Here is a 115,343-nt window from a genome sequence, read left to right as displayed (position 1 = left end):
TCCGCCCACCGGCGGCTGGGACGCCCTGAATGGCGCCAACGCGCAGACCGTGCACCTGCCCGCTACGGTGGAGCAGTACTACTGGGGCCATAACGGCAACGCGTTCGGGCTGAGCGGCAACTACCTCGGTGTGTCGTGGTTCAGCACCCGGCTCGACGTGCCCGCCGCGCTGAAGGGCCGGCGCGTAACGCTGCAGTTCGAGAGCGTGCGGTTCCGGGCCGAAATCTTTGTCAACCGTCAGCTTGTGGGCTACGACCTGGTCAACAGCACCCCGTTTGAGGTCGACATCAGCAGGTACGTAACCTATGGCGCCCCCAACGAGGTGGCCGTGCGCATCACCGACCCTAACGGCAACTTCGACTGGCGCGACTCCCAGAACTTTATGTGGGGCTCGTACCGCACCATTCCCACCCACGGCTTCGGCGGCATCACCGGGCGGGTAAAGCTGGTCGCCACTGACCCGGTGTTCGTGCAGGACGTGTTCGTCAAGAACAAACCCGCCCTGCGCGAAGTCGACGTGGAAGTGACCCTGGAAAACCGGACGCCGGCCGATGCGGGCGGTACCCTGCGCTACGAAGTGGCGGAAAAAAGCAGCGGCAAGGTCGTGTTTACCCGGGAGCAGACGGTGAGCAGGCTGGCCGCGGGCCGCACCGTGCAGAAAATGACCGTCGCGCTGAAAGACGCGAAGCTGTGGAGCGTGGAGCAGCCCAACCTGTACGTCCTCACCGCCACCTGGCGCGGAGCCAACGGCGGCACCGACGCGCTGGCCCGGCGGTTTGGCTTTCGCTGGTTTGAAATCCGCGACGTGGCGGGCAAGGACCGGCAGTTTTTCCTGAATGGGCAGCGCATCGTGCTGCGCACCTCGATTTCCTGGGGCTTCTGGCCCGTCAACGGCATTGCGCCCACCGATGAGCTGGCGCGCAGGCAGGTAGCAACGGCCAAGGCGCTGGGGCTGAACATGCTCAACTTCCACCGCACCATTGGCCAGACCAACGTGCTCGACTACGCCGATGAACTGGGTTTGCTGTACTTCGAGGAGCCGGGCGGCAACTCCTACCCGGCCGACAAGTTCAACCCCACCGACACGCTCGGAAAAAAGCAGACCGACTTCTATTTCGCCACCCGCACCGAAAAGGTGCTGCGCATGATCCGGCGCGACCGAAGCCACCCGAGCCTGGTTATCTACAACTTTCACAACGAGCGGGGCGCCCCGCCCCAGGACGAGGACCGCCGGCAGATGCTGGCCGCTCATCAGCTCGACAACAGCCGCCTGCTCACCTACAACTCTTCCAACGGCGACCCCACGCTCAAGCCCAACCCGCGCTTTAAGCTCCACCTGCTGCCCTACAGCAATGATTTCAAAGATTACGGCTGGTTTGACCAGCACCACGCCGGCGGTCCGGGCACCTACCACGACAACCTGTACTCCAATCCGAAAAACTACCTGCGCTACACCGACCACCAGGACGAAATCATCTACTACGGCGAGGAAGGGGCCATTGGCACTCCGCCCCGGCTGGAGCTGATCCGCAACGAGATCCTGAAAACGGGCAAAGACATCGGCTGGGAAACGGCCAGCTACCTGCAGTGGTACGATGCCTACGACCAGTTCCTGAAAACCCACGACGGGTTCAATAAGGCGTTTCCCACGGTGGACGCGCTGACCAAAGCCATGGGCAACGTGGCGTTCTACTACCAGGGCCGGGCCATCGAGAATATCCGGATCAACAACGTCACGGATGGCTACGCAGTGAACGGCTGGGAAAGCATGATGCTGGAAAACCACTCCGGCATCGTCGACAACTACCGCAACCCCAAGGGCGACGTGGACCTGATTGCCCGCTACAACCGCCCGCTCTACGTGGCCGTGAAAATGACCCGCAAGGTTCTGGGCGGGGGCGACACGTCTACCGTGGACCTGTTTATCGTGAACGAGGCGAATCTGAAAGGGAAGTACACGCTGCTGGTGAAGGCCACCGACGAAAAAGGCCAGGTTGTATTCAGCCGGAACGTGCCGGTGAAGGTAACGGGCGGCACCAGGTACGGCGAGCTGCTGAAAGCCGGGCTGAGGGTGGTGCCCCGCAGTACGGGCTACACCCGGGTCACGGCCGAGCTGCTGAGCGGAAGTAAAACCGTAGCCTCCGGCGACGACACGATGCTGGCTTTGCAGCTGAACACGGCCGGCATTCCGGCTCAGGGCATGGTGGCCGATACCAGCGGGGTGCTGGGTGCTTATCTGAAGTCAGTCGGCGTCAAGGCCTTTAAAGACTTTAAGTCGGGGCGGCCCGAAGGCCGGTACCTGCTGGTGGGCGCCTTCAATCCCCAGCAGACCGGCAACCCGCTCGTAACCGAGATTCTGGAGTGGGTGAATGAGGGCAACACGCTCATCGTGGTCGGCAACACCGACAAGTGGGCTACCCACCTGGGCCGCAAGGAAGTAGCCGACTACCGCGGCCTCAAGGAGCTGGGCACCTCGTGGTACGGGGGCAACTACTTCGTGAAAGCCCACCCGCTGTTCGACAGCCTGCCCCAGAGCTGCGTGTTCAACTGGGAATACCAGTGCTTTGCCACCTACAACCGCAGCCGCGCCGGTCTGCGCCTGTTCAACGGCGAAACCGTGGTGGGCTGCGTGTCGGACCATAAAAAGGAGGTGTACTCGGCGCTGAGCGTAGTGCCCCACGGCCGGGGCCGCATCATCCTGTCCACCCTCGACATCTTTGCCTGCATCCGGGACGTGAACACCGGCAGGCGGGCCGAGGGCGACGGCGAAAACGAGGCCATGAAGACCTTCAACACCTCCGGGAAAAATAAGGCCAACCTGGTAGGGCAGCAGCTGCTGCTGAACATGCTGCGCTACGCGGGCCGGGAATAGGCTTGTCCCGGTTCCGACACGCTGAGTTCACCGTTGAGCTCGGCCGGGAATTCGCGACCCGGGTGCTGCGTACCGAAGGAATGCCGTATTTTGGCCGCCTCATTGCCCCACTCCGCATCCTTGCCGATGGTTTTTCGTGGGAGAAGCGGCCCCGCCAGCCTGGCGCGAACGTCACCTTCCGGAAGCTCCGGCCTTTTTGTTTAACCGCACGTCTATGAACCCATTAGTTGACATTCGTCAATTCGACCAAAGCATCTGGCTGGACTTCATCCGCCGCCAAATCCTGACCAACGGCGAGCTGCAGCGCCGCATTTCCGACGAAGCCCTGCGTGGCGTTACGTCCAACCCGGCCATCTTCGAAAAGGCCATCGGCGGCAGCACCGACTACGACTCGGCCATCCGCAGCCTGGCGCTGCAGGGCAAATCCACCGACGAAATCTACACCGCCCTGGCCGTGGCCGACGTGCAGCACGCCTGCGACCTGTTCCGCCCGCTCTACGACAGCGCCGATAACGCCAGTGACGGCTACGTGAGCCTGGAAGTGTCGCCGGCCCTGGTCAACGACACCGAGGGCACCATTGAGGAAGGCATCCGCTTCTGGCAGACCGTCGACCGACCCAACGTGATGATCAAGGTGCCCGCCACGCTCGAGGGCCTGCCCGCCATCCGCCGCCTGATTGCCGAGGGCATCAACGTCAACGTGACCCTGATTTTTGGGCTGGAGCGCTACCGCCTCGTGGCCGAAGCTTTCCTGGCGGGCCTCGAAGACCGCGTAAAAGCCGGCCTCCCCATCACCCGCATCGACTCCGTCGCCAGCTTCTTTCTCAGCCGCATCGACGTGCTGATTGACCCGATGCTGGAAAAGATTGCCGCCGAAGGGGGTGAAAAAGGTGAGCTGGCTCAGTCGATGGTAGGGGAGGTGGCGCTGGCCAGCGCCAAGCAGGCCTATCAGATCTACAAGGAAATTTTCAGCAGCCCCCGCTGGGAAGCCCTCCAAGCCAAGGGTGCCGAGACGCAGCGTCTGCTGTGGGCCAGCACCGGCAACAAAAACCCCAGGTACGACGACCTGAAGTACGTCGAGAACCTGATCGGGCCGAAAACGGTGAACACCGTGCCGGTGGAAACGCTCGACATCTTCCGCGCCAAAGGCAGGCCCGCCAGCCGCCTTGAAGAAGGCCTGGATAAAGCCGCCGAAGTGTTGCGCCGCCTGCCTGAACTGGGCATCAGCCTGGAAGAGCAAACCAACTTCCTGGAAGTAGACGGAGCCAAGAAATTCAACGAGCCCTTCGGCAAGCTGATGGAATCCATCGAGAAAAAGCGGGTAGCCTCGCTCGACACCACGGTAGCTCCCGCCACGATGAACCTGGGCCGCTACCAGGCGGCCGTCGACGCCAAGATTCAGGAGCTGAATGGGAAGAACTTCACCGCCGGTTTCTGGAACAAGCAGGCTGATCTGTGGGTGCAGGACGCGGAAGGCCAGCAGAGCATCCGCTCCTTTATGGGCTGGCTGCGCGTGGCTGAGACGATGGTCGGCGCCGTGCCCGAAATCGAGCAGTTCGTCAATGATGTGAAGGCCGCCGGCTTCAGGCACGTGGTGGTGATGGGCATGGGCGGCAGCACAATGGCGCCCATCGTGTTCAAGTCCTCGCTCCCGATGGGCCCGAACGGCCTGCCGATGTCGGTGCTCGACACGACGGACCCCGGCACCGTGCGTCAGATCGAGGAGTCGGTGCCCCTGGCCGAAACGCTGTTCATCGTGGCCAGCAAATCCGGCACTACCGCTGAGCCCCTGGCCTTCGGCGACTATTTCTACGACCGGCTCCGGCAGATCAAGGGCGACAAGGCCGGCGAAAACTTCGTGGCTATTACCGACCCGGGCTCCAAGTTCGTGACCTCGGCTACCGAGCAGGGCTACCGCCGCATCTTCCTGAACTTCGCCGAGGTGGGCGGACGCTTCTCGGCCCTGTCGTACTTCGGCCTGGTGCCCGCCGCGCTCTACGGCCTCAATATCGGTGAAATCCTGGAGCGCGCCATCCGCATGATGCGCGCCAACGGCGCCTACGGCAGCGTAGAGCAGAAGCCCGGCCTGGAGCTGGGTGTGGCCCTGGGCGTGCTGGCCCAGCAAGACCGCGACAAGCTCACCCTCATCGTGCCCGAGTCGCTCAGCGACCTGGGCCTCTGGCTTGAGCAGCTCATTGCCGAAAGCACCGGCAAGGAAGGCAAAGGCATCCTGCCCATTGCCGGGGAGCCCGCCCGGGAACCGGCCGTCTACGGCCAGGACCGCGTGTTCGTGTACGTAGGCTACCAGAACGATGCCGATTCGGAAAACCAGACCAGGCTCGCCGCTCTCGAAGCCGCCGGTCACCCGATCATCCGCATTCTGATGGACGAGCCCCTGGATCTGGGCGCCGAGTTCTTCCGCTGGGAAGTAGCCACGGCCGTTGCCAGCGCCGTGCTCGAAATCAACCCCTTCGACCAGCCCAACGTGCAGGCCGCCAAAACCGCCACCGACCGCCTGATGAAGGTGGTGCAGGAGCAGGGCAGCCTGCCCCAGGGCGACGCGCCCAAGGTGACGGAAAACGGCGTGGCCTACTACAGCGCCGTTGCGGGCGGCAGCGCGGCCGAGGTAATCCAGAACTTCTTTGCCCAGGCCCGCCCCGGTGACTTCCTCAACATTCAGGCATACCTGAACGAGTCCGACGAGCTGAACCGGGGCCTGGCCGAGCTGCGTACCCAGGTGCAGGAGCAGCTGCAGCTGGCTACCACGTCCGGCTACGGTCCGCGCTTTCTGCACTCCACCGGCCAGTACCACAAAGGCGGCCCCGACAAAGGGCTGTTCGTGCAGTTCACCGTCGACCATCCCCAGGATCTGCCGCTGCCGGGCCGCTCGTACACGTTCGGTACGTTCAAGAACGCTCAGGCGGCCGGCGACCTGCAGGCCCTCCACGACTACAACCGTCGCACCCTGCGCATCCACCTCGGTACCGACGCCGAACAGGGCCTGCGCACCGTGCTGACAGCGCTGCAGTCAGCTCCGCTGGCGGCTGCCCAGGCCTAGCCTGGCAAAAAGTGCGTTTTTTCAGTGCCGCAGTCAGGCTTCAGCCCGGCTGCGGCACTTTGCTTTTTCTACCCGGCCTGGCCGGGGCTGCCGGCGGACGCAGCAACGCACGCAGTTCTGAGGAAACTCACTTCCGCCCGGCCGCGGGCTTTCGGGAGGCTGGCTTGGCCTTTGGAGCGGCTGGCTCGCGGCCGGCCAGAGACGAGGTACGCACCAGCAGCTCGGGCTCCAGCACCACCTGCTGCAGGGGCTGCCCGGGCTGCTGGTTTACTACGTCGAGCAGGAGCTGAATCACGGCCTGGCCCATCTGGTCGCCTTTTTGGTTGACGGACGTAATCCGGGGCTCCAGCAGGTAAGTGAAGGCCTCGTTGCTGAAACCGGCCAGGGCAATGTCCTGGGGTACCTGCAGCAGCTGGTCGCGGATGGTGTGCAGCGCGCCCATGGCCGTGAAGTCACCGGCGGCAAACACGGCGTCGGGCGGCGTGCGCAGGCTGAGCAGCTGCTTCATGCCTTGCTGTCCGTCTTCCAGGGTCATGTCGCAGTACACGATCAGTTCTTCATTTGCCGGTACGCCGTATTCCTCAAGCGCATCGAGGTAGCCCTGGCGACGGTTGCGGTAGATGTTCAGCTGCTGGGGGCCGGCAAAGTGGGCAATGCGGCGGCAGCCCTGCTCCAGCAGGTGCCTGGTGGTCACGTAGCCGCCTTTGCGGTCGTCGAGCACCACGGCGTTGACGGCGGCATTTTCCAGGATCCGGTCGAAAAACACGAGCGGGGTACCGCGCTGCTGCACTTTCTGAAAGTGGCGCAGGTCCTGGGCAGTCCGGGCCAGCGACACCAGAATTCCCTCTACCTGGGCCCCGATAAGGGTTTCGAGGCACTGGCGCTCCAGTTCGACGTCCTCGTGCGACTGGCACAGAATCACGCTGTAGCCGGCTTTGCTGGCGGCCCGCTCGATGCCGTGGGTGACGGCCGGGAAAAAGCTGCCGTAGATGTGGGGGACAATCACGCCGATGAGCTTGCTTTTGCCTTTGCGCAGAGCCGCCGCCAGGTGGTTGGGCTGGTAGTTGCGCTTTTTGGCCAGCTGCAGCACCCGCTTCTTGGTAGCCGGACCGATGCTGAAATGGTCGCTCAGGGCCCGGGAGATGGTGGTGACCGAAACGCCCAGCTCCTTGGCCAGATCAGACATCGAAACCGGGCTGGCAGCTTTGTCGGGCGCGGCTTTTTTGCGGGCGGAAGAGGGCATCGGAGCTCGGATAAGGTTACACAAATATTGTGTAAGCCGGGTCGTAAACCTAGCCGGCCGCTGCTATTCGCTAAACCCCGGACCAGTGGAATCAAGTATAGTTGCCGAACTGCCACCGCTTTCCCACCTTTCCGCATGAATCCGATTTCCGCTCCCTTTGGCACTACCCTGGACGGGGCCGCCGCGCAGCTGTTCACCCTGACCAACGCCCACGGCCTGCAGGCGTCCATTACCGATTATGGCGGCACCGTGACCAGCCTGCTCGTGCCCGACCGCCACGGCGTACTGGCCGACGTCGTGCTGGGCTTCGACAGCGTGGCCGGCTACCAGAGCCCGGCTTATCTAAGGTCCGGGCCTTACTTCGGGGCTCTGATTGGCCGTTACGGCAACCGGATCCGGGGCGGGCGTTTCGAACTGAATGGGAAAGTGTACACGCTGGCAACCAATAATGGCCCGAATCACCTCCATGGCGGACTAAAGGGCTTTGACAAGGTGATCTGGAAGGCTGAGCCCGGTACTTCAGCTGATGGCGCTACCCTCAAGCTGACCTACCAAAGCCCCGACGGCGAGGAGGGCTACCCGGGCACTCTGCGCGTGACCGTCGTGTATACCCTCACTGCCGACAACGCCCTGCGCATCGACTATACCGCCACCACCGACCGGCCGACACCCGTCAACCTCACCAATCACAGCTACTTCAACCTCGGCCCGGGCCCCGACATACTCGCCCACGAGCTAACCCTGCGCGCCGACCGCTACACCGTCGTGGGCGACACGCTGATTCCCACCGGGGAGTTGCGCCCCGTCGCCGGCACCCCGTTCGACTTCACCACGCCCCACGCCATCGGGGAGCGTATCGCGCAGGTCGAGGGCGGCTACGACCACAACTGGGTTTTGACCGGCGGGACTGAAGGGGCAGCTACGGTTTACGAGCCGGTTTCGGGCCGGGTGATGGACGTCTTCACCGACCAGCCCGGGGTGCAATGCTACACCGGTAACTTCCTCGACGGCACACTTACTGGCCAGGGCGGCCGGGTGTACGGCAAGCACGCCGGCTTTTGCCTCGAAACCCAGCACTTCCCCGACTCGCCCAATCAGCCTGGGTTCCCAAGCACTATTCTGCAGCCAGGCGAAGTGCTGCGCTCGACTACGAGCTACCAGTTTAGAGTGCGGTAACCTTATTTTAAAGCAAACGCCCTGAGACCTGCGGAGTGCAGCGTTTTAGGGCTTCTGCTTAATAGTTAGATCTGAATTTCATGTTCAGATCTCTTTCAGCCACAGCTGCTCTCCCGGCCGATCTGCTACTCAGGTCATGAGTTACAACGGCCCGCGTAAGTGGCTCAACTCATGCTCCTTTATCCCGTCTCCCTCGGTAATCGATTACTGCCACTCATTGGGCTTGCTTACAGTGGTTGGCCCACATAAGGATGCACACCTCGAGCTGCCGGCTCTACCTGGTAGCTCAAAATGTACATACCGGTTATGTTAAGGCTGTATTTTCACGTTTGCCGGCGCTATAACCTCACCACAGTTGCTAGCTTGCAGTACTGATTCTGGTAAGCATTTTAGCGTCCGCGCTTCGTTTAGCTGCGTGCAAGGTCTTGGATGAGCATTATTCTTTTTACAGGGCATCGGATCGACTGGCAAAACCGCCCTACACCCCGTTTTCCCGTTGCGCTGGTCCCAGCCGTGCAGCGTGAGCTCAGCGACTTGCTGGATCAGTTAAGTCAGGAGCAGGCTATCCAGGCGGCCGTAGGTAGCTTGGCGGCTGGCTTCGACTTGCTAGTCACCGAGGAATGCCTTCGCCGAAATATTCCCTTACACGTGTTTCTGCCCTTCGCCATGGCAGACTTTCTGCAAGAGTCGGTAAACTATCCCAAGGCAGTTGATGACGACACTCCTTGGGAAGCCTACTTTGTACGTGCGCTGGTAGAGGCTAAGCACCTTACCCAAGTTTCAGCCCACCAGTATCAGCCTGACGCCGATCAGTTCGCCGACTGCAACGCTGCGATGCTTCAGGTTGCCCAACAGTGGGCGCAAGACCAGCGCACATCGCTACAAGCGCTAGCTTTTATACAGTCCAGCCAGGAGCTTACTCCAGGGGGGAGCTTTCACTTTTTAACGTCTCTGAGCGCGCAACTCATCCCGGTTCACCAGTTGGGGCCTTTTTCATTGCCTATCGTATGATCCCCGAGCACCATGTCCCTCTCTTTCATGCCCTTGATACTGCTGCCAACCAGGCACAACGGGCGTGGCGGTTTTCCTACGTTCGTTCCTTGTTGGTTCTGGGAGTAATAGGCCTGCTGGCCGAACTCAAAGACCTTAGCCCGCGGCTTCTGGAGGTAAAGTGGCATCCTTACGTGAAGCTTTTTGTCATCCTGATCAGCATGGTGGGGGCCCTGTATGAGATATTCTACCACATCAGGCACAAATCCCGTTTTGGGTACTGGACGCGTCTGAGAGCCAAGGCTGAGCGGCTGAAAAGTGAAGCTTGGTTTTTCCTTTTTGATATTGGCCCGGCCAGCAGTCCAACCGTCTACTCGGCCGATCAGTGGCAGCGCTTTCAGGAGTTGCTGCTCGCCGACGATGTGGCGAGTGAGTATGTGCCCCTTATTGCTCAGGACGACTTAGCACGGCAAAAGCCCATGTTCCAGCACCTGCCCCCTGAGCAGCAGGCGCACTTGTATCAGCTCAACCGCGTCCACGAGCAGTATGGCTACTTCACCAGCCGGGTTCAGCGTCTTTCCCAGCGCCTTCGTCAACATAAGGTGCTGGTGATTACCCTTTTGCTTATTGCTGTATCTTGGGCCGGGGTACGCGCAATCGACATCTTTTACCCCCTTTCGGAGGTACTGCAGGAGTTTAACCTGTTCGTTATCCTGATTTCCGCAATCGGCTTAACCAAGGCGTACATTGAAGTGGAAAACGTCGAGTACCTGATCAATCGCTATCAGCAGATGGAACAGCACCTGCGCAATTTCCACGAGCGTGAAGAAGCACCCACCGGCAGTAGCTTCCGGCCGTATGTTCAGCAAGTGGAAGAGATACTTTTATCCCAAACCAAAGATTGGGAAACGCAGCGGCTGAGCTAGCTCCTCTGTTGTACTTGGCAACACTACATGTGGTTCGGGTGAAGGTGAGTTGATGAATTTGGGGTAAGCCAAGTAAAAACTGGGGTTACAAATCAGCCTTCACACTTCCGCTATAGTCATGCCAGCCTGTAAGCATATCTTCTTGATAAACCTTCCAATAGAGCTGCTCCTGCTGACTAGCGTGCAAAAGAACCTGAGCTGCGTTAGCATGAAGCAAAGTATTAATCAACGCTAAAACATTATTCGAGGGCAAATAAGTAGGGATTTCCTGATATGCTTGATAAGAGTTGCCTCCAAGGACCCGCCCAGCTATCAAATAATCTAATCTGGCGATTCGAGAGGAACCCTCCTTGATAGTCTGCTGCAAGAAGGCTTCCTGCGCACCCTGAGTGCTATCGCTCTGAGACCACTTAGCACTGAAAAGCCCTATAATAGAGCTAGCTACCATTTCAGGCTTATTTTCATACTCTTGTATGTATGAAGACAAAAATTTATTGAAGCTGGTTTTTTCAGAAGTGTGATGGTTAAATAGCGCAGTCTCATACACTCTGAGATAAGTGAGTCGTTTTATGGCTTCCGGTAATGGATCAATAAAGTACTGAAGTTGATCATAATGGTTGTGCTTAGCGTATTTAACTGCTAAGTCTGATAACAATAGTCGTATGGCTTGCCCATGTATGCTTTTAGATCGAATTACTTTGTTCCGCGCTATGGTATTCACTAATCGTTGAACGACAGAATTATTAGGAATGGTGTTTGAATAATATGCTAGCTTATTTAGCTTTAAAAAAGCTTGATTCTGATCGTTAAATTTTGCTATTTGATATAAGGTGGCTGTGTCAGGCTTAGACCATCTGTCGGTATGTAAGGCGAAATAAAAATAATTATCAAAAATCAAAGGAGTGCACATCTTTCCCGGTAATGTTGTTTCTAAACTAGCTATGCTATCATATACAGTAGTAGCTTGCATGTAGTAATTCAACATGCTTTTATATTTGTTGTTTTGTTTAATATAAAAATTGTAGTCAAGGGTTAGTGTGCCATCGTAATATTTTGTCACGGGTGGACGAGTGGTCAAAAGAAAATCAAATGCGTTAACATGCTCTTTGCCATTTGGGTAACCTTTCGTGCCATCCATATTTAAATGTTGGCTAATAGTATAATTAGCAAATGACATATGATAATAATTTATAATGTTCATGTGGGCATTCCACATGGAATCTGCTCTTTCAATATTGTTTCTTGAGTTAGCTAAGTAGATAGAGTTTATCTTATATGTAAACGCTTTGATAAATTGCTCGCTAATTTCAGTGTCATGTTTGGCCAATTCGTTTGTGAATACAGAACCTAATCCAGCTGAATGATTAGCAAACGACAAACAGGCTGACCAAGTTTTTTCGTGATTTAGCGTTGATGTAGCGGTGTAGAGGTCAGTATTTACATTTTCTGCGTAAACAAGCCCATCCCATTCCTTTGTTGTTACATAAAATACATTTTTAGATGTGCTTATGGATATAAGCTTATAGAGTAATATGCTATACGATGTATAGAAATCTGTGTCGGATAAATCAGCGATACGCTGAATAATGTCTGTTAAATTTTCGTTATTAATAGAATTGTATTTAACCAGATAAGGAATGGCAAAGTGGCTGTCTTTGTATCTAAGAGCTACTGAATTTGACTTGATTGAATCGAGGGATTGTATAAATCCTTGCTCATCCCGCAAGGCAATGCAGATAATAGCAGAGGCCATATACCCTCCACTATGACCAATCTGTGAATCAAGGGAAAATTTAACTACTCCTCTCCTTGGAAAAAAATGCTTAAAACGGTTATAGCTTGACGATGATGCAAATGGATTTATCTGCTCTAGGTAATTTAAGGAAACAGTAGAATCGGTTTTGCTTATAAGAGTTCTTAGACAATAGCCGAACGTGATTGGGTCTGGCTTCGTAAGTTCATTAGAATTTATTTCTTTTTGGACATAGTGATTAATCCATTTTATGTATTGACCACGAAGGCTTGTGACAGTTGAGTCGGGTGTATGTGTGGTGTAAAATTCACATCCATTGATGAAAATGCTGACACGTAAACTCATCTCTCTCCATCTATCAAGCGGGGCAGTAGCCGGAGCAAATTGCTGGATTCGCTTATGAATATCCAGTGTTACGGCCTTTGCCATTGGATTAATAACTGGCAATCCATCCGCATCGGTCGTAATAAGCTTTTTCATCATATCCAGCTCAATGTCAATAGCCAATGTATCATCGTGTAAATTGTCCAATACATTAATAAACTGGTATTCTTGCTGAGAGTGAAAGCTGAATAGAGGCTTGTATAAAAATGATTGAAGCCTATCGATACCAATAACAAAATCTGCTTTCTGCTCTGTTGTAATATACCGGGATGTCAGATCCGGCAGGTGATCCTGAACAGCCTGATAAGCAACGTAATCGGGCTGACGTACCCGCCAGTAGTTGTAACCAAATATCAGAGCCAGTACGGTTATTAGTAGGGCTACAAAGCCTATGATTTTACCCACACCGTACCGCTCCAGAAACAGTGGAAAGCGCAGCTTTCGCCGGCTTACCTCTAAGAATCGGCGCAAACCCTGGAGCCGCTCTTCGGCCACTTGGGAACGGGTTACTTCTCCACTTTCTACCCCTACATAATGCGCCAGCCATCCAACGCTGGGCTGCTTGCGTGCAAACCAGGAAGCAAAGTGAGTGTAAAGCCCAATCGGTAGCAGAAATCCGGCGCTACGCTCATTCTCCTGCCACCGCAGCGCCTGCGCTTGTACTTCCTGGAAAGTAGTAACCTGCTTGGCCTCGTCATGGGCCCATTCCGTAAGCCGGGTCCAGTTGCGGATCAGGCTTTCGTGGGTGATGTCCAAAACCGTTTCGGCGGGCAACGCGGTACTTTCCTCATCCGCCTCCGTCAGAAAGGGGTAGATGAAGGTATTGCCCAGACGGCGGAAAGGCATAAGGATCTGGCAGACCACCGGCCAAGGCAGTGCGGGGTCGTTGATAATAGCAGTGACTTCGGCCCCGGTCATCCGGTTACGCACAACCCGGTTGGCGTCCAGTCGGGTTAAGCAGCGGAAAGTAGTTTCCAGTACGCGTTGGGCCGTAGCCTCGCTGATGGGCGTTCGGGGGTGTCGTCTATTGTAGTCCCCCGCGGCGCCATAGTATAGCTTGTTGGCATGCGCATCCAGCACATTGTGCAGGGACGGTCGCTGTTGCAGCAGCTGGCGCTGCTGCTCATCTTGCTCAGCCAGCCAAACCCGCATTTCCGCCTGGTCAGCCGTAGGCAGCTCCTCCAGCGCCATGCCGCCTACCTGGGCGTAATGGCGCAAATCCATTTCCTGCCGCCCGCAGTCGGCGGCTACCCAGATCTGATACAGGGCGTGCTGCAGCACCGGCAGCTGATCCTGCCCATCCTGAATATCATACAGTAGGCGCTGTACCAGCCGCTCACTGATGCGGTTGCCGCTAAGCAAGGCGGGCTCCTTTATAACCTCCACAAACTCGTGGCGAAGCAGGCGGGGAACAAAATACTGGCTTTCCCCAATCAGCTCAATCAGACCCCGAAACTCTGCGCACTGGCCCACATAGTCTGAGCGCATAGTGCACAGGATGTAAATCGGTAGTCCCTGCTGTCGGGCCAGCCGCGTCGTCTCGATGAGTAGGTTCACGACCGTCTGCGCGGCGGTGTTAGCCGTGTTGCCGTCGTAGTTCTCCGCATTCGTGAAGAATTCCTCAAACTGATCAACCACCAGCAGCAGGTTGGCCGCTTCGTGCTGATGCCGGCGCTGTTCCTCTGAGGTAGCCCTTGCTGCTGCGGGAGGACAAAGCGAGGAGGCCTGGTAAAGTTGTACCAAAGCCGAAAAGCCTTGGCTCAACTCCGTTTCCACGGCGGCCGTGCCGTTTTCCAGGCGCAAAGCCTGGGTTAAGGTGTGAGCCAGGTTGCGCAGTGGGTTACGCTCCGGCCGGAAGGTAGCTACCACCCAGTTGCTGTACTTGGCCCGAAAGAAGCCGGCCCGAATTTCGGGAAGCATACCCGCAAATACGAGCGACGATTTACCGTCGCCGGAGGCCCCCGTCACCATCACAAAGTGCTCCTGGGCCAGCAGCCTTAAGCACTTGCTAACGTGGCTTTCCCGGCCTCGAAAATAGATGGACTCTTCTTCCGTGAAGGTGCGTAAGCCCGGATACGGACATATAGGCTCCTGGGAGCCGGGGAAAAGGAAATCAGCGGCAGCAGCCATTGACGGTAATTATGGGATTTGCTGAAAAATGCGGCGCACTTCCTCACTCACGCTCTGGTGGCTCTGAATGGAGGAAATAACTCGGGGGGCTTTAAAGAGCCGTAGCCGATTAAGAGCTGGCTCGTCCTCTCCCACAAATAGAATGGGCGTTGTAGAGCCGGCTCCGCCCACTGAGCGCCAGACCTGTTTCACAAAAGGCAGGGCCCAGTCGGCGCTGTATTTAAAGTATACCACTGCTAGCTTGCTGCGGGGAATATTCTCTACCGTAATCTGCTTGTAGAGGTCTTCGCTGTCAGGTTCTATCGTGAGGAGCTCTAACGGAATTTCTTCACCGAGCCGATCGGTAATGGCATTGGCCGCTTCGCTATCCAGCTGGTTGAAGACAAAGAAAATATCCGTGTCCTTTTCCACTGCTGGCGGCGAGGCAGCGGGCTGGGTAAGAGTGCTCCGCAGGTCCTCTACCAGTTGCATGGCGTTAAGAGCACTGGTAAACGTACAGCGCTCCGTTAGCTCGTTGCGGATGTTGGTCACAAACGCCTGCTGAGCTGGCTTTACGGCCAGGCTCTCGTCCGGGCAATACCACACAAACTGCCGGAACCCGGGCTGAGCGGCTACCTGACGCCGCGCTTCTTGATAGGCAAACATGGGAAATGAGCAGTCCTCATCGTCCTCAAATCGCCGCCCAAACTCGTTGCCCAGTAAGTGCACGGAGCAAGTAGCCGATGCCAGGGCATCCCGGGTGCGTTGCCGGTATTCATCCTCGTCTAGCGGGCAATCAGTGTTGGGCGTTACCTGCAGCCCTGCTTTACTGCATACCAGGGCAAGCTCATCGCGACGGGCAGCCAACTCTTTTGACGTCCAAGCCAGAAAGACGACGGGCCCGCTTGGCGCCGAAGGCGGCGGCAGGGGGACTGGTGTAGTTGGTAAGGAGGAAGGCGTGGTGTGAACCAGGGGTGCAGGAGCCTGACTTTGTTGCTTTATCCCGGCAACCAGTTCCTTGATGGCATTTGCCACCTTGTTGATTTGATTGCGGTAAAGCAAGTTGCCCTGACGGTTCGGAAACTCGTCGTCCTTCAATCGCAGTGGGCGGTTCACGCCTTGCTCTTGGTAAACAAAATCAATCGTCCGCAAGTAGCCGCCCAGAGCTTGCTCCAACAACCTGACATCCTCCAGATCCAGGTTATGAATGCGCAAGGGCAGCACCCGGCCACCTACGTTGCCACTAGGCAACCGGATGTTTAAGCCCAGACCATCGGTGCGGGCATTTTGTAGAAAAGGTAGAAACTCATGCTTCCACGAAAACCGCTCCGTATCACAATAGGTCTGGGAGATAATCGGAATCAGAATCAGCGCTTTAACCTTGTCTGCCAGGCTCTCATCTACCAAATGCGTTTCGCCCAATCCATCCCCAGGGTTACGGTCGAAGTAGATGGACAGGCGCTCTTTGATCGTAGCTGCTAGTTCTTCCTGCAAGCGAGTGACAAGCTCGGTAACCCAGCCGTCAAAACGGTTATCGTTATGCCGGTAGCTGATGAAGATATCGTACTCATAACCAGGAAGCAAAGCTGCCATAGGCCAATTAGGAAGAAGATATAGGTGGAATTGAAGTTCCGAAAGCCCCGATTGGCATTAGGAATTTAAAAATACGAATGAACAATCGAGAACTCCTAGGTTTTAGAAAGTGCTCCTGTAAAACCTGTTCTGCTTCAGGATAGACTATGGAAACACGAAAAGTGTATATACTTTCAATCTGGCTGCGCGGGCAGCACAGCTCCCATGCCGCGGGGCCATAGTTCAAGCGTAAGCAAGTGAGGTAGGGTAGTTGGCTCCAAGCATCACCTGTATGAAAAAAGGCCCCAGTTTATCACGTCGGGGCCTTTTACATTACTCTGTATAGTCTTCCAGCAGCGCGGAAAAAGTGGCTTTCAGACGAATGGGAACTACCTCCCGATCCACCACTTGCATACGCACCTGACTGATGCTATCCTTCCTTACCTCTGGCCGAACTTGAATCTTAGCGTTGGCACCCATTGGGAATAACTAAACAAAGGACAAGCACTGGTAGCAATTGGTAAGCAGGAATGCCAGAAAAAAGGCCTTGTATCTCTACAAAAAGGCCCTTTTTCTGGCATTCAGCTGTTAATCGTACCCGGAGCCGGAGTCGAACCGGCACACCTTGCGGTATCGGTGTTTGAGACCGACGCGTCTACCGGTTCCGCCATCCGGGCTTTTCCACTCCCGGTGCGTCAGGAGCGGGTGGCAAACTTAGCCAGACTTTCGCGGATACGCAACAGATACCGCCGTTTCAGGTAATACGTACGGATCTGCTCCAGGGCCTGGGGCCGCACGTCGGGCGGCAGGCCCTCGTAGCCGGCCAGCACCGGCTCGATACCCGCGTCGAGCGTAGAGGACAGGGCGTTAACCTCATTTTCGACCCGGGCGACGGCCTCCGCATCGGGTTCAAACTCCAGCTCCATCAGCTGCTCGTTCAGGTCCATAACCTCCATCAGAAAGTCTTTGGGCAGCTCCTGCTGGCCTTCCTCCAAAAGCCCGTGCTGGCCCAGGATGTAAGCCATGCGCAGGTCGGGGCTGGACAGGGTACGGTAAGCGTTGGTATTAAGCGTGGCGAGCTGCAGAATCTCCTGCTGCCGCTCCGCCGGGGCCGTGGCATGAAAGTCGGGGTGGTACTCGCGGCTCAGAGCGTAGTATTTGGCCTTCAGCGCTTTTTCGTCGGGCCGGAAGCCTTCCGGCAGGCCGTAGAATTCAAAGTAGTCGGGTTGCATAACGGGGTTTACGGAGCCGGGTTGGGAGAGGGGGCTACCTGGTGCACGGAAAACGCCTGCACCGGGGCGCTGAACAACGCTTTGGTAGCCGGCCACACGTGCCCAAACAGCTCTGAGCCCCGGTAGGCGTTCAGCGCCTCCACGGAGTCCCAATGGCTGTAGGTGCAGTAGATGTTCAGGTTAGCAGCATCCTGCCACAGCTCTAGGTGGCGGCAGCCGGGCATCTGCCGGATCTGGTCCTGGGAGTCGCGAAAGATTGTCAGGAAATCCGCTACCCGGTCCGGGGCAAACGTCATGCGCACAACACGAATTAACATAGGGCAGGCAAGGTGAAAAGGGAAGTGGCAGGTTGGCTGTTGTTATTTAACATAATATATAAATGACATGAAAATCCCTGTTTCAAGCATCAGAATGGCTATTTTGAGGTCTGCAGCAGTCCCAGCAGCAGGGTGCCCGTCTCTACCGGCTCCGCAAGAACAGAAGCGAAACTGGACAAGCCAACAGCCGGCGGCAAATCAATTATCGGCCGGGAAACGGATATCCACCTGCGAGTCGAAGTGCAGGCCGAGCAGCTCGGAAGCATGACCCTGATTCACGCCGATGCACAGCATCTGCTGGCTGTTGAAGATGCACACGGCCTCGCCCGGGTCCGCCGACTGATAGTGGGGCAGGATGTCGCGCACGGTTTCGCGGGCGAAGTGGATGGTAAACGGCCGGCCGTGGCCAACCACCTCGACGGCCGTGCGGCTGATGTCGGTAACCAGGTTGCCGTAGTGGTCGACGTGCACCACGTGACCGGTGATGCGGTGGTCCTGCAGGCGCACCTGCCGGTTAAGCAGCTGATACAGCTCCGTCGTAGCCGTTCCCAGGTCGGCCAGCGGCTTGCCGGCGGCCAGCTGTACCGCGGCCGGGGCCAGAATGTCGCGGGTAGGGGAGGGCGTGGGCTCAGGGCTCGTTAGCGTCACCAGCTCATCGGGGCGGCCATCGGTGAGCAACGCCAGGATACCGTTGTCGGCGGCTACAAAGTAATGACCCTGAAACCGGGCCGCGTGCCAGTTGCCCTTGGGGCTGCCCAGGTCGTTGACCCCGATCAGGTGCACCGTGCCGAGGGGAAAGTCGGCGTACACGGCACCGAGCACGTGCAGGGCGTGGGCGATGTTGAAGGGTTCGATGCCGTGCGTGATGTCCAGCATGGCCTGGGCAGGCGCTAATTGTAGAATCCGTGCCTTAACGGCCGCTACGTAATGGTCGCGGTAGCCGAAATCGGACAGAAACGTAATCAGCGCCATGTCTGAAATCCTCAGTTCTTCGTAATATTGTTTAATGCCTGGCAAGGCGGCAAAAGTAGGCGATTTGGCCGACCTGCCGCGCCCGGCAGCTCCTTTTTCAATCCATCCTAGTTAAAAACTACAGCTTGGTCGAGAAAATCATCACGCTCGAAAACGTGTCCCTGATTGACTTCCTGGGACCCGACAACCAGAATATCCGCCAGTTAGCGGCGGCTTTCCCCGGTAGCAAGATTATTTCACGCGGCAACGAGATAAAGATTCAGGGGCAAACCCCCGTAATCGCCCGCATCAACGAAATTCTGTCCTCGCTCATCGAGCACTACCACCAGTTCGGACAGATCACCGATAAAACCGTCAACCAGTACCTCTCCGCCGCCGACGACGAGCAGGAAGAGCGCAGCATGGCCCTGACTTCCCCGGCCGACGTTATCGTGTTCGGGGCCAAGGGCGGCGTAATCAAAGCCAAGACGCCCAACCAGCAGAAGCTGGTGGACGCGGTGATGAAAAACGACCTGGTCTTTGCCCTCGGGCCGGCCGGTACCGGCAAAACCTATATTTCGGTAGCGTTGGCCGTGCGGGCTCTCAAAAACAAAGAGGTCAAGAAGATCATCATCTCCCGCCCCGTGGTAGAGGCCGGCGAAAGCCTGGGTTTCCTGCCCGGCGACATGAAGGAGAAGGTAGACCCCTACCTGCGCCCGATCTACGATGCCCTGGAAGACATGATTCCGGCCGAAAAGCTGAAATTCTACCAGGAAAACAAGATCATTGAAATTGCGCCCCTGGCCTACATGCGCGGCCGCACGCTCAACAATGCGTTTGTACTGCTCGATGAAGCCCAGAATACTACGCCTTCCCAGCTGAAGATGTTCCTCACCCGCATGGGTCCTTCGGCCAAGGTGATGGTGAACGGCGACCGGAGCCAGATCGACCTGCCCACCAAGCAGAAGTCAGGACTGATGCAGGCCCTGGATATTCTCAAGGACGTGCGCGGCATCGGGTTTGTGGAAATGACGGCCGACGACGTGGTTCGTCACCGCCTCGTGAAGGAAATCGTCATTGCCTACGACCGGTTCGACGTCAATCAGCAGCGCGAGCAGGCCGACCGGCCCGTCCGCATGGCCCGGCAGCACCCCGATCAACGCCGCGACGATGACGATTCTGCCGGCCTGCCCGTCAACCAGGAGCAGCAGCTGTAAGAGGCTGTTGGCTATCAACAATTAGCTAATAGCTTTTTGCCCTTTTCTGACCGATTAACCCTGAATTTTCGGGTAGGTTCTTCCAGATTCTGCCACTTCTGTAATTGTCATCCTGAGCCCCGCGAAGGACTTTGTCCGGGCTGGACAAAAGTGTGAAATCTCTCGTTCTGCTTCTGCTAAGGTCCTTCTGCTTCGCCTCAGAATAACCGAAAAAGCCTAATAGCCACCAGCCATTAGCTATCAGCTTAACAAATGATATCTGCCCAAGCCGTTACCGACCTGCGCGACCTCGACGCTGCGTTTACCATCCGTGAAACGGTGTTCGTAGGCGAGCAGGGCGTACCCGTGGATGCCGAGTACGACGAGCACGACCGCACCGACGCCCGCCACTACCTGGCCCGGGCCGAGGATGGCACGCCCTGCGGTGCGGCCCGCTGGCGTCCCACCGACAAAGGCGTGAAGCTGGAGCGGTTTGCCGTGCTGGACGAGTACCGCAACCACGGCGTGGGCACTGCCCTGCTGCACCGGGTCCTCAACGACGTGCAGGCGGCTTTTCCCAATGCCTATGTGTACCTGCACGCCCAGCTGCGCGCGGTGCGCTTTTACGAGCGGCACGGCTTCGTGAAAGTAGGGGAGCAGTTTACCGAGTGTGATATCGAGCATTTCCCTATGGCCTGGCAGGCCGGTTTGGTAGGCTAAGCTTTTCGCCCCGGGTTACAAGCCCCAAAATAGCCTCCTCATCCGACCGGGTGGGGGGGCTGTTTTATTCCTGCTGAATTATTTGCAGCTTACCCCCGTCGTTAGATTATTCCCGCCTCCAGCGGCCATTAGGCAGTTATTTCTATTTTTTTATTGCTCGTGCCATGCTGATACCGTGGGCTTCCTATCCGTTTGTGCGTCTGGTACTGGCGCTGATGGCCGGCATCATGGCGCACCTGTACCTTAGTCCGCTGCCCGAGCTGCTGCCCGCCCTGCTGGGGCTGGTTTTGCTTTACGGCGGCGTGCAGCTCTGGGCCAGCCGCCGCCCGGGACCGGGCGCCACCGACGCGGCCGGTCTGCTGGCGCTGCTGACCGTGTTCGGCGCTGGCCTCGCCCTTACCCAGCACGCCACCGAGTCGCGGCTGCCTAACCACCTTGGCCGCTTTGGCCAGGAGGTGGAGTTCTATCAGGCCGTGGTGAACGACTACACGGTAAGCCGCCCGGCAACGTATGCTACCACCGTGCGGGTGTCGGCGGTCCGGGTGCGGGGGCGCTGGATGGAGGCCATTGGTGGCATCCGGGTTTCCATTCCCCGCGACCCGGCTTTGGCCCCGCCCCGGTACGGGGACGTCTGGCTGGTTCGCGGCGCGCCGGCGCCGGCCAAAGCCCCGCTCAACCCCGGGGAGTTCGACTACCGCCGCTACCTGAGCTACCACCAGATCTACCATCAGCAGTTCATCCACCCCGACCAGTACCGCCGCATCGGCTTTCGTCCGCCCAGCTTGGCCGTGGCCGTCAGCATGCGGGCCGCCCGGCAGCTGGAAGGCGTTTTTCGGCGCTACGTGCGGCAGAAGCGGGAGTATGCCCTGGCCTCAGCCCTGGTGCTGGGTATCAAGGATGAGGTAGATCCTGAAACCAAGCAGGCCTACGCCAACACCGGCACTACCCACATCATGGCCGTTTCCGGGCTGCAGGTCGGCTTGCTGTTTACGCTGATAACGGCTTTGCTGCGCCGGCTGTTTGGCCGGGTGCCGGGCTTTCGGTACTGGTCGGCCGGAGTGGGGCTGGCCGTTATCTGGACCTACGCCTTTCTGACCGGCCTTTCCCCCTCAGTGCTGCGGGCGGCCGTGATGTTTAGCTTTATTATCGTGGCCCGGGCTACGGGGCGGCACAGCCCGATGTACAATACCCTGGCCGTGGCAGCTTTCGTGCTGCTCTGCTACGACCCCTACCTCGTCGCCGACGTGGGCTTCCAGCTGTCCTTTCTGGCCGTGCTCAGCATCGTCTACCTGCAGCCCCGGATTGCAAGCTGGCTTCATATCACGGAATGGGCCGCCGCCCGGTCTGGTCCCTGGCAGCCCCAGTACGTGCGCTGGAGCTGGCAGCAGGGGAGCAGGGTACTGAACTGGATCTGGCAGGCCACGGCCCTGTCACTGGCCGCTCAGGTTGCCACGTTCCCGCTCGGGCTGTTCTACTTTCATCAGTTTCCGCTCAGCTTTCTGTTTTCCAACCTCGTGGCCGTGCCCATTTCGTCGGGGGCCGTGTACGTGGGGCTGGGGTTGCTCGTCGTGAAGGGAGTTGTGGGGTTGCTGGGGCTGGTGCTTCCGGCCGCCAGCTGGCTCGACTACCTGCCCCAAGCGGTGGCCTGGCTGTTTGAACAGCTGATCTGGCTGTTCAACGAGTACATTTTCTGGATCGGGCGGACCATGCCCGGGGCGTTAATTAAGGATATTCACGTGACGGCTCCGCAGGCGTGGCTGCTGTTCGGCATCATCCTGCTCCTGCTTACTTTTCTGGCTGCCCGGCACCTAGCCTGGCTGGGCGCGGCCTGTACGCTCCTCGGCCTGCTGATGGGAAGCCGGGTGTGGGCGGCCCGTCAGCTCACCGCCGATGAGCAGTTCGTGGTCTACAGCATCCCGCGCCGGTCCGTGTGCGGGTTCTGGCAGGGAGCCCGGGCCGATATTGTGATGGTTGACTCCCTGCCTCTCAGCGAAACCGAGCGAACCTACCGGGTTTTGCCGGGCATCATTCAGCGCGAAGGCCGGCAGGTTGACTACCGGGCCGGCTGGTGGGGCACCCCGGTCCCCGCCCTGCGTACCCAAGATGGAATCGTCCTGGCCGTGTGGCGCGGCCTGCGGGTCGCGTTTGTCAGTGCGCGACTGAGCTTGGCCCGGCAGCCCAGCCCGGTCGATGTAATCGTGCTGCGCCGCAATGCCCGCGTGACGCCTGCGGAAGTAGCCGGTGTGTTCGGTAAAAAAGCTTCTGTCGTGTTTGATTCCTCCTGCCGGTCGTGGTACGTGCACCGCCAGGACTCCCTGCTGCAAGCGGCTGGTTTCCAAACGCATGATGTAACGATGGCGGGGGCTTATATAGTCCGGCCGAACGACTAAGAACCGGCGTAAGCAACCCTGGTAACCTGAGGGCCGATATAGAGGTAGGTTTCGCCTAGTTTTTGTTGAGATTGGTATACTTGCCTTTTCAACCGCTCCGCCTACCTTACCGCCTAGCAACGAAGATTATGGACAATATGCCAACTCAGGAACTCGAAGCGCTGCGTTATATCCGCTACGAATGCCGGGACGCCGTCGGATACGTTACGCTCGACCGGCCCGACAAGCGCAATGCCCTCAGCTACGATATGGTTTCGGAGCTGAAGCAGGCGTTTGAGTTTGCCGAAAACGACGAGGGCTGCAAAGTCCTGGTGTTACGGGCCGAGGGTGCAGCCTTCTGTGCCGGCGCCGACCTGGCCTACATCCAGGAGCTGCAGGGCTACGGCTACACCGACAACCTGGCCGACTCCACCCACCTGATGCAGCTTTTTCACCAGATCTACACCCTGAAAAAGGTGGTCATTGCCCAGGTGCAGGGGCATGCCCTGGCCGGGGGCTGCGGCCTGGCTACCATCTGCGACTTTGCCTTTGCCGTGCCCGAGGCCAAGTTTGGCTACACCGAGGTGAAAATCGGGTTCCTGCCGGCCATTGTCTCCATCTTTCTGCTGCGCAAGATCGGGGAGGCCCGTACCAAGCAGCTCTTGCTTACCGGCGACATCATCACCGCCCAGCAGGCCGCCGACTTCGGGCTCGTTAACCAGCTGGTACCCAAAGAAGAGCTGGCGGACACCGTGTACCAGTTTGCCCGCCGCCTCTGCACTGAGAATTCGGGCCAGAGCATGGAGGTGACCAAAGAGATGCTGGCCCGGGTTCCGGAAATGCCCCTGGAGGAAAGCCTGCGCTACGCGGCCCACATGAATGCCGAAGCCCGGGGCTCCCTGGACTGCCGCCGGGGCATTGCCGCTTTTCTGAGCAAAGAGAAAATCAGCTGGGTATAAGGCCCGCGTCACCACGGAGGCTTCGGGGCCGGCAGCTTTGCCCGGGGCCGAAGCCTTCGTGCTTTTCTTAAACATCCAGCAATTCTCGTGGTTAGCACCGCATGACACCACTGGCAGCCGTGGCCGTAACGACGGCCACTTTTCTGGGAATGGAGTTCGTCGCCTGGTTTATGCACAAGTACGTGCTGCACGGCCCGCTCTGGTTTCTGCACCGGTCTCACCATGTGCGCCATCCCCACCACTTCGAGCGCAACGACCTGTTTTTTCTGTTCTACGGCACGCTGTCGATGCTCTTCATCATTTACGGCTCCGACGACAAGGACTGGCGCTACTGGCTGGGCATTGGCATTGCTGCCTATGGCACCGTATATTTCTTCGTGCACGACGTACTCATTCACGGCCGCCTCCGCTTCTGGCGAAAATCCGGTAACAGCTACCTGCGCGCCCTGAACATGGCCCATAAGATGCACCACAAAACGACGGGTCGCGACGGGAGCGAAGAGTTCGGCATGCTCTGGGTTTCGGCCAAGTACTTTGCCCTGGCCCGGCGGCGCCCGGCCCCGCGGCGGCAGACCACCATTCAAAACTAGTTAGCTGAGCAGGAGAGACGACGTGGGACAATTTTCAATCAGCGACCTGGAGCACCTTTCGGGGGTGAAGGCGCATACCATCCGGATGTGGGAGCAGCGCTACGGCATTCTCTGCCCCGTGCGTACGGCCACCAACATCCGCACTTACTGCGACGACGATCTGCGCCGCCTGCTCAATGTGGCCCTGCTCTGCGGGCGTGGCCACCGGATTTCCAAAGTAGCCAGTCTTTCCGAACAGGAACTGGCCCAGGCCGTGGTGGCCTGCCACGACGAGCCGCACGACTACGCCCGGCAGGTAAGCGCCCTGCTCGCGGCCATGCTGGATATGGACGAGCCCCAGCTAAGCGACCTGCTGGATAAAGCCATTGGCAAGCTGGGTCTGGAGGCGGCCATGCTGAACATTGCCTACCCGTTTTTGCAGCGCGTGGGCCTGCTCTGGCAGGCCGGCAGCATCACGCCCGTGCACGAGCACATCGTCTCGAACCTGCTGCGTCAGAAGATGCTGGCCGCTACCGAGAGCCTGCGGGCCGTGGCGCCAGCAACGGCCCGGCGCTGGGTGCTGTTTCTGCCCGAGGCGGAGCTGCACGAGCTGGCGCTGCTCTTTATGTACTACGCCCTGCGGGCCCGGGGGCAGCATGTGCTGTATCTGGGGCAGAATATGCCGCTGGTGGGCATGCAGGAAATCTGCCAGCAGTACCAGCCCTACGCGCTGTGCACCGTTATGACTGCCCAGCCGGACCGCAGTGAGCTGCAGAGCTGGGTAAACAACCTGGCGCAGCTGTGTCCGGGGCCGAAGCTCTATCTGTATGGTCCGCTGGCTCAGCAGGAGGACCTGGTGCTTCCCTCCGGGGCCCGGCGCATCCGACTGATGACCGATTTTTTAACGCTCGCCGAAGAGAAGGTTGGGGCTGAGTAGCGTACTCATCCTACCATTTCAATGGTTCGTCCAAATCTGACCCGGCAAGTAACGAAATCCGGTCGGATAAATCCAGCGGTTTAACGAGCCTATTGGCCGTTTCATCAGTCAAAACAACCCACAAGCCGAATATCCCGCTTAAACGGCCCTTGGTTATCAGGGGCTTACTACCTTGCTGCGCAACAAATAGGCGCTAGAAAGACAAGTAAATATTTTGCCTCCGGGGCGTACTACTTTCAATTCTCCTCGTATATTTGTTTAACTTTCTGCCATGAAAAGCTAAACAGTATGACCTCTCTGGAATTCACCAACCAAGTGCAACAGATTTCCTACTCTCTAAAGCCCGTGGCGATGAACCTGACCCGCGACGCCGACGATGCCAAGGACCTGGTGCAGGAAACCTTATTAAAAGCGTTGCTCAACAAGGACAAGTTCAAGGCGGGTACCAACCTGAAGGCATGGTTGTACACGATCATGCGCAATACCTTTATCAACAACTACAATAAGATTACCAAGCGTAACAGCAACATTGACAGTACGGACTATTTCCAGTACTTCAATACCGACGAAAACTACATCACCCACAACGGGGCTACCAGCGACTTTGTGGTAACGGACATCAACGAGGCCATTGCCGGCCTCGGCGCGGACTACCGCACGCCGTTCATGATGTACTACATCGGCTACAAGTACCTGGAGATTGCCGAGAAGCTGCGCATCCCGATCGGGACCGTAAAGAACCGTATTCACATTGCCCGCAAAGAGCTGAAGCAGGCATTGCAGGTGTACGCACCAGGCGAGTAGGTTACTGGGAGAGAGTAAACCTGCACCCGGGTGCGTGACAGGGGCCGTAAGGGACGATGCCGCGAGGCTGCGCCGCTTGCGGCCCCTTTTTTTACCGGCCTCGCCGCTCCGACCGGCTTCGCGTAGCTTGCAGCCGGATTAACAACGTATCATTTGAGCCAAGTAGCCCACCCTATTATCGTCATCGGCGCCGGTTTCGCCGGCCTAGCCGCCGCCACCACCCTTGCCCAGCAGGGCCACCACGTGACGGTGCTCGAGAAAAACGAAGGCCCGGGCGGGCGGGCCCGGCTGTTCCGGGCCGAGGGCTTTACCTTCGACATGGGCCCGAGCTGGTACTGGATGCCCGACGTATTTGAGCGCTACTTCGCCCGGTTCGGCCGGAAGGTGGCCGACTACTACGAGCTCGTGCGCCTCGACCCCTCGTACCAGGTGATGTTCGGGGAACACGACGCGGTGAATATTCCCGCGAAGATGGAGGAGTTGCGCCAGCTGTTTGAGCACTACGAGCCCGGCAGTGCCGCCCGCCTCGACGAGTTTCTCAAGCAGGCCGCCTATAAGTACGAGGTGGGAATCAACCGCTTGGTATATGCCCCGAGCCGCTCGGTCATGGAGTTTGCTGACCTCAAGCTGCTGCTCGACATGGTGCGCATGGACGTGCTGCAAAGCATGCACAAGCACGTGCGCCGCTTTTTCACTCATCCCAAGCTGCTGCAGCTGATTGAGTTTCCGATTCTGTTTCTGGGCGCCACTCCCCAGAATACGCCCGCGCTGTATTCGCTGATGAACTACGCCGATCTGAGCCTGGGCACCTGGTATCCGATGGGCGGCATGCACCAGATTGTAGCCGGCATGGTAAAGCTGGCCGAGGAGCTGGGCGTGCAGTTCCTGTACAACCAGGAGGTCAAGCAGGTCCGGGTGGAAAACGGCCGCGCCACCGGCGTGCAGACGGCCACCGGGTTTCATCCGGCCGACGTGGTAGTGGCCGGCGCCGACTATCACCATGTGGAGCAGCACCTGCTGCGGCCCGAGCACCGCACCTACAGCGAAGCCTACTGGGACAGCCGCACCATGGCCCCGTCGTCGCTGCTATTCTATCTGGGCATCAACAAGCGCCTCACCAATCTGCGCCACCACAACCTGTTCTTCGACGAGGACTTTGGCGTGCACGCCCAGGAGATTTACGAGGCGCCGCAGTGGCCCAGCAAGCCGCTGTTCTACGCCTCCGTGCCTTCGCAGACCGACCCCGGCGTGGCCCCGGCCGGAATGGAAAACCTTTTTCTGCTCGTGCCCGTGGCTCCCAGCCTCGACGACCCCGAGGAGGTGCGGGAGCGGTACTATCATCTGATTATGGACCGCCTGGAGCGCCTGACCGGCCAGAGCATCCGCGACGCGGTGGTGTTCAAGCGCAGCTACGCCCACCGCGATTTCGTAGCCGACTACCACAGCTACAAGGGCAATGCCTACGGCCTGGCCAACACCCTGCGTCAGACGGCTATTCTCAAGCCCACGCTGAAAAGCAAGAAAGTCAGTAACCTCTATTTTACCGGTCAGCTCACGGTTCCCGGCCCCGGGGTGCCACCTTCGCTGATTTCCGGGCAGGTAGTGGCGGGCGAGGTAATGCGGGAACTGAAAAAGCAGTAAACCTTGCGGTGCTAACCGCGGTAAGTGTAAACCCAAGCGCAACGGTGAACTGGCCAGCCCGGCCGGTGTTCCTGACCGCAAACGATTGAAAAAATGGACCATGTAGCCCTGTTCGATGAAACCAGCCTGGCGTGCAGCAAGCTGATTACCAAGCGCTACAGCACGTCCTTTACCCTGGGCATCCGTACCCTCGATGAGCGGTACCACAAACCCGTGTACGCCGTGTATGGCTTTGTGCGCTGGGCCGACGAAATCGTGGACACGTTCCACAACCACGACCGGGCCGCCCTGTTCGCCGATTTCAAGCGCCAGACCTACGAGGCCCTGGAAACCGGCCTGAGCCTGAGCCCGGTGCTGCACGCCTTTCAGCTGGTGGTGCGGCAGTACGGCATTGACCGGGAGTTTATCGACGCCTTCCTGCGTAGTATGGAGATGGACCTGGAAGACCGCAGCTACCACCAGTCACTTTACAACGAGTACATCTACGGGTCGGCGGAGGTAGTCGGGCTGATGTGTCTGCGCATCTTCTGCGCCGGCGACGAGGCCCTGTTCGACCGGCTGCGCGAGCCGGCCCGCCGGCTGGGCGCGGCGTTTCAGAAAGTTAATTTCCTGCGCGATATCCGCTCCGACTACGAAGAGCGGGGGCGGGTGTACTTCCCCGGCGTGCACTACGCCAGCTTCGACGACGACATGAAGCGCAGTATCGAGGCCGACATCCGTCGCGATTTTGATGCGGGCTACGCCGGCATCGTGCAGCTGCCCCGCTCAGCCCGCCTGGGCGTGTATCTGGCCTACGTGTATTACCTCAAGCTATTTCACAAAATCCGGGGGCTGCCGGCGGCCGCGGTGCTCGGCGGGCGGGTGCGGGTGCCGGACAACACGAAACTTTTGCTGCTGCTAGGCTCGTATTTCCGGTATCGCCTACGGGCTATCTGACCACGAACCTCTCGCCACTTGCTGCTCACTATCCTCCTCTTCCTTACTACTCTCGTGTCTGACCCCACCGCCTACTCCGTTGCCAAACTCCGTCGCCTCTACCAGCAGGCCGCGACCGACAAGCAGTCGGGGGAAAGCTTTTACAAGCTAATGGCGGCCTACGACCAACGCGACCCGGTGGTGCTGGGCTACAAGGCTGCGGCCGAAGCCATCCGGGCCCGGGACGCGTCTATGTTCAACAAGCTTACCTACGTGCAGAACGCCAGCCGCCTGTTCGATCAGGCGGTAAAGCTCGATGCCGACAACGCCGAGGTTCGCTTTCTGCGGCTGAGCGTCGAAAGTAACCTGCCGGCCTTTCTGGGACTCAGTGCCCACGTAGAGCAGGATCGTCAGTTTCTGATCAACACCTTGCTCAAGCACCCCCAGTCGGGCATGGACGCAGAGTCGTTTGGGCTGGTGCGCGGCTTCATGGTTGACCGGGGCCACGTTTCGGAGCCCGAGGCCCAGCAGCTGAAGAACATTCGTCCCTAGCCGGGTCCTTCTTTAGAGTTGAACTGCCGGCGGCCGGGCCAGCTTCCCGGTTAAAGCGCGACTACCGCTACTGTTGAGCCACTTTCAGCTACCTGGCTGATAACATTCTGTTTGTATCTGTGGTTATGGAGCTATGCCGCACCACCTGAGCGTTCAAATCGACCCTAACTCCGGTTTCTGCTTTGGCGTTATCTATGCCATTCAGATGGCCGAAGATATTCTCGATGAGGAGGAGTACCTGTATTGCCTCGGCGACATCGTGCACAACGATGAAGAAGTGCAGCGCCTCGAGCAGCGGGGCCTGCGCATTATCGACTATGCCACCTACGAGCAGCTGCGCAACGAAAAAGTGCTGATCCGGGCGCACGGCGAGCCGCCCTGCACCTACCAGACGGCTATGCGGCACAACCTGACGCTGATTGATGCTTCCTGTCCGGTAGTGCTCAAGCTGCAGAACCGCATCAAAACCAGCTACGACCGGCAGGAGAAGGTGTATATCTACGGCAAGCATGGCCACGCCGAGGTGCAGGGCCTGCTGGGACAGACCGGGGGCGACGCTGTCGTCTTCGAAAGCCTGGATGAGCTGCTGCAGCACGAACTGCCACCCAACATCACGCTCTACAGCCAGACCACCAAAAGCACCAGCAGCTTTTACCGGGTGAAGAATGAGCTGGAGCAGCGGGGCTACGGGGTAAACGCCAATGATACCATCTGCCGCCAGGTCAGCAACCGCGATAAGGACCTGCGCCGCTTTGCCGCCGGCTTCGACCAGATCGTGTTTGTGTCGGGCACCAAGAGCAGCAATGGCAAAGTGCTTTATCAGGTCTGCAAGGAAACCAACCCGAACACCCACTTTATTTCGAAAGTGGAGGAACTGCGGCCCGAATGGTTTCAGCCCGGGCAGTCGGTCGGAATCTGCGGGGCCACGAGCACCCCGATGTGGCTGATGGAAGACGTTCGGGATGCCCTGCTGGCCTTTTAGGTAAAACAGGGAGATGATGAGGGAGTAATTTTTTCAACCTCACCCTATGCCTGCCCATTCCCGTAGCTTTGTCTTATGCCCGCGTCTGCCACTCATCATCTCACCGCCCCGGCGCCTTTGTACAAGGTGAAGCCAGCGCCTATCGGGTATCGCGGGGTGTTGGCTGCCGGGCTGATTATGGTGGCCTGGGCCGCCCTGCTCACGTATCTGCTGGCCTTTTACCGTCCCCAATGGAGCACCCCCTGGCCTTACCTGCTGGCGCTGGTGCAGATGCACCTCTATACCGGCCTCTTCATCACGGCCCACGACGCGATGCACGGGGTGGTGAGCACCAACAAGCGGCTGAACCGGGCTATTGGCACGGTAGCAGCGTTGCTGTTTGCCTTTAACTGGTACGGCCGGCTCTTTCCCAAGCATCACGAGCACCACCGCCACGTGGCCACCGAGGCTGACCCTGACTTTCACGACGGACGACACCCGGGCTTTCTGCCCTGGCTGCTGCGCTTTGCCTGGAACTATGTTACGTGGTGGCAGGTAGCGCTGATGGCCCTGACCTACAACGGGCTTAAGCTGCTGTTCCCGGTCGAGAATGTAATTGCCTTCTGGATGATTCCGGCCGTACTGGCTACCGTGCAGCTGTTTTTCTTCGGCACCTACCTGCCACACCGGGGCGACCATGCCCCGACCAACACGCATAAATCCCGCAGCCAGCTGCGCCACCACGCATGGGCGTTCCTGAGTTGCTACTTCTTCGGGTATCACTACGAGCACCACGACCAGCCCTACCTGCCCTGGTGGCGGCTCTGGCAAGCCAAGGAAGCCGGTGAAGTCAGTTCAAAAAGCTAGCTGACCCGAACGAGGGGAGAGGGCGTTACCAGCGCGGTGGCCATTGGCAGCATATCCTGCACTTTGGCAACGGCCTGCAGGAACCGGTTATAGGAAAGAGGCTTCAGCAGGAAGTCGATGACATCCAGATTAAAAGCCTCCATGGCATACTGCGGGTACGAGGTCATCAGTACCACCAACGGGGGGCGGCGCAGGGCGCGAATCAGGTCCAGCCCGCTCAAATGGGGCATGGCAACATCGGAGAAAAGTACCTGCACCGGATTCTGGGAAAGATAGCGGTAGGCTTCTAACGGGTCGGTGAAGGCTCCCTTTACTTCCAATTTGTCACTCATCACTGCATAGGCCTGCAGCAGGTCCAGCACCAATGGGTCATCATCAAGCAGGAGGCAGGTAATCTTCATAAAGCAAATCGAGCAAAAACTGCGCCTGTTTAACACGGCTACAAGCCATGCCTGGCTCAACTATATACCATAAAATGTTAAATAAGTTAGCTGTAAAAGCCTGTTCTTTTATGAAGTATGCAGCAATTACGCTCCAGCTTGCTAGGTGCTGGGTGTAGATAAAGCTTTGAGGTATAGCAAAATGAAGGCGTAGCTGGTTTTGTGGTAGGGCGCATAAAAAAAGCCCGGGCAGGATGTCCGGGCTTTTCGTGAGATCTGTTCTTAGGCCCTAGTGCCCCGAGTCAGTATGGATGGCATTGGTTTTTTTGCAGCAGTCCGGCAGACGCTCATACGCCCGGGCCTCGGCGAGCTGGTCGTCGGCATCATAACCAGTCTGACGGACGGCGGTGCGCAGCTTGCCAGCATCCGTTTTTCCCGGACGGTAAGTGATGGTGAGCATCTGGGTGGGTACGTCCAAGGACGCTGCCTGCACTCCCTTCTCGTAGGCCATAGCCTTTTCCAGCCGGGCTTTGCACATCTCGCACACGGCGGACGTCTTTACCTGCAGCTGGGTCGTACCGGAGGTTTTTGCCTTGTCCTGGGCATGCGCCCGGAAGCTGGTCAGTGCCAACAGGCTCAGTAAAAGCGAAAAAAGCAATTTCATCAGTCAGTAGTTAAAGCGGAAGAAAAAAGACAGGGAAGATAGACGTTAACCAAACAAATATCGGGGAAAGAATCGTGCCGCTCTGCGCCGCGGAAGCTGAATTTTCCGGCCAGTGTACGGTAGTTAATCAATCCGGAAGCGCAGGCCGGCGTAGGTCAGACGGCCGTAGGTGGGTCCCCATACCATGCTGGCGTCGAAAGTGGGCCCGAACGGAGCATATGCCCCGATAACGGGTTCCGGCTGCCGGTAATCGGTCAGGTTCTCGACGCCGGCATAGACTTCCACCCGCTTAAAGGCCCGGGTAAGCTGAGTGTTGAGCAACGCGTAGCGGGGAGCGTAGGGCAAAGTAGCGGCCCCGCTGCCATGCTCGTGGCCCTCGGTGCCTGGGTGCACTCCCATGGGCCGCTCTCCAAACCACTGCATCGTCAAATCGGCCCGCCACTTGTCGAACGCCGAAGCGTAGCCCAGGTTGGCAAACACCCGGTGGGGCACCACCATGGCCCGGGGCAGCAGCTGATTGTCGAACGTGGCACGCACGTCGAGGTACTTGTAGGCCGCCTTGGCCTGCAGGCCCTTGAGCGGCTCCACCTGCACTTCAGCCTGGAAGCTGTGCGAAAACGACCGACCACCGGGCTGCAGATCGGCGATGAGCAGTTGGTCCGGGGAGGTGTAGGAATCGGCCACTACCTGGTTGCGGAACCAGGTGTAGTAGTAATCAGTCGTAAACGTGGCCGGCCGGCCAGCCAGGATAAAGTACTGGGTGAGGCTTCCGCCCACGTTCCAGGCCCGCTCGGGGCTGACGGCGTGGTTGACGTTGTCGCCAATTACAAACTCCCGGGCGCTGACGAGCATGCCCACGTTTTCGGCAATGGGATTGGCCACCCGGAACCCGCTGCCGCCCGCCGCCCGCAAAATAGTGGAAGGCGTGAAATCATACTTTACGTTTAGTCGGGGCGTGACCACCAGGCCGTAGAGGTTGTGTTGGTCGAAGCGCAGCCCGCTCACGATTGTCAGGTTGCGGGCATTCTGGTAAGTGTACTCAGCAAACGCTCCGGGCACCCGCTCAAACCGATTGCGCTGGGTGCGCCGACGGTAGTCTTCGTCAGTATCAGTAAGGTAACGGGGCGTACGAAACAGCTCCCGGTAGTCGTCGTGCAAGTAGCTAATCCCCAGGCGGTACGTGTGGGCCGTAGTACCCAGGATGCTTTGGAACAGCAGCGTGGTCAGGCCGGTGCGCTGGCTTCCGTTATACACCAGAGCGCCATACTTCGAATTGAAAGCGTGGCTGGTGCCCGATAGCAGCAGCCCCAGGCTCTGATAGGGACGGCCCGGCCAAGTATAAGAGGTTTTGGCGAAGCCATTGTAGCGGTCGGTGCTCAGCGTAGTGCCGTAGAACAGGCCGGGCGCTTCGGGCCGGAAGCCGACCTGTCCGCCCTGCCGGGTTTCGCGCAGGGCCCCCAGCCCGACTTCCGTGACGAGACCGGTGCCCGACAGGTACTTCCACTTATTGAACACGTTGTACTGGGTAGCCAGGGGCAGATCCAGGAACCCGTCGGTGTTGCGGTCCACGCGCCGGCCCAGGTGGTCGGCGTGCAGCATCAGAATGGTGCTGAGCTTACTGGTAGGCTGGGCGGCCAGGTTGAGGTTCAGGTCGAATTTGCCCAGGTCGTTGCCATACGCGTTGAACAGCAGCCGCTCCGCTTTTTCCGGCTCCTTGAGGCGCACGTTTACCTGCCCGGAAATGCTTTCGTAGCCGTTCACGACCGAGCCCATGCCCTTGATGATGTCGATGCTCTCGATCCAGGTGCCCGACAGGTACCCGAGGCGGTAGGGCGTGGCCAGGCCCCGCAGGGCGGGCAGGTTGTCGACGGTAAGCAGGGAATAGGCGCCGTCCAGCCCGAGCAGCTGAATCTGCTTGGCTCCCGAAACGGCATCCGTCGTGGAAACCTCCACCGAAGCGTTGGTTTCGAAGCTTTCGGCCAGGTTGCAGCACGCCGACTTGGTCAGGTCGCGGCTGCTGATAACCTGGGTGTTGGCGGGCGTCAGGGCGGAGAAAGTCAGCGCCCGGCCTTCCACCTTTACTTCACCCAGCTCCGCATTGCGGCGCAGGGCTACCCGCAGGTACGCATTGCTGGCTGGGACCGTAAGCGTATCGGGGCGGTAGCCCAGAAAGTTGACGATGACGCGGTGGGTGCCCGCCCGGGCGGGGCGCAGCAGGCGGAAACTGCCGGTGTTATCGGTGGTAGCCGCGGTGCCGGGGGCATCCGGAAGCCAGCGCACCACCGCGCCGGGCAGGGGAGAGGCCGTAGCGGCATCGGTGACCTGGCCCCGGACCGGGAGGGTTAAATCGGACTGGGCAAGGGCGGCCGTCAGCGTTGCGGTAAAAGCAATCAGCAACGCCGGCAGGCCGCGCCCAAAAAGAGGGTGCATAGGAAGGTAAGTTAAGCAATTTCTGAAAAAGTCCGGCCTCCGGAGTGCATTCCGGGGCCGTGGGGCTATTCGTCAGAAATGCCTACACCACCAGCGTACCCACAAAAATCAGCAGGGCCCGCCCCGCCCGGGGCGGGGGAAACGAGGCAGCGTAAACCCCGGGGGCGGATGCTACCGCCACCTTAGTTGGAAAGGCCGCGGCGGCCCAGCAGGACGAGGCCGGCAAGCCCAGCAGGAGCGGGGGTAGCAGAGACTTGAGGGCACCGGGCGCGGCATGGGCGCTAAGCTTGTGCTGCTGCGCGTGGAACTCGCAGCAGGAGCTAGCTTTCTTTACCAACGCAGCCGTCGACTGGACGGGGGAAACTCCGGCAGGAGCGGGGCAGCGGTGCTGCGGAGCCAGCACGACGCTTACCGTCTGCTGCCCGCTCAGGTAACAGGCATGTCGCTGCACCGTCAGACCCACCGAGGCGGTGAGGACAAGCAAGGCCAGCCAGGCACTGAAAAGACGGTGAGCGAACGGACGTTTCACAGGGCAAAGATACGCCGCGCAAGGTCGGCGGCAGTGCAGGTTTCGGCCGGCGGGGTAGAAAATTGTGCCCATGCCGGCAGCCGGGGCCAAAATCATCAACGCGGGCCCAGAGCGGGTCGTTCCCAGTTACCTAACCTCCTTGCGACGGGCCTGCAGAACGGCACGTTGAGCAGGCCGGGAGCGGTCCTCCCGGGTTTTAGTTGCGGAGTTTTTTGCCTGTTAGCAGTTGGGTCACACGTTGGGATGCGGGCCAAATTTCGGTTCTTGTGGCAATGAAGCATGCTTGTCTTATCGTGGGCGCACTCGGGGCGCAATTGCTACTGCCGGCCTGTCAGAGCACCCGTCCCCCGGCCGTGTCCGCTAGCTTTTCGCCTATGAGTCGTGTTTCCCCTTTGATCTGGCAGTCGGACGCTTACGCGGTGTACCGCGACAGCGTAGTACAGGGCCGGCACGTAGCCCGGGCCTTGTCCCGCACCGAGCTGACATCAAACTACCAGAGCCCGGCCAATGCGTTTCAGAGCCCGCAGGTAAGCTTCAAGTTCAGCCTCAACGGCAAGGACAACGAAATGCAGCCCGGCCAGGACCATGTATTCGTGGCTTTGCCCAGTGCCGGGGCGACGCTGGAAACCCCGGTTATCGTGTTCGGGCAGCAGTACGTGGACCGCACGCCGGTACCGGCCGACACCTACCTGGCGCCCAATACACCGCTGAAGATCCGGCTCGACCTGCGGCCGGTGCTGGCGGCGTTTCAGCAGCAAGGCTTTTACCAGCTCTACAACGGGCAGAAACTCTACAAAGACGACCTCAGGCACGTGTTCGTGGCGGGCAACACCACTCCGCTGAGCTGGGACTTCGACAACCTGATCAACAAGCCCGGGCTGGAGCTGAAGGACCCCGATGGCAACGGCATCTACGAAACCACCATCACCCTTAACGCCCACACCGACGCCAAAACCATTGCCCGGCAGTGGAAGCAGAGCCTCGACGTATCGGCATTTCCGCAGTACACGTCAGACCACCCGCTGCTGGATGCCCTCTACAACCTGGCACTGGAAGAAGCCAAGCGGGCCGTGGAGCCTGATGGCACCTTCCGAACCGGGCAGGAGTGGGCCGGGGTCTGGACCCGCGACATCAGCTACAGCATCATTCTAAGCCAGGCCGTGCTGCAGCCCGAAGTCGCCAAGACCAGCCTGCTGCGCAAGGTCACGCCCGACGGCCGCATCATCCAGGACACCGGCACCGGCGGTGCCTACCCCGTTTCCACTGACCGCATGATCTGGGCCGTGGCCGCCTGGGAAATCTACCTGACCACCGGCGACGAGGAATGGCTGAAAAAGGCGTACCCGATTATCAGGAAGTCGATTGAAGACGACGAGCGCAACGCCTACGACCCCAATAGCTATCTTTCATTTGTGCAGTCTTATTTTTTGGAACCAGGCGAGGCAAACCCGTTTAGCCCGGTGGGCCGATTGACTCATCTCGTCCGGGGCGAGTCATCTTTTCTGGACTGGCGCGAGCAAACCTACCCGAAATGGATGCAGCCAGTAGACATCTACCATTCAGAAAACTTGGGCACCAACGTCGTACATTACCAAAGCAATCAGGTATTAGCCCTGATGGCGGATAAGCTGAACCATGCCAACGTAGCCAGCCTGGCCCGTGACCGAGCCGTCCGGATCGAATCCGGTATAAATGGGAAACTATGGCTGGAAGAAAAAGGCTACTACGGCCAGTACCGCTACGGCCGCGTGTTTCAACATACTTCTCCCCGTTCAGAGGCACTCGGTGAGGCGCTGACCGTGCTGTTTGGCGTGGCCAATGCCGACCGGGCCCGCACCGTGGTGGCCCGCACGCCCGTGATGGAGTACGGCATTCCGTGCGTGTATCCGCAGACGCCGGGCATTCCGCCCTACCACAACAACGCCGTGTGGCCCTTCGTGCAAAGCTACTGGGGGCTGGCCGCCGCGAAAGTTGGGAACGAAACGGCCTTTCTGGAAAGCCTGATGGCGGTGGCCCGGCCCGCTGCTCTGTTCCTCACCAACAAGGAGAACTTCGTGGCCTCCAACGGTGACTTTGCCGGCACCCAGGTAAACAGCAGCGTGATGCTGTGGAGCCTGTCGGGCACGCTGGGGCTGGTGTACAAAGGCTTGTTCGGGATGGGCTTCGACGCGGATGGGCTCCGGTTTCGCCCCTTCGTGCCCCAGGCCCTGCAGGGTACCCGCCGCCTGACTGGCTTTCGGTACCGCCAAGCCGTGCTGACCATTGAGCTGACAGGTTTTGGTCATAAAATCCGCACCATCACGCTCGATGGTCAGCCCCTGGCTGATGCTACCGTACCGGCTACCCTCACCGGCACGCATAACATCCGCATTGAGCTTGCCGATGAGGCGCCGGCGCCAGCTCCGCAAAATAAAGTAGTTCATCACGTAGCACCCATGAGCCCGGCGGTGCGCTACGAGGCCGGTCGGCTGAGCTGGACGCCGGTTGAAGGCGCCCGGGCCTATCAGGTGCTGCGCAACGGGCAGTTCGTGGCCCGCACTACCGAGCCCGGGTTTGCAGTACCCAACCCGGCGGTTTATACCGAGTACCAGGTAATTGCCGTGGACGCGTCCGGGTTCGAAAGCTTTGCCTCGGAGCCGCTGCCCGTTCAGGCTGAGCGGTTCCAACACTATGTGCAGCTTGAATCCGCGGCCCCCAAATCCACAAAACCATACAAAGGCTACTCCGGGCAGGGCTTTGTGGAAACCAGTAAAACCATAAACCGCTCCCTCCGACTGAAAGTGACGGTGCCTGCCGAGGGCCTGTACGCCCTGGATTTCCGCTACTCCAACGGCAATGGCCCCATCAACACCAGCAACAAATGCGCAATCCGGACGCTGGCCCGGGGAAAGCAGCTGCTCGGAACCGTGGTGCTGCCCCAGCGCGGCGTCGATGAATGGTCGGACTGGGGCTATACCAACCCGATTCTGGTGAGTTTGCCCAAGGGCACTCAGGTACTCACGCTTGAGCTGGAGGAGGCCAACGAGAATATGAATGGCGAAATCAACCAGGCCATGCTCGACCACCTGCGGCTGACCCGGGTGCAGTAGGTGATTCTCCGGTCGCACCAGCAGAAACCGGTTGGATATTGGACCCGAACAACAGCTGCAATTTCGCCACGAACCAGTAGGGGAATAGCAACATGAAATAGGACTGCCATTTTGACAAAACTGGACAGAGGTCTGTGCTAAGAACCTTAGCAGGGGGCGGCAAACGAAACTAAATATGCGCTGGTAAGCTGGAAAGAGCCTTTTAGGAATGTGGTAGAAAATGGTAAATCGTGGTTGCTTTCTGGGGGGCAATCTGTACTTTTGCTATTATCCCTCATTAGTGCCCACCTGGCTCATGAACCTTCTCTCCGGCGAATACGAATGCAAGCTGGACCCGAAAGGGCGCCTGGTGCTGCCGGCCAAGGTGAAGGCGAACCTGCCCGAGGCCTCCGGCAACCAGCTCGTGCTGGTGCGCGGGTTTGAGCCCTGCCTGGTACTGTACCCCCGGGAGTCCTGGCGCGTGATTCACGACAAGGTGATGGCGCTGGACGAGTTCAATGAGGAGTACCGGCAGTTTCAGCGCAACTTCTTCCGGGGCATGACGGAAGTAGAGCTCGACAACATCGGCCGCTTTATGCTGCCCCGCACCATGCTGCGCTACTCCGGCATTGAGAAGGAAGCCATTATCGTGGGCTTGGGCAACCGTTGCGAAATCTGGGAGCCGGAGAAGTACGAGGAGTTCCTGATCAAGGACCAGCAGCGCTTCTCGAAGCTGGCCCAGAAGTTTCTCACCACCGAAACGCCCGCTGGCGTCAGCGGCCCGCTTGCCGCATGAGCAGCGCCGCAGCCTACCACCGGCCCGTAATGCTGGCTCAGTGCCTGGAGGCGCTGGAACTGTGCCCCGACGGGCGCTACGTCGACGTGACCTTTGGCGGGGGCGGGCACTCGGCTCCGCTGCTCGACCAGCTCACGACCGGCCACCTCTACAGCTTCGACCAGGATGCCGACGCCGAGCAGGAGGCCCGCCGCCTTGAGCGGCCCCAGTTCACCTTTATCCGGGCCAACTTCCGCGACCTGCACCAGGAGCTGGCCCGGCACGGCGCCCTGCCCGTTGATGGCCTGCTGGCTGACCTGGGCGTGTCGTCGCACCAGTTTGATACCCCCGAGCGGGGCTTTTCTACCCGATTCGACGGGCCGCTCGACATGCGCATGGACCCCGAGGGCGAGCGGACCGCCGCCGGGGTCGTGGCCGAGTACTCCGAAGCCGAGCTGCACCGCATCTTCGGCATGTACGGCGAAGTCACCAACGCCCGCACCCTGGCCGCGGCCGTGGTGCAGGCCCGCCGCAGCCAGCCCATCAACACCATCGGGGAGCTGAAAAAGGCCATTGCCGCCTGCATGCCCCGGGGCAAGGAAAATAAGTACCTGGCCCAGGTGTTTCAGGCCCTGCGCATCGAGGTCAACGATGAAATGGCGGCGCTGCAGGAGATGCTGCTGCAGACGGCCGAGGTGCTGCGCCCCGGTGGCCGGCTCGTGGTCATGTCGTACCATTCGCTGGAAGACCGGCTGGTCAAGAACTTCATGGCGAAGGGGAAATTCTTCGGGGAAGTGGAAACGGATTTATTCGGCCATGCCCACAACCCGTTCGAGGTGCTGACCCGCAAGCCGGTGGAAGCCTCGGCCGAGGAAGTAGCTGAAAATAGCCGGGCCCGGAGCGCCAAGCTGCGGGTGGCGGTACGCACGGAATTCAAAGGAAAAAATCAACGATGAAGAACCGGGACGGGCGGCCCTGACGGCTGCCGGCCCCGTTTGCTCTTACAGAAATATGGCTCTGAACACCGTAAAACCCACCGTCGCGGCTCCGCCCCGGGCCAATGTGCCCCGGGAGGTGGTGCCGCCGGCCCCCGCCCCGGAGCCGGTGGTGGCGCCGGAACCCGAAGCGGAGCCCGCGCCGGCCCCGCGTCCGCGCCGGGCCGAGCCCGAGCGGCCCCGCAGCACCTGGAGCGTATTCACCCTGCTCGAGCGCCTCACGCGCATGGACGGCCTGTTCCGCGAAGGACTGCCGGTGCACTACCTGCCCCACCTGCTGTTCGTAATGTTTCTGACCCTGGTGTACATCGGCAATACGCACTACGCCTACCGCATGAACCGCACGATCCAGAAGCTTAAGCTGGAAACCGAGGACCTGCGCGCCGACTACACCACGCTCAAGTCCGACTACATGGAGGCCAGCAAGCAAAGCGAGGTGGCCCGCCGCGTGGCACCCTACGGGCTGGTGGAAAGCTCCTCGCCCCCGTTCCGCATCAACGTGCCCGCCGGCCACCTCGACGAAGCCGCCCTGGAGCAACTGCCGGTGCTGTCGGCCGATTCCGTGGCTGCCGCGGCCAAGGCCGATTCCGCCGCCATGGCTCCCCAGATCGACTCCGTGGCCCAGGCCGTGGTAAACCGCCCGGCCGGAGTAGAGCAGAAAGCCCGGGTGGCAACTCGCCCCGCCGTCCGGCGGAAGAAGGCGCCCGTGAAGGCCGCCAGGCCGGCCGCCAAAGCCAAGCCCGCCGCCCGGACTGCAAAATCCGCCAAGAAACCAGCCAAGTCATCAACTTCCACCCATTCAGCTCCGCGCCGCGATGAAAGGAAGCGTTAAAAAGTCTATTGTTACCCGCGTCCGCCTGGCTTTCCTGGGCGTATGTCTGTTTTCGGCCGCCATCGTCTGGAAGGTGACCCGTATTCAGTTCAAGGAAGGGGAGAAGTGGCGGGCCCTGGAGCAGGAGCGCCGCATCGTGTACCAGCCGGTGTTTGCTACCCGCGGCAACATCTACTCCGACAACGAAAGCATCATGGCCACGTCGCTGCCGTTTTACCGGGTAGCCTGGGATCCTTCCGTCGTCAACAATGCCCTGTTTGAGAGCAAGGCCGACTCTCTGGCGCTGCTGCTTTCGCGCTTTTTCGGCGACCGAAGCAAGCAGGAGTACCTGCGCAAGCTCAAGAACGCCCATAACTCCAACTCCCAGGTGCGCTACTTGCGGCTGAACTCCCGGCAAATCAACTTCCAGGAGAAAAAACAGCTGGCCCAGTGGCCCATCTTTCGGGCCGGCAAAAACAAGGGCGGCGTCATCTTCGAGAAGGTCGACAAGCGGTTCCGGCCCTTCGGCGGCTTGGCCCAGCGTACCATCGGCTTCGTGAACGAAGACAAGAACGGCGCGGGTCTGGAGTTCAGCTTTAACCGCCACCTGGCCGGCAAGGACGGCGAAGCGCTGTTTGAGCGCATGCCCGGCGGCGTGGTAAAGCCCATCTACGACGCGACGGAGGTAAAGCCCCTCGACGGCTACGACGTGAAAACCACCCTGGACATCAACCTCCAGGACGTGGCCGAAAACGCGTTGTACAAGTCGCTCGTCGATAACAATGCCCAGTATGGCTGCGTGATTCTGATGGAAGTGAAAACCGGCGAAATCAAGGCGGTAGCCAACCTGGGCAAAGTGGCCGACGGCGTGTACCGCGAGGACTACAACTATGCCATTGCCGACCAGGGCCGCACCGAGCCCGGCTCTACCTTCAAGCTGGCCTCGATGATGGCGCTGTTCGAGGAGTTCCCCGAAGTCTCGCTTAACGACACCGTGAACACCGGCCGCACCGGCTCGATGAAGATTGGCGGGGCAGTGAAAACCGACTCCCACCCCTATGGGCGCATCTCGGTAAAGCAGGTGTTCGAGAAGTCGTCGAACATCGGGGTGGCCAAGCTCATCAACGACCATTTCTACCAGAAGCCGGAGCGCTACGCCGAGTACCTCAAGAAATTCGGCCTCGACCGGCCCCTGGGCTTTCATATGTCGGGCGAGGCCCGGCCCTACGTGAAGGACCCAACCGACCGCAGCTGGAGCCGCACCTCGCTGACCACTATGAGCATCGGCTACGAGCTGAAGCTGGCGCCCCTGCAGACCCTGGCGTTCTACAATGCCGTGGCCAACAACGGCGTGAAGGTGCAGCCCATCATCGTCAAGGAAATCCGTCAGGTGGACAAGGTGGTGGAGCAGTACGATGCCAAGGTGCTGATTCCCAAAATCTGCTCCGACGAAACCCTGGCCAAAGTAAAGGCCATGATGGAAGGCGTGGTAAGTGAAGGCACCGCCCGCGGTATCCGCACCCTCGACTACTCCATTGCCGGCAAAACCGGCACGGCCTGGAAGTTCAAGAACGGGCAGTACACCAAGGTGTATTCGACCAGCTTCGTGGGCTATTTCCCGGCCAACAACCCCAAATACAGCTGCATCGTGGTCGTCGACTCGCCCAAGAACGGCCGGATCTACGGCGCCGACGTGGCCGCCCCGGTGTTCCGCGAAGTGGCCGACAAAGCCATGGCCCGCGACAACGCCAGTCAGCGCCCCCTGCTGGCCCGGGCCCCGCGTGCGAAAACCAAGATTCCCACGATGCAGGCCGGCCTGCAGGACGAGCTGACGCTGGTGTGCCAGAAGATCGGGGTCGGAACCAGCTCCCAGGCCCAGGGCGAAGATTGGGTACGAACCACGTCGGACTCCGGCGCGCGGCTGGTCGCCTGGAAGCCCAATGCCGTGCGGCGCGGGCAGGTGCCCGACGTGGCGGGCATGACGCTGCGCGACGCCCTGTTTTTGCTTGAAAACCGCGGCCTGCGCGTAAAGGCGCTGGGTACCGGCCGGGTGCGCCGTCAGTCCCTGGCGGCCGGCTCGGCGTTGCGCCGCGGGGCCACCGTGCTACTGGAGCTCCAGCCGATTGGCGCTCCGCAGGCTGCCCCGGCCCCCCAGGCCGCGCCGGCGCCCAGCAAGCTGATTGAAAACAAGCTGCTCACCCCCGCCGACCCCGACCCGGCCCACGGCAAGGCCGTGGTGGTAAAGACCAACCGTAAGCCGGCTCCCATCAAGCCCGCGGCGGTGGAAACCAAAAAGCCGGTGGCCCGCCAGCCCGTAACAACCCCGGCCAAGCCCCGCACCGAGCCCGCCAAGTCTAAAAAAGCCAAAGCCTGATTTCCGGCTTAGCCTCTGTATTTCTGTTCCGGCCCTGCCGCTTTAACGTTTCTGAACCTTGTCCGCTGATAAAGAAATAACGCCCCCGCTTTTTGCCCTGCTGGCCGACGTGACCGTGCTCAGTCAGCACGGCCCCACCGACGTACCCGTGGCCGGCCTGACGCTGGACTCCCGCCGGGCGGGTCCGGGACAGGTGTTCTTCGCCTTGCGCGGCGTCCAGGCCGACGGGCACCAGTTTATTGCCAAAGCCGAGGAGCTGGGCGCGGCCGTCGTGGTCTGCGAGGATTTGCCCGTCGAGCGCAAAGCCGGTGTGGCGTACGTGCAGGTCAAGGACAGCGCCGAAGCCATGGCCTACATGGCGGCCGCCTTTTACGGACACCCGTCGCGGGCCCTGAAGCTGGTGGGCGTAACGGGCACCAACGGCAAAACCACCTGCGTAACCTTGCTGCACAAGCTGTTCAGGGAGCTGGGCTACCATGTAGGTTTGCTCAGCACGGTGCAGAACCAGATCGATGAGACCGTTATTCCGGCAACGCATACCACGCCGGACGCCATCCGCCTCAACGCCCTGCTGGCCCAGATGGTAGCGGCCGGCTGCACCCACGCGTTTATGGAAGTCAGCTCCCACGCCGTGGTGCAGCACCGGGTAACCGGGCTGCGCTTTGCCGGCGGGCTGTTCACCAACCTCACCCACGACCACCTCGACTACCACGGCACCTTCGACGCTTACCTGAAAGCCAAGAAGGGCTTTTTTGATGCCTTGCCCAAGGGCGCATTTGCCCTCACCAACGCCGACGACAAGCGAGGCCCGGTCATGCTGCAGAACACCGCCGCCCGGCGCGAAACTTACTCCCTGCGCAGCACGGCCACCTTCCGGGCCCGCCTCGTGGAAAACGCCGTGCACGGCCTGCACCTCGAAATCGACGGGCGCGACATCCTGTTTCGCCTGATCGGGGTGTTCAACGCCTACAACCTGCTGGCTGTGTATGGCGCGGCGGTGCTGCTGGGCGAAGACGCCGCCGAGGCGCTGACCATCCTGTCGGGGCTGACCTCGGCGCCCGGCCGGTTTGACCCGGTCGTAGCCGAGAAGTCACGCATCACCGGCATCGTGGACTATGCCCACACGCCCGACGCGCTGGAAAACGTGCTGAGCACCATTGCCCAGATCCGGCAGCCCGAGCAGCAGGTAATTACCGTAGTAGGCTGCGGCGGCAACCGCGACGCGGCCAAGCGCCCTGTCATGGCCAGCCTGGCCTGCCAGGGCTCCGACCGCGTGGTGCTCACCTCCGACAACCCCCGCTTCGAGGACCCGCTGGCGATTCTCAGCCAGATGCAGGCCGGCGTGCCGGTGCGCGACCAGGCCAAGGTGCTAACCGTGCCCGACCGGCGCGAGGCCATCAAAACCGCCTGCGAGCTGGCCGGCCCCGGCGACATTGTGCTGGTCGCCGGCAAGGGCCACGAAACCTACCAGGAGATTAACGGCGTGCGCACCGAGTTCGACGACAAGCAGGTGCTCCGGGAAATGTACGAGCTGCTCGGAAAATGACCCATACCTGCCGCTGCCTACTGCAAAATCCGCAGAAACACAACGTTTGAGCACAACCCAAATTTCAAAATCTTTGCTGTTTGAAGTAAACCGCACCCCTAGCCCCGACCAATGCTTTATTACCTTTTTGATTACCTGCACAAGCATTACCACCTGCCAGGGGCGGGCGTGTTCCAGTTTATTTCGTTTCGTGCGGCCATGGCCGTCATTACCTCTCTCATCATTGCCCAGCTGTTCGGCGGCCGGCTGATCCGGGTGCTGCAGCGCAAGCAGGTGGGGGAGAGCGTGCGCGACCTGGGTTTGCAGGGGCAGCTGGAGAAGAAGGGCACCCCGACCATGGGCGGCCTCATCATTCTGATGGCCATCCTCGTGCCGGTGCTTTTGTTTGCCAAGCTCGACAACACCTACATCGTGCTGATGCTGCTTTCCACCGTGTGGCTGGGGCTGATCGGCTTTCTGGACGACTACATCAAGGTGTTTCAGAAAAACAAGGAGGGCCTGAGCGGACGCTTCAAGGTGCTGGGGCAGGTAGGCCTGGGCATTACCGTGGGCTGGGTGCTGTTCATCTCCAACGACGTGACCGTGCGCCAGTACCTGCTGCCCGACGGCTCCTACTCGGCCGTGGACGCCAGCACCATCTACCAGGATGTGAAGCTGATGATTACGACGGTGCCGTTCATGAAAAACAACGAGATTAACTATGGCGACCTGTTCGACATGGCCGGCTCGGTGTTCAACGAGTACTACGCCTTCTTCTACATTCCCATCGTCATCGTCATCATCACGGCGGTGAGCAACGGGGCCAACCTTACCGACGGCCTCGACGGGCTGGCGGCCGGCACCTCGGCCATCATCGGCGTCACGCTGGCTATTCTCGCCTTTGTGAGTGGCAACGCCCTGCTGGCCGACTACCTCGACATCATGTTCATCCCGAACTCGGGCGAGCTGGTAATCTTCTGTACCGCCTTTGTGGGAGCCTGCATCGGCTTTCTGTGGTACAACTCTTACCCGGCCCAGGTGTTCATGGGCGACACCGGCTCCCTGGCGCTGGGCGGCATCATCGCCGTGCTGGCCCTCATCATCCGCAAGGAGCTGCTGATTCCGGTGCTCTGCGGGGTGTTCCTGATTGAAAACCTCTCGGTGATGGTGCAGGTGAGCTACTTTAAGTACACCAAGCGCAAATACGGCGAAGGCCGCCGCCTGCTGCGGATGTCGCCCCTGCACCACCACTACCAGAAGCTCGGCTACCACGAGTCCAAGATCGTGTCGCGCTTCTGGATTGTGGGCATCATGCTGGCCATCTTCACCCTCGTTACCCTTAAGCTCCGCTAAGCCATGACGACGCAGGCAGGTTCCGGAAAAAAGTTGGTTGTGCTCGGCTCCGGCGAAAGTGGGGTAGGGGCGGCGCTGCTGGCCCAGGCCAAGGGTTACGACGTGTTCGTGTCGGACGGCGGCCCGCTCAAGCCCCAGTACCGCGAAAAGCTGATGGCGGCGGGTATCCGGTTTGAGGAAGGCACCCACACGCTGGAGGAGATTCTGAGCGCCTCAGAAATCGTGAAAAGCCCCGGGATTCCGGAAAAGGCCGCCGTGATGAAGGCCGTGCGGGAAAAAGGCATCCGGGTGATTTCGGAAATCGACCTGGCCAGCCGCTACACCAAGGCCCGTATCATCGCCATTACCGGCACCAACGGCAAAACCACGACCACCCTGCTCACCCACCACCTGCTCCAGGCAGCCGGCTACAGGGTCGGGCTGGGCGGCAACGTGGGCTACAGCTTCGCCGAGCTGGTGATTGACGACCAGTACGACTGGTACGTGCTGGAGCTGAGCTCTTTTCAGCTCGACGACTCCTACGACTTCCGGCCCACGGTGGCGATGCTGCTCAACATCACCCCCGACCACCTCGACCGCTACGACTACTCCCTGGAGAGATACGCCCAGGCCAAGCTGCGCATCACCCGCAACCTCGACAGCAGCAGCTACTTTATCTACAACGCCGACGACAAGGTGATTCAGCGCGAGTACCAATCGGTGTTCGTCGATACCAATGACCTGCCCTTCAGCCTGCACCAGCGCCCCGACGCCCGCACGGCCGCGTCCTACCGCTCCGAGACCGAGCTGCGCGTGCACATTCCGCAGGTGCAGGATGACGGCGAGGAAACCATCAGCATTGCCGGCTCCCCGCTCATCGGGCTGCACAACCGCCAGAACATAGCCGCCGCCGTGCTGGCCGCCCGCGTGGCGGGCCTGACCGTGGAGCAGATTGAAGCCGGCCTGCCCACCTTTCAGAATGCCGAGCACCGCCTCCAGCCCGTCGGCGAAATCGGCGGCGCCCGCTTTATCAACGACTCCAAGGCGACCAACGTGGAAGCCGCCTGGTACGCCCTCGACGGCGTGAAGGCTCCCATCGTCTGGATTGCCGGCGGCACCGACAAGGGCAACGACTACACCACGCTGCTGCCCCTGGCCCGGGAGAAAGTAAAGGCGCTGATCTGCCTCGGTGTCGACAACGCCAAGCTGCAGGCCAGCTTCGGCGAAATCGTGCCGCACGTCGAGGAAACCCGGGACGTGCGCGAGGCGGTGCGCCGCGCCGCGGAGCTGGCCCGGTCCGGCGACGTGGTGCTGCTGTCCCCGGCCTGCGCTTCGTTCGACCTGTTCAAGAACTACGAAGACCGCGGCCGGCAATTCGCTGAGGCGGTAAAGGAACTGAGACCTGAGAGCCAGGAACCAAGCGCGTAGATCGTTCCGGCACCTGTTTCACACGCACTTTCCTTAGTTCCAAGCTCTCATCTCTAAGCTCTAAACCAAGCATGGACCCAATCAAAACCTGGCTGCAGCGAAACCTGAAGGGGGATGCCATTCTGTGGGGCATCGTGATTCTGTTCTCCGGCATTTCCATTGCCGTGGTGTACTCCGCCACCGGTACGCTGGCCTATAAGAAGATGGGCGGCAACACCGAGTACTTCCTGATCAAGCACACCGGCCTGATCTTCGTGGGTCTGGCGTTTATGTGGCTGGCGCACCGCATCGACTACCGCTACTATTCCCGGCTCTCGCTCTACGCCCTGCTGATTTCGGTGCCGCTGCTGCTGTTCACCTTCTTTATGGGCGGCGCCATCAACGAGGCTTCCCGCTGGCTGACCATCCCGGTTATCAACCAGACCTTCCAGCCCTCCGACCTGGCCAAGCTGGCGTTGATTTCTCACCTGGCCAGCATGCTCAGCCGCCGGCAGCAGCACGTGCAGGACTTTAAAACCACGCTGCTACCTGTAATGCTCTGGATCGGCGTTATCTGCGGGCTCATCATCCTGACCAACGCCTCCACCGCCCTGCTGCTGTTTGCCACCTGCCTGCTGCTGATGTTTATCGGCCGGGTGCCCATCAAGCAGATGGCCGTGATGGTAGCCATCGGGGCCGTGGTGGGCGGCATTGGCCTGGCCTCGGGCCAGCGCGGCAAAACCTTTATTTCCCGTATCGAGAATTTCACCGACAAGAGCAAGCCGGTGCCCTTCCAGCTCGAGCACAGCTACATTGCCATTGCCACCGGCGGCGTTACCGGCAAGGGGCCGGGGCAGAGCACCGAGCGCAACATTCTGCCCCACCCGTACTCCGACTTCATCTTCGCCATCATCCTGGAAGAGTACGGCATGCTCGGCGGCTGCTTTGTTTTGTTTCTCTACCTGGCCTTTCTCTACCGGGGCCTGAAAACCGTGATGAACAGCTACGGGGCTTTTGGCGGGTTGCTATCGGCCGGTCTGAGCTTTAGTCTGGTCTTGCAGGCCATGGTCAACATGGGCGTAGCCGTGGGGCTGGGCCCGATTACCGGTCTGCCGCTGCCTCTGCTCAGTATGGGCGGCACCTCGCTGATCTTTACCGGCATCAGCATCGGTATTATCCTGAGCGTAAGCCGGGGCGAGCATGAAATCCGCCCCATGACCGGAGAGCCCGAAGACACCATCCGCATTCCCCGCAAATCGGCCTACGCCTAGCGGTACCAGTGGAAAAAAGGAAAGCACAACAATTTGCTTTTCCAGTTTTCATTTCGGCCGCGTTATCTATTCAGCATCTTCTCAGTGTCCAAGCACCTCAACCGTAGCGCCGTTCCGCACCCGTACCGCGTCATCATCAGTGGCGGGGGCACGGGCGGGCACATTTTTCCGGCGGTGGCTATTGCCAACGAGCTGCGCCGCCGCCAGCCCGACGCCGAAATCCTGTTTGTGGGCGCCAACGGTCGGATGGAAATGACCCGCGTGCCCGAGGCCGGCTACCAGATTGTGGGCCTCGACATCAGCGGGCTGCAGCGCCGGCTCACGCCCCAGAACCTCATGTTTCCGGTCAAGGTGTTCCGCTCGGTGCGGGCCGCGGGCAAGCTGATTGAGCAGTTCCGGCCCGACGCCGTAGTGGGCGTGGGCGGCTACGCTTCGGCCCCGGTGCTGCTGGCCGCCACATCCCGGGCCATTCCGTCCCTGATTCAGGAGCAGAACTCCTATGCCGGCCTGGTCAACAAGCTGCTCAGCCGCCGCGTGGACCGCATCTGCGTGGCTTACGAGGGTATGGAGAAGTTTTTTCCCGCCGACCGCCTCGTGCTGACCGGCAACCCCGTGCGCACCGAAATTGCCAGCGGCAGCCGCGCGGAAGCCCTGGAGTACTTTGGCCTCTCCGCCGAAAAGAAGACCTTGCTCGTGATTGGCGGCAGCCTGGGCGCCCGCACGCTTAACCAGGCCACTGCTGCCGCCCTAGGCCGCCTGCGCGACGCCGGGGTGCAGCTGATCTGGCAAACCGGCAAGCTTTACTACCCCCAGGCCGTAGAGCAGATCAAGCCTTTCGCGGCGGATGGCCTGCAGGCCCGGGAGTTTGTGCAGCGCATGGACCTGGCTTATGCCGTCGCCGACGTGGTGGTAAGCCGGGCCGGGGCGCTGTCGGTGTCGGAGCTGTGCCTGACCGGCAAGCCCAGCATCCTGGTGCCCTCCCCCAACGTGGCCGAAGACCACCAGACCAAGAACGCCCAGGCGTTGGTGCAGCGCCAGGCCGCCCTGCTCGTCTCGGACGCCGAGGCGCCAACCCAGCTTTACGCCGCCGCTCTTGCCTTGCTCAGTGATTTGCCCCGACAGCAGCAGCTGGCCGCCAACGTGCGCGCCCTGGCCCACCCCGACGCCACCGCCACCATTGTTGATGAGCTTATTCACCTGATGGACCACAGCTGACCACATAGGAATTGACGGCATCGGCCGATCAATTTTTAATTCTTAATTACTAATTCTTAATTAACAGTGAGTCCCGTAGCTGCATTTCCTTACGTTTACTTCCTCGGCATCGGCGGCATCGGCATGTCGGCGCTGGCGCGCTGGTTTCAGGCCAACGGCCACCAGGTAAGCGGCTACGACAAGACGGCTACGCCCCTGACCGAAGCCCTGACGGCCGAGGGCATCGTGATTCACTACGCCGACGCGGTTGAGCAGATTCCGGCTGTGGTGCGCGAAAACCTGGCGCAGACCCTGGTGGTACTCACGCCGGCCATTCCGAAAGACCACCGGGAATGGGCCTGGCTGCGGGAGCAGGGCTACGACATCCGCAAGCGCAGCCAGGTGCTGGGCTTGCTCACGGCCGGGCACCGCACCATTGCCGTGGCCGGCACCCACGGCAAAACCACGACCTCGTCGATGGTCGCCCACTTGCTGCACCACGCCGGCGTGCCTTGCTCAGCATTTCTGGGCGGCATTGCCGTAAACCTGGGCTCCAACCTGCTGCTGAGCACCGAGCCCGATGCGCCCATCGTGGTGGAAGCCGATGAGTACGACCGCAGCTTCCTGACTTTGCACCCGGATATTGCCATCGTCACGAGCACCGACGCCGACCACCTCGACATCTATGGCGACAAGGAAAGCCTCGTGGAGTCGTTCCGGCAGTTTGTAAGCCAGATCCGGCCCGGTGGCACGCTGATTCTCAACCACACCGCTGACCAGAGCGTGGCCGCGGCGGTGCGGCCCGGCGTGCGGGTGGTTCACTACGGGCTGTCTGCCGCGCAGGGCCCCGAACTCTACGCCGATGGCATCACGGCCCGGGGCCACCAGTTCCGGTTTGATCTGCACAGTCCCCAGGGAACGGTTGCAGGTCTGGAGCTGGCCGTGCCGGGCTTTCACAACGTCGAGAACATGTTGGCCGCCGCCTGCGTGGCTCAGCTGGAGCAGGTAGGGGAGGAGGCGCTGCGCGGCGCCGTGGCGGCTTACCGGGGCGTGAAGCGCCGGTTTGAGTTCGTCCTCACGACCCCGGACAAGGTGTACGTCGACGACTACGCCCACCATCCGCGCGAGATTGAGGCCTTTCTACGCTCCTTGCGCGCCCTGTACCTGGGCAAGCGCCTGCGGGTCGTGTTTCAGCCCCACCTGTTCACCCGCACCCGCGACTTTGCACCCGGTTTTGCCGAGAGCCTGAGCCTGGCCGACGAGGTGATTCTGCTGGCTATCTACCCGGCCCGGGAGCTGCCTTTGGAAGGGGTAACGTCGGAATTGATTTTGTCCCAAATAACGGCCCCAAAAAAATCGTTGCAGACCCGGCAGCAGGTGTTGGAGGGTGCTGAAAATGAGCAGGATTTCGATGTTCTGGCAACCGTGGGGGCCGGTGACATCGACCAGCTGGTACCACTTTTAAAGAATATTTTAAATATTCGCTGGAATGGAGTTGAAGCGTAAGGTAAATAACTTAATTTTCGCTACCGGGTGCCTTGTGCTGCTCTCGGGCTTGGCGGTGTTTGCCGGCGTACGGCAGGCCGACCGGCCCGTGGGCGACATCATCGTCACCATCAGCAATGAGTTCAACAACTACTTCATCAGCGAAAAGGAAGTGAGGGCACTGCTCACGCGCAATGGCCAGGAGCCCCTGCGGGGTGCTCACCCCGCCGACCTCGATCTGCGGGCACTGGAAGCGCGGCTCCGGGCCCATAGCTTCGTGAAGGACGCCCAGGTGTACCGCGATCTGGCCGGCAACCTCCACGCCGACGTGCGCCAGAACCGCCCCATTGCCCGCCTTACCCACCCCGACGCCCGCCTCGACACCTACCTGGACGCCGAAGGGCAGCAGCTGCCGCTGTCACCCCTGTTTACGGCCCGGGTGGTGCCCATCTCCCGCCTGGGCGGGCAGCCCCTGCAGTCCCGGTTTTTTCAGGACTCCACCGGCCGCCACTACCTCGAGCTTTTGCGCTACATCGACGAGCATCCGTTCTGGCGGGCTCAGGTGGCGGAGCTCTTTATTGCCCCCAACGGCAAGGTTTCGTTTACCCAACAGGTAGGCGACCAACGCATAGAATTCGGCCTTCCTGATAATATTTCCGAGAAATTTGCGAAACTGATGGTATTTTACCGTCAAATTCCACCGGTTCTCGGCTGGGACACCTATCACCGGGTCAACGTCGAATTCAAGGACCAGATCATCTGTGAATAACCCCAGGCCCGTTTTTACGTCTAAAAACGGCGTTTTTGAAGCAAACACACCGCTCAACCGCAACCCACTCGCCCCTCAGACCTCCATGCACAACGAGAAGATTGTAGTCGGCCTCGACATAGGTACCACTAAAATATGCGCCCTGGTAGGGCGTAAAAACGAGTTTGGCAAGCTCGAAATTCTGGGCATGGGCAAAGCTGTGTCGGAAGGCGTCGTGCGCGGCATTGTGTCCAACATCGACAAGACCGTGGATGCCATCCGCAAGGCCATTCGCCAGGCCGAAGAACAGTCGGGCATCAACATCGGCGTCGTGAACGTGGGCATTGCCGGCCAGCACATCCGCAGCCTGCAGCACAACGGCAGCATCACCCGCGCTTCCGCCGAAACGGAAATCACCGTGGAGGATGTAAACCGCCTCACCAACGACATGTACCGGCTCGTCACGCCGCCCGGCTCCGAAATCATCCACGTGATGCCCCAGGACTACAAGGTGGACTACGAGGAAGGCATCATGGAGCCCGTGGGCCACGCCGGCGTGCGCCTGGAAGGCAACTTCCACATCATCACGGCCCAGAGCACGGCTATCAACAACATCAACAAGTGCGTGACCAAGGCCGGCCTCGAAATCGACAACCTCATCCTGGAGCCGTTGGCGTCCTCGATGTCGGTGCTGAGCGACGAGGAGAAGGAAGCCGGCGTGGCGCTGATTGACATTGGCGGCGGCACCACCGACCTGGCCATCTTCAAGGACGGCATCATCCGCCACGCGGCCGTGCTGCCCTTCGGCGGTAACATCGTGACCTCCGACATCAAGCAGGGCTGCCTGGTGATGCAGAACCAGGCCGAGCAGCTGAAGGTGAAGTTCGGCAAAGCCATTGCCGAGGAAGCCTCCGACTACGAAATCGTAAGCATCCCCGGCCTGCGCGACCGGGCGCCCAAGGAAATTTCCCTGAAAAACCTGGCCTACATCATCGAGGCCCGGATGGAGGAAATCATCGAACTGGTGTACGCCGAGATTCAGCGCACCGGCCACGCCGACAAGCTGGCGGCCGGCATCGTGCTGACCGGCGGCGGCTCCCAGCTGCAGAACCTGGTACAGCTCACCGAGTACGTAACCGGCCTCGACACCCGTATCGGCTACCCCAACGAGCACCTGGGTAAAAGCAAGATCGAAGCGGTGAAGTCGCCCATGTATGCCACCACGGTAGGACTTGTGCTGGCCGGCTACCACTCGCTCGACGAGCGCAGCCTGCGCAGCTACGAGGAAGAGCAGACCTACCGCCCGGCTCCCGAAGCGCGGCCGGCAACGCCCGCTCCCCAGGCCGCGCAGCCCCAGCCCCAGGCGCCCAAGCAGCCGGCTGAGCCTAAAAAGCCCTCCGGTGCCGGCAAGTTCTTCCAAGACATCATCAGCCGCACCAAAGGCCTGCTGATTGACGATTTCGACGATAAACAGTACTAAAGTCAATTAAGAATTATCAATTAAGAATTAAGAATTGGACAGGCATTTTCAGGATGTTTCGCAATTCCTCCTCTTCCATTCTTAATTCTTAATTCTCAATTCTTAATTCCTAATTGACCTTCCCAATGGATTTTAAATTCGATATACCTTCCCAGTCCAAGTCGATCATCAAGGTGATTGGCGTGGGTGGTGGCGGCTCCAATGCCGTTAACCACATGTTCTCGCAGGGCATCAAGGACGTGGAGTTCGTCATCTGCAACACCGACAAGCAGGCTTTGCACAGCTCTTCCGTGCCGAACAAGCTGCAGATCGGCGTGGACCTGACCGAAGGCCTCGGTGCCGGCGCTAACCCCGAGCGGGGCAAGCAGGCGGCCATCGAGAGCCGGGAGCAGATCCGCGAGCTGCTCAGCAACGGCACCAAGATGGTGTTCATCACCGCCGGTATGGGTGGCGGTACCGGTACCGGTGCGGCCCCCGTAATTGCCAAAGTGGCCAAGGAGCTGGGTATCCTTACCGTGGGCATCGTGACGGCGCCCTTCATGTTCGAGGGTAAGAAGAAGCGCCAGCAGGCCGAGCACGGCATCAAGGAGCTCAGCGACAACTGCGACACGGTGCTGGTGATTCTCAACGACAAGCTCCGCGAAATCTTCGGTAACCTGCCCATCCGCTCAGCTTTCGCCAAAGCGGATAACATCCTGAGTACGGCCGCCAAGAGCATTGCCGAAATCATTACCGTCACGGCCGAAGTCAACGTGGACTTTGAAGACGTGAAGACGGTTATGAAGGACTCGGGGGCTGCAGTTATGGGCTCGAGCATCACGGAAGGCGAAAACCGCGCCCAGCGTGCCGCCGAGGAAGCCCTGACTTCGCCGCTGCTCAACAACACCGACATCCACGGTGCCCAGAAGATTCTGCTCTCGATTATGTCGGGCGACCAGGCGGAGCTGGAGATGGACGAGTTGACGGAAATCACGGAGTACATCCAGCAGAAGGCTGGTCAGGACGCCGAGGTTATCTTCGGTCACGGCATCGACCCCACGCTGGGTCAGAGCATCCGGGTTACGGTTATTGCTACCGGCTTTGCCCGCGAGGCTCACAACATCACCACGATGCACGCTGCCAAAGTGGAGCCCGAAGTGGTGGAAGTGGAAGCCGATCCGCAGATCAACCTGTTCGACAAGGACCGGCAGGAAGTACAGCCGACGCCCGTAGCGGCCGTGCCGACGTTCGGTACGCCCCAGCCGGCTGCTGTAGAGCCGCCCAAAGTCACGTTCGACCTCGAAGGCTCACCGTACACCTACGTGCCCCCGGTAGCGGCTCCTTCTACGCCGGCTCCCGAGCCGGTCGTGCTGCAGCACCCGGTGCCGACCCCGGCCGCCCCGCGTCCGTCCCTGGACGTACGGGCCGAGGAGCGCCGTCGTCGTCTGCAGGAGCTGAGCAGCGGCCTCACCAACGATGCCATCAAGGATCAGCTGGAAACCCCGGCTTACCTGCGCCGGCACGTGAAGCTGGAAAATGTGGTGCCCTCGAGCGAGCGGAACATCTCCCGCTTCAACCTCTCCGACGACAATGAGCTGCTCGGCGACAACCGCTTCCTCCACGACAACGTGGACTAAGCTCCCGGCCTTCGTACACAACACTGAAAAAGGGTGGGTCGGATATTCCGACCCACCCTTTTTCGTTTCTAGTCTTACGCCTGAAGCTTTATGCCTGCGAAAGAGTCGGGGAAGTGGCGGGGCGGGGGCGGCTTCGGATAAGCTGGTTAAGCGGCTGCTCTACGAGGTAGTGCAGGCCAACTGATAACGCGTTGAGCAGCAGAAACAGCCCGGCGCTGCTGCCTGTTATGTGCCCTGCCAGCCAGTCGTGCACCACCCCGACGTGAATCAGGTAAAAGATATACGAGCTGCGGCCCAGGATCTGCAAAGGAGGGGTTGTCAGCACCCACTGCAGGGGAGTGCGTTCGGCCAGTAGGCCCGCGAAGAACAGCAGGATGCCGCCCGGCAGCACCACGTTGTTCAGCACCACGCCAAATGGGTGCTCCTGTCCGAAGTCGTAGCTGCCCTGCATGGCTACCATGCCACCGAGCGTAGCGGCCATCAGCGCCAGGCCCAACACGGTGTAGAGCCCCGGCCACGGCGCAACCCGGAGCTGTCCGGCCCGCAGCCAGAGGGCCAGCTGCATACCGGCATAAAACTCGAAGCACCGTCCGAAGAAGGTGAACAGGAGCATGAACTTGAAATTGGCAAACAGCCCCAGCGGAATGCGGTGCAGCAGCAGCACGAACCCGATGCCCAGCGCCAGCAGCAGCAGCGGCTGGGCCCACAGCCGCACCCGGCGCCGGCGGATCAGCAGGAAGGCAACCGGGGCAAACAGGTAAAAGCATTCTTCCACGGTCAGCGTCCAGCCCTGGGCAATGCCGGAGTACTTCAGCTCGTCGAGGAAGCCGCGCAGGAAAAGCACGTTGAGCAGCCAAGTACGCCAGCTGCCATCCACTCCGGGCTGATTCTGAAACATCCAGAAGGTCAGGGTGGTCAGCAGAAAATACAGCGGGTAGATCCGGGCAAAGCGGTTGCGCAGGTAGCCGGCCCACCAGCGCCGGGTCCACTGCTCGGTACCGTAGTAGCGTTGCGTAATCAGAAAGCCGCTCAGCACAAAGAAAATCGGCACACCGATGTGGAACTCCATCACCAGCCGGTGCAGCAGGAGAGTCTGCCCCTCGTTCGGGAAAGGGTTGAAGTGATGCAGGCACACCAGGTAAGCGGCCACCGCCCGAATGCCGGTCAGGGCCGGAAAATAGGTAGCTGAGTCCGGGGGCGGCAGAGTTAACCGCGGTGCTGCCGAAACGGTCTGCTGCGACATGTACAGATAACAAGGAAAAGAAAGCCAAAGAACGTGGTTCCGCCGGATTAACGGCCCCTGGCAGCAGGCATAAAAAAAGCCGGCCCAGCGGGTTACGGCTTTTTTAGAACGTAGAGCAGGGCACTGCTACGGCTTGAACGGGTCGGAGAAGCGCTTGTCGCGGGTAAAGGTGGTATCGGTGAGCGTGCGCAGGAAGGCAATGATCTGGTTTTTCTGCGTCTGGGTCAGGTCGAGCTGAGTGCCGTTCAGGGTGTTGGAAGCGTCAAGCAGGAGCGGGTCGATGTTGGGGCTGCTGCGCTTGACGTGGTCACTGTAGTGGTCTAAGACGTCTTCCAGGGTGGCAAAGCGTCCGTCGTGCATGTAAGGCGCCGTCAACTCGATGTTGCGCAGCGTCGGAGCCCGGAACTTGCCGTTGTCCACGGCCAGTCCCGTCACGCCCTTGCGGCCGGGGTCGGTAAAGGTGGCGTCCAGGCCGTTGTTGTGGAAGCTTTGGCTGGTGAACAGCGGCCCCCCGTGGCAGTGCATGCAGTCGGCGCCGGCAATGCTGAGGTCGGGATTGGGGTGGTTGTTGTATAGGGCCTCCCCGCGCTGCTCGTCTACCGTCAGGCGTAGCTCCCGGCGCAGCGACCGGTCGTAGCGGGAGTTCGAGGAAATCAGGGTCCGCTGAAACTGGGCCAAGGCCTTGAGTACGTTTTGCTCGGTGATGGTCGTGGAGCCGAACGCCTTGCGGAACAGAGGCGGGTAGAGGTCGGTCTGCTGCAGCTTGCGCACGCCTTCGCCCAGAAGCTGGTGCATCTCTACCGGATTTTCCAGCGGCAGGCGCGCCTGGGTTTCGAGGGTGGTGGCGGCCCCGTCCCAGTTCAGCACCGGCTCCCAGGCCAGGTTCACGAGCGACATGCTGCTGCGGGTGTGCCGGGCCCCGTTGACCCCGATTGCCAGGGCCCGGCCATCGGTAAAGGCCTTGCTTTGCTGGTGGCAGCTGCCGCAGGAAAGGGTGTTGTCGCGCGAGAGGCGGGGCTCGTAGAACAGCATCCGGCCCAGCGCCACGCCTTCTTCCGTCAGAGGATTATCAGCCGGAATTCGGGCGTTCTGGGGAAAGTTGCTGGGAATGGTGAGTTGATACGGCGTCGTCACGACCGGCTCCTCCTCCAGGGGGTCAGTGCAGCAGGAAAGCAGCAGCATGCCGGCCGGTAGCAGGAGCAGGGCGCGTAAGCGGGTAAGGTTCAGAGCCATGGAGTGAAGCAGGAACGGGCCCGATAAAGATAGGCGTTGGCACGACAACGCCAGGGATGACCGGTTAAGTTTACTTTGCCGTCAGGATCAACTGGGTCTTCTCGCCCGTGCGCAATCCTTCAAATAAAGCAGCGGGGGCATTGCCCGCAGCACTGCTGCTTAATCAGCCTGGGAGCCACTAAGAGCGGGTTGTGGCCGCTAGTTGGCCATGATGTGGTCGACCCGGAACATACCGGCCGCGTAGTTATCGGCAATCTTCAGCATGTTCTGGTTGGTATTGGACCCGCTCATCGTGCTGTACACCGTGGCAAATCGGATGGGGTTGGGCCCGGTCAGGGCCTTGAGTATGTCCGCCTTCACATGAACCTGCGGCGTTTTGCCCTGGCGCACGGGCAGGGAGGAGCCGGTAAAGGGCAGGGTGATGGTTCGCAGGGTGTTGACGGGCTTGCGGTAGCCGGCAATGTGGAACAGCAGGGCGGAGCTAGGCGACTGGCGGGACGTGCCCTCCAGCTTCAGGAAGATGTACTCCCGGGTCATGGGCCAGTACATGGTGCTGGTGGGGTCGAGCGAACCCGCCGGCGCTTCGGTAACGGTACGGGTGCTATCGACGCCCAGCAAAAAGCTCATACTGGCGTAGTCCCCCGGCGGCACATCCTTCAGCACCAGCGTTTTGCTGGCCGCATCCGACTCCTTGACCAGAAAGTAGCTGCTGGGAGCGGCGTACTCGGTGCCGTCCTGGCGCCTCAGCCTGATGTTCGACACGAAATAGCTGAATGCCGACACCGTCAGACTGTCGCCGGAGCCAACGGCATATCTGGTTGAGCCCAGCACCAGCGGAGCGGTGCCTACCACGTGGTCCATTCGGATGCTGACCGCCCCGGTTTCGGTTTTGGGGTCATCGTCCTCACAGCTAGTAAGGGAGCAGGCAGCAAGAACTGCCATGGTTATGTAAGAGGTGAATCGGGTAAGTTTCATCCGTGCTAGTCAATCAGTTAACTACGTATACTTCAGCAACACCGGGCCCGGCTAATTGATGCCCTGGTGGCTAGGCCGGCTGCGGGCAGCAGCGGCCATGTCGAGGTCAGACCTGAAAGGACGGCGGGTGGAAGACGCCGTGCGCGGGCGTAAACGCGTAGTAACCGGGGCGGAAGCCGGCAAACCGGCGCGGCGCGGACGGAACGGTGGCGTGCGAGGAAAACCGCAGGCGGGGCAGGGGGCTAACGGCGTCGAGCTTTAGTTTGGCAAAGCTCGTGGAAGGGGCTTTGCCGTCGGTACTGCCGGCTTTTCGCAGCTGTTTGGCCAAGTGGCACTTCCCGTTGCACTGCATGGCCGGGCGGGCCTTGTTCACGCAGAACAGCTCGGTAATCCGCTGCTTCTGGGCCTGGTAGTTGAGAACAACCAGCTCCCGGCTGAAAGTCTGCAGCAGGATCAGGCACACAAGAAACCAGGAGAAGAGACGGGCCACGGAACCAGGGTAGGGTTATCAAATATACTGGATGTCCGTTAGCTGGCCGCTGGCCGGTGCGGCGCCTAAAACGCCAGCAGCTCGGTTGCCTGTTCGCGCAGCAGCTGCTGGTACAGCGGATGCGTCAGCTCGCCCTCCGCCGTCAGGTACTGGTCGATGCCAGGCAGGCGCACCCGGCTGGGCAGCACGGCCGTGCCGAGGTACATCAGGATATCGGTCAGGTGGGCCATGGCCAGCAGCCCGCCCTGGGAGCCCGACGACAAGCCCACCAAAGCTGCTTTCTTGCCGCGGATGCCGCCGGGGTAAGGCAGGCCGTCGATAAAGGCTTTCAGCGCCCCGGGAAACGAGGCGTTGTACTCGGGCACGATGAAAACCAGCTTGCTGGCCTCTCCGGCTTTCCGGGCCAGTTGGTTGAAAGCGGCATTCCGACCCGTTTCGGCATACAGGGCGGTGGCAGTAAAGTCCGCGGGCAGGTCGGCCAGGTCCAGGATCTGGTGCGCAGCGCCCAGCTCAGACAGAATGCCCGCGTACAAGGCCGCCAGCCGGGTTGCCCGGGAGTTCGGACGGTTGGTGCCCGCAATAATGGTTATCATGAAGGGATAGGTCAGGATGCTTTGGCTGCTAACAACGAAAGCGCCGGGAATGATTAGCCGACCAGCCGACGGAACCGGGTAGGCATAAAAAAAGGCGAAACGGGAAGTCCCTTTCGCCTTTTTTCAGAAATCAGAATCACCTACGCCAGGTTGTTCGAGGTAGCCTTGGCGGAGATGAACTCGCGGTTGAGGATGGCAATGTTTTCGAGCGAGATGCCCACCGGGCATTCCGCGGCGCACTGGCCGATGTTGGAGCAGGCGCCGAAGCCTTCCCTGTCCATCTGGGCCACCATGTTTTCCACGCGGGTTGAGCGCTCGACCTGACCCTGGGGCAGCAGCGCGAGCTGCGACACCTTGGCCGACACGAACAGCATAGCCGAGGAATTTTTGCAGGCGGCCACGCAGGCGCCGCAGGCGATGCAGGTCGCGGCCTCAAAGGCGCGGTCGGCAATGGGCTTCGGAATCGGAATCTCGTTGCCGTCGGGTACGCCGCCGGTGTTCACGCTCACGTAGCCACCGGCCTGAATGATCCGGTCAAAGGCCGAGCGGTCGACGCTCAGGTCCTTATTGACCGGGAAGGCCTGGGAGCGCCAGGGCTCGATGGTGATGGTGTCGCCGTCGGAGAACTTGCGCATGTGCAGCTGGCAGGTTGTGGTGCCCTGCTCGGGACCGTGAGCCCGGCCGTTGATGAACAGGTTGCACGAGCCGCAGATGCCTTCGCGGCAGTCGTGGTCAAACGCTACCGGGTCGTCGCCTTTGCGCAGCAGGTCCTCGTTGAGGACGTCCAGCATTTCCAGAAACGACATTTCGGGGGAGATGTCGCGGACGTTGTATTGTACCACCTGACCCGCCGCGGCGCGGTTTTTCTGACGCCACACTTTCAGCGTCAGATTCATTGGTTTGGCATTCGGGTTACTTCCAGCCATGGGTATTTCTGAGGTCTTAGGTCTTAGGGAATAGGTCTTAGGAACAAGGGCTTTAAGGCTAAAACCTAAGCCCTAAGTCCCTAAAACCTTACTTGTAGCTGCGCTGGGTGAGCTTCACGTTTTCGAACTGCAGGTCCTCCTTGTGCAGGACCTCGGGAACGTCGAGGCCCCGGAACTCCCAGGCGGCAACGTACGCGTAGTTCTCATCGTCGCGCTGAGCCTCGCCTTCCGGCGTGGCGTATTCCTCGCGGAAGTGGCCGCCGCAGCTTTCGTTACGGTTCAGCGCGTCGTCCACCATCAGCTCGCCCAGCTCGATGAAGTCAGCCACGCGGCCGGCCTTCTCAAGTGTCTGGTTCAACTCATCGTTGCTGCCCACCACCTTCAGATCCGACCAGAACTCCTTGCGGAGCTGCTGGATGGCCTGCTTGGCGTGGCGCAGTCCTTCGGCGTTGCGGGCCATACCGCAGTACTCCCACATGATGTGGCCCAGGGCCTTGTGGAACTCGTCGGGCGTGCGGTTGCCGTTGATGCTCATCAGCTTGCTGATCTGCTCGCGTACGTTGGCCTCGGCCTCGCGGAAAGCGGGGTGGTCCGTGGTCACGGGCTTGGGCGGCGTGTTGGCCAGGTAATCCCCGATGGTGTAGGGAATCACGAAGTAGCCGTCGGCCAGGCCCTGCATCAGCGCCGAGGCCCCGAGGCGGTTGGCGCCGTGGTCGGAGAAGTTGCACTCCCCGGTGGCGTACAGGCCCGGCACGGTGGTCTGCAGGTTGTAGTCGACCCACAGCCCGCCCATGGTGTAGTGCACCGCGGGGTAGATGCGCATCGGCTGCGAGTAGGGGTCTTCGTCGGTGATTTTCTCGTACATGGCAAACAGGTTGCCGTACTTCTGGCTGACCGAGTCTGCGCCCGTGCGCTTGATGATGTCGGCGAAGTCGAGGTACACGGCCAGGCCTGAGGTGCCCACGCCGCGACCTTCGTCGCACATCATCTTGGCGTTGCGCGAGGCCACGTCGCGCGGAACTAGGTTACCGAAAGCGGGGTACTTGCGCTCCAGGAAGTAGTCGCGGTCGTCCTCGGCAATGTCCTGGGGCTTGAGCTGGCCCTGGCGCACGCGCTCGGCCATCTCCACCGTCTTGGGCACCCATACGCGCCCGTCGTTGCGCAGCGACTCCGACATCAGCGTCAGCTTCGACTGGTAGTCGCCCGATACGGGAATGCAGGTGGGGTGAATCTGGGTAAAGCAGGGATTGGCGAAGAAGGCACCCTTCTTGTGCGCCCGCCAGATAGCGGTCGTGTTGGAGTACATGGCGTTGGTGCTCAGATAGAACACGTTGCCGTAGCCCCCGGTCGCCAGCACCACGGCGTGGGCCGAGTGCTGCTCAATCTCACCCGTGATGAGGTGGCGGGTGATGATGCCGCGGGCGTGCCCGTCGACTACCACCACGTCCAGCATCTCGGTGCGGTTGTACATCTTCACTTTGCCGTAGGCAATCTGCCGGCTCAGGGCCGAGTAGGCGCCCAGCAGCAGCTGCTGGCCGGTCTGGCCCCGGGCGTAGAACGTGCGGCTAACCTGGGCGCCGCCGAACGAGCGGTTGGCCAGCAGGCCGCCGTATTCCCGGGCGAAGGGTACGCCCTGGGCCACGCACTGGTCGATGATGTTGACCGATACCTGGGCCAGCCGGTACACGTTGGCTTCCCGGGCCCGGTAGTCACCCCCTTTGATGGTATCGTAGAACAGGCGGAAGACGGAGTCGCCGTCGTTCTGGTAGTTTTTGGCAGCGTTGATACCACCCTGGGCGGCAATGGAGTGGGCGCGGCGCGGGGAGTCGTGGAAGGAAAAGGCCTTCACGTTGTAGCCCAGCTCGGCCAGCGAAGCGGCGGCTGAAGCCCCGGCCAGGCCGGTACCGACGATAATCACGTCGTACTTCCGCTTGTTGGCAGGGTTGACGAGCTTAACGTTAAACTTATGCTTCTCCCACTTTTCGGCCAGGGGCCCTTCGGGAATTTTCGAATCCAAGATCATGGGTGGGAACGGAATGAAGTGGAGCAAACAAGTGAGTGCATGGCCTAGCGCAGCGCGGGGTCAGCCCCGAGCGACTGTTCCACCGTGTTGCCGGTAGCGGGCCGGGGCTGGTAGTTGTCGCCGAAGAACATCACCACTGGTATAACCGCGAAGAGCAGGGAAACGATTACGGCAAATGCATAACCGGTAAACCGGATGGCCGGGGAGTACTTGCGGTGGTTGAGACCAAGCGTCTGGAAGCCGCTCGTGAAGCCGTGCCACAGGTGGTAGCCCAGGGCAATCTGCGCCAGGGCGTACAACGCCACGTACCAGGGAATTTTAAACGAAGCGGCGGCTACCGAGTACAGATCGCCAACGGGGTGGTCGAGGTTCGCGACGCGCACCTCTGCCAGGCCGCCCATGGCGTCGAAGCGGGAGCGGATCCAGAAGTTCATCAGGTGCACGATCAGAAAGATCAGCAGCAGCGTGCCCAGCAGGGCCATGTTGCGCGACGACCACTTCGAGTTGGCCTCGGGGTGGTTTACGATATAGCCCTGGGCGCCCCGGGCCTTTTTGTTTTTGATGGCCAGCGCCAGGCCCTGGTAGCTGTGCAGGATCAGGCCCAGCATCAAAACCACTTCCATACCCCTGATCAGAGGGTTGGTACCCATGAACTCCGCCCAGAAATTAAACGAATCCCCATTGTCGTGCCGCAGCATCTGCAGGTTGATCAGCAGGTGAACAAGCAGGAAAGTGCACAGGAACAGGCCGGTCAGCGACATGATGATCTTGCGGCCGATGCTGCTGGAGAATGTTTTGGTAATCCAACTCATAGAAGCTACTGGGAGGTTTGGGAAAGGTCGGTTGTAGAGGCCAAAGGTAAGTGCCGACCCCGTACGAAACAATTGAAATTGGGCGTTAACGGCATTCCTATTCAAACGTGAATCAATCTGCCGCTCCCGCCGTTAGAGCTTCAGGACTAGTACATAACCCGGTAGAACGAATTTTTGTTAGGTTTCCAGTCGGGTTTTCCTCACCTTCTCTTCTTGTTTTTCCTTTGCTTCCTAAACGGGTCATTCATATGAATATTCCATTACCACGTCGCGTCACCGGGCCGGTGCTGGTCTGGGTGGCGGTTTTATTGGCATTATCAGGACTGGCCTCCACCGCCGAGGCGACCCACATCCGCGCCGGCGACATTCAGGCCAAGACCGACACCACACCGGCCCGCAACCCCCGCCGCATCTTTTTTAAGATGATTACCTACACGGACGTGGCTTCGCAGGCAGCTCAGAACCCCGACGAAACCATTTTCTTCGGCGACAACACCTACAGCGGACGGGGCGCCGTGCGCCGGGCCAGCCAGGTTCAGATTGCACCCGACACCTACCGCAACACCTATTTCTTCGAGCATACCTATAATGCTCCGGGCACCTATACCGTCAGCCACATTGGGGAAAACCGCAGCCGCGACATCCGCAATATGAGCGACTCGCAGAACCAGAACTTCTACATCTCCACCACCTTCACCATTGATCCGGCGCTGGGCATCAACCATTCGCCGGTGCTCACGGCCCCGGCCGTCGACAAGGCCGCTGCGAACCAGGTGTATCTGCACAACCCCGGGGCCTACGACGCCGATGGCGACTCGCTTAGCTTTGAGCTCCGCATCTGCCTGCAGCAGCCGGGCGGAATTGCGGCGGTTGAGCGGCCTCCGCTCAACAACAACCCCCAGCCGGTTCCGGTCCCCAACTATCAATATCCCAACCACCAGAGCGTGTCGCCGGGTGGCGTGCAGGTGGTCTTTCCCGGGGCTTTGCCCGGACAGCCAGCGACGTTTACCCTGGATGGCTTTACCGGACAGCTGGTGTGGAACTCACCCAGCAGCCAGGGCATCGGCGACTACAACGTCGCGTTTGTCGTGCGGGAATGGCGGATCACCCCTTTCGGACCCCAGAACATCGGGGAGGTTGTCCGGGACATGCAGATTACGGTACGGCCTACCTCGAACATCCGGCCCGCCATCTTCACCCCGGCCGACGTTTGCGTAGTGGCCGGCACGCGCCTGGCCCGCACCATCACGGCCACTGACCCCGATGGTAACCCCGTTCGGCTGACGGCTTTTGGCGGCATCATCCCGCCCCTGGGCACGGTTACGCCCTCCGCATCCTTTGCCCAGACTCAGTTCGGTACCAATGCCCAGGCTTCCTTCGCCTGGACCCCTGACTGCAACAACGTCCGCCGTTTGCCCTATCAGGTACTATTCCGGGCCGAGGACCAGCCGTCTGCGTCGGGCACTCCGCTGATTGACCAGCGGGTGTGGCAGATTACCGTGGTCGGCCCGCCGCCGGCCAACCTGCGCGCCGGCACGCTTACTTCCAGCTCGGCCCAGCTGACCTGGGATGCCTATACCTGCCGAAACGCCAGCCGGATTCTGATCTTCCGCAAGGAGAATCCCTCGACCTGGACCCCCGGCGCTTGTGAAACAGGTATTCCGGCTTCGTCGGGCTACGTTCGCATAGCGGATGTGCCCGTTACGGCGACGACTTACGTGGATGCTGCCAACCTGCAACGCGGCAAAACTTACTGCTACCGCATCTACGCCATTTTTCCCGAGCCCGGCGGCGGGGAAAGCATTGCTTCCCAGGAAGCCTGCGTATCGTTTACCGGCCGCAGCGCGGTGTTTACCAACGTGACGGTTGACCGCACCGATGCCGCCAACGGCGAGGTAACGGTGCGCTGGACCAAGCCGACCAGCAATGCCGGCTTCTTCCCGCCCGTGGGCTACCGCCTGTACCGGGCCGTGGGCCAGAACCCCGTGCCGACAGCTTTTTCGCTGATTCAGACCATTGCCAGCCTGAACGACACGACGTTCGTGGACCGGAACCTGAACACGGCCGCCAATGCCTATAGCTACCGGCTGGAGTTCTTCAGCAGCGCGCAGTCGTCGCCGGGCTCGGCAGAGCTGATTGAAACGGCAGGTCCGGCCTCTACCGTACGCGTGGAGGGCACCCCGGACCCGACGACCAACAGCATCGCCGTGCGCTGGACGTACTCGGTGCCGTGGAACAACGCCCAGCGCCCCACGACCATCTTCCGCCGCGACCCGGGTTCCTCTACCTACGTGCAGGTTGCCACCGTGACGGGCACGGCAACCGGGGGCACGTACACCGACCGGGGAACAACCGCGGCCCCGCTGCAAAAGGGAGCAACCTACTGCTACTACGTGCTGACCAATGGCACCTACAACAACGCACGCCTGCCGGATCCGCTGCTCAACAAAAGCCAGGAGCGGTGCATTGCCCTCAACGCGGTGCCCTGCCCACCGGTGCTGACGCTGTCGGTAACCAACTGCGACAGTCTGGCGGCCCTGCCTTCGTTCCCGCGGCCGAGCGACACGTACGCCAACACGCTGACCTGGACGCTGGGCAACACGCCTACCGACTGCAGCCGGGCCATTGCCTACTACCGCATCTTCTATCGGCCTACCGCCGAAGGACCGTTTACCCTGCTCGACTCGGTGACGCAGATGCGCTACCAGCACCGGGCCCTGACTTCGCCGGCCGGCTGCTACGCCGTGCAGTCGGTGGATGCCTCGGGTAACCGCAGCGCCCTGAGCAACATCGAGTGCAAGGACAACTGCCTGTTCTTCCTGCTGCCCAACATCTTTACTCCCAACGGGGACGGCATCAACGACACGTTTGTGCCCAAGGTGTCGAGCCCGGTGCGGAAGGTTCACTTCCAGGTGTTCAACCGCTGGGGCGTGAAGATCTACGATGGCAACACCGACCCCCGCATCAACTGGGACGGTGGCGGCAGCACCGGGGAAAACCGTCGCGGCGTGAAGGTGACCGAAGGCGTGTACTACTACTACGCCGAGGTCGAGTTTGCGGACTTCAACAACACGAAGCGGACCTACAAAGGCTGGGTGGAAATCACCCGCTAAGCTGCCGTTAAGCAGTTAGCCCTTCAAAAACCCGCATCCGGCTCCGGATGCGGGTTTTTTTATTCCTGCTATCTTGCCGCCCGAGCGTCCTGCCCATGTCCTGACGCTGCTCTCCGTAGCGGCTTCCGGCATCGGCTATCAACCAACCATTGTTTTTCTGAACCAGAACCAGGGCTAGCAGCCAACAGGTATCCGCTACTAGCTAAATCACCACTTCCCGCATGAAAGCAGTTGTATTCCCCGGCCAGGGCAGCCAGTTTACCGGCATGGGCCGCGACCTGTACGAGCAGCAGCCTGCTGCCCGTCAGCTGATGGACCAGGCCAATGAGATTCTCGGCTTCCGCCTTACCGACGTCATGTTCACCGGCTCCGACGAGGACCTGCGCCAGACCAACGTCACCCAGCCGGCCATCTTTCTGCACTCCGTGGCCCTGGCCACCGTGCTGCCTGACCTGAAGCCGGCTATGACGGCCGGGCACTCCCTGGGCGAGTTTTCGGCCCTGGTAGCGGCTAAAGTGCTGAGGTTTGAAGACGCTATGCAGCTGGTAGCCCGGCGCGCCCAGGCCATGCAGGCCGCCTGCCAGGAGCAGCCGGGCACCATGGCCGCCATTCTCGGCCTCGACGACGACACCACGGTGCGCATCTGCCAGGAAATTACCCAGGGCGGCAATGTAGTCGTGGCCGCCAACTTCAACTGCCCCGGGCAGCTGGTCGTTTCCGGCTCCCAACGCGGCGTCGAGCTGGCCTGTGAGCAGCTAAAGGCCGCCGGTGCCAAGCGGGCGTTGCCGCTGCCGGTAGGAGGGGCGTTTCATTCCCCGCTGATGCAGTCGGCGGAGGCGGAGCTGGCCCGGGCTATCGAAAGCACGCAGTTCCGCGCCGGTATCTGCCCGGTGTACCAGAACGTGGATGCTGCCCCTCACACCGACCCCGACGAAATCCGCCAGAACCTGGTGCGCCAGCTCACGGCCCCGGTGCGCTGGACGCAGAGCGTGCAGCGCATGGTAGCCAACGGCGCCACCGAGTTCGTGGAGTGCGGCCCCGGCAAAGTGCTGCAGGGTTTGGTGAAGAAGATTGCCCCCGAAGTTGCCGGCTCCTCCGCCATGGTGTAGTACTGTTTAGTAAGACGAAGCCGGCCGCGCCAGAACTATCTGGGGCGGCCGGTTTTTTGTAGGGGGTAGTCCGTCAGCAGAGTGCCGGCCGCTACTATTGGCCGGTCGAGGTGAAGCCCAGCAGGGCTTTGGGCTCTTCATAATCGTAGAACGACAGGTAAACCACCGCGGTAGCCTCCTTCCCGTTGGCCGCTAGGTAGGTTATTTCATAGCGGTCCAGCATGGCTAGGCCTAAAAAGCCGTTGGCCGACTTGTACTCACAGCACCCTCCCAGGCGCTTGTATTTGATGGGCTTGCCCTGCGGGTCACGCAGCAGGTCCAAGTAGGCGCGCTGGTTAGCCGGACCGCCGTTGGGGCCGGTACCGACCATAACGGGCTGCTCGGCCGTGAAACCGTACTTTTTAGTGGTGGCACTCTGGGTAAGGCGCTGGATGGTGTAGGTGGGCTTGGCGCTGGCCGGGTCGTTGCAGGCAGCCACTTTGGTCTGAGCCGAGCGTAGGCCCGCCTTATTCGCGCGGTTAAAGTCGGCGCAGGCGGAGTCTTTTTTACTTAGAAGCTCATATAGCAGGCCCCGGTTGTAATATGCTTCGCCGTAGCCAGGGTCCAACCTGATGGCATACGCGTAATCGGCGAAGGCACCTTCGTAATTGGTTAGTCGCCTTTGGGTGATGCCGCGGTTCAGGTAGCCCTTCTTGTAAGTAGGAGCCAGCTTTACCGTCTGGGAGAAGTCGGCCAGGGCCTCGGCGTGCCGGCCAAGCATATTTCGGGCAATGCCGCGGTTGTACCACGCGAAGTAGTCGTCGGGCTGCAGCTCAATTGACTTGCTGAACAGCGTGATGGCTTCATCCAGCTTGCCGGCCTGGGCTTGCTGAAGACCTTGCTCGTAGGCTTTCTGGGCCTCGGTTTGTGCCGCAGCCGATGTAAGCACGCATAGGCAAACCAGAAGGAGTAGAATGTTTTTCATAGATGGGTGCAGCTATAAATCAATAAGGAGAGATGCTCAGAGGTAGTAAATCAAACAACTTTAAACAGGTGGTTTTTCAAGTGCCGCTACTGCTCTAGGTGCGGCTGCTTTCCAGGATGGATTTTAGGGTGGTTAAATACTTGGATAAGTCAGACTTAGCCGCATATTTTATAATTATGGATGGTAGGGGAAAGCCGAGGCCGTGCTTGACAATGGCCTTGTCGAACTCCACTGAATAGGTCAGCGCTGTTTTATTTTGCGCGGTCCGGTTCACTTGCCTAATGCTTTTTAAAAAGAATTCTGATTCGGGTACAGTTTGATAAATAACCTCTTGGTTTGGAGCAAACGCTATACAGGAAAGATGTAGTACGTTGTTCGGGACTCGTTTTGACAGGTATGAGTTTTCGGTCGCCAAGGCGTTGATTTGCGGCCTTGTTGACATCGTTGTTGAGTTAATCTCCTTTCGCCATGATTTGTCGTTCTCAAGATTTGCAACGTAGTCAAAAATGGTTTTCAACTCGGCGGAAATTGTGACGGTACCGGTTATGCAAATATTCATGACTGTTTAAGGGGAGAGATGTTTTTATGTTGTTCTATGAACTTCATGAGCGGAAATAATAAAAGAAACAGAGCTGTTTAAGAGCCCTTTTGCCGCTGAAGCCGGAGATAAAGATGCACAGAGTACCAAAAAAGGCGGGCAGCTTTGTTGCTTGTTTACCCAGTATTGAAGGGTTCCGGCGAGCCGTGCTAATCTATTGAAAGTTTAAGTGAGCTGCCGGGGTGCAGCCTTCCGGACTGTTATCATTGATTTTCTATCCGCACCACTTCCAGTGTATCCGGGCACCCGGCCAGTAGCTCGGCCACCGTTTTCATCGACCCCGGATGCACTGCCGAAGCCGCCAGCTCCGCCAGGGGCACCAACGCAAAGCGCCGCTCAGGCAGACGCGGATGCGGCACTTGCAGCCTTAGAGTGTCGATAATCAGGTTATCGTAAAGCAGGATGTCGACGTCGAGCGTACGAGGGCCCCAGCGCAGGTCGCGGCGGCGCTGGGCCTGGGTTTCCACCTGCTGGCAGGCATCGAGCAGCTGTTCGGGCAGCAGGGTGGTTTCCAGTTGCACAGCCTGGTTCAGGAACGGCGGCTGGTCTTCAAGACCCCAGGCGGCAGTTTCATACAGGCCCGAAACAGCCACTACGTGCCCGGTCCCAGCCAGCTGCTCGACCGCAAAGCCCAATTGGCTGACCCGGTCACCAAGGTTAGAGCCGAGCAGGAGGTAGGCGGTAGGCATTGGGAAGAATAATGATCAAGAAGCCTGGGAACAGTTATGCCGGCTGGATACCGAGGTGGAGCCGTTCGCGCGGCATTGTAGACCTTTTGATCGTATTTTCAAAGGAAGTCTACAAAGCTGTAGACTTCTGCCGGCAATTGGGCATAAAAGTCTACAACCGTGGTGGTGCGAAGCTGCTGGGCGCGGCTGATGCTCTGCCACAGAATGCTTATCAAGCCAGTACCCGCCGCAGAAACGACACTGTGGCCTCGGCTACCTGCTCCGACTGGGCCGGCAGCCCGGCCGACGGCCAGGGGTGGGCGCCGCCAAAGTTGTGCGTCACGCCGGGCAGGACGAGCAGCTCGGCATCGGGCTTCAGCTTTTTTAGCTCGTGGGCCCGGCTCATGGGTACGGTTTCGTCCTGGTCACCGTGGAGGATGAGCAGGGGCTGGCGCAGCTTGCGGCGCACGTTGTGGGGAATATCGAGGCGGAGGCGGTTTTGGTGGTAGTCTTCCACAATCTGAAAGTACAGCGGCAGTTGCTGCCTGGTGCGGCTGTTCTCGACGTGAAACACGCCCTGCCGCTGCCAGTGCTGCATCAGTTCCTCGGTCCAGCCCGGGTTCACGTTGCCGATGGCCGCCCAGGTCACTACTGCCCGCACGCGCTTATCCTCGGCCGCCTTGAGCAGCACCAGCCCGCCGCCCCGGCTGTGGCCTACCAGCGCCAGATGGCTCAGGTTTAGCTCGGCGGCGGGCAGCTCCGCGCGCCCATCAAACAGCGCGTCGAGCACGGTGCCGATGTCGTTGAGTTCCAGGCTGAAGTTGTTTTGCCCGAAGGCTTCGAGGTCTTGCAGGTCGCCGGTGCCGCCGGGCACCACGCCGTTGTGCGACAGGTTGAGCTTCACAAACACGAAGCCCTGTCGGGCAAAGAAATCGGCCAGCACGTTGAAGTGGCCCCAGTCTTTGAACCCCTTGAACCCGTGCACGAACACCACCACCGGCTTGGGCTGCCCGTCGGGAAGGTAGCGGACGTCCACGGCAATGGGCCGGGCGTGGTGGGGGGAAGTGAGCAGAAACTCAACGGCAGTAAGCGGGGCGGAGGCAGGCATCGGCAGAAACAGAGGACGAGCGGTAAAAGTACGCGGCTAAAACCACCAGGCCGGGGTGTTGGTTAGGAATCGGCGGGCCTGCCCCGTATCATTGCAGCGCCCTGGCCGCCCGTGCGGCGGGGCCCGCTGCTCCCGCCCGCTGCATGAACGTTACCCTTGACCAGATACAGGCCCCGATTGCGGCCGAAATGGAGGAATTTGAGCGCAAGTTCCGGGCGTCCATGCAAACCAATGTCCTGCTGCTGGACAAGATCATGGGCTACATCGTGAAGCGCAAGGGCAAGCAGATCCGGCCCATGTTCGTATTCTTCACGGCCAAGATCAGCGGGGGCGAGCCCCTGCCCGAAGCCACTTTCCGGGGTGCTGCCCTGATTGAGCTGCTGCACACGGCCACGCTGGTGCACGACGACGTGGTGGACGAATCCAACTACCGCCGGGGCTTCTTTTCCATCAACGCCCTCTGGAAAAACAAGATTGCCGTGCTGGTGGGCGACTACCTGCTTTCCCGCGGCATGCAGCTGGCTTTGGAGCACGACGACTTCGACCTGCTCAAGATCGTGAACCGGGCCGTGCGGGAGCTGAGCGAAGGCGAGCTGTTGCAGATCGAAAAAGCCCGCCGCCTCGACATCACCGAGGACGTGTACTTCGACATCATCCGCCAGAAAACCGCCTCCCTGATTGCCTCCTGCTGCGCCGTGGGAGCGGCCTCGGCCGGGGCCGACAAGGACACCGTGGAGCGGGCCCGGCTGTTCGGCGAGAAGGTGGGCATGGCCTTTCAGATCAAGGATGACCTGTTCGACTTCGGTACCGACGAAATCGGCAAGCCCGTGGGCATCGACATCAAAGAGAAAAAGATGACTTTGCCGCTGATTTACGCCCTGCAGCAGGCCGACTGGCTCACCAAGCGCCGCATGATCTTCAACGTGAAGAACAACGACGGCCGCCGTGACCGGGTGCAGGCTGTCATCGACTTCGTGAAAAAGTCCGGGGGCCTGGACTACGCCATCCAAAGCATGAAAAGCTACCGCGACGAAGCCCTTCGCCTGCTGCACACCTTCCCCGAGTCGGCCGCACGCACTTCGCTGGAGCAGCTCATCAACTACACCATCGAGCGGGAGAAGTAGGTTTTTGAGCTACAAGCTGTAAGCTTCAAGCCGCAAGTTTTTTACCCCTGTCAGCCTGATCTAGCGAACCGCAGGTCGTAGTCAAGGACCGTCCTTGCAAAACCCGCAGACCTCCGGTATCAACACAAAGCCCTCTACCGTTGCTGGTAAAGGGCTTTGCGTATTTTATAAAACTCGCTCCTTATCAGAGAAAGGTCCGTGACTGACGGCTGCGGTTTGCTCTGCTTAGCATGACAGGCCTAAAAAAGCTTGTGGCTTGAAGCTTGCCGCTTGAAGCTTAAGCCGTCACCTGGTAGCTGACGCTGCCGTTTTCCACTTCCGACACGTCGAACCGAACGCCTTCGAAGGTGCTCTTGACGGTGATTTCGTGGGTCATCTCGCAGCCGGGGCACTTGATTTCTTCTTTTTCAAACTGCCCGTCGTCTTCGATGGAGTTGGCCAGGTGGTCGGGGGCCGGTACGCCGATCAGGTCGGTGAAGACTTCGGTATGACAGTGGTTGCAGGCGAACTTAAGGCCGACAGTACGGCCCTGCAGCTCATCGAGGGGAGCCAGGGCATCGGGGTTTTGCTGAATCCACATACGCGGAAGGGGTTTGGTTGAGGAAGAGGGAACGGAATAGGGTGGGGCCGGGGCCCGGAAGGCTGTACGTGCCGGTCCGGAAAAAAGATAAGCCCAACCGGGTGCCGGGTTGCTGCTGAGGTGGTTACTTTTGGCCGTTGCCCCCGCTAATTCCGCTTCTCATGACCGCTCCCGCTCCCCCCGCTTCCGGCGTTGCAGTGCCCAAGGTGCCGCGCTGGCAGTCCCTGCTCCGCTCCGTTTCCTTGGCCAAAGACCCGATTGCGGTTATCAGCGCCACCATGGCCCGCTACGGCGACACCGTGCAGCTCTATATCGGCGGCATGCAGAAGTCGATTCTCACCCAGGACCCGGGCCTGATGCAGCACATCCTGCAGAAAAACCACCGCAACTACGCCAAGTCGCAGTTCACCCAGGGGTTTTCGCGCTACGTGGGCCACGGCCTGCTCACCAACGAGGGCGCCGACTGGCTGCGGCAGCGCCGCCTCATTCAGCCGGGCTTTCACCGGCAGCGGGTGGCGGGCCTTACGGGGCTGATGCAGGAAATCGTGGCCGATACCCTGGCCCCGCTGACTGCCCGGGCCCAGGCCAGCGGTGGGGCCGTCACCATCCAGACCCACGAGCTGATGACCCAGCTCACGTTCCGCGTCATTGCCCGCTCGGTGTTCAGTACCAACTTCTCGGATGCTGAGCTGGACCGGGTGGCCGGGCTAATCACCGAGATTCAGGCGTTTTACACGGGTACCATCCGCCAGCCCTACCTCAAGCCCTGGCACCAGCTCAGCGGCCGGTTCCGCTACCACGACCAGCTCACGGCCGACCTGCGCGCCCTGCTCGGCGGCTACATTGCCCAGCGCCGCGCCGCCAACGATGCGCCTGGCGCCCCGGCCCCGCCCGACGACCTGCTGCAGATGCTGCTCGACGTGCGCTACGAGGACACCGGGGAGCCCATGACGCCCGACCAGGTGCTCGACGAAGCCCTGATCCTGCTTATTGCCGGCCACGAAACCAGCGCCAACGCCCTGACCTGGCTGTCGTACCTGCTGGCCCATCATCCCGCCGAAGCCGAAGCCATCCGCGCCGAAACGGCGGCCGTGCTGGCGTCGCGCCCGCCCGAAAAAGCCGCTGACAGGTTTGCCTTCGAGGAGCTGCCCCGTCTGAGCCGGGCCCTGCACGCGGTGCAGGAAGCCATGCGCCTGTTTCCGCCCGCCTGGATGGTGGACCGCGTCGCCCTCGCCGATGACGACTACCAGGGCATGCACATCCCGAAAGGCACCCTGTTCTCACTCTACATCTACGGCCTGCACCACGCGCCCAAGCACTGGGAGCAGCCCGCCTCGTTTCGCCCAGCCCGCTTCGCCCCGGCGCCCGGTTCCATGGGCCCGCCGGCCTATCTGCCCTTCGGCGGCGGGCCCCGCCTGTGTATCGGAATGCAGTTTGCCCTCACCGAGATGCAGCTCGTCACGCTCGAGCTGCTGCGGCAGTTCCGGGTGGAGTGGGTCGACGGGCAGCCGCCGGTAGCTACCCAGCCACTGATTACCCTGCGGCCCCGGGGCGACTTTCAGGTCCGGCTGCGGCTGCGCTGAGCCGGGGGCGTTTTTCTATAATGTCAGGCGGGCAGTCTGTAACAAAAAAGCCCCGTGCTCTTCAGTACGGGGTTTTTTGTTGGCTCAGGAAATAGCTACTCTTTCAGCAGCTGGTCGATGGTCTGGTTGAACTCGGCAATTTCCTGCTCATAGTACTTGCCGGTGCCGGGGCCCGAGAAGCCGGTGTGAATTTTCCGCACCTCGCCCTTTTTGTCGAGGAAGATGGTGGTGGGGAAAGCCAGTACCTGGGCCAGCTGGGGCAGGCTCTTGCTGGCCGAATCCTTGTCGGCCATGCCGGCCACGGCCAAGTCGTAGCCCACGTTCATGCGCTGCTTCATCTTCAGCAGCTTCTGGGAGGCCAGCGCCTGGTCGGGCGTCCGCTCAAAGCCCAGGCCGATGATTTCGACCCCGCGGCCTTTGTTCTTCTCGTACCAGGGCGCCAGGAAGTTGGTTTCGTCCATGCAGTTGGGGCACCACGAGCCCAGAATCTGCACCACCACTACTTTGCCCTTGTACTTGGGGTCGGTGGGGGAGATGCTGCCGCCTTCGTAGATGCTCGGAAACTTAAAGTCGAGGCGCCTCTGCCCGGGCTTCATGCCGGTGAGCGTGTTGGCGTTGGGCAGCTTGGCGTTAGGGTCCTTCACAGCCGTCCAGGTTTCGTGGCCGGACTTGCCGGAGTAAAAGTCGCCCTTGATGTGGGTCGCAGGCTTTTTCAGATAGTTGTCACCAGTGCCAGCCGTGTCGGTGGTGCCAGTGAACAGGAAGCCGTGGCTGCCGTCGAAGGTGCTCAAGCTCAGCGTACGGCCCGAAGCATAGCCATCCAGGTAGCGGTAGTCGCCGGTAGTCGTCAGAAACGTGCCCGTTACCTTATAGCCATCCTGCTTGAAGACACCCACGGCCGGGTAGGTTTTGCCTTCCTCATCTTTGAAGGTGACGCGCCACGTGCCGTCGAAGGAAGCAAATGTTTCCGGGCTACTCGGCTCATCTACGAGCCCGGTTGCGCCCTTCTCAGCCGTGAACGGCACCCGGTACGGCTCTTTGCCGTCATACTTCACCCAGGCGCCCTTGAGCTTGCCCTCACCGTCGGCCCGCACTACCAGGGCCGCGTCGAACACGCCCAGGCGGATGGTGGTGGAGTCGCCGGCCGAGGTGATTTCGTTGAGCTTCAGCCGCTCCTCCCCGTTGCGCAGGGTGACGGTGGTCTTGCCGTTTTCCTGGGCTACATCGAACAGAAACGGAATTTCCTGGCCCTGGGCCGATAACGCGCCCCGCCAGGTGCCGGCCGTGAGTTGGGGGGCGCCGCCGGCGGCTTCGGTAGCCGAAGACGACGAATTGGACTGGCAGGCCGCGGCGCCGAGCAGCAGGCTCAGGCCAGTGGTAGATTTTATGAAAAAGGAACGGGCGTTCATGGTCAGAAAGGGAAGAGTAATTCGCGGCTAAACTATCCACGGCAGTTGATAGTTTAAAAATGCAGAATGGCGGGAAGCCGGATGCCGGCCTCTGCGAAGTCGGCTGTGGCTACCTCAACGGTGCCAGCCCCGCGGCCCGCGGGCCCGTATGAGGGTCGGAAAGGCGGCAGCAGCGCACCCTATTAAAAGTTTGGGTACCGCAACCGTCGCCGCCTATATTTGCGTACCCGCTCCGGGACCGGAGCTTTTCACTTTTTCCTTTTGACTTATGGCGTTTGACTTAGAAATGATTCAGGCCGTGTACGCCGGAATGGGCGCGCGCATCGAAGCCGCCCGTACTGCCGTTGGCCGTCCGCTCACCCTGACCGAAAAAATTCTGTACTCCCACCTCTACGGCGGTACCGTTACCAAGGCTCACGAGCGGGGCGTTTCCTACGTCGACTTCGCCCCCGACCGGGTGGCCATGCAGGATGCCACCGCCCAGATGGCCCTGCTCCAGTTTATGCAGGCCGGCAAAACCCAGGCTGCCGTGCCCAGCACCGTTCACTGCGACCACCTGATCCAGGCCCGCGTAGGCGCCCAGGAAGACCTGGCCGAAGCCAACACCGCCAACCGCGAAGTGTACGACTTCCTGGCTTCGGTATCGAATAAATATGGCCTGGGCTTCTGGAAGCCCGGCGCCGGCATCATCCACCAGGTGGTGCTCGAAAACTACGCCTTCCCCGGCGGCATGATGATCGGCACCGACTCCCACACCCCCAACGCGGGTGGTCTGGGCATGATTGCCATCGGTGTGGGCGGTGCCGACGCCGTCGACGTAATGGCCGGCATGGCCTGGGAGCTGAAGTTTCCGAAGGTCATCGGCGTAAAGCTCACCGGCAAGCTCAACGGCTGGACGGCTCCCAAGGACGTAATCCTGAAGGTAGCCGGCATCCTGACCGTGAAAGGCGGCACCGGCGCCATCGTGGAATACTTCGGCGACGGCGCCGACAGCCTTTCCGCGACCGGCAAAGCCACCATCTGCAACATGGGCGCGGAAATCGGGGCCACCACCTCGGTGTTCGGCTACGATGAGAAGATGGCTGACTACCTGCGCGGCACCGAGCGGGCCGAAGTAGCCGACCTCGCCAACGGCGTGCGCCAGCACCTGCGCGCCGATGATGAAGTATACGCCAACCCGGCCAACTTCTACGACCAGCTGATCGAAATCGACCTGAACACCCTGGAGCCCTACGTGAACGGTCCGTTCACCCCGGACGCAGCCTGGCCCATCTCCGAGTTTGCCGCCGCCGTGCGCGAGCATGGCTGGCCCGAGAAGCTGGAAGTCGGCCTGATCGGCTCCTGCACCAACTCCAGCTACGAGGACATCACCCGCGCCGCTTCCATTGCCGAACAGGCCGTGAGCAAGGGCCTGACCGTGAATGCCGAGTTTACCGTAACGCCCGGCTCCGAGCTAGTGCGCTACACCGTGGAGCGCGACGGTCTGCTCGACACCTTCGCCCAGATGGGCGGCGTGGTGCTGGCCAACGCCTGTGGTCCGTGCATCGGCCAGTGGGCCCGCCACACCACCGACCCCAAGCGCAAGAACTCCATCATCACGAGCTTCAACCGCAACTTCGCCAAGCGCAACGACGGCAACCCCAACACCCACGCTTTCGTGGCCTCGCCCGAAATCGTGACGGCCTTCGCCATTGCCGGCGACCTGACCTTCAACCCCCTCACCGACACGCTCCAGGGCACCAACGGCCCGGTGAAGTTCGACGAGCCCCGCGGCCTGGAAATGCCGCCCCAGGGCTACGCCGTGGAAGATGCCGGCTACCAGGCTCCTGCCGCCGACAGCTCTCAGGTGCAGGTAATCGTAGACCCGGCCTCCGACCGTCTGCAGCTGCTTGAGCCCTTCAAGCCCTGGGAAGGCACCGACCTGATGGGTCTGCGCCTGCTCATCAAAGCTCAGGGCAAGTGCACTACCGACCACATCAGCATGGCTGGGCCCTGGCTGATGTACCGCGGCCACCTCGACAACATCTCCAACAACATGCTGATCGGGGCCACCAACGCCTTTAATGGTGAGGCCAACTCGGTAAAGGATTTCCTGACCCAGGGCACGCCGTACAACACGGTGCCCCAGGTAGCCCGCAACTACAAGGGCCAGGGCATCGGCTCGGTTGTGGTTGGGGATGAGAACTACGGCGAAGGATCCTCCCGCGAGCACGCCGCCATGGAGCCCCGCCACCTCGGCGTGCGCGCTATCATCGTGAAGTCGTTTGCCCGGATTCACGAAACCAACCTCAAGAAGCAGGGAATGCTGGCGCTGACCTTCGCCAACAAGGCCGACTACGACCTGCTGGAAGAAGGCGACACCATCGACATCATTGGCCTGACCACGTTTGCGCCCGGTGTTGCGCTGCAGGCCCGCCTGCACCACGCCGACGGTGACACGGACCTCATCACGCTCAACCACACCTATAACGAAGGGCAGATTGAGTGGTTTAAGGCCGGATCGGCCCTGAACCTGATCCGTCTGAAGGAAGCTGGTGGCAGCGTGCTGTCGCAGAAGTAAGCCAACCTTCTTTTCAGGTAGTGCCAAACGGCCGCCCCGAAATTCCGGGGCGGCCGTTTCAGTTTCAGGTGGTCGCGGGTAGGAAACGGGAGTGTGGATGCGCAGGATAGGATCCTGCTTACTTTGCCGCACATCAAGCCGAATATATGCCCACCGTCTTTACGCACGCCGTGGTTGCCCTGGGTGCCGCCCGGGTTCTACATGCTCGCCCCCAGCCGCGCCGGCTCTGGTTGCTGACGGCCCTGTGCGCCATCCTGCCCGATTTCGACGCCGTTACCTTTAAGCTGGGTATTCCCTACGCGAGCATGTGGGGCCACCGCGGCTTCACCCACTCGGTAGCGTTTGCGCTGCTGACCGGGCTGGTAGTGGCGGGTATCGGCTGGCGCCAGGCTCCGCGCAGCCAGTGGTGGCAGCGGGCCGGCTGGTTGGCTTTGGCTACCCTTTCCCATCCCCTGCTGGATATGCTCACGAACGGCGGGCTGGGCGTCGCGCTATGGGCGCCCCTGAGTGCCGAGCGGTACTTTTTTCCGGTTCATCCGGTTCGGGTGTCGCCCATCGGAGGCGGGTTCTTCTCTGCCCGCGGGGTAGCCACGATGCTTAGCGAGTTCACGTGGCTCTGGCTACCTACTGCACTTGCCGTGGTGGTAGCACGCTTAGCAAAAAAGCGCAAGCCTGGTTAGTAGAGCACTAGCCATAAAAGAAAGCTGGCTGCTCCCGTCAGGGAGCAGCCAGATAAGAGGTGGCGGAAAGAGCCGGGCGCCTAGTTAAGCCATACGTTGGCCACCGGCTCGAAGCGCTGCACGGCAAAGGCACCGTAGGGCGCCTCGACGTAGAAGCCCAGCACGTGCACCTGAGGCTGGCCGGTGCGGGCATTGGGAAGTACTTTCACCGGGTACACCCGTCCGGCTTCGGGCCACTCACCAATGTAGTTCGCCGGCCGGCGGCTGGCGTCGATGCAGCGGGCAAACTGCTGAACAGGAAGCGGAGTTGGGAGCTTTACTTTCGACATATGCAAAGATAACGATTTTTGATAAAAACTAAAATTATTAGTTATTTATTTTGTTGGCTGTTTTCCTGAGGCAGCTAATATTTTTTCTTTTTCCCGGGAACTTTTTTCAGGAAAAACAATCGGATCGGCACCTGGTCTAAAGCCTTTCCTAACGAAAACAGTCCCAAGGCAAAACAATTTGCTAACAAATTTAGTAAATAGCGGCCCGGCTGGTCTAATCCTGCCGGAAAATCCTGATGTGTGCACTGGTGATGTTGACTTTGCCTGCCGAGCTATTGGCGCTGAAGCTGCCCTTTTATACTTGCCTGATTCCAGCGGGCTTTCCCTCACCGGCCGAAGATTACGAGGAACAGCCCTTAGACCTGAACCGCTATCTGTTTACCCACCCGGCTTCTACCTTTCTGGCCCGGATTACCGGCGACTCCATGACCGGTGCCGGCATTCACCCCGGTGACATAATCACGGTGGACCGGGCCATTGCGCCGGCCGACGGCCATATTGTCGTGGCGGTAGTGGACGGGGAGCATACCGTGAAGCGCCTGCGGCGCCGGCACGGGCGGGTCTGGCTGGAAGCCGAAAACGACCGTTACCCGGCCCTGGAATTGCTGGCTGATTCCCGGCTCGACATCTGGGGCGTCGTCACGCACGTCATTCATTCCTTTGTCAGCCGAAAGGCTGCTGGGAGTACTGGCCGCAACTAGCCCCCGCCGCCTCATGTACGCTCTTGTCGACTGCAACAACTTCTACGTGTCCTGCGAGCGGGTTTTCCAGCCCGCGCTGGCTGGCCGGCCCGTAGTGGTGCTCAGCAACAACGACGGCTGCCTGATTGCCCGCTCCGACGAAGCAAAGGCGCTGGGCCTGAAAATGGGGGAGCCTTTCCATCTGGTGCGCGCCACGCTGGAGCGGCACCGGGTGGCCGTGTTTTCATCCAACTACGCGCTCTACGGCGACATGAGCCGGCGGGTCATGGAGGTTCTAAGCAGCTTCTCACCCGAGGCCGAGCCGTATTCCATCGACGAGTCTTTTCTGAAGCTGACCGGTTTGGAGCTGCTTTACCCAAACCTGGAAAGCTGTGCGCACGCAATCCGGGAAGCCGTCCGGCAGCAGGTGGGGGTGCCCGTGTGCGTGGGCGTGGCGCCCACCAAAACCCTCGCCAAGCTGGCCAACCGGCTGGCCCGCAAGTGTGGGCAGGGGGTGATGGTACTAGCAACGCCGGAAAAACAAGCCGCAGCCCGGCAAGACACAGCCGTTGGCACAGTCTGGGGGGTGGGGCGAAAGTATTCCCAGAAATTACTGGCAATGGGCGTCGTGACGGCTGCCGATCTGGCAAACTTACCGGAAGGATGGGCCCGGCGCCATCTGGGCGGGGTAGTGGGACAGCGGCTCTGGCGGGAGCTGAACGGGCAGCCCTGCCTGGCCGAGCAGTTTGGTGAGCAGGCTGCGCCCCCGAAGCAAGGCACGTCGCGGCACAGCGTAACCTGCACCCGCTCTTTCGGCCGGCCGCAGCAGGAGTGGGCGGTGGTGCGCGAAGCCATTGCCACCTTTATGGCCCGGGGAGCCGAGAAGCTTCGTCGCTATAACCTGGAGGCGCACGTGGTAACCGTGCTGCTGGGTACCGACCGATACGCCAATCCCGGCCTGGCTACCCGCACCGGGGTCGTGACGCTGGCGCTGGCCACGGCCGACACTGGCGAGCTGAGCCGCGCCGCACTGACGGCTCTGCGCCGGGTGTTCCGCCCCGGTGTTGCCTATTACCGGGCCGGAATCCTGCTCAGCGGCCTGGAGCCGGCCGGGCAGGCACAGTTTGGGTTGTTTGAGGCCACGCCTGAGCAGCGGGAGCGGAGTCACCGGCTCATGACAGCCCTGGATGCGCTGAATACCCGACTGGGGCGACAAACGGTGCGGCTGGCCGCCGCGGCGGGTCCGGCACCCGCCTGGCGCGGGCGCTGCGCCTTTCCGTCCGCGGCCTACACCACCGAGTGGGAGCAGCTGTGGACTATCTGCTGATCCAACCCCTCAGCAGCCAAGCCGGCTCTAAAGCCGGTGCGCAGGCTGATGCGGCCGGGTAGAGCGCGGCTTCAGCACGCTGAGGGCCAGGAAATCAGGGTTGAACCACAATCCGGCGGGTCAGGGTAGCACCGGAGCTGCGCACCTGCACTACGTATACACCTGCCGCCAGGCCCTGCAGATTGAGCAGGGTTGTAGCGCTGCTGACTGCCGACTGTCGCACCGTCTGGCCCAGGGTATTGACGAGCCACAGTTCCCGGGCCGCGAAACTCACCGGTACTTCCACCCGCAGCTGGCCGCGCGCCGGGTTCGGATACACCTGCCACATGGTCTCGGCTACTGCCGGCCGGCTGGCCAGCACGGCATTATAGCGGGTCTGGGCGGCCGTGGCGGCGGCCTGCAGGGCCGGCAGGGAGTTGGCCCCCAGCACCGCAAACGCCACAACGGTGGAGTCGCCGGGAGCCAAACGACCTATAGCTGCGCCTACGACCTGCGAAACATCGACGCCCGCCGATGCGCCCGCCGTGCGCTGCTGGGTGCCGCTGCTTAGCGTAATGAACTTCTCGGCGTTGCTGAACCCGTCGCGCAGCCGCACCGGAGCCCCGGTAGGAGCGTTGTTATCCATGGAATAGCAGACCGGGGCTCCACCCTTCAGCAGCTTTACGGCGGCGTAGGTAGTAGCATTCACCCGATCGTACACGTAGCCCATGTTCCGCACCGAGTCCCAGGCGGCCGCATTGCGGCTGGCCTCCGGCACCACGTCCCAGTCCATGTACAGGCCGGCATAGAGGGGGCGGAGCGTGTCGGGCGTACTATTCTTTAGCTGGTACTCCACAATCACGTAGTCGCGGTGGGGAGCGGTGGCCCAGGCGTACGCCCGCTGCCGGATCCGCACGCCCACCGAGCGGTTGCGGGTCAGAGCCGGCAGCGAATCCTGAAAGGCGCCGGCGGCTTCCTGGTCGGCCCGGAGCGGGCTGCGGAAAGCAATCTGGCTCTGGGAGTAGAAGTCGCGGTCGAAGGAGTTGCGATCGTTGCGTACCCGGTCGGCAACGCGCGTTGGGGAGGTGGCTACCATCAGCCCGCCTTCGTAGAGCAAGGGCGCGCTTCCCTTGTACGTTACGCTTTCGCCGAGGTCGGAGCCGAGGGCATCGTAGCCCAGGTTTCCGCGGCTGGTTACCGTCAGGCTAAGGTCCCCGGCGTTCATTACCACGTAATCCGGGTTCAGGATAATGGTTACGAACTGGTCGCTCTGGTAGCCGTTGGCGGCGGTGAAGCGGTAGCGCAGCACCGCGCGGGTGTTAAGCGGGGCATTGGCCGCCACCGCCAGCCGGAACGGAGCCGTCGTGTTGGCGGCCCGGCCCAGCGTAGCCAGCGACCCCACGTTGAACGTGCCCTGGCGCACGGTGAGGTGGGGCGAAAGCGAAGTGGCCGTCACGGTTAGGTTGGTGACCGGCTGCAGCAGGTTCTGCACGTCCACGGTAATCCGCAGCGTGTCGCCAGGGGCGTAGGCCTTTTTTGCGGGCGCAAACGTGCTGCTCACCACCCGCGCTTCCCGCCGGTCGGTCAGCGAAACCGCCCGGAACACGTTCAGGCGGCCCGTTCCGATCTTGTCGCGAAACGTGGCATTCGAACCCCGGCCGTAGATGTCGTCGGCGGTTTGCCGGAGCTGGGCCGCCACCTGGGCCGAGTTGAACTGTGGAAACCGAACCCGGACCAAAGCCGCTGCCCCGGCCACCAGGGGCGCCGAAAACGAGGTGCCTCCCACGGGCTCGTAGCTGGTGTCGAAGTTGCCCACGGTGGTCATCACCAGCTCGCCGGGTGCCGAGAGCGACACGCGGTAGCTGTACGTGGAATAGCCCGACTTCAGGTCGGTGGGAGCGGAGGACGTGACCGAAAGCACGTGGTCGTAGCTGGCCGGGTAGAAGTCGAGCTCGGCGTTGGTGTTGCCGGCCGCGGCCACCACAACGGCGTTTCGGTTGATGGCGGCGTAGGTAATGGCGTCCTGCTCAAACTCCGAGCGGCCACCCGGACCGCCCCAGGAGGCATTGATAACCTGGCAGCCGTGGTCGGCGGCGTACACGATGGCTTCGTAGCCGGCAAAGCTGCCGGTCGGCGTGTTGGGATAGATTTTCAGGGGCAGGTACCGGCACTTAAAGCCGACCCCGGCTATGCCCCGGCCGTTGTCGGTTTCGGCGGCGGCGGCTCCGGCCACCAGGGACCCGTGGAGCGGCTGAAAGATAAGCGTATTCAGGGTGGGGTCGTTGTCGCGGTCGGCCAGGTCCCAGCCGCGGAAGTTGTCCACGTATCCGTCGTTGTCGTTGTCGATGCCGTCGATGGGGTCGGCGTAGTTGCGCTTCACCTGGTTGCGAAGGTCTTCGTGGGTGAAGCTGGTGCCGGTATCGGTTACGCCGATTACCATGGCCGTGTCGCCCTTGGTAACGTCCCAGGCCTGGTAGGCGCGGATGGTTTTCAGGTGGTACTGCCCGTTCGGAATCGAGAGGGTGGAGTCGGCCAGGGGGTCGTTGGGCAGGTAGAGCGGAGCCCGCACGTACATTGGCTCCGCGTAAAGCAGCGTGCCGGTTTTGAGCAGGGCCGCCCGGGCCGCCGCCAGGGAAACCTGGGGGCCGAACCACACCTGATAGATCGTGCGCAGCTCCACCGAGCCCGGCTGCTCCCGGCTGGGCGGCACGGCCCGCGGAAACTTCTGCTGGGTGCGCACAGCGCCGAGGCGCCGAAGCTCAGCATCGAGGGCAGCGACGCCGGTGCGGTCCGGGGCTGCCGACAGCAGCTCGGGCCGGAGCTTGAGCACCAGGGTGCCGGGCTGCACGGGCGAAACCGCCGGCTTACCCGGCAAGTCCTGCGCAGTGGCCGGCAGCAGGGCGCCGGAAACGCCGAGCAGGGTCAGGACAACAAGCAGAGAAGGTAGCAGGTGTTTCATACGCGCAAAGTCAGGGCGGAAAGTCAGCGAAACGACGGCAGGAACCGTCGCCATCCCGGGCCGTAAAGCGGCCTGGGCTACTCGGGGTTCTTTACGTAAATTTAAGCGCCCCGTGCTGCTTTATCTTTTCACAGACGAGGTTTCTGCTGAATTAATTCATCTCCGCCCCGCATCCCCTCCTGCTTCTTTCTCAATCCCTTATGACCGAAACCACCCGTAAGCACCAGGCTACCCTCGACACGGCGGTAAAAGCCCTGCACGGCCGCACGTTTTTCGCAGCCTTTCCCGAAAATCCTTCCCCCGAAATTTATGGTCCGGATGCCGACCGGCTGGGCCGGGAGAAGTTTGAGGCCCTGCGCAACCAGAACTTCACTGAGCTGCTGCAGGAGGCGCCCGAGCAGTGGGTAGGCCAGGAGGAGTCGCCCTACGAGCAGGTCAGCCTGGGCGTGAAGTACCCGTTTTTTGCCCCCGGCACGCTGGTGGAGCGGGCCCAGGGCGCGTTCGACGAATGGCGCCGACTCAAGCCCGCCGCCCGGGCCGCGCTGCTCACCGATGCCCTCGACGGCATGAAGGAGCGGTTTTTTGAAATTGCCTACGCCACCATGCACACCACCGGGCAGGCCTACCTGATGTCGTTCCAGGCCAGCGGCCCCCACGCCGCCGACCGGGCCCTGGAGGCCATTGCCGCCGGCTACGAGGAGCAGACCCGCTTCCCGGAAGAAACGCGCTGGGAAAAACCCATGGGCAAGTACAGCATCACCCTGCAGAAAACCTGGCGGGCCGTGCCCAAGGGCGTGGCGTTGGTTATCGGCTGTTCCACGTTCCCTACCTGGAACTCCGTGCCGGGCATGTTTGCCTCGCTCGTTACCGGCAACCCCGTCATTGTAAAGCCCCACCCCAAGGCCGTGCTGCCCATTGCCCTTGTCGTGGCCGAGGTGCAGAAGGTGCTGGCCGAGCACGGCCTGGACCCGAACATCTGCCAGCTGGCCGTGGATGCCGACGACCGGCTCATCACCAAGGACCTGTGCGAGAACCCTGCCGTCAAGCTGATCGACTACACCGGCGGCTCGCAGTTTGGCGAGTACGTGGAAGGGCTGAAAGGCAAAACCGTGTTTACCGAGAAAACCGGGGTCAACTCCATCATCCTGGATTCCTGCGACGACCTCGACAAGGTGGCTCAGAATCTGGCTTTCTCAGTGAGCCTGTACTCGGGGCAGATGTGTACCGCGCCCCAGAACTTCTTTATTCCGGCCGGCGGCGTGCGGGTCGGCGACGAGCTGGTGCCGTATGAGGACGTGGTGCAGAAGCTGGCCGCGGCCGTGACCGGACTAACTACCAACCCCAAGGTGGCGCCCCACGTGTGCGGGGCCATTCAGAGCCCGGCCACCCAGGAGCGGGTTGAAAAGCTGGTTCTCGACGGGGGCCGCAGCGTGCTGGCTCCCGGCAAGGTCGACCATCCCGTGTTCCAGAATGCCCGCACCTGCTCGGCCAGCATTCACGAGGTCGATGCTTCCCGCATCGAGCAGTTCAGCCAGGAGCTGTTCGGGCCTATCATGCTGATCATCAAAACCGAGAATACGCAGGAAAGCATCCGACTGGCGGCCCAGCTGGCCCGGGAATACGGCGCTATCAGCTGCGGCGCCTACACCACCGACCAGCAGGTGAAAGAGCAGATCATGGACGAGATGAGCCTGGCCGGCACCCCCGTTTCGTTTAACCTGACCGGCAGTATCTACGTGAACCAGAACGCGGGCTTCTCCGACTTTCACGTCACGGGCGGCAACCCGGCCGGCAATGCCTCCTTTACCAATCCCGAGTTTGTAATTAAGCGCTTCACCTGGGTTGGCTTCCGCGAGCCGGTTGCCTAAATGCTGCAGGGCAGCACCCATAAAAAAGCCCCGACCTGCTACAGGTCGGGGCTTTTTTATGGGTGCAAGTAATACCGGCCCACTACTTGGGCTTGTTGCTGAACTTGTAGTTTTTGGGCGCCTTTACCGACTTGGCCTTGTAGGGGTCGTTGGCTTTGAGGTCGATGCCGAAGCCCGGGCTGCGGGTTTTCCGGAACTTGGATTTGTCGTTGGGCCGCCGGGTTGCTTCGCTGGCGGTTGAGCGGTAGTTGCGCGGATTCTTGCTAGCCGAATCCTGGGTGGAGCAGGCGGAGCCGGCAATAAGCAGGCTGCCGCAGAGAAGAGAGAGTAGCGTTTTCATGGGGCAGAATCAGGGGAGAAGATATCCAATCCAAAGTGACCTGATATCATACGGTTGATACCGGTTTATACTGTTTCCAGTCTGGAAAGGATTTATTGGGCGCACAATCTATGCCACTTTCCCGTGACTCCCCTATAGCAGCGCAGCGCAAGGGGGCATTTCTACCCGGTCCGCGGCCCGCTATAAGCTCATCAATTCCCGAAACAGCACCGACTGCTTGCGCGAAACCTCTACCTCGGGTCCGTCGCGCAGCATAATTTTGAGCGTGTTGCTAAACCAGGGCTCGATACCGGCAATCCACTTCAGGTTGATGATCTGCTGGCGGTTGGCCCGGAAAAATACTTTCGGGTCGAGGCGCTGCTCCAGGTGCTGCAGCGTGCGCGGAATCAGGGGGCGGTGCTGCTCGAAGTAGATCTGGGTGTAGCTGCCGTTAATCTCGAACAGCTTGATATCAGCCAGGCGCACAAACCAGCACCGCTCCCCGTCTTTGACAAACACCTGGTCCTGCTCGGTAAGCGGGGTGGGGGCGGGGTCCTCGGCCGGAACCGCGGGCTGGGCACCCGCAGCCGGGAACTGAAACTGGGCCAGGGCTTTTTCCAGGGCCGCCGCCAGCCGGGTTTCCTGCACCGGCTTGAGCAGGTAGTCCAGGGCGTTCACCTCGAAGGCACGGAGGGCATACTCGTCGTAGGCCGTGGTGAAGATGACGTGGGGCGCCGCCTCCAGCGAGGCCAGCAGCTCGAAGCCGTTCTGCCCGGGCATGTGGATGTCGAGAAACAGCACGTCGGGCTGCAGCTCCCGGATCTGGGCGCGGGCTTCCTCGGCGTGGCGGGCCTCGCCCACGATGGTGACCTGCGGGTGGGCCCGGAGCAGGTGGCGGAGCTCGGTGCGGGCCAGGCGGGAGTCATCGACCAGCAGAACGTTCATAGGGCTAGGGTAAAAAACAGAAGTGGGTTGAGAAGCGAAACTAGACGGCGGCCCGGAGCAGCGACTCGGGGAGGGGAGCGGCCAGGGGTAGCTCCAGCGTGGCTACCACCGTATCGGGCCCGGTGGGGTCGTTGGCAATGCGGAGCCGGGCCGAGGCGCCGAACAATAGCTGCAGCCGCTCCCGGGCGTTGCGCAGTCCCACCCCCTCGTACCCGGGGCGGGGCTCAAACCGGCCGGTGTTGCGCACGACGACGTGCAGCTGACCAGTGCCGGCATCGGGCTGGGCGGTAAGGGTGATGAAGCCCCCGGCCGGCCGGGGCGAAATGCCGTGCTTGATGGCGTTTTCCACCAGCAGCTGCAGCGTCATGGGCGGGATAAGCACGGGCAGGGCCGCCGGATCCACGTCGAGGGAGTACGTGAGGCGCTCCTCGAGCTGCAGGGCTTCGAGCTGCAGGTAGTGCTCCACGATTTCGAGCTCCCGGCCCAGCGGCACCCGCTCGGCGCTGTTGAGCTGGATGGAGTAGCGCAGCAAATCGGAGAGGTGGGTTATCATGTCGCGGGCCCGGGCGGGGTCTTCCATCACCAATGCCCGGATGTTATTGAGGCCGTTGAACATGAAGTGTGGGTTGATCTGGGCCTTGAGGGTGCGCATCTCCGCTTCCTGCACCGCGGCGGCCAGCTTCCACTTGTCCACGTCGGCCTGCTTGTAGCTGTCGAGGTAGTGCAGGCCAAAGTAAAAGGCGCACCACATCCACATCACGAAATCCGTCTGCAGGGCGTAGCCGATGTACTGCTGCCAGTTGGCGGTGCCGCCCACGGAGGCCGGGGGGCGCAGCACAAAGGTGACCAGCGTGCCGACAATCACCTGGCAGACCACCGATACCAGCGCCGTGCCGAGCAGCACCCGGGGCAGCAGGCGGCCGATGGAAAGCTGCAGCCAGCCGTGGCGGTGAATGTAGTTGCGCAGCAGGTGGCTCAGCAGCAGGAGCGTCGATATCACCAGCAGCTCCACCCCCACAAAGTAGATGTTCAGGCGGCCGTAGATGACGAAAAAGACGATTCCGACCACCCCGTAGAGCGACCAGCCGGTCAGCTGCAGGGTCCAGTACAGGCGCTTGCGGGCAGAGATGCGCGACATGGGCAGTAAGGGTATAGGGTGCCGGGGCTAAGCCAGCGCCGGGACGGCCTGGGCGTACAGGTCCCGGCTTTTGCGGTAGCCGAAGCGCAGAAACACGCCCAGCAGCAGCAGCACGCCGGCAGTGAAAGCCGGAACCAGATAAGGAGCCGTACCCGCGTAGCGCAGTCCCAGAAACAAGGCGCCCAGCGGCAGCACCCCGGCCGCCACGGCGTAGGCCCGGGCACTGTAGAACCAGGCGTAGGGAAAGAAGTGCGCCCCCGTGATAATGGCGTAGGTCATGATAAAGTACTGCGGCTGCGTCGAGTAAATAAAGATCAGGAAGGGGAAATAAAACATCTGCGCGAAGTTCAGCCACAAACCCAGGGGCTGCAGCGGGTTGCTCTTGATGGTCCAGGTTGTGCCCAGCAGCTTCGAGAACAGCCAGGCCAGGGGCAGCGTAAGGGCCCCCACGAAGAAGGTGATAAAGCCGTTGCGCGTGGGAGTGCCGGGCAGGGTCCAGATGACGGTGAGGAGCAGCCAGACCAGGGTAGCCGCCAGGATAAAGTCGAGACCGTTCTTTGCTTTGGCCGAAAGCTCGAGCTTCAGGGCCTGGAAGTCCTTTTCGAGGAGCATAAGAGGAGAGAAAGAGCTGGAAAGTAGCCCGCAAGATGGGCTTGTTTTGCGTTTTATGACAGGCCCCGCGTTATTTCTTTGCCACGGCCGCCTGCTTCAGGAAGGCATCGGCCTGGCCCAGGAACCACTGGGTGTCGTCCCACATCAGAAAGTGCTTGCCGGCTTCCGACATCTCGATGCGGTGCTGGGGCAGGGCGGCGTACTGCCGGGCAAAGATGGCGCGGGTGCTTTCCATAGTCGAGCCGTACTGCTTGTAGGCGGCCCAGGCACCCAGCACCAGCACCGGCTGCTGGATGCGCGCCAGGTCCTGGCGCAGGTCGGTGGTCGACATATCGTACATGGCCTGGGCTACCGTGGCAGGGTCGGAGGCCTGACCCCAGCGGGCGGCCAGGCTGATGCGGGCCGTGTCGGTAATCAGGCTGGTTACCATCATGCGCTGCTGGGCCATCGGCATCTTGCCCCGGCTCATCTGCTTGCGCATGCCCTCGGCCATGGGCTTTGCCTGCTCCGCGGTCAGGTCCGGGTTCTGAATGGCGGCCATGAAGGGCAGGGAGTCTACAATCACCAGCGGACCCACGGCGTCGGGTTGGGTGGTGCTGAGCCACAGGCCCAGGAACCCGCCGAGGCTGTGACCGACGATTACCGGCTTGTTGAGCTTCTGCGTCTTGATGTAGGCCAGCAGCTGGTCGCGCACGCCCTGCAGCAGGTTGTCGGTAGAGGCCTGGGCTGGCGTACCGCCGAAGCCGGCCAGGGAGATGATGTGGCACTGGTACTGCTTCTGGTAATGGGCCACGGTCTCGTTCCACACCGCGCCGGGGCAGGTCAGGCCGGGAATCAGCAGCATGGGCTTGCCTTTGCCTACTACTTTCACCGTGAAGCCGGGGTGCGCGGCGGGCGAGTCGGCCACCACCGCGGTGGCGAGCGGGGCAGCGAAGGCAGCGGTGGAGCCGGTCAGGAGCAGGGCGGCGGCGAGGGAGCGGAGGGTAGCGGAAAGGTTCATGGGGTAGTGCGTTTTGGGTTGATTGATGGCTCAAACCTAGCGCAGACGGCCCCTGAGCGGAAGCAGATCTTGGCTGAACGGTAATCTACCCCGCCGACCTGCTTTTATTCCGGCTGAATGGTAACGACCCGGCCGCACGAAAAACGCCCCGGCTCGCAGGGAGCCGGGGCGTTCGGAAAAGGAGGACAGGCTGTACAGACCAGAGTAGCTAGATAATCTTCCGCAGGTCGTCGCGGAGGTTGTCGATGCCACGGCGGATTTCATCCCAGGCGCTGGTTTCCCGCTCGGGGGCCGCCATACCGGCGGCCGGGGCGGGACCCAGCTTCTCGGCCAGCTTGGCGCGCTTGGCTTCCAGGGCGGCAATGTGCTCGTGGTAGGTGTGCTCAGAGTTGGCGGCGGTGGCGTGGGCGCGGTTTTCCAGGGTTTTAATCTTGGCAGTCAGCTCATCCAGGGCCTGCCGCAGCTCAGCGTCGCTGAGGTGATTGGGCACGCGCATGTTTTCGGGGCTCGGCGTATAGGACATGTCGGGAAAGGTAAGTGGTGGTCAGCGGGGGCAACTAACTTAAAAATTGCCGAATCTGCACTTCTTTACTGCTTTTGCCCGATAAAAGATGCTTGTCGCCCTAGCTGCCCCAGCGGCGGGGCACGCCCAGCTCCCGGGCCAGGGGCGCGGCCCCCGACTGCCACAGCCGCCCAAGCAGCTCCTGAATGGCCGTGCTCAGCTCCAGATGGTAGTCGGAATGCAGCTTTTCGGTCTGGCGCAGCGCGTCGTGGGTGCGCTTGGCCAGGTGCTGCAGCAGGGGCTGGGTGGGCCCGTGCAGCTTGCTGACGACCTCCGGCTGGTGCTCGAACACGCGGTTGAGCAGGCGCAGCGTCAGCTCCACTTCCCCGAAGGCATCCTCCGTAATCTTGGCGTGGTAGCCGATGCGGGCCTGCAGCTGACGCACGATGACGAGCAGGTCGTTGGGCGTCTGGTGGTAGCCCCGCACCGGGTCGTCGATCTGGGTGCGCAGCAGCTCGCGCCGGGCTTCGAGGGCCTGGTCGCCTTCGAGCAGGCGGTAGCTGAGCTGCTCTACCAGCACCGCATCCTGGGCCACGAGCCGCACCAGCAGCTGGTCTTTCTCTTTCTGAGGCAGTTGGAGCAGGGCTTTGCGCAGGTCGGGGGAAAGGGCGGGCATATGGCGAGGCTACGTACCCGCAAGAAACAACGAAACCGGCGGTTTGAGTCCTTGCAACTCAGTTTTGCTGCTACCTCCACCGGTCTCCAAACGCATAAAGGGTGGTTGACTTGCCCCGCATATCCAGCCACCACTTGGTATATCCGGTGTGCCCTATACAATTCACCATCTTAATTAAAGAACGGTATCTGGCTATTGGACCTAAACTAATCCGCAGCCCGTCGCCTGCTCCGTGGGTAGCCTTTAGACGCCGGCCCACTGCCTCCGCTTCCTGCTCCTCGAAGTAGTCCAGCCAGATGTTTCCGGTAAACGTGACTGTATGCCAATTCCATTTTTCCAGCTCCTGCAACGAAGGCAGCTTGATCAAGCGAGATAGAGAATTAGGCGAAGAGGTTAGCGGGATAATATGCAGCACATAGCGCGGCTTCAACCGGTCGGCGTGCAGGCTCACCTGCCGGCAGCCCAGCAGCAGCAGAAACGCCAGTGCCAGCAGGCCCGGTGGGAGAAGTAATCGGCGCCGATGTCGACGAGTCGCACAGTGTATTATCATGCAGGTAGGCTAAACGACGACAAGTGAGAATTAGCAGCTTATCAACACTGTTTCTCTACTCTAACCGGTAGGCGCCCATGGCATAAAGGGTGGTTGGCTTATCATTCACCTCCAGCCACCAGTTGTTGAGTTTAACCTGATGCAAGCAGTCAAGCACCCGGATAAGAGAGCTATACTTAGCCGTGGTACTGAACTGGACCCGTAGCCCGGCTCCGCCGGCCGCGAAGGACCTAGCCTTGATGTGGCGGACCATTGCCTGCGTCTCCTGGGCCGAGAAGTAGTCCAGCCAGATGTTACCGGTAAAGGCTACTGTACGCCAGGGTAGGATTTGCAGCTCTTGCCAGGCATGCCCGTCACCTACAGGATCAAGATTTAGCTCAAGCGTATGCCTAAGGTTCAGCCGCTCCGCGTGCAGGCTCACCTGCCGGCAACCAAGCAACAGCAGAAAAGCCAGTGCCAGCAGGCCGGGCGGCAGCAACAGCAGGCGACGGTGACGACGGCGCAGAAGCATGGTAGGTGAGAGATTTACGGCGTAAGCGAATAATAGCACTTGCAACGCCGCCAGAGCGGGGTCTCGTGTGTAAGCTGCTGCGTTTCTTGTGTGTACAACCCAAGCTCACCGTCTGACATGCGAATAGCTGACAGCTACGACGCTCAGGGTACTGCTTGACACAAAAAGGGCTGACACAAAAAAGATTTGTGTCAGCCCTTTTTGTGTCAGGCGAGAAGCTGCATTGGCTAGCCTTTTTTCGCCTTTACCTTTTCTTTGGCTGCCGGACTGCCGCTACCGCCGGTGTAGGCCACGCGGTAAATTACGCCGCCCGAATCGTCGCTCACCAGCAGGGAGCCGTCGGGGTGCTGGGCGATGCCGCAGACCCGGCCGAACTGCTCCTTGTTGTCGTTCACCAGCCAGCCGGTGATGAAGTCCTCGATGCCGGTAGCCCGGCCCTGGGCGTCGTAGCGGACCCGCACGATGCGGTAGCCCGAGGGCTGGGCGCGGTTCCAGGAGCCGTGCATGGTGGCAAAGGCGTCGTTGCGGTACTCAGCCGGGAACTGGGCGCCGGTGTTAAATACCATCCCCAGCGGCGCCGCGTGGGCGGCGTAGAGCTGCACCGGCTTCACGGTTTTAGCCGCGTACTGCTCGGGCGTTTCGCCGGCGGGCTGGGGGTGGGGCGGGATCTTGCCGTCGGCGTACACGTAGGGCCAGCCGTAGTCGGCGCCTTCCCTGAGCTCATTCAGTTCCTCGCGCTGGTCTTCGTCGCCAAGCCAGTCGATGCCGTGGTCGAAGCCCCAGAGCTGTTTGGTGGCGGGGTGCCAGGCGAAGCCGATGGTGTTGCGCAGCCCTTTGGCGTAGATCTTCCGGCCCGAGCCGTCGGTGCTGAGCTGCAGCAGCGTGGCGCTTTCCTTGTTCCGCTCGTCGCAGGCGTTGCAGGTGCTGCCCACCGAGAGGTAGAGCTTGCCGTCGGGCCCGAAGTTGATGGTGCGGTTGGGGTGCTGTCCGGCGTCGGGCAAATCCTTATACAGCGTCTTCAGCTCGCCCAGGGTGCCGTCGGCCTTGATGTCGGCCACGTACAGCTCCCGGATGGCGGCAATGTACAGCTTGCCGTCCTTGAGAGCCAGCCCGTGCAGGTCGGGGCGGCGGGCCACTTCCTTGGCCGGCTCGGCCTGCCCGTCCTTGTTGGCATCGCGCAACAGCATTACCGTGCCCTGGTCGCGGTCCGAGGCGTACACGTCGCCGTTCGGGGCTACCACCAGCATCCGGGGCTTGCCCACCTTCTCGGCGTACTTGGTGACGGTAAAGCCGGCCGGGGCCTTGAGCCGGGCCACGTTGGCTGCCGTGGCGTCGACCTTGCCGGGCTTGAAGACGTTGACGGAGAAGCCCGCCTTGACGGTCTTTTCATAGTCGTTCTGGGCGTAGCCAGTAGTGGTGGCCAGAAGCGCGGTAAGGGTAAGGGTTTTGGGTAGCAGACGCATAGCTGAACAGTTTAGTCAGCTTGGTTCAACTGCTATTGTAGCGTTTGGGTTACGCCGCTCGAGCCCGAGAGGAGCCGGCACTCAGCCTGCCTTGGCCAGCTTCCGCAGCTGCTTTAGCTCCGCCGCCTGGGTGTAGCGCAGCTCCTGGGTGCGGGTACACATGCCCGTTACAAAATACGGCGCTACTTTTTTAACAACGCCGGCCAGATCCTGCGTCATATCCACGGTGTAGGCGTACACCAGCCGCTCGGAGCCTACCGCGTAGCTCACTCCGCAGGATGAGCCGGGGCCATCCGTTACAATCATGACGGTGGGCCCAACTGCAACGCCTTTGAGCTGCCGCTGTACGGCAAACGTGTAGCGACGGAACTGGCGACGGCTTATAAGCAGGGTGTCGCGGCCGGTAGCCGGGGAGGTTAACTGGGTCGTATCCATGCTCGTTACATCCTCAACTGCCGTCACCCGGCCAGTGAAAATCAGACTGGCCTGGGCGTAGGCTTTGGCAATTTGCTGCTTCTGTGGAATGTTCTCTGTCACGCAGGAACAGGCCCGGGCGTCGGGCAGGAGAAAGAGGAGAATGGCGGTCAGAAACAGTGCTTTCATAAAAAAAGGCGCATCGGAAGAGGTGTTTCTCTATCCGATGCGCCGGCAAGGTACTTTCCACAAATTGTCGGCGGCATTGGGGCAGAATCTCCCCAATGGCGACCAGCCGCTTACGGACTAACTAGGTTGAGGCTGACGTTGAAGTACAGCGGGTTGGTGAGCGTGTTTTCGTAGAGTGCCTGTTCCGAGCCCAGCAGGCTTTCCTTTTCGCCGGTCGGGTTCTGGTTGCGGAAGGCGTCGTTACGGTAGTTGTAGCGCAGCCCGGCCTGGGCCGAAACCCACACAAAGCCCGCCAGCCGCTGCTCGTAGGTGAGGCGGGGCTTCAGCTCGCCCCGGCGCAGGTACACGTCCTGGGTGCCAACCTGCCCCAGGTAGTAGGCGTTGCCTTCCAGCTCGTAGCCGAGCTTCAGCAGGGCCGTGGTGCCGAAATTGCGGCGCACCTCGGCGCGGGCCGGAAACAGCACTTCAACGCCCCACTGGGGCGTAAAGGTGCGGTTGTAGAGCACCACCGGAATGTACAGCAGCTGACCGGCCCGGTACGTGCGGCTCAGGCCCAGGCCCCACTGCAGGTTGTCGTTGGGCTTCCAGCCGAAAATGGCCGCGCCGCTGTACGTCATGTGCTTCGACGACAGGTCGCCCGGCTTGCGGTAGTTGCCGTTGGCGTCAGCATTAAGCTGCACCAGCATAAAGTGCTTGATGTCGAAGGGCTTGAACACGGTGGCGTTCAGACCCGTGGTGCGCAGGCCCTTGTGCAGAAGGTGAAAGTAGGGCGACTGTTCGTGATTGGCCACGTCAAGCCCCGTATTCCAGTAGGTCAGGCCCAGGTTCAAAATGACGTTGTTACGCGAAATGACGGGCGCGTTGAATGCCAGACGCAGGCCGCGGGCCGAGTTGACCTTCGTTTCCACGGCGGCCTGCCGAACTGCCGGACTGCCTGCGAACTGGGCGGAAGTAAGCGTGTAGGGCAGCTGGTACTCGTAGCCAAGCGAAATCAGCTTGGTCGGCGTCAGGTACAGCACTTTCTGCGTGGCGTAGTTGGTGCCGCCATCCGACGCATCACCGAACTGGTCGAAGTTTTCGTCTGCCGCCGGGGTAGTAGTGCGGGTCGTGTCGGTGACCTGGGCCAGAGCCGGCGCACCGGCCAGCAGGCACCCGGCCAGCAGTAAGTAGGAGTAGTTCATGCAAGACAAAAGAGGAGTGGGCAGAATAGCGCCGGGCAGCCAGCCAATGCGGCCGCCCGGCAGGATTCAGGGCTGATTACTTTTTGGCAATCTGCCGCTTCCAGACGTCGGTGCGGCCGAAGAGCGACACGCCGATAAAGCCGCGTACTTCCAGGGTGTTGGGGTCGGTGAGGGTCATCTCGCAGCTGTAGTCGCTGCCGTTCTTGGGGTCGTAGATCTTGCCGTTTTCCCACTTGTTTTCGCCGGCGTACGTGAACTCGCGCATGTTCTCCAGGCCCTTGAGCTTAACTTTACGCTTGCTCTCGTCGGGGTTGTTGACGTCGGTGCGGGGCGTGCCGTCGGGGTTGTTAGGCACTTTCAGCCACACCAGCCGGCCGTAGTATTTGTTGTCGCTCTTTTTGTAGATCTGAATCATGCCGGTGCCCTCGCCGTTTTTCCACACGCCGATTACGGCGTCGGGGTTGGGGGCCAGATGGGCGGCCTGAACGGCCAGCACTACCAACAGAAAGTTGAGGAACAGGACGAGCCCGATTTTAGCGAAACGTGGCATGAGGGGGAGAGGGGTTTTTAAAGTGAGGACTAACTTACAGGGTAAATATAGGAAGCACCGTGTTCAAATTGTGCAACTAATAAGCTGCATGCCGAATAAAGTAACCATGTTGGGCCTGTCAGCCAGCATATCGGCACCAAAACCAGCAGAACCGGCCGGGTGAAAGCACCAACCCCGGCCCCGCCTTTGCCGTTGGCAGGAACCTGCTTTGCTTGTGTTCATGTCCCGTTCCTTTCTGCCGGCCCTGCTGCTGGCTTTCCCGGCCGCGTTGCCGGTTTGGGCCCAGGCTCCGGCCTCTCCCGACACTATCCGCGCCATTCGCCTGCCCGAAGCCACCGTGGTCGGCTACGGCCAGTACCTGCCCCTGCGCCGCACGGCCGCGGCCATTGGGGTAGCTGATGCCGGTACGCTCGACCGGTTCGGGCCCACCTCGCTCACGGCGGCGGTGAACACCCTGCCCGGGGTGCGCCTCGAAGAAAGAGCCACGGCCAGCTACCGGCTCAGCGTGCGGGGCAGTACGCTCCGCTCCCCGTTCGGGGTCCGCAACGTGAAAGTCTATTACCAGGACATTCCCTTCACCGAAGCCAGCGGCAGCACCCCGCTCAACCTGCTCGACCCGGCCAACATCGGCCGGATTGAGATAATCAAAGGCCCGGCGGCCAGCACGTACGGGGCCGGCACCGGGGGAGCCGTGCTGCTGAGCGGGCCCCGGCCGGAGGTAGGCGAAAAGCGGGACCAGGTAGGGCTGACGGTCGGCAGCTTCGGACTGCGGCGCTACGTGGCGGCGGCCGGCAGCCGCACCGCTACCGAAGAGCTGAGCGCCCGGTACGTGCGCCAGACCCTGGACGGCTACCGGGAGCAAAGCGCCCTGCGCCGCGACGTGCTGACCGTGGATGGGCTATTTACTCCGGCCGAAAACCGTACCGTGGCCGCCCACCTGCTGTATACCGACCTGAACTACCAGCTGCCCGGGGGGCTTACCCGGGCCCAGTTTGCGCAGAACCCGCGGCAGGCCCGGCCGGGGACGGCTACCGCCCCGGGCACCGTGGCGCAGCGGGCATCGTACCGGTCGCGTACGGCCCTGCTCGGCCTCACCCACGACTACCGCATCAAGCCCCGGCTCACCAACAAAACCACCCTGTATGCCACCGGCACCACAATCCGGACGCCCTTCCTCGTAGACTTCGAGCGCAACACGGTCGTGGGCGGGGGCGGGCGGACGGCCTTCAGCTACCAGGCGGCGCTGGCCGGGCGCGTGCTGCGCCTGACGGCCGGAGCCGAGCTGCAGGCCTCCTTTGAAAGCTCCCGCAACTACCAGAACCGGGCCGGGACGCCCGGCGCGTTACGCTACGACGACGAAATCAGCACGCTCACCGGGTTCGGGTTCGGGCAGGCCGACTGGGAGCTGCCGGCCGGCTGGCTTGTCACGGTAGGAGCCAGCTACAACCGCCTGCGCTACGATATCCGGCGTCTGAGCGACGCGCTGAACACGCCCGCCCAGCTCTACGACCTCAGCCGCGACTTCCGGCCCCAGGTGTCGCCGCGGCTAGCCGTGCTCAAGGAGCTGACGCCGCTCGTTTCGGCTTACGCCAGCGTGGGAACCGGCTTTTCCCCGCCTACCGAAGAGGAAATCCGCCCGTCTAACGGCAGCCTGAATACGGACCTGGAGGCCGAGCGGGGCACCAACTACGAAGCCGGTCTGCGCGGCGCCTTACTCGGTAACCGGATTACGTTTGACGTGGCCGCCTTCGACTTCCGGCTGCGCCAGACCATCGTGTCGCGCTCGAACGACCAGGGCACCCAGCTGTTTTACAACTCCGGCGCCACCCGGCAGCAGGGCGTTGAAGCCGCGGTCAGCGCCTGGCTTTTGCCCGCGGCCGACTCGGTCGGGCCCCTCGGGATGCGGATATGGGCAAGCTATGCCTACAACCGTTTCCGCTTTCAGAGCTATCAGCCCGGCACCGACGATTTCAGCGGCAACCAACTTACCGGCACGGCCCCGCATACGCTCAGTGCCGGCCTCGACCTGTCGTCCCGCCTGGGCTTCTACCTGCATCCTACCCTGAGCCACCAGGCCCGCCTGCCCCTGAACGATGCCAACACCGAGTACGCCCCCGGCTACTGGACCTTTGCCGCCCGGGCCGGCTGGCGCCGGCTGCTTGTCCGGCGGCTGGAAGTGGATGTGCACGCCGGTCTCGACAACGCCACCGACCGGCGCTACAGCCTCGGCAACGACCTGAATGCCTTTGGAGGCCGCTATTTTCAGCCGGCTCCGGGCCGCAGCTTCTACGCCGGCATCCTGCTGGGCTGGCGGTGGGACAAATAGCCGGAACGGTTGGCTGATGGATGGCAGCGCGAACCATCGACTGCGGGTAGCGCTGCTGATATCCGCGCCTTTCAATGACAGCAAACCAATGACGCCATTACACCGCCCGCGAAGCGGAGGCTACTGCGTTTGGTTACGCGCTACTACTGCTCCCGGTACTTAAACCATAGCACAAGCAGCCCCCCGGTGAGCAGCAGGGTGGCGGCGTTGGCCAGGATGACGGGCCAGTCCTTGACCAGCCAGCCGTAGATCAGCCAGAGCAGCACGCCGGTCGAGAACAGCAGCAGCATCGCCAGCGACAGGTCTTTCGACGACTTGGCATGCCAGGTTTTGTAGACCTGGGGCACGTAGGCAATGGTGGTAAGCGTAGCCGCAGTAAGGCCGATAACCGACGTCAGAGAAAAATCCATTGAAACAAAATAAAGCTGCCGAAAGAGAGGCCGTCAAAGATGGAGCTTGCAACGGCCGGTTCGGCGGTCGGACTACACTTTTACCGCCTTGCCTTTGCGGGCGGCTTCGTAAATGGCCATAATGTAGCGGACGTCCTTCAGACCTTCCTCCCCGGGCGTTTTGGGCGTTTTATTGTCGCGTACGCACTCGGCCAGGTGGTCGAGCTGGGCGGCAAACTGGTTGCCTTCCTGCAGCTTGGGCTCCCGCTTCCCTTCCTTGTCCCCGATCTTCAGGTTGTGCTCGTAGTAGTCGGAGAGCGGGTCGAGGTCAAGCCAGGCTTTGTCGCCGAAGGCCCGGCCCCGCTTTACCTCGGCGTAGCTGTACGACGATGTGCAGGAAGCCAGCACCCCGCTCGGAAAGCGCAGCGTGAAGTGAATGTTGTCTTCCACTTCCTTGAACCGGGGGTCGGATTTGTCGCTGAACTCCTGCGCCGTGACTTCCTCGGGCTCTTCGCCGGTAAGGTAGCGGGCCGCGTTCAGGGCGTAGATGCCGATGTCCATCAAGGAGCCCCCGCCGGCCAGCTTTTTATCGACCCGCCACACGTCGGCCTTTTCTTCGGTGGGCTTCACGGGCCGGCCGTGGTCGGAGGTAATGGCCCGGAGCTTGCCCAGCTCGCCCTTGCGGATGCGCTCGACGGCGTCGAGGTTGAACGGCTCGTAGTGGGCGCGGTAGGCAATCATCAGCTTCTTGCCGGCCTTGTTGCAGGCGTCAATCATCTTCTGGCAGTCTTCCACCGACGTGGCCATGGGCTTTTCGCAGAGCACGTGCTTGCCGGCCCGGGCGGCCCGGATGGTGTACTCGGCGTGCAGGCCGTTGGGCAGGATGATGTAAACGATGTCAACCTCCGGGTTGTCCTTGATGGAGTCGAAGTTCTCGTAGCTGTACACGCTCTTTTCAGCCACGCCGTACTCCCGGGCCAGCTTTCTGGCTTTTTCGGGCGAGCCGCTGACCAGCGCCGTGATGCGGGCATGCTGGCAGTCTTTGAAGTTGGGCATGATCTGCTGGGTGGCAAACTTGCCCAGGCCCACGATGGCGTAGCCGAGCTTGGCGGAATCAGTCGTTTTCATAGGGTCGGGTTCGGATTGAGGGAGGGCCGCGGCCGCGCCGGCCACGGCGGCCAGCGCCGCTCCCAGGCTGAGCTGAGCCAGGAAGCGCCGCCGGGAATCGAGAGAAGTAGAAGTGTCAGCCATATCGGAAAGCTGAACGGGCAAGGCCAGCCGGGCGTTGCGAAGCATCAAAAAAGCGCCCGGGACCTGTGCCCGGGCGCTTTTAAGTATGACGTATTTCTCAGTTAGTCCTGGCCGTCATCGTCGGAAGCGGGGCCGGTGCTGCGGTTAGCTGGTTCGTTGGTGGCCCAGTTGCGGGTACCGCTGCCGTAGCGCGGGTCATCGGCTTCGAAGGCCGCGCGGGCATTTTCCTCGCTCTCGTCCTGGGCCATGCGCACCGCGCCGGGAGCCAGGTTCTGGGGCGAGGCTCCCCGCTGGCCGGGAGCCGGCGTCGTCGGCGCACCCGGGGCGGAGGTGATGCTGTTGGTAGCGCCAAGTGGAGCCTCCGCCTCGCTGGCCCACGCAGCGCCGGTCTGGGCCTGGCCGAACTCATCGTAGTTGGGCGTGGTAGGAGACGTGTTGGGCCGGGCATTCTCACCGGCGGTCTGCCCGGCGCTGCTGGGCGTGGCGTCTTCGCGGGCGAGCTGGCGGCCTACCTTGTGGTTTTCAGCCAGCTGACCCGGGTTGGTGCTGGAGTTTTCGTCGTTGCGGCTTTGGTTCTGGTCGTTCATGGCAGTAGCGGTTGAGAAGTGGATGGGAACGGGAGGGCAGAGGTTGTACGCGGGAATCAGGGGAAATGGCTAACCGTAGTTCCGCGACCCGACGGATCGGCAAGGAGCAATCCGGCCGGCTGGCCGTCAAATCCAGCACCTGCGGACACCACTTTCGGCGGATGTACGTAAGCCGTCGGGTTGCCTGTAGTTGGGCATGACTTCCCGTATTCCTTTTTAGCTGATATGAAAATCAACGTCGAGCACATTCAAAGCGAGCAGACCTTTAAGGTCAACGTCACCGGCGACGAAGCCGAGCTCACCTACAGCCGCCCCGAAAAAGATCTGGTTGACTTCGAGCATACGTTTGTGCCGGAGCCGATGCGCGGGCAGGGCATAGCCGAAGAAATGGCCCGGCACGCCCTGGATTTTGCCCGGCAGGAAAAGCTGCGGGTGCTTACGTCCTGCCGGTTTATGGCCGGCTTCGTGAAGCGCCACCACGCCGATTATGCGGACCTGCTGGCGTAGCGGCGCTTCGGAAAAACCCGGCAGTTAGCGGTTCTCGCGGTTGTTGTCCTCGAGTCCGGCCGATTGCGCAATGATGGGGGTGGTGCGGCCCTGACCGGAAGCACCGTCGGTTTTGTCGGCGCCTACATCGTCGAGCAGCTGGCCGTGGGTTTCGCGGTCGAGCTGCGATTCTCCGTCGTTGGCCAGGTTTGTGGTGGCCGGGGGCGTGTCGTTCGGCTTGGTGGGGTTGCGGGGCTGCTGCTCCTGCATTTCCGGCAGCGTGTACAGGTTTTCGCCCGGGCGGTGCTCGTCCTCGGTGCCGCGGAACGAGGCGTTCGGGTCAGCGTTGGTAGCGGGCTGGTTCTGGGTGGTGCGGCGCGGGGCCTTTTCGTCGGGGTTCTGGGCTTTGTCTTTCATGGGGTAGAAGTTAGCTTGTCCGGCCCCGGAGGGCCATGTGAGCGTTTCTACGCAAAAAAGCCCGACGGCAACCAGCTCCGGCCCCGAAAATCTTCGCCCGGTGGCCCGGGCTGGGGCTGTCCGGCATCCTGCCCGCACACAAAAAAACCAGCCCGCCCGACGAAATTCCGTTGGGCGGGCTGGTTTCCGGGGCTTTAAGCGGCCGGGCTGGCTTTCCTCCTCCTTCAGGTGGCGGTGCTGTCCGGTCGCTTGACCTGCTTTGGCTAGGGGCGCACGGCTACGCGGCTCGTGTAGCGCACCCCGTCAACCGTCACCCGTACCGAGTACAGGCCGGCCGACAGGTGCTGCAGGCTGACCGTGGCGGCGTCGGCTCCGGTCAGGGGCTGGCTTACTTCCCGGACCTGCTGGCCCAGGGCGTTGAACAGCACGATGCTGGCCTGGTGACGGCCGCTCAGGCCGGGAATGCGCACCTGCACGGCGCCGCTGGCCGGGTTCGGATACACCTCGATGCCGGCACCCAGTGGGGCCGCCTTGGTGGTGCCCGTCGTGTTGCAGGCAGTGCTGGTGTGGCTGCCCACGTTGTTGAACACGTCGGTGCCCACAAACTGCCAGGTGCCGGAGCCCTGGGCCCAGCGGGCCTGGCCTTTGCCCACGTTGGGCTTGCGCACCAGCGTGGCGTTGGTGGTGGTGCCGCCCGTCACGAACCAGCCGCCGGTGGGCTGCTGGCCGATTACGCCGATTACGTCGAGCGTGTCGGTACCGTCAAACAAAGCCAGGGCATCGTCGCCGTTGAAGAACGTGATGTTGGAGGTCAGGTCGGCCTGGGCCAGTACAGCCGCAGCCGAGCCGGCATTGGCAATAACGTACACGTCGCCGGGGGCGATGGTGCCGCTCAGCGCCGCCGTCGAGGTCGGCGTGGTGGCGCCGTTGGCGAACAGGTCAACGCGGATGTTGGTCAGGCTGATAGGGCTGGAAGTCGGGTTATAAATTTCCACCACCTTGGTATTGCCTACGGCGGCCTCCACGTATTCCGAGAAGTACAGGTCCGAGCAGTCGGCGCCTACCGGGGCCTGGTCATCGTTGGTGACGGTGAGGATATGCTCGTTGGGCTGACCGATTACGGCCCCGCCGCCCGAGGGCTGACCCAGGCGCAGGCGGATGGTTTCGTTGGCTTCGGGCTGGGTGTCCCCGTTCACGGTGATGGTAACGACGGCATTCTGGCGGCTTTGCCCGGCCACAAAGCTAAGCGTGGCAGTGCCCAGGGTATAGTCGGCGGCGTCGGCGGTGGTGCCGGTTGCAACGACCGTTACGGGCACGGTGAGGTTGGCCGAGGGGGCCGAGCCGGTCAGGGCCACGTTCACGGAGTAGGTGGTCGTGCCGGTATTGCCCTCGTTGACGGCACCCGTGGCCGTAGCGAAGTTGATGGTCGGGGCGGGGCCGTCGTCGTTGGTGATGGTAAGCGTATGGACGGCCGGCCCGCCGATGCTGCCCCCGGTGGAGGCGTTCTGAAGCGTCAGCAGCACGGTCTCATCGGCTTCCGGCGTTGCGTCACCAATAACCGTTACGGTTACCGTCTGGGAAGTCTGACCGGCGGCAAATGTCAGCGTCTGGGTGCTGAAGGTGTAGTCGGATGGGCTGGAGGCAGTGGAGTTGGCCACGTCGGCCGCTACCTGCACCGTAAGCGGGGAGGTAGGAGCCGGGGTTACGTTGATGGTCGCCGTGTACGTGAACGTGGCGTTGTTGCCTTCGTTGATCGAGCCGGTGGCGCTGGCAAACGAGAAGGTCGGCTGCACCACGAAGCCCCAGGCGCGGGCCACGAGGTCCGGATATTCGATGTAGGGGTTGTAGTTGCCCTGGCTTTTGGCCACGCGGCGGTTGCGCTCCCGCTCCCGGGCGTCGACCGGGTCGGCCAGGTGCCACTGGTAGAGCGTGTTCAGGTTTGCCAGGGCCGTGATGACGTCCTTGCCGGGGTCAAAGGTCTGGCCCTGGTGCATGGTGTAGAAGTAGAAGGCGCACCGGGCTACGTTGCCCTTGTGGTCTTCGCGGGGCTCAAACAGGGAGTTGGTGTCTTCGCTGTACTCCTCGATGTTGCTCGTCGGGATGGTTGCCTGCGCGGTCAGGTTGCGGATCCACTTGGTGGTCTGGGCATCGGGGATTTCGGCGAACGGGTCGGAGCCCCGGTCCGAGTTCCAGGTGTCGTAGGTCGGAAACAGGTGGTGCATGTCGGAGCGCATGCGCGTCACCTCGTTAAACCACGACTGCGGAATGGTATGCTCGCAGTTGATGCGGTTTACGCCCCCGGTGCTGGTGCTGCTCGAGTCGAGCCGCACGGTTTCCTGATAGCCTGAGTACACGCAGGTAACCTTGCCCTGGTAGTTGTCGGCGTAGTTGTACATCTTGCCGCGGGCGTCGTTGTAGCTGAGCACGACGCGCTTGCCGTCGTACCAGTTCTGGCGCAGCCAGTCTTTCAGCGGCTGCCCCTGCAGGTTGGCCGGGGCCGCCGGGGGGCGTACCTGCGCCTGCGCGACGCTGCTGATACCTAACATGACGGCGAGCGTCCAGGCGAAAAAGTGTTTCATATAGGTGAATTGGTGGGAACCAGAGAAAAACGGTATCAAATATCGGCAAATTCCGCCGAACTGCGGCGGCTAACCCAGGCTTAACCATTTGTTTATCTCCGGCCGGACGCAAAAACGCCCGACTCAGAAAAGCCGGGCGTTTTCAAAAGCTGCCGAATGGGGCAGGTCGTAGGCAGGGCGGGCACTCAGCCGACGGTCATGGTGTGTCTATGGCAGTCGGCCCAGGCCTTACTTGGCGGGCATCAGGACGGTGTCGATGACGTGGGTTACGCCGTTGCTCGAAATCACGTTCGGGATGGTGACCGTGCTCATGCCGCCCTTGGCGTCGCGCAGCATCAACGAGTTGCCTTTCTTCACCACGGTCAGGGTTTCGCCCTGCACGGTGGTCAGCGTCTGACCGTTCTTCAGGTCCTTGGCCGTAAGGCGGCCGGCTACTACGTGGTAGGTCAGGATCTTGGTGAGGGTAGCCTTGTTCTCGGGCATCACCAGCGTGTTCACGGTGCCGGCGGGCAGCTTGTCGAACGCCGAGTTAGCGGGAGCAAATACGGTGAAAGGACCCGCGCCCTTCAGCGTTTCCACCAGACCGGCGGCTTTCACGGCGGCTACCAGCGTGGTGTGGTCCGACGACATCACGGCGTTGTCCACGATATCCTTGTTGGGCACCATCATGGCACCGCCCACCATTACACCGGCCGAGCTGCCGTTGCTGGCGTTGCTCTTGCCCTGGCCCATGTCGGATTTAGACTTGGACTTCATTTTTTGTGCTTGCGTGGAAGATGCAGCGCCCAGGGTGAGGGCAATGGCCAGGGCGGTTACGGAGAGCAGGTTCTTAGTCATGAGAAAGAGGTTTGGGAGGGGAATAAATTGAATGATGCCCGACTTACGCCACGGTTCAGCTACCGGATTTTACCGGCTGCTATATTTTTTCCAGCACGAGCGGGAATAGTGCCCGCGGTGACCGGATGCCTGGCAAGTTGTTAGTGCTTTCTACCCGGGGCGGGCGGCCGGCGTTCAGAGCTGTAGCTCCGCGTCGTCCCCGCCGGGAAAGCCCACGCAGGTCAGCACCAGCCCCTGGGCTACTTCGCGTTCGGTCAGCACCTCGTTGGTCGACATCCACACCGTGCCGCGCACGCACCGGGCCACGCAGCTGCCACAGATGCCGGTGCGGCAGCTGTAGGGCAGCGTCAGTCCGTGTTGTTCGGCCGCCGCCAGAATCGAGGTCGGGTACTGCACCGTTAATGCATAGCGGGCGGTTCCCAGCCGAAGGCCCACGGTATGGGGGGCGGTATCCGGGGGCACCGACCGGGGCGGCTGCACGGTGGCTGGATTGAAGTTTTCCCGCCGGATGTTGGCCAGCGGCACCTGCAGCTCCCGCAGTCCATACAGGCACATGCGCATGTAGTCGAGCGGGCCGCACACGTAGGCCAGGGTTTCGGCAAGCGGGGCCCGGCTGTGCTGCCGCACCAGCTGCTTAAGTCGGTCTTTGTAAAGGCGGGCGCGGGCCAGCTCGGGGTGGTTGCTGAACAGAAACTCAACGTGCAGGCGCTCCGGAAAGCGCGCCCGCAGGTTGGTCAGCTCCCGGTAGAATATGGTTTCCTCAGGGCTGCGGTTGCTGTACACCAGCACGGCCCGCAGCGGCGACCGGGCATACAGCACCTCCTTCAGCAGGGAATAGATGGGCGTGATGCCGCTGCCCGCCGCAAAGAAAAATACCTCCTGGTAGGGCGTGGCGGCGTCGGGCAAGGTGAAAAAGCCCCCGGCTCCGATGGTCATCAGCGCGTCGCCGGGGCGGATGATATCGGTCAGGTAACGGGAGAAAGCACCATTAGGAATCCGCCGGAGGGTGATGGCCAGCTGCTCATTCACCGCAGGAGCCGACGACAGGGAGTAGGAGCGGCGCAAAGCCGGGTTCTGCGGGTGCAGCAGCGTCAGGTACTGCCCCGCCTGGTACGGCAGGGGCGGACCGTCGAAGACAAGCGTCTGCACCCCCGGCGTTTCCTCCCGGATGGCCCCGACGATGAGCGTGTGGTACATAGGCGGCGGTAAAGGCTCTGCTAAATAACGTGATTCAGCCGGCGCCCTTCCCGCCCGCCGTAAATAAGTAAAGAAGGGGTGTGAAGGTCAGTTGGTTAGAGTGCAGTATGAATGGGGCGAAGTGTTTGACGCCGGCTGAATTGCCAGCCCCGGGTGAAAGCGGGCCGGAATTTGCGGCTTCCGAATGGACTGGCGAAGAGCAGATGTGTAGCTTTAGCCGGTTGTGAGCCACCGGGCTTGCACGCTGTCTTTCTATTCTAGTCCGGTTCATGAACCAGCCTTCTGCGCCCGCCAGCTTTCTGCACATCACCTACCGGCCCGACAATCGGCTGCTGGTGGGCCGGTGGCTGCGTTCCGTGTCGGACCCGGAGATGCAGGACGGCTACGATGCCCTGCGCCAGGCAGCTATGGAACACGGCTGCCGGCACTGGCTGATTGACTCCCGCCGCCGTACCGACCGGAGCCTGAACGGGCCCGAGTGGGTGGTCAGCCGGTTTCTGCCGGCGTTGCAGCGGGAGCTGAGCGGCTCTCTGTACGTGTCGTTTCTGGTGCTGCCCGACCACTTACACGCGGTGGCTCAGCAACCCGAAAGTCAGCCGCCGGCCGGAGAGTCGTCGTTTCAGTTTGCCCGCTTTATCGACGAAGGCGAAGCCAATGCCTGGCTGGCCCAGCGTCGCGACGACCCATAGCCTTCGTTGATCAAAAGGAAAAAGCCAGGGAAGAGGTCAGGTTAGGGTAGTTCCGGCCCGGCCCGCTGTGCTGGGGAAAAACAAGGGCTTCAGCGCGTAGGATCCGGCCCTCTACCCGGGCCAGCACCCGGGGCGTAGGCGCGTAGTCCAGGTTGAGCGATGCGCCCACCAGCGCTGCTACCGGAGCGGAACCGGCGGGCAGGGCCGCATTGATAATAACACCGCGCTCGGCCTGGTAATACTCGGCCCGGGCGGCAAAGGCCCACGCTTTCGTGAAAGCGTAGCGCCCAAGCAGCGCTCCGGTATGCCAGACATCCCCCCGGCCGACGGCGCACTGCTGCCAGCCTACGTCGAACACCAGCGCCAGGCTAAGCTGGTCGGTAGGGGAGTAGCGCGCGTGGAAGTCGTGAAAATAGCGCCGGCGCGTGGGCGCATCCACTGGCGCCTCGTTGCCCACGAAGGTGCTGGAGTTAAGTCGCCATCTGGGAGCCGGCGTCCACTGCACCTGCGTGCCCAAGGCCTTCCCCTGGTTGGTTTCCCGGATGTTCTGCCAGCCGTTTAAAACCAGCCCGGTCACGGTTAGTCGGGGGCTTATTTCGTAGGCCAGGCGCACACCCGCTTCATAGTAAGGCGAGTTTTCAGCCATCAGCGACGGGCTCAGCGTCCAGTTCTCCTGGCTGATGGCCGACTCAAAGCCGATGTGGGAAGCAAAAATACCGGCGTCGAGCCAGGCCCGGCGGAAGGGCCGGAAGCCCGCGTAAGCTTCGTAGAGCAGGCGTACCGCGGGGTCTTCCGCTGCGTAGTTCGCGCTCACGTAGGTGCCGGCTTGCAGGCCAACAGCTCCGCGGACCCGCTCATCCTGGTACCGTAGCCCGGCTACCGCGTGGTTTATGGCAAACTCGTTCTGCCGGTTGTGGGAATACAGAAAGGCTGGCCGGTCCTGCCCCGGGGCGCGGTTGAAGTCGAACCCGTAGTAGGCGTCTACCGCCCCGTACAGCGCCAGCGGGTTCGGGGGCGTGGTGGCTGTGTCCGGAGCCAGCGGCTGCTGAGCGGCACCAGCCGAGCTAAGTAATACCAGGGCACCGATCAGCCTTTTCTTCATGCAGGAAAAGTAGCTGGTTAATCAGACTAATGGCTGAATCAGGGTGGCTTTACCTAGCCGGACGTATCGGCACAGACTGCTTTCTGCGGGAAGAGCTTGGCTGAGCCCCCGCTACTACCAAGTCGCTACTGCCCGCCAGGGTCAGTCCGGCTCAAATCTCGCAGCCCGGCAAGCGGCGGTGCGCACGATCCTCTCACTGGGCGATGGCAATGCTTAGTTACTACCTTGATCGGTCTCGCCCTCGCCGGCTTTTTGGTCGTCGTTGCGGATGCTGCGCTTGGGACGGCTGGGCTTGTTTTCCACCTTGCCAAAACGATAGGCCACGGCCACCCGCACGCCGCGGTTGTACACGTAGGTGGTGTTAGCTGACATGGACTGGCCGTTTTCAAAAGTATTGGCGAGCCGAACGTAGCGGTTCAGGAGGTTGTCAGCATTCATGGTCAGGTCGCCTTTGCCCTTCCACAGATCTTTGCGGAGGCTCAGCGAGTACGTCTGCCAGGGCGAGTTGCGGCCCTGCAGCTGGATGCGAGGGGAGTTGACCATGGCAAACACGCGGGCACTAAACCCCCTGCCCAGCTGGTAGCCTGTGTTGAGGTTGGCCGAGTACACCATGCCACGGTTGCTGGTGTTCAGCACTGGGCTGCTGAGGTAGACGTAGTAAGCACTGAGATTGCCGCTGATGTTCCACTTGGGCAGGTGCTTGGCCGAGGCGAACAGGTTCAGGCCGTAGGTCTGGTTGCGGGCCACGTTGCCAAAAGTGGAGAGCACCCGGCCGGATTTGTCGGTGGTATATACCTGCTCGATAGCGTTGTTGGTCAGCCTTGCGTACCCCGATACGTTGATACTAGCGCCCTTGACGAAAGTGCTCCAGTTCAGTTCGTAGTTATCCGTGAACTCGGCGTCCAGCCTGGGATTGCCCTGCTGAATGCTGCGCGGGTCCGACTCGTTGCGGTACGGGTTAAGGTAGAAGATGCTGGGGCGCTGGATGCGGCGCGAGTACGTCGCCCGCAGTGAGGAGCCCGGCTGCCTGAGCGTGCGCGTGAGGGCCAGGTTAGGCAGCACGTTGCTGTAGCCCACTCGGAACTCGCTTTCCTGGTTCTGGAAGTTGCCACGCAGGTCGGTGCGCTCTACGCGGGCACCTAAGCGCGCACTGTATTTCTTGCCCAGGCTGGTGCCGTACGTGGCGTAGCCGGCCAACACGTCCTGGTCGTAATCGAACTTGTTGGTCAGACCGGGCTCGAGGCCGTAGGCACCGGTACCCAGGTTGGTACGGAACACCTCGTAGTCGCTGAACACCAGGCGCTGAATCATCTTGGCACCCACTTCTACGGTCTGCTTTTCTCCCAGCGGGTGCACGTAGTCGGTTTGCAGGGTCGTTTCGAGGTTGCGGGCCAGGCTAGGGCTTTGCTCGCGGTACTGAGGGTTGTTGAAGTCGGGGTTTTGGAGGGGGAACTGCGTCACGTCGTATTCGGCGTGCCGGCGGTTGCGGCTATGCTGGGCCAGTACGGTCCACTCGCGGCGGCTTTTGGCGCCGAAGCTGCGCGTATAGGCACCCATCAGGTCGTAGGTGCGCACGGCATTACTTACTACCTGCTCGCGGGTGTAGTTACCAAACAGCGGGTGGGCAGTTGTTGGCTGCCCCTGGTCCAGGGTGTAACGGTTGTGGACGTCGATGTCAAAGCGGTTGGTGAGCAGGGCCGAGCTGAAAGTCAGGCTAAGGGCGTGGTTGGGAGCGGGCTCGTATTCCAGGCCAATACGCCCCTGGCTGCCGATGCCCATTCCCCGGGCATCGTTGCGCTGAAACAGGCGGCCCGTTGTGCGCAGCGACTGTCCGTTCACCACCGTGAGCACGTCGCGGTCCACCCGACTCGCTTCCAGGGCCCGGGGGGCGTAGAAAGCCCCACCATTCAGTGCGGCGTTCAGGCCCAGCCTGCCTCTGCGGACGTTCAGGGTTACGTTGGCGTTGGAGTTGCGGGTGCCCAGGGCCAGGCCGGCGCTGCCATTCACCCCCTGCAGGTTGTTTTCCTTCAGCACAATGTTGATAATGCCGGCCGAGCCTTCACCGTCGTACCTGGCGGAGGGCGAGGTGATTACTTCTACGCTCTTGATCTGGTCGGCGGGCAGCTGCTTAAGGGCTGTGGCCACGTCGCCCGCCACTACGGCCGAGGGCTTGCCGTTGATGAGGATGGTCACGTTGCCCGAGCCGCGCAGCTGCAGGTTGCCGTCGGGGTCCACGCTTACCATGGGGGCTTTGCGCAGCACGTCGGCCGCGGTGCCGCCTTGGTTGCTGGCGTCCTGGGCGGCGTTGTACACCAGGCGGTCAGGCTTGCTTTCCACCATGGGCCGCTCGCCGGTCACCGTTACTTCGTTCAGCTTCTGGGCGGTTGCCTTCAGCTCTACGCTGCCCAGGTCTACCAGCATTTGGCTGTCCGCCAGCGTTACCACCGGCTGCGTCACGGTGCTGTAGCCGAGGAAGCTGAACTGCAGCCGGTACGCGCCCGGGGCCAGGCCCTTGAGGGTAAAGCGGCCTTTGCCGTCGGCCACGGTGCCGTCTACCGGCTTCTCGCCACTGGCCGGCAGCAGGGCCACGGTGGCAAACTCCACCGGCTTTTTGGTGGCGCCGTCCAGCACCACGCCGCTAATGCGGCCGTTGCCCCGCGGCGCTGGAAGCGTGTTCAGCACCGGCGGCACGGCAGCTCCGCCCGTTGCGCCGGTCGGACTACCAGCAGGGCCGCCTGCCGGCCTGGACGCCGGGGCGGCCGGTGCCTGGGCCGCTGCTTCAGTCGTGAGAATAGCGGCCAGCGCTAGTAGCGGCAGAAAGTGAGCGTTCCTTGCTTTTTTGCTACCGGCGGTCAGGACGTGGGCCAGGGGCTGAGCAGAGAAGATTTTCATAAAGGCCAGCGGGAAAGGTGGGAACTGTGCCAAACCTATTCGCTCACTTGCCCTGTCGCCAGCATTAGCTAATGAACGGCGCTATTTCCTTACCAAAGGCTCCCGGCCACGTCCCCGAGATCGGGCTTGTCGGTTTCAACAATCCTTTTCCCGGTCCTGCCAAGCCCGGCGCCTGGCTAAGCCGACGCCGGGCTTGCACCTGCCGCGTTTAGCCCAGCACCTGTTTTAATTCCTTATACCGTTCACGTCCGACCGGCAGCAGGGTGCCGTTGCGAAGTTCCAGCTCGTACTTGCTGGAGCCGTGGCTGAGCAGCTTTCGCACGTCCACCAGCCGCACGATGTAGGACTTGTGCACGCGCTGGAAATCCGGTGGCAATACCTCCTGGAGGCGTTGCAGCGACTTGTCGTGCAGCTCCACGCTGCCGTTGCGCAGGTGCAGCTCGGAATAGATACCGGCTCCCTTGATGAAGAGGACCTCGCCGATGTCAAGCAGCCGGATGGCCTGGCGGCGGCGTAGGGCCAGGTATTTGAGCGGCGCAGCGGCGCGGAGCTCGCGGTGGCCGAAGCGGGCCAGGGCCTTTTGCAGCCGCTCCGCCGTCACGGGCTTGCCCACGAAGTCCAGCACGCCATAGTCGAAGGCCTCGATGGCCCGCTGCTGGTTGGCCGAAACGACAATCGTATGAAAGGAGCCGGCCACGGCCTGTTGCAGCAAGTTAAAGCCGTCCTGCCCGTTCAGGTTCAGGTCGAGCAGCAGCAGGTCAATGGGCGTATCCTGCAGAAAGAACTGGGCGCTGTCAAGCGAATGCTGCACGGCCACGCTACTAAGCCGCTCGCCCAGAACCTCGCGCAGCAAGCGTACGATGCGGCTCGCCACCAAGGCTTCGTCTTCGACAATGAGCACACGCATGGCGCTAGCGTGAGGGTTCCAGTAAGTCGATTTCCACGGCCCAGCCGCCATTCACCGGGGCGGAGCGCAGGTGCCACGCCCCGGGGAAGGATTCTTCCAGGCGCATCTTAACGTAGCGCGAGCCGGTGCCCTCCACCACGGGCCGGCTGCAGGCGGCCGCGTCGCTGTCGTTGAAGAGGCGGTAGCGCACCCCGCGGACCAGGGGCTCTTTGGTCAGCACAAAGCGACCTGTGCCGCGCTGTGCATAGCCGTGCGTCAGGCCGTTTTCGATAAGTGTTTGGAAGGTAGCGGGCGGCACCTGCTCGGTGCCGAGCAGGCCGCGGGTTTCGAGCACAAATTCTGATTGCCGGCGGAAGCCCATAATCCGGAGGTGAGTGCGGCAGATTTGCAGCTCTTCTTCGATGGAAATAAGTTTTTCCTCGGCGATACTCGACACCAACTCAAATTCGGCGGCCAGCGCGTCGATAAGTTGATTGGCCTGCTTGGGGTTTTCCTCAATCAGCTCCTGCAGGGACATGAGCGTGTTAAATAGAAAATGCGGCTGGATGTTCTTGCGCAGCAGCTCGTTTTCCAGACGCACCGAGCGCAGCTGCGCCTCCTGCTGCTCCCGGTACCGCTGCACCAGCTGCCGCCCGATGGAAATTGCCATGATGCCAATGAAGCATACAATGCCCCAGTAGTAGGCCAGCGGCAGCAGCCTCAGGTAGCCCATGAAAGTCAGTCCGGCCATGGCTACGATGCCAGCCAAGGCCCAGCCGCTGGCTTCGGGCCGCAGCCGCACGGCCACCAGCCCGGCCGCCACCAACACCACCGTAAAAACGACGAAGTGGGGGTTCACGGGCAACCACCCGTACGCCGCGACCGAAAACGCCAGGGTCCCGGCTAGCCACCAGCGTCCCTGCGGCAGGCGAAACTCCAGCACCAGATATGTCAGCAGGCAGAGGTTGTTGGCCAGCAGGGCCAGATACGAGACGTCGTGAACGAACAGGAAATATTCGGCCGGGCTGGCGTCGCGCGCTGCACCCAGCAAGCCGGCGTAGATTATCAGGGCGTGTAAGCCACAGTAGACAATCAGCGACAAGTAGGACCGCTGGCGCGCGAAACCGACGTACAACAGCCCGCAGAACAGGGCCGAAGCTACCAGCATCCCGATGATGAGCATCGCGGAAGAACCCGCCGCTTGCTGCTGGGCCAGGTGGAGCGCCCCGGTAGTGAGGACAGCAGTTGGCTGCCAGGGCCGTTCGGCAAACTGTTCGTTGGACACGCGCACGAGCAAGGTGTGCGTGCCGGCTTGTGCTCGCGCCGGGGAGAGCGCCAGCTGCTGGTGCCAGCTCCCGGGCTGCTCTCCCTGAGGCCCGAGCCAGCCGTTACGGTTAAGTAACTCGCCGTCCCAGTACACCTCCGAGGCCGTGCTCCAACCCCGCAGCACCAGCATCGCATGGGAGCGGCGATGGGATTCGGAGATGGTCACCCGGGTGCGCAGCCACATCTGCCGGGCCGGGCTGCGCTGATCGTCAAGTACGGTGATGCACCACGACGCAGGTCGCCACCCGCTCGTGTCATTGGGCAGCCCGAACGCGGTTGTGCCAGCCGGCTTCCACCACCAGTCCGTCAGCCTTTGCGAAATAGGGGTAAATGCCTGGGCGTGCGCTGCCTGACCTACGGTCAGGCTCAAAAGCAGCAACCCCAAAAAAAGGTGTAATCGTCTCACCGGCGCTGGAGCGTTGAAGAGGCCTAAAAGGTAAATTTACTTGGCACATCTACTCCCCCTTACGCTCCGCTGGTCCGGAACCCTGAGCATGTGCAGGCAAGCATAGGTTGTATAAGGAGCCAACCGGATTGCCTTTTAGAAAAGAGCTGGTCGTATTCCGAAGAAGACAGCCGAAAGGACCGGCTGCATTAAGACAGTTTAAGCAGTGGAGCACACTTGAAGACGGCTAAGTGAGGCGTGCTTGGTGTAAGCACCACCGTATTGGCCTCGGCCCAGCGGCGCTACTCCACTACCAGGCGGCACATCTGAGTGCCGCTGCGCACCAGGTACACGCCCGGGGCCAGCCCTGCGGGCAGCACAAGGTCCGCCGTACCGCCCGCATCGGCAGCAGCTGTGGCTACCGAACGGCCCAGGGCATCTAGTACCGTGACGGCAGCGTGAGGAGCTATACCCGTGAGCCGGGCTGCGCCGCGGGTTGGGTTCGGCGACAGCGTCAACAGCTGAGTGTTGCCCTTGGTCGTGGCCAGGGTCGTCGTCGCTGGCAATCCGGCCAGGAAGTTGCTGCCATTCGTGCCGCTGCCAAAGCTGATGCTGCCGAACGTAGCCGGCGGATTCACGGAGCCCACAACGTACACGCGGCTGCTGCTCACGGTGATGCTCTGGCCCGTATCTGCGCCCGGGCCACCGCCGCTGGTAGCCCAGCCATTGGCGAAAGAGCTGGTAGCCGGGGTGCTGCCCGTGCTCGTGTCCACGTACTTGGCCAAGAACACGTCGTTGCTCCCCGCCCCGGGCAGCGCCTGCCCGGCAAAGCTGGCGTTGGCGTTGCTGGTAAAAATGCCCGTCACGTACACGCTCGTGCCGCTCACGGCAATGTCAGAGCCTGCGTCGTTGCCGGTGCTGCCACCGCTGGTAGCCCAGCCATTCGCAAAGGAGCTGGTGGCCGGGGTGCTGCCCGTGCTCGTGTCCACATACTTGGCCAAGAACACGTCGTTGCCCCCGGCCCCGGACAGCGCCTGCCCGGCGATGGCGGCAAAGGTATTGCTGGTAAAAGTGCCGGTCACGTACACGCTCGTGCTGCTTACGGCAATGCTACGGCCCAGGTCGATGCCCGTGCCGCCACCACTGGTAGCCCAGCCATTCGCAAAGGAGCTGGTGGCCGGGGTACTCCCGGTGCTCGTGTCCACATACTTGGCCACGAATGCGTCCTGGCTGCCTTCACCAGCCAGCGCCCGTCCGGCAATGGTGGCAAAAGTGTTGCTGGAGAAGTCCCCCGTCACGTACACGCCCGTGCCGCTCACGGCGATGCCGCGGCCTATGTCGTTACCGGTGCCACCACCGCTGGTGGCCCAGCCATTGGCGAAAGAGCTGGTGGCCGGGGTGCTGCCCGTACTGGTATCTACATACTTGGCTACAAACACATCCTGGCCGCCCTCGCCGGCCAGCGCCTGCCCGGCGATGCTCGCGAAGGTGCTGCTGCTGAAGACGCCGGTCACGAATACACCCGTACCGCTTACGGCGATGTCGAGCCCTACATCGTTGCCCGTGCCGCCGGCGCTGGTAGCCCAGCCGTTGGCGAAGGAGCTGGTGGCTGGGGTGCTGCCCGTACTGGTATCTACATACTTGGCTATGAATGCGTCGTTGCCCCCCGCCCCGGCCAGCGACTGCCCGGCGATTCTGGCGTTAGTGTTGCTGGCAAAGACGCCGGTCACGTACACGTTGGTGCCGCTCACGGCGATGCTCCGGCCATCGTCGTTGCCCGGGCCGCCGCCGCTGGTAGCCCAGGTAAAGTCCTGGGCCGTGGCATCCCACTTGGCCACGAACACATCGGTGCTG

The 115,343-nt window shown here is 61.2% G+C and carries 93 protein-coding genes and 1 tRNA gene (1 of these 94 running past the window's edge); 43 read left to right on the top strand and 51 right to left on the bottom strand.

Features of this window, described 5'->3' with window-relative positions; all coding sequences use genetic code 11:
* Window positions 1–2,872, top strand: partial view of a glycoside hydrolase family 2 protein gene (locus LJY25_RS19760; RefSeq protein ID WP_227610213.1) — the 3' portion only. It extends 206 nt beyond the left edge of the window; only the last 2,872 of its 3,078 coding nucleotides appear in the window; its start codon lies beyond the left edge, outside the window; the stop codon is at window positions 2,870–2,872.
* A 214-nt stretch (window positions 2,873–3,086) separates the two neighbouring features.
* The gene (locus tag LJY25_RS19755) at window positions 3,087–5,930 is read left to right on the top strand and encodes a bifunctional transaldolase/phosoglucose isomerase (protein ID WP_227610212.1); all 2,844 of its coding nucleotides are present in this window, start codon (window positions 3,087–3,089) and stop codon (window positions 5,928–5,930) included.
* 127 nt (window positions 5,931–6,057) lie between these two features.
* On the opposite strand, the gene LJY25_RS19750 is transcribed toward LJY25_RS19755, so the two are convergent.
* Window positions 6,058–7,173 carry a LacI family DNA-binding transcriptional regulator gene (locus LJY25_RS19750; protein WP_227610211.1) on the bottom strand — a complete coding sequence of 372 codons (1,116 nt, stop codon included), beginning with the start codon at window positions 7,171–7,173 and terminating at the stop codon, window positions 6,058–6,060.
* A gap of 135 nt (window positions 7,174–7,308) precedes the next feature.
* Here LJY25_RS19750 and LJY25_RS19745 point away from each other — a divergent pair, with 135 nt between their 5' ends.
* From LJY25_RS19745 to LJY25_RS19735, 3 genes are all read left to right on the top strand, one after another.
* On the top strand, window positions 7,309–8,349 hold the full coding sequence (locus LJY25_RS19745) for an aldose epimerase family protein (protein WP_227610210.1): 1,041 nt from the start codon (window positions 7,309–7,311) through the stop codon (window positions 8,347–8,349).
* A gap of 429 nt (window positions 8,350–8,778) precedes the next feature.
* A complete protein-coding gene (locus LJY25_RS19740) occupies window positions 8,779–9,360 on the top strand; it encodes a hypothetical protein (RefSeq protein WP_227610209.1) in 582 nt (193 codons plus the stop codon).
* The gene (locus LJY25_RS19735) at window positions 9,357–10,265 is read left to right on the top strand and encodes a hypothetical protein (RefSeq protein ID WP_227610208.1); all 909 of its coding nucleotides are present in this window, start codon (window positions 9,357–9,359) and stop codon (window positions 10,263–10,265) included. Before LJY25_RS19740 ends, LJY25_RS19735 begins: the two co-directional genes overlap by 4 nt.
* An 85-nt stretch (window positions 10,266–10,350) precedes the next feature.
* Here the strand turns inward: LJY25_RS19735 and LJY25_RS19730 are convergent, their stop codons facing one another.
* The 6 genes from LJY25_RS19730 to LJY25_RS19705 all read right to left on the bottom strand — a co-directional run bounded on the left by LJY25_RS19730 (window position 10,351) and on the right by LJY25_RS19705 (window position 18,604).
* Window positions 10,351–14,532 carry an nSTAND1 domain-containing NTPase gene (locus LJY25_RS19730; protein ID WP_227610207.1) on the bottom strand — a complete coding sequence of 1,394 codons (4,182 nt, stop codon included), beginning with the start codon at window positions 14,530–14,532 and terminating at the stop codon, window positions 10,351–10,353.
* A gap of 9 nt (window positions 14,533–14,541) precedes the next feature.
* The gene (locus LJY25_RS19725; RefSeq protein ID WP_227610206.1) at window positions 14,542–16,104 is read right to left on the bottom strand and encodes a hypothetical protein; all 1,563 of its coding nucleotides are present in this window, start codon (window positions 16,102–16,104) and stop codon (window positions 14,542–14,544) included.
* 574 nt (window positions 16,105–16,678) lie between these two features.
* A tRNA-Leu gene (locus LJY25_RS19720) sits at window positions 16,679–16,760 on the bottom strand.
* 18 nt (window positions 16,761–16,778) lie between these two features.
* Window positions 16,779–17,315 (bottom strand): Fe-S protein assembly co-chaperone HscB, encoded by a 537-nt coding sequence (hscB, locus tag LJY25_RS19715; RefSeq protein WP_227610205.1) that lies wholly within the window; start codon window positions 17,313–17,315, stop codon window positions 16,779–16,781.
* Window positions 17,316–17,323: 8 nt separating this feature from the next.
* Window positions 17,324–17,632, bottom strand: a complete 309-nt coding sequence (locus LJY25_RS19710) for a putative quinol monooxygenase (protein WP_227610204.1) — start codon at window positions 17,630–17,632, stop codon at window positions 17,324–17,326.
* A gap of 198 nt (window positions 17,633–17,830) precedes the next feature.
* The gene (locus LJY25_RS19705) at window positions 17,831–18,604 is read right to left on the bottom strand and encodes an SAM hydrolase/SAM-dependent halogenase family protein (RefSeq protein ID WP_227610203.1); all 774 of its coding nucleotides are present in this window, start codon (window positions 18,602–18,604) and stop codon (window positions 17,831–17,833) included.
* A gap of 125 nt (window positions 18,605–18,729) precedes the next feature.
* On the opposite strand from LJY25_RS19705, the gene LJY25_RS19700 reads away from it, so the two are divergent.
* The 12 genes from LJY25_RS19700 (at window position 18,730) to LJY25_RS19645 (ending at window position 31,073) form a co-directional block, all read left to right on the top strand.
* Window positions 18,730–19,800 carry a PhoH family protein gene (locus LJY25_RS19700; RefSeq protein WP_227610202.1) on the top strand — a complete coding sequence of 357 codons (1,071 nt, stop codon included), beginning with the start codon at window positions 18,730–18,732 and terminating at the stop codon, window positions 19,798–19,800.
* 252 nt (window positions 19,801–20,052) lie between these two features.
* Window positions 20,053–20,499 (top strand): GNAT family N-acetyltransferase, encoded by a 447-nt coding sequence (locus LJY25_RS19695; protein ID WP_227610201.1) that lies wholly within the window; start codon window positions 20,053–20,055, stop codon window positions 20,497–20,499.
* 164 nt (window positions 20,500–20,663) lie between these two features.
* Window positions 20,664–22,889: a ComEC/Rec2 family competence protein gene (locus LJY25_RS19690; RefSeq protein WP_227610200.1), complete on the top strand. Its 2,226-nt coding sequence runs from the start codon at window positions 20,664–20,666 to the stop codon at window positions 22,887–22,889.
* A 128-nt stretch (window positions 22,890–23,017) separates the two neighbouring features.
* The gene (locus LJY25_RS19685) at window positions 23,018–23,827 is read left to right on the top strand and encodes an enoyl-CoA hydratase/isomerase family protein (protein WP_227610199.1); all 810 of its coding nucleotides are present in this window, start codon (window positions 23,018–23,020) and stop codon (window positions 23,825–23,827) included.
* Window positions 23,828–23,928: 101 nt separating this feature from the next.
* The gene (locus LJY25_RS19680; protein ID WP_227610198.1) at window positions 23,929–24,417 is read left to right on the top strand and encodes a sterol desaturase family protein; all 489 of its coding nucleotides are present in this window, start codon (window positions 23,929–23,931) and stop codon (window positions 24,415–24,417) included.
* Window positions 24,418–24,439: 22 nt separating this feature from the next.
* Window positions 24,440–25,333 carry a MerR family transcriptional regulator gene (locus LJY25_RS19675; RefSeq protein ID WP_227610197.1) on the top strand — a complete coding sequence of 298 codons (894 nt, stop codon included), beginning with the start codon at window positions 24,440–24,442 and terminating at the stop codon, window positions 25,331–25,333.
* 288 nt (window positions 25,334–25,621) lie between these two features.
* Entirely contained in the window at window positions 25,622–26,137 is a 516-nt protein-coding gene (locus tag LJY25_RS19670) for an RNA polymerase sigma factor (protein ID WP_227610196.1), read from the top strand.
* Window positions 26,138–26,290: 153 nt separating this feature from the next.
* On the top strand, window positions 26,291–27,778 hold the full coding sequence (locus tag LJY25_RS19665; RefSeq protein WP_227610195.1) for a phytoene desaturase family protein: 1,488 nt from the start codon (window positions 26,291–26,293) through the stop codon (window positions 27,776–27,778).
* A 93-nt stretch (window positions 27,779–27,871) separates the two neighbouring features.
* A complete protein-coding gene (locus LJY25_RS19660; protein ID WP_227610194.1) occupies window positions 27,872–28,714 on the top strand; it encodes a phytoene/squalene synthase family protein in 843 nt (280 codons plus the stop codon).
* 54 nt (window positions 28,715–28,768) lie between these two features.
* Window positions 28,769–29,245 (top strand): hypothetical protein, encoded by a 477-nt coding sequence (locus tag LJY25_RS19655; protein WP_227610193.1) that lies wholly within the window; start codon window positions 28,769–28,771, stop codon window positions 29,243–29,245.
* A 133-nt stretch (window positions 29,246–29,378) separates the two neighbouring features.
* On the top strand, window positions 29,379–30,227 hold the full coding sequence (locus LJY25_RS19650; protein WP_227610192.1) for a 4-hydroxy-3-methylbut-2-enyl diphosphate reductase: 849 nt from the start codon (window positions 29,379–29,381) through the stop codon (window positions 30,225–30,227).
* Window positions 30,228–30,302: 75 nt separating this feature from the next.
* On the top strand, window positions 30,303–31,073 hold the full coding sequence (locus LJY25_RS19645) for a fatty acid desaturase (protein WP_394799983.1): 771 nt from the start codon (window positions 30,303–30,305) through the stop codon (window positions 31,071–31,073).
* On the opposite strand, the gene LJY25_RS19640 is transcribed toward LJY25_RS19645, so the two are convergent.
* The 4 genes from LJY25_RS19640 to LJY25_RS19625 form a co-directional block, all read right to left on the bottom strand.
* The gene (locus LJY25_RS19640; RefSeq protein WP_227610191.1) at window positions 31,070–31,474 is read right to left on the bottom strand and encodes a LytR/AlgR family response regulator transcription factor; all 405 of its coding nucleotides are present in this window, start codon (window positions 31,472–31,474) and stop codon (window positions 31,070–31,072) included. The genes LJY25_RS19645 and LJY25_RS19640 overlap by 4 nt on opposite strands.
* 268 nt (window positions 31,475–31,742) lie before the next feature.
* A complete protein-coding gene (locus LJY25_RS19635; RefSeq protein ID WP_227610190.1) occupies window positions 31,743–32,117 on the bottom strand; it encodes a heavy-metal-associated domain-containing protein in 375 nt (124 codons plus the stop codon).
* A 123-nt stretch (window positions 32,118–32,240) separates the two neighbouring features.
* On the bottom strand, window positions 32,241–34,547 hold the full coding sequence (locus tag LJY25_RS19630; protein ID WP_227610189.1) for a TonB-dependent receptor: 2,307 nt from the start codon (window positions 34,545–34,547) through the stop codon (window positions 32,241–32,243).
* Window positions 34,548–34,629: 82 nt separating this feature from the next.
* Window positions 34,630–35,076, bottom strand: a complete 447-nt coding sequence (locus LJY25_RS19625; protein ID WP_227610188.1) for a hypothetical protein — start codon at window positions 35,074–35,076, stop codon at window positions 34,630–34,632.
* Between the two features lie 374 nt (window positions 35,077–35,450).
* On the opposite strand from LJY25_RS19625, the gene LJY25_RS19620 reads away from it, so the two are divergent.
* The 14 genes from LJY25_RS19620 to ftsZ all read left to right on the top strand — a co-directional run bounded on the left by LJY25_RS19620 (window position 35,451) and on the right by ftsZ (window position 55,157).
* Window positions 35,451–38,165: an MGH1-like glycoside hydrolase domain-containing protein gene (locus LJY25_RS19620; RefSeq protein ID WP_227610187.1), complete on the top strand. Its 2,715-nt coding sequence runs from the start codon at window positions 35,451–35,453 to the stop codon at window positions 38,163–38,165.
* Window positions 38,166–38,460: 295 nt separating this feature from the next.
* Entirely contained in the window at window positions 38,461–38,940 is a 480-nt protein-coding gene (gene mraZ, locus LJY25_RS19615) for a division/cell wall cluster transcriptional repressor MraZ (RefSeq protein WP_227610186.1), read from the top strand.
* Complete coding sequence (gene rsmH, locus LJY25_RS19610; RefSeq protein ID WP_227610185.1) at window positions 38,937–39,875, top strand: 16S rRNA (cytosine(1402)-N(4))-methyltransferase RsmH; 939 nt, start codon at window positions 38,937–38,939, stop codon at window positions 39,873–39,875. Before mraZ ends, rsmH begins: the two co-directional genes overlap by 4 nt.
* Window positions 39,876–39,930: 55 nt before the next feature.
* The gene (locus LJY25_RS19605) at window positions 39,931–40,746 is read left to right on the top strand and encodes an FtsL-like putative cell division protein (RefSeq protein ID WP_227610184.1); all 816 of its coding nucleotides are present in this window, start codon (window positions 39,931–39,933) and stop codon (window positions 40,744–40,746) included.
* Window positions 40,730–43,099, top strand: coding sequence for a penicillin-binding protein (locus LJY25_RS19600; protein ID WP_227610183.1), 2,370 nt, complete (start codon window positions 40,730–40,732; stop codon window positions 43,097–43,099). The genes LJY25_RS19605 and LJY25_RS19600 overlap by 17 nt, the downstream gene beginning before the upstream one ends.
* Window positions 43,100–43,157: 58 nt before the next feature.
* Entirely contained in the window at window positions 43,158–44,645 is a 1,488-nt protein-coding gene (locus LJY25_RS19595) for a UDP-N-acetylmuramoyl-L-alanyl-D-glutamate--2,6-diaminopimelate ligase (protein WP_394799982.1), read from the top strand.
* A gap of 111 nt (window positions 44,646–44,756) precedes the next feature.
* Window positions 44,757–45,977 (top strand): phospho-N-acetylmuramoyl-pentapeptide-transferase, encoded by a 1,221-nt coding sequence (gene mraY / locus LJY25_RS19590; RefSeq protein WP_227610182.1) that lies wholly within the window; start codon window positions 44,757–44,759, stop codon window positions 45,975–45,977.
* A 3-nt stretch (window positions 45,978–45,980) separates the two neighbouring features.
* On the top strand, window positions 45,981–47,384 hold the full coding sequence (gene murD / locus LJY25_RS19585; RefSeq protein ID WP_227610181.1) for a UDP-N-acetylmuramoyl-L-alanine--D-glutamate ligase: 1,404 nt from the start codon (window positions 45,981–45,983) through the stop codon (window positions 47,382–47,384).
* Window positions 47,385–47,455: 71 nt separating this feature from the next.
* The gene (locus LJY25_RS19580) at window positions 47,456–48,634 is read left to right on the top strand and encodes an FtsW/RodA/SpoVE family cell cycle protein (protein WP_227610180.1); all 1,179 of its coding nucleotides are present in this window, start codon (window positions 47,456–47,458) and stop codon (window positions 48,632–48,634) included.
* A gap of 84 nt (window positions 48,635–48,718) precedes the next feature.
* Window positions 48,719–49,849: an undecaprenyldiphospho-muramoylpentapeptide beta-N-acetylglucosaminyltransferase gene (gene murG / locus LJY25_RS19575; protein ID WP_227610179.1), complete on the top strand. Its 1,131-nt coding sequence runs from the start codon at window positions 48,719–48,721 to the stop codon at window positions 49,847–49,849.
* Window positions 49,850–49,915: 66 nt separating this feature from the next.
* Entirely contained in the window at window positions 49,916–51,334 is a 1,419-nt protein-coding gene (gene murC, locus LJY25_RS19570) for a UDP-N-acetylmuramate--L-alanine ligase (protein ID WP_227610178.1), read from the top strand.
* Between the two features lie 34 nt (window positions 51,335–51,368).
* Window positions 51,369–52,082 (top strand): cell division protein FtsQ/DivIB, encoded by a 714-nt coding sequence (locus tag LJY25_RS19565; protein ID WP_227610177.1) that lies wholly within the window; start codon window positions 51,369–51,371, stop codon window positions 52,080–52,082.
* Window positions 52,083–52,167: 85 nt separating this feature from the next.
* Complete coding sequence (gene ftsA / locus LJY25_RS19560) at window positions 52,168–53,541, top strand: cell division protein FtsA (RefSeq protein ID WP_227610176.1); 1,374 nt, start codon at window positions 52,168–52,170, stop codon at window positions 53,539–53,541.
* Between the two features lie 125 nt (window positions 53,542–53,666).
* The gene (gene ftsZ, locus LJY25_RS19555) at window positions 53,667–55,157 is read left to right on the top strand and encodes a cell division protein FtsZ (RefSeq protein ID WP_227610175.1); all 1,491 of its coding nucleotides are present in this window, start codon (window positions 53,667–53,669) and stop codon (window positions 55,155–55,157) included.
* A gap of 88 nt (window positions 55,158–55,245) precedes the next feature.
* Here the strand turns inward: ftsZ and LJY25_RS19550 are convergent, their stop codons facing one another.
* The 8 genes from LJY25_RS19550 to LJY25_RS19515 all read right to left on the bottom strand — a co-directional run bounded on the left by LJY25_RS19550 (window position 55,246) and on the right by LJY25_RS19515 (window position 63,452).
* Complete coding sequence (locus LJY25_RS19550) at window positions 55,246–56,400, bottom strand: acyltransferase family protein (protein WP_227610174.1); 1,155 nt, start codon at window positions 56,398–56,400, stop codon at window positions 55,246–55,248.
* 126 nt (window positions 56,401–56,526) lie between these two features.
* The gene (locus LJY25_RS19545) at window positions 56,527–57,633 is read right to left on the bottom strand and encodes a cytochrome-c peroxidase (RefSeq protein ID WP_227610173.1); all 1,107 of its coding nucleotides are present in this window, start codon (window positions 57,631–57,633) and stop codon (window positions 56,527–56,529) included.
* Window positions 57,634–57,831: 198 nt separating this feature from the next.
* Window positions 57,832–58,575: an MbnP family protein gene (locus LJY25_RS19540; RefSeq protein ID WP_227610172.1), complete on the bottom strand. Its 744-nt coding sequence runs from the start codon at window positions 58,573–58,575 to the stop codon at window positions 57,832–57,834.
* A 139-nt stretch (window positions 58,576–58,714) separates the two neighbouring features.
* Window positions 58,715–59,098: a hypothetical protein gene (locus LJY25_RS19535; RefSeq protein ID WP_227610171.1), complete on the bottom strand. Its 384-nt coding sequence runs from the start codon at window positions 59,096–59,098 to the stop codon at window positions 58,715–58,717.
* Between the two features lie 65 nt (window positions 59,099–59,163).
* Window positions 59,164–59,691 carry an NADPH-dependent FMN reductase gene (locus tag LJY25_RS19530; RefSeq protein WP_227610170.1) on the bottom strand — a complete coding sequence of 176 codons (528 nt, stop codon included), beginning with the start codon at window positions 59,689–59,691 and terminating at the stop codon, window positions 59,164–59,166.
* A 140-nt stretch (window positions 59,692–59,831) separates the two neighbouring features.
* Window positions 59,832–60,587 (bottom strand): succinate dehydrogenase/fumarate reductase iron-sulfur subunit, encoded by a 756-nt coding sequence (locus LJY25_RS19525; protein WP_227610169.1) that lies wholly within the window; start codon window positions 60,585–60,587, stop codon window positions 59,832–59,834.
* Between the two features lie 118 nt (window positions 60,588–60,705).
* Window positions 60,706–62,640, bottom strand: coding sequence for a fumarate reductase/succinate dehydrogenase flavoprotein subunit (locus tag LJY25_RS19520; protein WP_227610168.1), 1,935 nt, complete (start codon window positions 62,638–62,640; stop codon window positions 60,706–60,708).
* Window positions 62,641–62,684: 44 nt separating this feature from the next.
* Window positions 62,685–63,452, bottom strand: coding sequence for a succinate dehydrogenase cytochrome b subunit (locus LJY25_RS19515; RefSeq protein WP_227610167.1), 768 nt, complete (start codon window positions 63,450–63,452; stop codon window positions 62,685–62,687).
* Between the two features lie 248 nt (window positions 63,453–63,700).
* Between LJY25_RS19515 and LJY25_RS19510 the strand changes: the two genes are divergently transcribed.
* Window positions 63,701–66,565 carry a T9SS type B sorting domain-containing protein gene (locus LJY25_RS19510; protein WP_227610166.1) on the top strand — a complete coding sequence of 955 codons (2,865 nt, stop codon included), beginning with the start codon at window positions 63,701–63,703 and terminating at the stop codon, window positions 66,563–66,565.
* A 221-nt stretch (window positions 66,566–66,786) separates the two neighbouring features.
* On the top strand, window positions 66,787–67,674 hold the full coding sequence (gene fabD, locus LJY25_RS19505) for an ACP S-malonyltransferase (RefSeq protein ID WP_227610165.1): 888 nt from the start codon (window positions 66,787–66,789) through the stop codon (window positions 67,672–67,674).
* Window positions 67,675–67,768: 94 nt separating this feature from the next.
* On the opposite strand, the gene LJY25_RS19500 is transcribed toward fabD, so the two are convergent.
* The 4 genes from LJY25_RS19500 to LJY25_RS19485 all read right to left on the bottom strand — a co-directional run bounded on the left by LJY25_RS19500 (window position 67,769) and on the right by LJY25_RS19485 (window position 71,012).
* Window positions 67,769–68,638 (bottom strand): tetratricopeptide repeat protein, encoded by an 870-nt coding sequence (locus tag LJY25_RS19500; protein WP_227610164.1) that lies wholly within the window; start codon window positions 68,636–68,638, stop codon window positions 67,769–67,771.
* A gap of 94 nt (window positions 68,639–68,732) precedes the next feature.
* The gene (locus LJY25_RS19495) at window positions 68,733–69,197 is read right to left on the bottom strand and encodes a hypothetical protein (RefSeq protein WP_227610163.1); all 465 of its coding nucleotides are present in this window, start codon (window positions 69,195–69,197) and stop codon (window positions 68,733–68,735) included.
* A gap of 242 nt (window positions 69,198–69,439) precedes the next feature.
* The gene (gene folK, locus LJY25_RS19490; RefSeq protein ID WP_227610162.1) at window positions 69,440–69,925 is read right to left on the bottom strand and encodes a 2-amino-4-hydroxy-6-hydroxymethyldihydropteridine diphosphokinase; all 486 of its coding nucleotides are present in this window, start codon (window positions 69,923–69,925) and stop codon (window positions 69,440–69,442) included.
* A 211-nt stretch (window positions 69,926–70,136) separates the two neighbouring features.
* Window positions 70,137–71,012 carry an alpha/beta hydrolase family protein gene (locus tag LJY25_RS19485; protein WP_227610161.1) on the bottom strand — a complete coding sequence of 292 codons (876 nt, stop codon included), beginning with the start codon at window positions 71,010–71,012 and terminating at the stop codon, window positions 70,137–70,139.
* 143 nt (window positions 71,013–71,155) lie between these two features.
* On the opposite strand from LJY25_RS19485, the gene LJY25_RS19480 reads away from it, so the two are divergent.
* Window positions 71,156–72,136, top strand: coding sequence for a polyprenyl synthetase family protein (locus LJY25_RS19480; RefSeq protein ID WP_227610160.1), 981 nt, complete (start codon window positions 71,156–71,158; stop codon window positions 72,134–72,136).
* A 277-nt stretch (window positions 72,137–72,413) separates the two neighbouring features.
* Here LJY25_RS19480 and LJY25_RS19475 read toward each other — a convergent pair whose 3' ends face one another.
* Window positions 72,414–72,716 carry a hypothetical protein gene (locus LJY25_RS19475; protein ID WP_227610159.1) on the bottom strand — a complete coding sequence of 101 codons (303 nt, stop codon included), beginning with the start codon at window positions 72,714–72,716 and terminating at the stop codon, window positions 72,414–72,416.
* Between the two features lie 161 nt (window positions 72,717–72,877).
* Here LJY25_RS19475 and LJY25_RS19470 point away from each other — a divergent pair, with 161 nt between their 5' ends.
* Window positions 72,878–74,299, top strand: coding sequence for a cytochrome P450 (locus tag LJY25_RS19470; protein WP_227610158.1), 1,422 nt, complete (start codon window positions 72,878–72,880; stop codon window positions 74,297–74,299).
* 95 nt (window positions 74,300–74,394) lie between these two features.
* Here the strand turns inward: LJY25_RS19470 and LJY25_RS19465 are convergent, their stop codons facing one another.
* Window positions 74,395–75,708, bottom strand: a complete 1,314-nt coding sequence (locus LJY25_RS19465; RefSeq protein WP_227610157.1) for a peroxiredoxin family protein — start codon at window positions 75,706–75,708, stop codon at window positions 74,395–74,397.
* 268 nt (window positions 75,709–75,976) lie between these two features.
* Between LJY25_RS19465 and LJY25_RS19460 the strand changes: the two genes are divergently transcribed.
* Both LJY25_RS19460 and LJY25_RS19455 read left to right on the top strand, forming a co-directional pair.
* Window positions 75,977–78,268 carry an aconitate hydratase gene (locus tag LJY25_RS19460; protein ID WP_227610156.1) on the top strand — a complete coding sequence of 764 codons (2,292 nt, stop codon included), beginning with the start codon at window positions 75,977–75,979 and terminating at the stop codon, window positions 78,266–78,268.
* Window positions 78,269–78,414: 146 nt separating this feature from the next.
* Entirely contained in the window at window positions 78,415–78,948 is a 534-nt protein-coding gene (locus LJY25_RS19455) for a metal-dependent hydrolase (RefSeq protein WP_227610155.1), read from the top strand.
* Window positions 78,949–79,028: 80 nt separating this feature from the next.
* Here the strand turns inward: LJY25_RS19455 and LJY25_RS19450 are convergent, their stop codons facing one another.
* A complete protein-coding gene (locus LJY25_RS19450; protein WP_227610154.1) occupies window positions 79,029–79,277 on the bottom strand; it encodes a hypothetical protein in 249 nt (82 codons plus the stop codon).
* A gap of 251 nt (window positions 79,278–79,528) precedes the next feature.
* Between LJY25_RS19450 and LJY25_RS19445 the strand changes: the two genes are divergently transcribed.
* Complete coding sequence (locus tag LJY25_RS19445; RefSeq protein WP_227610153.1) at window positions 79,529–79,978, top strand: LexA family protein; 450 nt, start codon at window positions 79,529–79,531, stop codon at window positions 79,976–79,978.
* Between the two features lie 13 nt (window positions 79,979–79,991).
* Entirely contained in the window at window positions 79,992–81,284 is a 1,293-nt protein-coding gene (locus LJY25_RS19440) for a Y-family DNA polymerase (RefSeq protein WP_227610152.1), read from the top strand.
* 94 nt (window positions 81,285–81,378) lie between these two features.
* Here LJY25_RS19440 and LJY25_RS19435 read toward each other — a convergent pair whose 3' ends face one another.
* Window positions 81,379–84,222: a S8 family peptidase gene (locus tag LJY25_RS19435; protein WP_227610151.1), complete on the bottom strand. Its 2,844-nt coding sequence runs from the start codon at window positions 84,220–84,222 to the stop codon at window positions 81,379–81,381.
* 200 nt (window positions 84,223–84,422) lie between these two features.
* Between LJY25_RS19435 and paaN the strand changes: the two genes are divergently transcribed.
* Window positions 84,423–86,090 carry a phenylacetic acid degradation protein PaaN gene (paaN, locus tag LJY25_RS19430; protein ID WP_227610150.1) on the top strand — a complete coding sequence of 556 codons (1,668 nt, stop codon included), beginning with the start codon at window positions 84,423–84,425 and terminating at the stop codon, window positions 86,088–86,090.
* A gap of 82 nt (window positions 86,091–86,172) precedes the next feature.
* Here the strand turns inward: paaN and LJY25_RS19425 are convergent, their stop codons facing one another.
* The 12 genes from LJY25_RS19425 to LJY25_RS19370 form a co-directional block, all read right to left on the bottom strand.
* Window positions 86,173–86,430 (bottom strand): hypothetical protein, encoded by a 258-nt coding sequence (locus LJY25_RS19425; RefSeq protein ID WP_227610149.1) that lies wholly within the window; start codon window positions 86,428–86,430, stop codon window positions 86,173–86,175.
* Window positions 86,431–86,610: 180 nt separating this feature from the next.
* Complete coding sequence (locus LJY25_RS19420; RefSeq protein ID WP_227610148.1) at window positions 86,611–87,354, bottom strand: LytR/AlgR family response regulator transcription factor; 744 nt, start codon at window positions 87,352–87,354, stop codon at window positions 86,611–86,613.
* A gap of 40 nt (window positions 87,355–87,394) precedes the next feature.
* Window positions 87,395–88,492, bottom strand: a complete 1,098-nt coding sequence (locus LJY25_RS19415; protein WP_227610147.1) for a sensor histidine kinase — start codon at window positions 88,490–88,492, stop codon at window positions 87,395–87,397.
* Between the two features lie 27 nt (window positions 88,493–88,519).
* Complete coding sequence (locus tag LJY25_RS19410; protein WP_227610146.1) at window positions 88,520–89,104, bottom strand: DUF7010 family protein; 585 nt, start codon at window positions 89,102–89,104, stop codon at window positions 88,520–88,522.
* 70 nt (window positions 89,105–89,174) lie between these two features.
* Window positions 89,175–90,104: an alpha/beta fold hydrolase gene (locus tag LJY25_RS19405; protein ID WP_227610145.1), complete on the bottom strand. Its 930-nt coding sequence runs from the start codon at window positions 90,102–90,104 to the stop codon at window positions 89,175–89,177.
* 208 nt (window positions 90,105–90,312) lie between these two features.
* Entirely contained in the window at window positions 90,313–90,627 is a 315-nt protein-coding gene (locus LJY25_RS19400) for a sll1863 family stress response protein (RefSeq protein ID WP_227610144.1), read from the bottom strand.
* Window positions 90,628–90,727: 100 nt separating this feature from the next.
* A complete protein-coding gene (locus LJY25_RS19395) occupies window positions 90,728–91,282 on the bottom strand; it encodes a hypothetical protein (RefSeq protein WP_227610143.1) in 555 nt (184 codons plus the stop codon).
* A gap of 605 nt (window positions 91,283–91,887) precedes the next feature.
* Window positions 91,888–92,343, bottom strand: coding sequence for a hypothetical protein (locus tag LJY25_RS19390; RefSeq protein WP_227610142.1), 456 nt, complete (start codon window positions 92,341–92,343; stop codon window positions 91,888–91,890).
* A 227-nt stretch (window positions 92,344–92,570) separates the two neighbouring features.
* Window positions 92,571–93,806 carry a PQQ-dependent sugar dehydrogenase gene (locus LJY25_RS19385; RefSeq protein WP_227610141.1) on the bottom strand — a complete coding sequence of 412 codons (1,236 nt, stop codon included), beginning with the start codon at window positions 93,804–93,806 and terminating at the stop codon, window positions 92,571–92,573.
* A gap of 81 nt (window positions 93,807–93,887) precedes the next feature.
* Complete coding sequence (locus tag LJY25_RS19380; protein WP_227610140.1) at window positions 93,888–94,409, bottom strand: hypothetical protein; 522 nt, start codon at window positions 94,407–94,409, stop codon at window positions 93,888–93,890.
* A gap of 110 nt (window positions 94,410–94,519) precedes the next feature.
* The gene (locus tag LJY25_RS19375; RefSeq protein ID WP_227610139.1) at window positions 94,520–95,590 is read right to left on the bottom strand and encodes a DUF6268 family outer membrane beta-barrel protein; all 1,071 of its coding nucleotides are present in this window, start codon (window positions 95,588–95,590) and stop codon (window positions 94,520–94,522) included.
* A gap of 76 nt (window positions 95,591–95,666) precedes the next feature.
* A complete protein-coding gene (locus tag LJY25_RS19370; protein WP_227610138.1) occupies window positions 95,667–96,140 on the bottom strand; it encodes a DUF2147 domain-containing protein in 474 nt (157 codons plus the stop codon).
* A gap of 220 nt (window positions 96,141–96,360) precedes the next feature.
* Here LJY25_RS19370 and LJY25_RS19365 point away from each other — a divergent pair, with 220 nt between their 5' ends.
* Entirely contained in the window at window positions 96,361–98,466 is a 2,106-nt protein-coding gene (locus tag LJY25_RS19365) for a TonB-dependent receptor family protein (RefSeq protein WP_227610137.1), read from the top strand.
* Window positions 98,467–98,609: 143 nt separating this feature from the next.
* Here the strand turns inward: LJY25_RS19365 and LJY25_RS19360 are convergent, their stop codons facing one another.
* From LJY25_RS19360 to LJY25_RS19350, 3 genes are all read right to left on the bottom strand, one after another.
* Window positions 98,610–98,876, bottom strand: coding sequence for a SemiSWEET family sugar transporter (locus LJY25_RS19360; protein ID WP_227610136.1), 267 nt, complete (start codon window positions 98,874–98,876; stop codon window positions 98,610–98,612).
* Window positions 98,877–98,948: 72 nt separating this feature from the next.
* Complete coding sequence (locus LJY25_RS19355) at window positions 98,949–100,106, bottom strand: Gfo/Idh/MocA family protein (protein ID WP_227610135.1); 1,158 nt, start codon at window positions 100,104–100,106, stop codon at window positions 98,949–98,951.
* 101 nt (window positions 100,107–100,207) lie between these two features.
* A complete protein-coding gene (locus tag LJY25_RS19350; protein ID WP_227610134.1) occupies window positions 100,208–100,693 on the bottom strand; it encodes a hypothetical protein in 486 nt (161 codons plus the stop codon).
* A 225-nt stretch (window positions 100,694–100,918) separates the two neighbouring features.
* Here LJY25_RS19350 and LJY25_RS19345 point away from each other — a divergent pair, with 225 nt between their 5' ends.
* Window positions 100,919–101,200 carry a GNAT family N-acetyltransferase gene (locus LJY25_RS19345; RefSeq protein WP_227610133.1) on the top strand — a complete coding sequence of 94 codons (282 nt, stop codon included), beginning with the start codon at window positions 100,919–100,921 and terminating at the stop codon, window positions 101,198–101,200.
* A gap of 24 nt (window positions 101,201–101,224) precedes the next feature.
* Here the strand turns inward: LJY25_RS19345 and LJY25_RS19340 are convergent, their stop codons facing one another.
* The 4 genes from LJY25_RS19340 to LJY25_RS19325 form a co-directional block, all read right to left on the bottom strand.
* On the bottom strand, window positions 101,225–101,596 hold the full coding sequence (locus LJY25_RS19340; protein ID WP_227610132.1) for a hypothetical protein: 372 nt from the start codon (window positions 101,594–101,596) through the stop codon (window positions 101,225–101,227).
* A 263-nt stretch (window positions 101,597–101,859) separates the two neighbouring features.
* Window positions 101,860–104,175 (bottom strand): endonuclease, encoded by a 2,316-nt coding sequence (locus LJY25_RS19335; protein WP_227610131.1) that lies wholly within the window; start codon window positions 104,173–104,175, stop codon window positions 101,860–101,862.
* Between the two features lie 228 nt (window positions 104,176–104,403).
* Window positions 104,404–104,907: a fasciclin domain-containing protein gene (locus LJY25_RS19330; protein ID WP_227610226.1), complete on the bottom strand. Its 504-nt coding sequence runs from the start codon at window positions 104,905–104,907 to the stop codon at window positions 104,404–104,406.
* Between the two features lie 279 nt (window positions 104,908–105,186).
* The gene (locus tag LJY25_RS19325; RefSeq protein ID WP_227610130.1) at window positions 105,187–106,209 is read right to left on the bottom strand and encodes a ferredoxin--NADP reductase; all 1,023 of its coding nucleotides are present in this window, start codon (window positions 106,207–106,209) and stop codon (window positions 105,187–105,189) included.
* Between the two features lie 269 nt (window positions 106,210–106,478).
* Between LJY25_RS19325 and LJY25_RS19320 the strand changes: the two genes are divergently transcribed.
* Window positions 106,479–106,898: a hypothetical protein gene (locus tag LJY25_RS19320; protein ID WP_227610129.1), complete on the top strand. Its 420-nt coding sequence runs from the start codon at window positions 106,479–106,481 to the stop codon at window positions 106,896–106,898.
* A gap of 10 nt (window positions 106,899–106,908) precedes the next feature.
* Here LJY25_RS19320 and LJY25_RS19315 read toward each other — a convergent pair whose 3' ends face one another.
* From LJY25_RS19315 to LJY25_RS19295, 5 genes are all read right to left on the bottom strand, one after another.
* On the bottom strand, window positions 106,909–108,000 hold the full coding sequence (locus LJY25_RS19315; RefSeq protein WP_227610128.1) for a porin: 1,092 nt from the start codon (window positions 107,998–108,000) through the stop codon (window positions 106,909–106,911).
* Between the two features lie 213 nt (window positions 108,001–108,213).
* On the bottom strand, window positions 108,214–110,892 hold the full coding sequence (locus LJY25_RS19310; protein ID WP_227610127.1) for a TonB-dependent receptor domain-containing protein: 2,679 nt from the start codon (window positions 110,890–110,892) through the stop codon (window positions 108,214–108,216).
* A 208-nt stretch (window positions 110,893–111,100) separates the two neighbouring features.
* Window positions 111,101–111,799 carry a LytR/AlgR family response regulator transcription factor gene (locus LJY25_RS19305; RefSeq protein ID WP_227610126.1) on the bottom strand — a complete coding sequence of 233 codons (699 nt, stop codon included), beginning with the start codon at window positions 111,797–111,799 and terminating at the stop codon, window positions 111,101–111,103.
* Window positions 111,800–111,803: 4 nt separating this feature from the next.
* Window positions 111,804–113,474 (bottom strand): histidine kinase, encoded by a 1,671-nt coding sequence (locus LJY25_RS19300; RefSeq protein WP_227610125.1) that lies wholly within the window; start codon window positions 113,472–113,474, stop codon window positions 111,804–111,806.
* Window positions 113,475–113,791: 317 nt separating this feature from the next.
* Window positions 113,792–115,343 (bottom strand): beta strand repeat-containing protein (locus tag LJY25_RS19295; RefSeq protein WP_227610124.1); only part of this gene is annotated, 1,552 nt, incomplete at its 5' end.

Source organism: Hymenobacter translucens, from assembly GCF_020685205.1.
Classification (GTDB): domain Bacteria; phylum Bacteroidota; class Bacteroidia; order Cytophagales; family Hymenobacteraceae; genus Hymenobacter; species Hymenobacter translucens.
The sequence above is the reverse complement of the archived record's forward strand: the minus strand, read 5'-3'. Positions and strand labels throughout refer to the sequence as shown.

Coding starts and splice junctions, on each gene's coding strand:
- LJY25_RS19345 (WP_227610133.1), top strand. CDS start 100,919: ATGAAAATCAACGTCGAGCACATTCAAAGCGAGCAGACCTTTAAGGTC.
- LJY25_RS19370 (WP_227610138.1), bottom strand. CDS start 96,140: ATGCCACGTTTCGCTAAAATCGGGCTCGTCCTGTTCCTCAACTTTCTG.
- LJY25_RS19305 (WP_227610126.1), bottom strand. CDS start 111,799: ATGCGTGTGCTCATTGTCGAAGACGAAGCCTTGGTGGCGAGCCGCATC.
- LJY25_RS19360 (WP_227610136.1), bottom strand. CDS start 98,876: ATGGATTTTTCTCTGACGTCGGTTATCGGCCTTACTGCGGCTACGCTT.
- LJY25_RS19425 (WP_227610149.1), bottom strand. CDS start 86,430: ATGAAAACGCTACTCTCTCTTCTCTGCGGCAGCCTGCTTATTGCCGGC.
- LJY25_RS19335 (WP_227610131.1), bottom strand. CDS start 104,175: ATGAAACACTTTTTCGCCTGGACGCTCGCCGTCATGTTAGGTATCAGC.
- LJY25_RS19380 (WP_227610140.1), bottom strand. CDS start 94,409: ATGAAAGCACTGTTTCTGACCGCCATTCTCCTCTTTCTCCTGCCCGAC.
- LJY25_RS19315 (WP_227610128.1), bottom strand. CDS start 108,000: ATGAAGAAAAGGCTGATCGGTGCCCTGGTATTACTTAGCTCGGCTGGT.
- LJY25_RS19480 (WP_227610160.1), top strand. CDS start 71,156: ATGAACGTTACCCTTGACCAGATACAGGCCCCGATTGCGGCCGAAATG.
- LJY25_RS19545 (WP_227610173.1), bottom strand. CDS start 57,633: ATGGCTCTGAACCTTACCCGCTTACGCGCCCTGCTCCTGCTACCGGCC.
- ftsZ (WP_227610175.1), top strand. CDS start 53,667: ATGGATTTTAAATTCGATATACCTTCCCAGTCCAAGTCGATCATCAAG.
- LJY25_RS19725 (WP_227610206.1), bottom strand. CDS start 16,104: ATGGCAGCTTTGCTTCCTGGTTATGAGTACGATATCTTCATCAGCTAC.
- LJY25_RS19680 (WP_227610198.1), top strand. CDS start 23,929: ATGACACCACTGGCAGCCGTGGCCGTAACGACGGCCACTTTTCTGGGA.
- LJY25_RS19755 (WP_227610212.1), top strand. CDS start 3,087: ATGAACCCATTAGTTGACATTCGTCAATTCGACCAAAGCATCTGGCTG.
- LJY25_RS19390 (WP_227610142.1), bottom strand. CDS start 92,343: ATGCTTCTGCGCCGTCGTCACCGTCGCCTGCTGTTGCTGCCGCCCGGC.
- LJY25_RS19415 (WP_227610147.1), bottom strand. CDS start 88,492: ATGTCGCGCATCTCTGCCCGCAAGCGCCTGTACTGGACCCTGCAGCTG.
- LJY25_RS19340 (WP_227610132.1), bottom strand. CDS start 101,596: ATGAAAGACAAAGCCCAGAACCCCGACGAAAAGGCCCCGCGCCGCACC.
- LJY25_RS19330 (WP_227610226.1), bottom strand. CDS start 104,907: ATGGGCCAGGGCAAGAGCAACGCCAGCAACGGCAGCTCGGCCGGTGTA.
- LJY25_RS19460 (WP_227610156.1), top strand. CDS start 75,977: ATGGCGTTTGACTTAGAAATGATTCAGGCCGTGTACGCCGGAATGGGC.
- LJY25_RS19310 (WP_227610127.1), bottom strand. CDS start 110,892: ATGAAAATCTTCTCTGCTCAGCCCCTGGCCCACGTCCTGACCGCCGGT.
- LJY25_RS19735 (WP_227610208.1), top strand. CDS start 9,357: ATGATCCCCGAGCACCATGTCCCTCTCTTTCATGCCCTTGATACTGCT.
- LJY25_RS19660 (WP_227610194.1), top strand. CDS start 27,872: ATGGACCATGTAGCCCTGTTCGATGAAACCAGCCTGGCGTGCAGCAAG.
- LJY25_RS19515 (WP_227610167.1), bottom strand. CDS start 63,452: ATGAGTTGGATTACCAAAACATTCTCCAGCAGCATCGGCCGCAAGATC.
- LJY25_RS19580 (WP_227610180.1), top strand. CDS start 47,456: ATGGACCCAATCAAAACCTGGCTGCAGCGAAACCTGAAGGGGGATGCC.
- LJY25_RS19445 (WP_227610153.1), top strand. CDS start 79,529: ATGTTGACTTTGCCTGCCGAGCTATTGGCGCTGAAGCTGCCCTTTTAT.
- LJY25_RS19465 (WP_227610157.1), bottom strand. CDS start 75,708: ATGAACGCCCGTTCCTTTTTCATAAAATCTACCACTGGCCTGAGCCTG.
- LJY25_RS19695 (WP_227610201.1), top strand. CDS start 20,053: ATGATATCTGCCCAAGCCGTTACCGACCTGCGCGACCTCGACGCTGCG.
- LJY25_RS19470 (WP_227610158.1), top strand. CDS start 72,878: ATGACCGCTCCCGCTCCCCCCGCTTCCGGCGTTGCAGTGCCCAAGGTG.
- LJY25_RS19375 (WP_227610139.1), bottom strand. CDS start 95,590: ATGAACTACTCCTACTTACTGCTGGCCGGGTGCCTGCTGGCCGGTGCG.
- LJY25_RS19710 (WP_227610204.1), bottom strand. CDS start 17,632: ATGTTAATTCGTGTTGTGCGCATGACGTTTGCCCCGGACCGGGTAGCG.
- LJY25_RS19355 (WP_227610135.1), bottom strand. CDS start 100,106: ATGGCTGACACTTCTACTTCTCTCGATTCCCGGCGGCGCTTCCTGGCT.
- LJY25_RS19450 (WP_227610154.1), bottom strand. CDS start 79,277: ATGTCGAAAGTAAAGCTCCCAACTCCGCTTCCTGTTCAGCAGTTTGCC.
- LJY25_RS19400 (WP_227610144.1), bottom strand. CDS start 90,627: ATGTCCTATACGCCGAGCCCCGAAAACATGCGCGTGCCCAATCACCTC.
- LJY25_RS19420 (WP_227610148.1), bottom strand. CDS start 87,354: ATGAACGTTCTGCTGGTCGATGACTCCCGCCTGGCCCGCACCGAGCTC.
- LJY25_RS19365 (WP_227610137.1), top strand. CDS start 96,361: ATGTCCCGTTCCTTTCTGCCGGCCCTGCTGCTGGCTTTCCCGGCCGCG.
- LJY25_RS19455 (WP_227610155.1), top strand. CDS start 78,415: ATGCCCACCGTCTTTACGCACGCCGTGGTTGCCCTGGGTGCCGCCCGG.
- LJY25_RS19740 (WP_227610209.1), top strand. CDS start 8,779: ATGAGCATTATTCTTTTTACAGGGCATCGGATCGACTGGCAAAACCGC.
- LJY25_RS19550 (WP_227610174.1), bottom strand. CDS start 56,400: ATGTCGCAGCAGACCGTTTCGGCAGCACCGCGGTTAACTCTGCCGCCC.
- LJY25_RS19410 (WP_227610146.1), bottom strand. CDS start 89,104: ATGCTCCTCGAAAAGGACTTCCAGGCCCTGAAGCTCGAGCTTTCGGCC.
- LJY25_RS19605 (WP_227610184.1), top strand. CDS start 39,931: ATGGCTCTGAACACCGTAAAACCCACCGTCGCGGCTCCGCCCCGGGCC.
- LJY25_RS19405 (WP_227610145.1), bottom strand. CDS start 90,104: ATGAACCTTTCCGCTACCCTCCGCTCCCTCGCCGCCGCCCTGCTCCTG.
- mraY (WP_227610182.1), top strand. CDS start 44,757: ATGCTTTATTACCTTTTTGATTACCTGCACAAGCATTACCACCTGCCA.
- fabD (WP_227610165.1), top strand. CDS start 66,787: ATGAAAGCAGTTGTATTCCCCGGCCAGGGCAGCCAGTTTACCGGCATG.
- ftsA (WP_227610176.1), top strand. CDS start 52,168: ATGCACAACGAGAAGATTGTAGTCGGCCTCGACATAGGTACCACTAAA.
- LJY25_RS19385 (WP_227610141.1), bottom strand. CDS start 93,806: ATGCGTCTGCTACCCAAAACCCTTACCCTTACCGCGCTTCTGGCCACC.
- LJY25_RS19325 (WP_227610130.1), bottom strand. CDS start 106,209: ATGTACCACACGCTCATCGTCGGGGCCATCCGGGAGGAAACGCCGGGG.
- LJY25_RS19750 (WP_227610211.1), bottom strand. CDS start 7,173: ATGCCCTCTTCCGCCCGCAAAAAAGCCGCGCCCGACAAAGCTGCCAGC.
- LJY25_RS19395 (WP_227610143.1), bottom strand. CDS start 91,282: ATGCCCGCCCTTTCCCCCGACCTGCGCAAAGCCCTGCTCCAACTGCCT.
- LJY25_RS19540 (WP_227610172.1), bottom strand. CDS start 58,575: ATGGCAGTTCTTGCTGCCTGCTCCCTTACTAGCTGTGAGGACGATGAC.
- LJY25_RS19475 (WP_227610159.1), bottom strand. CDS start 72,716: ATGTGGATTCAGCAAAACCCCGATGCCCTGGCTCCCCTCGATGAGCTG.
- rsmH (WP_227610185.1), top strand. CDS start 38,937: ATGAGCAGCGCCGCAGCCTACCACCGGCCCGTAATGCTGGCTCAGTGC.
- LJY25_RS19525 (WP_227610169.1), bottom strand. CDS start 60,587: ATGAATCTGACGCTGAAAGTGTGGCGTCAGAAAAACCGCGCCGCGGCG.
- mraZ (WP_227610186.1), top strand. CDS start 38,461: ATGAACCTTCTCTCCGGCGAATACGAATGCAAGCTGGACCCGAAAGGG.
- hscB (WP_227610205.1), bottom strand. CDS start 17,315: ATGCAACCCGACTACTTTGAATTCTACGGCCTGCCGGAAGGCTTCCGG.
- LJY25_RS19530 (WP_227610170.1), bottom strand. CDS start 59,691: ATGATAACCATTATTGCGGGCACCAACCGTCCGAACTCCCGGGCAACC.
- LJY25_RS19435 (WP_227610151.1), bottom strand. CDS start 84,222: ATGAAACACCTGCTACCTTCTCTGCTTGTTGTCCTGACCCTGCTCGGC.
- LJY25_RS19630 (WP_227610189.1), bottom strand. CDS start 34,547: ATGCACCCTCTTTTTGGGCGCGGCCTGCCGGCGTTGCTGATTGCTTTT.
- LJY25_RS19440 (WP_227610152.1), top strand. CDS start 79,992: ATGTACGCTCTTGTCGACTGCAACAACTTCTACGTGTCCTGCGAGCGG.
- LJY25_RS19500 (WP_227610164.1), bottom strand. CDS start 68,638: ATGAAAAACATTCTACTCCTTCTGGTTTGCCTATGCGTGCTTACATCG.
- LJY25_RS19730 (WP_227610207.1), bottom strand. CDS start 14,532: ATGGCTGCTGCCGCTGATTTCCTTTTCCCCGGCTCCCAGGAGCCTATA.
- LJY25_RS19510 (WP_227610166.1), top strand. CDS start 63,701: ATGAATATTCCATTACCACGTCGCGTCACCGGGCCGGTGCTGGTCTGG.
- LJY25_RS19620 (WP_227610187.1), top strand. CDS start 35,451: ATGAGTCGTGTTTCCCCTTTGATCTGGCAGTCGGACGCTTACGCGGTG.
- LJY25_RS19685 (WP_227610199.1), top strand. CDS start 23,018: ATGGACAATATGCCAACTCAGGAACTCGAAGCGCTGCGTTATATCCGC.
- LJY25_RS19320 (WP_227610129.1), top strand. CDS start 106,479: ATGAACCAGCCTTCTGCGCCCGCCAGCTTTCTGCACATCACCTACCGG.
- paaN (WP_227610150.1), top strand. CDS start 84,423: ATGACCGAAACCACCCGTAAGCACCAGGCTACCCTCGACACGGCGGTA.
- LJY25_RS19745 (WP_227610210.1), top strand. CDS start 7,309: ATGAATCCGATTTCCGCTCCCTTTGGCACTACCCTGGACGGGGCCGCC.
- LJY25_RS19645 (WP_394799983.1), top strand. CDS start 30,303: ATGCCCGCGTCTGCCACTCATCATCTCACCGCCCCGGCGCCTTTGTAC.
- LJY25_RS19670 (WP_227610196.1), top strand. CDS start 25,622: ATGACCTCTCTGGAATTCACCAACCAAGTGCAACAGATTTCCTACTCT.
- folK (WP_227610162.1), bottom strand. CDS start 69,925: ATGCCTACCGCCTACCTCCTGCTCGGCTCTAACCTTGGTGACCGGGTC.
- murD (WP_227610181.1), top strand. CDS start 45,981: ATGACGACGCAGGCAGGTTCCGGAAAAAAGTTGGTTGTGCTCGGCTCC.
- LJY25_RS19650 (WP_227610192.1), top strand. CDS start 29,379: ATGCCGCACCACCTGAGCGTTCAAATCGACCCTAACTCCGGTTTCTGC.
- LJY25_RS19600 (WP_227610183.1), top strand. CDS start 40,730: ATGAAAGGAAGCGTTAAAAAGTCTATTGTTACCCGCGTCCGCCTGGCT.
- LJY25_RS19640 (WP_227610191.1), bottom strand. CDS start 31,474: ATGAAGATTACCTGCCTCCTGCTTGATGATGACCCATTGGTGCTGGAC.
- LJY25_RS19350 (WP_227610134.1), bottom strand. CDS start 100,693: ATGAACGACCAGAACCAAAGCCGCAACGACGAAAACTCCAGCACCAAC.
- LJY25_RS19485 (WP_227610161.1), bottom strand. CDS start 71,012: ATGCCTGCCTCCGCCCCGCTTACTGCCGTTGAGTTTCTGCTCACTTCC.
- LJY25_RS19495 (WP_227610163.1), bottom strand. CDS start 69,197: ATGAATATTTGCATAACCGGTACCGTCACAATTTCCGCCGAGTTGAAA.
- LJY25_RS19635 (WP_227610190.1), bottom strand. CDS start 32,117: ATGAAATTGCTTTTTTCGCTTTTACTGAGCCTGTTGGCACTGACCAGC.
- LJY25_RS19690 (WP_227610200.1), top strand. CDS start 20,664: ATGCTGATACCGTGGGCTTCCTATCCGTTTGTGCGTCTGGTACTGGCG.
- LJY25_RS19705 (WP_227610203.1), bottom strand. CDS start 18,604: ATGGCGCTGATTACGTTTCTGTCCGATTTCGGCTACCGCGACCATTAC.
- LJY25_RS19520 (WP_227610168.1), bottom strand. CDS start 62,640: ATGATCTTGGATTCGAAAATTCCCGAAGGGCCCCTGGCCGAAAAGTGG.